Consider the following 113960-nt stretch of genomic DNA (forward strand, 5'->3'; position numbering starts at 1 on the left):
GCGGTCTTCGCCCGCGACGAAAGCGCGTTGACAGTCGCGGCGTTTTCGGCGAAAATTTCGGCAATAACGTTCTTACCCTCCTTACCAATCCATTCATCATGAAAAAATCATCCAAACGCGGTTTTACCCTCATCGAAATCCTCGTCGTCATCGCGATCATCGGCCTGCTCGCCGCCCTGCTCGTCCCCGTCATCGGCGTGGCGATGAAGAAGGTGCAGATCACGACCATGCGCGGCAAGTACTCCGGCTGGATCACGGCGATCGAGCAGTACAAGTCCGTCTATAATTACTACCCGATTCTGAACAAGGGCGCGACCGTCGGCGACGACGAGCACTACAATCTCGGCCAGGGCGACACCGGGCTGAACTTCGTCAAGGCGCTCTCGGGCCGCGATCCCGAAACGGGCGACAAGCTTTCCAAGGAAGACCAGAAGAGCTTCAACAAGCGCGGCCGCTCCTTCTGCGATTTCTCGCCCGAGGACTTCACGCAGGAAGACGGCACCGTCGATTACGGCACGCTCTGCGACGTCTTCGGCAACACGAACATTCACGTCGTCATGGACACGGACGACAACAAGCACGTCGTCATTCCCGGCGAATACATGCCCGACGACGCGACCGAGGCCGAAACCGACGCGAACGGTCTCATGAAGAACGTCATCATCTTCACGTCCGTGAACGACGGCGAAGACTACGAAAACGTCTACAGCTGGCGCTGATTCCGTTCCCGCGCGTTCCCGCCGCGGGAACGCGCGCGTTTTCCCCTTCCCCGCAAATCCGTTCCGCCGCCCTCATGTTGTTCCGCAAGAAAAATTCCCCGCGCGCGCGTTTCCGCCGCGCCTTCACGCTGATCGAGATTCTGACCGTCGTCGCCATCATCGGGCTGATTTCGGTCGTCATCATCGGGCTGCAGCCCAACAACCCGCACGGCATCGACGACGCCGTCCGGCTCGCGGCGCAGCAGTTCAAGGTCGCCCGCGCGCAGGCGGTGCTGGGGCACAATCCGGACCGTGAGCCCGAAACCAACAAGCGCTACAACATCCGCTCGGCGGTGCTCGTGCTCAACGACGAAAACGACGACGAGCGCCACCTGCGCCACATGGTCGCGATCGTCGGCGGCACGGACGACGAGAGCAAGACCGACCTGCGCGACTACTACTGGTACTCCGTCGGCGGGAACGCCGGCGTCACGCTGCCGAAAGGCGTCTTCTTCGTGCCGCCCACGGAATCGGGCATCGAGCACAGCTCGCTCGCGCCGATCGAAGGCGACTACGAAGTCTCGCTCGATCCCTCGCTCGAGCTCGGCGGCAAGCAGTTCGGCTCCGGCAAGCAGAAATGGTACGCGTATTTCTTCGACTCCAACGGGCAGACCTACATGACCAAGGCGACCTTCATGGTCGCGGAGGGCGTCTGGATGCCCGGCAACGGCATCCGCTTCGATTCGGACGCCGCCGTCGTCGGCTTCGCCGTCACGCGCAACGGCTCGCTCGTCTTCACGCGCGACGCGGACGAAACCGAAGCCGCCAACGAGCTTTGAGGCGTTCCCGCGCCCGCGCCTTCCTCCGAAAAAATCCCTTTCAGAAAAAATCATCATGACCGCGTTTCCGCAGAAAATCTCCTTGCTCCGCCGCGCCGCCGACCGCGCGCGTTCCCGTCGCCGCCGAGGCTTCAGCCTCGTGGAAGTCCTCCTCGCCGTCGCCGTGCTCGGCATGGCGATTCTGACCATCGTCGGGCTGCTCAACGCCGCGTTCGAGTCCGTGAGCTCGAACCTGCGCACGAGCCAGGCGCTGACGGTCTATACGCGCCTGGACGGCGCGCTCGCCGACGTGCGGGAATTCATTTCCCCCGAGGGGCAGGCGCTCGTCTCCGAAAACGACCTGAAGACGAAGCCCTCGTTCGATTACGTGTACGAATGGCTGAACGGCAAGAACGGCACGTCGTGGGACGACGCGCTGTTCGTCGTCTGCTTCAGCCGCCGCGTGAACCCGGATTCCGACGAGACGCCGCAGCTCGTCATGCAGGCGATCAAGGCGGATTCGTCGCAGTCGCTCCCGACGAAGGACGACCTCGACTCGATGGATTTCGAAGGCAACGTCTATCTGGCGCGAGTCTTCGTTTCGCCGGAACTCGAGGGCGCGCGCGTCGAGATGAATTCCCGCGGCGAAGTGCTCTCGCGCACGCACACGCAGGGCGGCACCCTCCCGAGCTCGCCGGACGCGTACGCGCTCGCCTACCTGCCCGTGACCGTCGAGATCTATCCCTTCGCGGTCGGCAGCTCGCGCCAGTCGGAATCGCAGACGCCGATTCTCTCGCAGATGCTCGTCATTTCCCGCTGAACCCCGGACACCGTTCCCGCCATGAAGAAGATTTCCCGAAACCGCCGAGGCTTCACCCTCGTGGAACTGATGGTCGCGACGACTATCATGATCATCCTGATCATGTTCGTGACGAACATCGCCGTGAGCATGCTGCGCGCCTACGACAACACCGTCACCGCGCTCTCGACGAATTCGGACGCGCGCGCCGTGCTCGATCCGCTGGAGAGCGACCTCAATTCCGCCGTCGCCTTCGACGACGCGCACTGCTGGTTCGAAGTCCGCTACGACCAGGAGAAGGATCTCGGCAATCTCGACGAACAGAACGCGCCGCAGATCATGCTCTTCGCGCGCACGCCCGACCGCACGCGGCGTTCCCGCAGCGGCTCCGGGAGCACGGAGCTGCCCGGCGAACTCTGCGCCGTCCGCTACGCGCTCGTGCAGAAGTCGCCCTTCGATTCCGCCGCCGCCGACTCCCCGGAAAATCTTTCCTACACGGTCTATCGCGCCGTGCTCAACGCCAAGGACACGCTGAACGCCGCCCTGCCCTACGTGCTCGGCTCCGCGGAAAAATCCGGCGACCGCAACGCGCCCTCCGCCTTTTGGGAATCTTCCGAACAGATCACCGACCCGAGCGACGAAGCCAAATACACGCCCAAGGAATGGGGCACGCGCCTGCAGAACTTCCTGCAGGACGGCGTCGTGGACGTCTCGCTCGTCTTCTGGTACGACGACTTCGAGGACGGCAAGCGCAAGATCGCCGTCGTGAACAATCCCAAACTCGTCTCGCGGCTGAACGACGTGTATCCGAACCGCGACGTCACGACCTTCTCGAAATCGATCTGCGCGGGCGCGGGAAAGATCGTCTTCGACGACAATTTCAACGGCGCGAAGTCCGCCGCGCTGCGCTCCGTGGAAGTCTCCGTCACCGTGCTCGGCGAAGAAGGCAAGTCCAAGCTTCTCGGCAGGCAGCTGCAGAGCAATTCCGGCAAGCTCGAAGGCGAGAAGTTCCTCGAAGTGCTCCGCGAGAACGGCACGACATTCCAGCGCACGCTCTCGCTCTTCTCGAAGTGAGGCGTTCCCGCGCACGAAGACGCGCACCGCGATGAGCCGCAATTTTCTCGCAATCGACTACGGTTCCCGCCGCATCGGGCTCGCGCACGGCGACGACGAGCTCGGCATCGCCATGCCCGTTCCCGCCGCGACCGAAGCCGACGAGGCGGAGCGCCTCGAACACGTCGCGCGCGAAATCCGTATCCGGAAAATCACGACGCTCGTCGTCGGCTATCCCGTGAACATGGACGGCACCTGCGGCTACAAGACGCGCGAGGTGGACGCCTTCATCGCCGAGCTCGAAAAACGCTTCGCCCTGCCCGTCGTCCGCGTGGACGAAACGCTCTCCAGCTACGAGGCGGAATCCCGCATGAGCGCGAAGCGCAAAGGCGGGAACGACGCGCGCGCGCGCAAGGCGCACCGCCGCACCGGCGAAATCGATTCCCGCGCCGCCGCCGTGATTCTGCAGGACTACTTCAATGCTTCCGGCGTCGGCGGGAACGCGTTCCCGTCGGAGCCGGATCTTCTTCTTTGACGCGATGAGCGACGGAAAGCACGCAGTCCAGCGCCCGCGGCGCGTCACCGGCTCGGCGCGTCCCGCCGTTCCCGTGAAGCGCGAAATCTTCAACGCGATTCCGCCCGGCATGACGCGCTACCGCTGTCTCGTCGCCTACGACGGCACGGATTTCCACGGTTGGCAGAGCCAGGCGTGCGGGCTCGCGGTGCAGGATTTTCTCGAAAAGCGCATCGCGCAGATCGTCCGCGAACCCGTGCGCGTGCACGGCAGCGGCCGCACGGACTCCGGCGTCCACGCCAAGGCGCAGTGCTTTCATTTCGACACGCATTGGAACTATCCGGCGGAGACGCTCCTGCGCGCCCTGCACTGCGGACTGCCCGCGGGCATCCACGTCTATCGCGCGACGAAGGCGAAGGACGGCTTCCACGCCCGCTTTTCCGCCAAAGGGAAACGCTACCGCTACCGCATTTTTCAGGGCTTCGCCTCGCCCTTCGACGCGCGCTACTGTTGGGGGCTCGGCGACAAGACGCTCGACGTTCCCGCGATGGAACGCGCCGCGAAACTCCTGCTCGGCGTGCACGATTTTTCCGCGTTCGGCGCGACGCACGCCTCCGCCGAACGCGAAAACCCGGTGAAGGACCTGCGGCGGCTCGACGTGACCGCGCGCGGGAAAAACGTCTTCGTCACGACCGAAGCGAGCGGCTACCTCTACAAGATGGTGCGCCGCCTCGTCGGCGGGCTCGTCCGCGTCGGCCTCGGCAAATGGACGCCGGAGGAGCTGCTCGCCTACCGCGACGCGAAGATCTGCGACGCGCGCATCACGACCGCCCCCGCCCGCGGCCTCTTCATGGAAAAAGTCTTTTATTAGATCTGAGCGGCCGCACCGAGAAAACGGAGGGCCTCGAGACGTTCCCGCGGGAACGCGACGCGGAAATTTTCGCGTTTTCGCCGTTGCGCGACGCGCGCGGCGGGGGCAAAATCTTCCGCTCTTATGACCATCGAAGAAAAAATTTCCGAACTCGGTCTCACCCTCCCGCAGCCTCCGGCGCCCGCCGGAGCCTACGTTCCCGCGGTGCGGACCGGCAACCTGCTTTTCCTTTCGGGAACGCTCCCCATGGCGGAAGGCAAGCTCACGCACACGGGCATGATCGGCTCCGCGCCGGAAAAGGACGTCGCCTACGGCTACGCGGCGGCGCGCCAGTGCGCGCTGGCGGCGCTCGCCAACGCGAAGGCGCATCTCGGCTCGCTCGACAAGGTGAAGCGCGTCGTCAACGTCAACGGCTTCGTCTACGCGCCGGAAGGCTTCGCGGACGCGCCGAAGGTCATCAACGGAGCCTCGGAGCTCTTCCTCGCCCTCTTCGGCGAGAACGGCAAGCACGCCCGCGCGGCGGTCGCCCTCGGCGGCGTGCCGCTCCACGCGACGGCGGAAGTGCAGGTCGTCCTCGAAGTCGAGTGAGGTTTCTCGCGGCGTCGCCATGGAAGGTTTCGTCGAAGAACTGGAACGGCTCGTCGCGGGCGTCGGGCGTCCCTCGTGGGACGCCTACTTCGCGGCGATGGCGGTGCTGATCGCGTCGCGCTCGGCGTGCGAACGTCTGCACGTCGGCTGCGTGCTCGTCTCCGCGGGAACGCATCCGAACCGCGTCATCGCCGCCGGCTACAACGGCTTTCTGCCCGGCGCGCCGCATTGTTCCTGCGTCCGCGACGGACACGAACAGGCGACCGTGCACGCCGAGCAGAACGCGATCGCGGACGCCGCCAAGCGCGGCGTTTCCGTGATGGGCGCGACCGTTTACGTCACGCATTTCCCGTGCGTGAACTGCGCGAAGATTCTGGCTTCGGCGGGCGTCGGCGTCGTGAAGTACATTCACGATTACCGCAACGACCCGCTGGTCCCGCAGCTGCTCGCCGACGCGAAGATCCGCGTCGAAAAGCTGAACCTCGCCGTCGCAGGCGAGGCGTGATTTTCCCGCGATGGCGAATCCGGAAGAGGCGACGATTCACGACAAGGTGCGCGGCAATTTTCTGTTGGCGCGCCTCGGCGTGAAGGGAATTTTCGAGCGCTCCGTCGTCTGGATTTCGCGTTTTTCCCACGACGAAGGCGCGCAGGGACTGATCCTCAACGCGCCCATGCGGCGGATGCTGGGCGAATGCTCGCCGTCGTTCACGGGAACGCCGCTCGCGCGGATTCCGATGCACGTCGGCGGTCCCGTCGGGGCGGCGGGGCTGACGCTGCTCGCCTGTATCCGCAATCCCATTACGGGCGGACGCGTCGTGCAGCTGGGACTTTCTCCCGACCGCGTGCGCGAGCTCGCCGGCGATCCCGCGGCGCGCCTCTTCGCGTTCGCGGGAACGTCCGGCTGGGCGCCGCGTCAGCTCGAAGACGAGCTCGCTTCGGGAACGTGGCTGCCCGTCCGCGCGGACTTCGACGCGTGGTGCGAATCCGCCGAGCCCGATCTGTGGCGCCGCCTCGCGGAAAAGAGCCACCGCCTCGAAGCGCGCCTCATGACCCGCGCTCCCCGAGATCTCTCCGACAATTGAGCCGCCAACTTCGTCCGTTTCCGCGCCGAAACGTATCCTTGAGCTCCTCCATCTCCGGAAGCGAATACTTCGTTCGGTCGTTTTCGGACGCGGATTTATGACGTTGACGGGAACGTTTTTGAAGTCCCTAATTTTTTTGAAAGCTGTTTGAAGCTCACTCCAAGGTTGCGGAAATCGGTGCCGCGATTGGAAATGAACTCAAGCAGCTTTTCTTCGTTTTTGTAGGCGAGAAGCCCGTCGGAAATCCGGAAAGACGGCTCCTCGTTCTCGTCCACGATTTCCTGCGGCTTTCCAGATAGGCGTTGACGTTCTCCGCCTCCTGTGCGACCTTTTCTTTGCCGTCGGTAGTGTGGATGCTGACTGGTTCGTCCAGCCCTCCAATTTCCCTTCGCTGGGAACGTGCCGACGGCTTTTTTATTTCCTGAAGCTCCAGGTGATGACGCGGAAGACTGAACACCTTCGCCGTGCGGATTTTCGGCGCGGGCGCACTTTCAATTTGCGGGAAGGCGGGCGCTTCGGCTATGATGCGCGTTTTAATTTTTCGACATGGAAATCCTCCCTACAGTCCTCATCGCCTCCGCCGCCGCGCTCGTCGGTTACGTTCTCGGCTCGATCCCGTTCGCGGTGATCGTCGCGAAGCGCCACGGCGTGGACATTCTGCACGCCGGCAGCGGCAATCCCGGCGCGACCAACGTCAAGCGCACCTGCGGCAAGGCGGCGGGCAATCTCGTGTTCTTCCTCGACATGTTCAAGGGCTTTCTCGCGGCGTTCCTGCCGTGGATCGCGCTCAGCCCGATTTCGGTCGTTCCGGAGCAGCAGGACGCCTGGCCGCACGTGATCGCGATCGCGCAGCTCTGCGGCTTCGCGGGAGCGCTGCTCGGGCACTGCTTCTCGATGTTCCTGAAGTTCAAGGGCGGCAAGGGCGTCTCGACGACGATCGGCGGGCTGCTCGGCGCGATGCCGATCGCGGTGCTCGTCGGGCTCGTCGTCTGGCTCGCGGTGTATTTCCCGACGCGCATCGTCGCGATCGCGTCGATGGTGTTCGGGCTCTCGCTGCCGCTCACGTCGATGATTCTCGCCAAGGCGTTCCCGCAGCTCGGCTACACGACGATTCACGTCGGCTTCTGCCTCGTCGTGGCGATCTTCATCATCATCATGCACCGTTCGAACATCGCCCGCCTGATGCGCGGCGAAGAAAACTCGTTCAAGAAGAAATGACCGCGCGTTCCCGCAGGCGCGCACGCAGTTAAAATTCAATTACAAAAATTTTTAAGATGGAAAAAACGAAAATCGGCATCGGATTCATCGGCTTCGGCACGGTCGGACAAGGCGTCTGGAAACACCTGCAGGCGCAGCGCGAAGAACTGGAAAAACGCCTCGGCGTGGAAATCGCGTTCCCGCGCGTCGCCGTGCGCGACCTCAAGCGCGAACGCAGCGTGAGCGTTCCCGAAAACGTGCTCACGACGGACCCAATGGCGGTCGTGAACGACCCCGCGGTGAACATCGTCTGCGAGCTCATGGGCGGCACGACGAAGGCGAAGGACTACACGCTCGCCGCGCTGAAGCACGGCAAGGTCGTCGTCTCCGCGAACAAGGCGCTCATCTACGAATTCGGGCGCGAAATCTTCGACGCCGTCAAGCAGTTCGGCGGGCACTACTACTTCGAGGCCTCCGTCGCGGGCGGGATTCCGATCATCAAGACGCTGCGCGAAGGCCTCGTCGCCAACCGCTTCGAATCCATCGCCGGCATCATCAACGGCACCTGCAACTACATTCTTTCCCGCATGGAGGCGGAGGGAAAATCCTACGAGGAGATTCTCCGCGACGCGAAAAAACTCGGCTACGTCGAGGCGGACGACCGGCTCGACCTCGACGGCTGGGACGCGTTCCACAAGGCGGTCATTCTCGCCTTCCTCGCCCACGGGAAATGGGTTTCGGAGCACGACGCGCTCGTCGAAGGCATCCGCGACGTGACGCTCGAGGACATGCACCGCGCACGCGACTTCGGCTACCGCATCAAGCTGCTCGGCATGATCCGCCGCAACTTCAAGACTGGCGCGCTCTCGCTCGGCGTCTATCCCGCGCTCATTCCGCTGGACAAGACGCTCGCGCGCGTGGACGGCGTGTACAACGCGATCAAGCTCGCCGGCGACGTCGCGGGAACGACGATTCTCATCGGCCGCGGCGCGGGCCAGGACGCGACGTCCTCCGCCGTCATCTCCGACATCGTGGACGCGATGATCGGCATCCGCGACGACGCGCACAAATTCCTCACGCCGAGCGATATCGACGCGTGCTACCGCCTCGGCGAAAGCGCGCGCATGGCGACGATGGACGAAATCCGCTCGAAATTTTATCTGCGCATTTCGATTCTGGACGAGCCGGGAACGCTCGTCGGGCTCTACCAGGCGCTGGCGAAGCACAACGTCTCCGTCTCGCGCGTCATCACCTACGAAAACCCGGAAGACAAGAACTCCCCGGTGAAGAGCGGCACGATCACGCTCGCGACGTATCCGACCTCCGAAGCCGTGATGGAACGCGTCGTGAACGACCTGAAGGCGCTCCCGCAGATCCTCACGAAGCCGCTTCTGCTCCGCATCTACGAGCCGACGCGCGAGTGATTCTCCCGCCGTTCCTCCTCTTCAAAAAAAAGCGTTCCCGCGGCGGGAACGCTTTTTTTTCGCGCGGAAGAGTCCATCTTCTTAAAAAATTTCGCCGTTGCGCGCGGGAACGCGCGGGCGCAAAATGGCGGCACTTATGGCAACGAAAAAATCCGAAAACAAAAAAGCCCCCGCGCCCGTCAAGGGCGTGTTCAAGCGGGAAGACGCCGTCAACAAGCTCTCTCCCGAGGAACGCAAGGTGCTCGACGCCTACGTCTCCGTGTACATGAATTACCTCTCCGTAGCGAAGACCGAGCGCCGCGCCTACGCGGAGGCCGTCCGCCTGCTCGAAGCGCGCGGGTTTAGGCCGCTCGCGTCCCTCAAGTCGCTGAAGCCCGGCGACAAGGTCTATCGCGGCTACCACGGCAAGACGCTCTTCGCCGCCGTCGTCGGCAAGGAGCCCGTTTCCGGCGGCGTGCGCGTCGTCGGCGGGCACACAGACGCGCCGCGCATCGACCTCAAGCCCGTGCCGCTCAGCGAAAAGAACGGCATCGCCTACTTCGACACGCACTACTACGGCGGCATCAAGAAATTTCAGTGGGTCGCGCATCCGCTCGCGCTTTACGGCACCGCCGTGCGCAAGGACGGCTCGAAGGTCGAAATCGCGATCGGCGACAAGCCCGGCGATCCCGTCTTCATGATTTCGGACATTCTCCCGCACCTCGGACAGGAGCAGGCGGCAAAGGTGCTCGCGGACGCGTTCCCGGGCGAAAATCTCGACCTGGTCATCGCCACGACGCCCTGCCCCGCGGACGCGGACGACGGCGAGGTCAAGGAAAAGGTCAAGCTTCACGTGATGCGCATTCTGGAAAAGGAATACGGGCTCACGGAACAGGATCTCATCAGCGCCGAGCTCGAGATCGTTCCCGCGGGACTGCCGCGCGAAATGGGGCTCGACCGCTCGCTCATCACCGGCTACGGGCACGACGACCGCATCTGCGCGTTCGCGGGTCTGCAGGCGATGATGGACGTCAAGGGCGTTCCCGCGAAGACCGCCGTCGTGCTGCTCTGCGACAAGGAGGAAATCGGCTCCGTCGGCGCGACCGGCATGGATTCGACCTTCTTCGAAAACTCGATCGCCGAGCTCGTCTTCCGCCAGGAAAAGAATTATTCCGACATTCTCGTGCGCCGCGCGCTCGAAGCCTCGTCGATGCTCTCGGCGGACGTCTGCGCGGCGGACGACCCGCTGTTCCCGGGCAGCTCCTCGCCGGGCAACATGGCGAAGCTCAACGCGGGCGCGTGCGTGATCAAATACACGGGCTCGCGCGGCAAGGTCATGGCGAACGACGCGAGCGCGGAATTCGTCGCGCGGCTGCGCGAGATCTTCGACGCGGCGGGCGTCGTCTGGCAGGTCGGCGAACTCGGCCGCGTGGACGTCGGCGGCGGCGGAACGATCGCGATGTACATGTCGCACTACGGCATGAACGTGATCGACATGGGCACGCCGCTGCTGAACATGCACGCGCCGTGGGAAGTCGCCTCCAAGCTCGACACCTACATGACCTACAAGGCCTACAAGGCGTTCTTCGAAGCGGCCGCGGAGCTCGCGTGAGCCGCGCCGCGCACGACGCGAGGAAACGGAGCTTCCGCCCGCTTCCTTTCGCGAAAAAAAGAGCCCGGGAACGTTCCCGGGCTCTTTCTGCGTCATGCGGCGATCTCAATACTTGCCGTAGATCGGGCCGAAGTTCGCGCAGGCGCGGAAGTCGGCGCCTTCGGGATCGGCGGTGCCGAACAGACCCCACGCCGCCGGACGATAGACCTTGTCGTCGGGAACGTTGTGCGCGTAAACCGGGATGCGGAGCATCGAGGCGAGCGTGATCAGGTCCGCGCCGACGTGGCCGTAGGTCCACGCGCCGTGGTTCGCGCCCATGTTCGCCATGACGGAATAGACATCCGTGAACGCGCCCTTGCCCGTGAGGATCGGCGCGAACCAGGTCGTCGGCCAGCCCGGGTCGGTGCGTTCGTCGAGAATCTTGTTCACGTTCTCGGGGAGCGTGCAGGTGTAGCCTTCGGCGATGACGAGGACCGGCCCCTGTCCCTTGACGAGGTTCATGCGGATCATCGTCACGGGAACGTCGCCCTTCGAGACGAAGTGCAGCGAGTAGCCCCCGCCGCGGAAGTATTCGCGGTTCGCCGGGCACCATTCGGACGCCGCCATCATCGCGTCGATGTCCTGGAACGTCGTTTCGCCGGTCTTCTTCATGACGGGCTTGCCGTTCACGTCGAGCGCCTGCATGTTGCCGTCGAGCGCGGTCGAGCCGGAGTTGATGAGGTGCATGATGCCGTTCTTGGCGTGGCCTTCCATCGTGTAGCCGGCGACGCGCTTCACGGCGTCGGGCGACCAGTACGTGCGGATGTCGGAGAAGCACGCCGCCTGGCCCGTGAGCTGGTGCAGCAGGAGCTGGCAGACGCCGTTCATCGCGTCGTTTTCCGTCGCGAACGGAATCGCCTCGCGCGGGCCGTTCCAGTCGAAGGTGCTGTTGAGGAGCGATTCCGCCATGTCGCCGTTCGGATAGTAGTCCGTCCAGTGGCGCTGGCCCTGGAAACCGCCGCAGATGGCGTTGAAGCCGAGGCCTTCTTCCTCGCAGTCGATCGTCTTGAGGTGCGGATTGCCGTGCATCATGTCGCGGAAGATGATCGTCATCAGCAGCGATTCGCGCAGCGTGCGTTCCTTTTCTTCCGGCGGGAGCACGAGGTCGGGACGGTTGCGGTCCGGGCCGATCTTCACGTATTGCTTCGCCCATTCGAGCGCGAGCTCAAATTCCTTCTTGTCGTAGATGCCGAGATCCATGCGGCGGCGGACTTCCGTCATGTCCACCGGCTGGACGCGCATGCCGAGGTAGCTTTCCCAGAACGAATGGTCGAGAATCGAGCCGGCGATGCCCATCGCGCAGCCGCCGATGGAGAGGTAGCCCTTGCCCTTCAGCGTCGCGACCGCGATGCCCGCGCGCGCGAAGCGGAGGATTTTTTCCTCGACGTCCGCGGGAATGCTCGTGTCGTCTTTGTCCTGCACGTCGTGCCCGTAGATCGAGAACGCGGGAACGCCCTTCTGCGCGTAGCCGGCGAGCGCGGCGGCGAGATAGACGGCGCCCGGGCGCTCCGTGCCGTTGAAGCCCCAAATCGCCTTCGGCGTGGACGCGTCCGTCTCGAACGTTTCCGTGATGTAGCACCAGCACGGCGTGACGGTGAGCGAGCAGCCGACGTTGTTCTCGAGGAACTTCTGGTTCGCCGCGGCGGCTTCCGCGGGACCGCCGATGCACGTGTCGGCGATGACGCACTGCACGGGCTGACCGTTCGCGTGCTTCACCTTCGATTCGATGAGCGCGGCGGCGGCTTTCGCCATGTTCATGGTCTGTTCTTCCAGCGACTCGCGGACGCCGAGACGGCGGCCGTCGATCGTGGGACGGATTCCGATTTTAGGTAACGTATCGTATTTCATAATTCAATTGGTTTGGTGAAAATTTTTTGAAGGATTAAAATTTAACGCTTGGAGCTTAAAGGGCAGGCTCCGCCGCCTTCATGGCGAACAGGCGTGTAGTCGATGACGGATTCTTCCTCCGTCGCTTCGAGCTTGAACACGACGGGACGCAGACCGTCGTTGCAGCAGCAGATCGCCGTTCCGGGTTTTCGAATCCAGTCTCCGTAATAAAAAACTCCGTTCCCGGCGCCGTGAGCCAGCGCGAAGACATATTGGTAAATCGCCTTCCACGCTTCGTCGCAGAACCCCTGAGGCTTGGCGTAGTCGGCGAAAAAGACCTGCCCTTCCCGCATCATCGGACAAGGTCCCAAGCCGTCCGCTCCGTACTCCCGCGCGAGTTCCTTGTCGAAAGTCGTTTTCAGAACAGTGATTTTTACCTTTTTCATGTTTTTGTTCTTTCTTGTTGTCTGCCGCTCGTCACCCGCCGTTCATCCGCGCGGAGCGTCTTCCCGCTTGCGGAAAATCAGACTGTACGCGAGCACGACCGCGAAGCAGATCGCGGGAACGATGAACGAAGCGCGCAGCGCCGCCGAGGACGTCTTCAAATCCGTGTCCCAGGTGCCGTCGAACGCGGACGTCAGCACGATCCAGCACGAATCCGCGTTGCCGATGATGTCGAGCATCCACGGCGTGAGCAGCGCGCCGCCGACGATCGCCATGATCAGTCCCGCCGCGCCGAGCTTGTGCGCCTTCGGGTCGATCCCGCCGAGCGCGATCCCGTAGATTGTCGGGAACATCAGCGACATGCAGCCGCTCATCGCGATCAGGCAGAGCACGTTCGCCGAGAACGGCAGCCCGCCGACCGTAAAGAGCACTTCCGTCGGGAAATACATCACGCCCGCCGTGCACGCGATCGCACACGCCGCGAAGAACGCCATCAGCCACGCCGGCTCGACATATTTCATCACGAACGTCGCGATCCAGCGGCAGATGATGAACGCGATGAGCGCGAGCAGATAATACGTCGCGCCCTGCTCGGGCGTCACGCCGAGCTCCTTTTGGCAATAGACGTTGACGCAGGTCCACGCGGCGATCTGAACGCCGACGTAGAACACCTGCGCCACGACGCCGAGATACCAGCGCGGAGAACGCGCGAGAATCGAAAGAATTTCGCCGTAGTTCGTCGGCTCGGAAGAGACTTCGTCCGCCGAGGAGCGCTTCGTGAAGAAAAAGAAGAACCAGATGAACGCCGCGATCGCGCACAGCCCGACGTAGGGCACGCACACCCAGAAAAGTTCGTGGTGCACGATCTCGCCCAGCGCGTCCGGCGCCATCGCCGCGCGCTCGTCCGCCGTCGCGGGATTCAGATTCGCGAGAATCAGCTGCTGCGCGAGCAGAATGCCCGCCAGCGAACCGACCGGATTGAACATCTGCGCGAAGTTCAGGCGGCGCACCGCCGTCTCCTTGTCGCCCAGCGCGAGCACATACGGATTGCACGTCGTTTCAAGCACGGCGCAGCCGCCCGCGACGATGAAGATGCCCACGATGTAGAGCCAGAAACTCTGCGATACGCACGCGGGAACGTAAAGCAACGCCCCGATCACGTACACGCCCAGCCCCACCAGCACGCCCGCTCGGTAGCCCGCGCGCTGAACGAGAAACGACGCGAGCAGCGCGATCACCGAATACGCGCCGTAGAACGAAACCTGCACGTAGCCCGCCGTGGACTGGCTCGTCATGAAAATCTTCTGGAACGCGGGGACGAGATTGTCCGTCATGTTGTTGAGCAGTCCCCACAGCGCGAAGCAGGAGACGAGCATGATGAAGAGCCCGAGGAATTTTTTGGGCACGACCGGCGCAGAAGCCGGAGCAACGGAAGGGGAATCTTGGGTATTCATGTGAGCGTGATTTTCCCATGTTCCCTCCCGCCCGTCAATTTTGAAAACGCCGCGGGAACGCCCGCGCGGCAAAAAAGCGAATGAGCTTGCCTCGAAAATTAAACTCCGTAATTTAACTGAAAAATTAAACTGTGAATTCAAAATGGCGAGACGCAGCGACGGCATAGAGACGAAGAAGAAGATTCTCGGGGCGGCATCCAAGCTCTTTTCCGAGAACGGGTTCAAGCAGACGTCCAACGCGGAGATCTCCAAGGCGAGCGGCGTGAACAGCGCGCTCATCAGCTACTATTTCGGCGACAAGGAGACGATCTACCGCGAGGCGTGGAAGCACAGCCTGCGCGAATCGCTCGCGAAGTATCCGGCGGACGGCGCCGTTCCCGCGGACGCTCCCGCGCGCGACAGGCTCTACGGCATCATCGCCGCGACGGTGCGCCGCTACTCCGACCCGCTCTGCTTCGACGGCGGCATTCTCAACCAGGAAATCGCCTCGCCGACGGGGCTGCTCGAGGACGTGCACGAGAACACGATCTTCCGCCTGCGCGAAAACCTGCTGCACGTCGTGAGCGAGTTTCTCGGCGAAGGCGTCTCGAACGAGGACCTGCGCATGTCCGTCTATTCCATCGTCGCGATGTGCATTTCGCCGCAGAAGAAGATCCAGCGCATCGAAAAGACGGAGCCTTTCCCGTACGACGTGGAGAAGCGCATCGAGCACGTATTCCGCTTTTCCGTCGCGGGACTGAACGCCGTGAAGAGGACGGCGAAGAAAAGCGCGCCGCGCGCGTGAGGCTCATTTCCCCAGAAACCGATTTCCACAACGATGAAAAAACGATACTTTCCGAAAATCCGAAACGACGAATGCAAGGGCTGCGAGCGCTGCGTCGTCGCCTGTCCGCGGGACGTTCTCGCGCTCGGCAAGGAGCTGAACGTGATGGGGCTGCCGCACGTCTTCGTCAAGAACGAGGACGCGTGCACGGGTTGCTCGCTCTGCTTCTACACGTGCCCGGAACCCGGCGCGATCTCGATCGTCGAAGAAAAGGAGGAAGCGTAAAATGAGTTCCAAAAGTCTTTTGCTCTGCGGGAACGAGGCGCTCGTGTACGGCGCGCTGCTCGCCGGCTGCGACGCGTATTTCGGCTACCCGATCACGCCCGCGGGAGAAATCATCGAATGCGCCGCGAAGAAGTTCCCCGAGCTCGGGCGCGTCTTCATTCAGGCGGAAAGCGAGATCGGCTCCATCAACATGGTGATGGGCGCCGCCGCCGCCGGCCAGCGCGCGATGACGGCGAGCAGCGGGCTCGGCATCAGCCTCATGCAGGAGGCGATGTCCTACCTCGCGGGCATGGAGCTGCCCTGCGTCGTGGCGGACGTCACGCGCAGCGGTCCCGGCATCGGCAACATCAGCGTCGAGCAGAGCGACTATTTCCAGATCGTCAAGGGCGGCGGACACGGCGGCTACCGCTGCCCGGTGTTCGCTCCCGCGAGCGCGCAGGAAATGTGCGACATGGCGTTCCGCGCCTTCGACATGGCGGAAAAATACCGCACGCCCGTCTATATTCTCACCGACGGCATGATCGGGCAGATGATGGAATCCGTCACGCTGCCGGAGCCGCTCGACAAGCCCGCTCCCGCGCCCTACACGCTCGCGCCCGGGAACGCGCGCACCAATCATTTCACTTCGATCTATCTCGAACCCGCCGAGATGGAAAAGAAGAACGAGGCGCTCCTCGCGAAATACCGCGAGATGGAGGCGCACGACCAGGACGCGGAAAACTGGAAGACCGACGACGCCGAAATCGTGCTCGTCGCCTACGGCATCATGTCGCGGCTCGCGAAAAACGCGGTGGACGAACTGCGCCGCACGGGCATCAAGGCGGGCCTCGTGCGCCCGAAACTGCTTTTCCCGTTCCCGAAGGACGCGCTGAACGCGCTCGTTCCCGCGGCGAAGAAATTCGTCGCCGTCGAGCTCAGCGGCGGACAGATGATCGAGGACGTGAAGCTCGCGATCGAGTGCCGCCGCCCCGTGGAGCTGATTCACCGCGTCGGCGGAAAACTCATTTCCGTCGAGGAGCTCGTCGCCGGCGTCAAGGCGCTCGCCTGAAAAAAAATGCCTTCCCGCACGCGCACATTCGTCGAAACGCCCCGCCTTCGCCTGCGCGACTGGCGCGAGGACGATTTCCCCGCGTTCGCCGCGATGAACGCGGACGCGCGCGTCATGGAATTTTTTCTCGAAACGAAGACGGAGGCGCAGTCCCGCGAGTTTTTCGACGCGATCCGCGGCGAGCTCGCGCGCGACGGCTTCGGGCTCTTCGCCGCGGAACGCAAGGCCGACGGCGCCCTGATCGGCTTCGTCGGCCTGCGCCGGTGCCCGTTCGAGACGGATTTCGCGCCGTGCACGGAAATCGCGTGGCGCCTGCGCGCGGAATTCTGGGGCGCGGGCTTCGCGACGGAAGCCGCGAAGGCCTGCCTGAGCTTCGGCTTCGACGCCTGCGGACTCGACGAAATCTTCGCCTTCACCGCGCTCCCGAACGCGCGTTCCCGCCGCGTCATGGAAAAGGCGGGAATGCGCTTCGTCAGAGAGTTCGACCACCCCGCCGTTCCGCGGGAACACCCGCTCGCGCGCCACGCGCTCTACCGTACGAAGCGCGCCGCCTGATTCTTTTTTTTCACCTTTCAAAAAAATCCGCTCATGAAAAATTTCCGCATCATCAAAGACCGCCCGGCGGGCTTCTTCGCCGAGTTCGACAAGCGCCCGAAGACGCTCCGGCACAACATGCACTACTGCCCGGGCTGCGGCCACGGCGTGCTTCACAAGATCGTCGCCGAGGCGATCGCCGAGTTCGGCATCAAGGACCGCACGACGTTCATTTCGCCCGTCGGCTGCGCCGTGTTCGGCTACTATTACATGGACTGCTTCGGCATCTCCACGCCGCACGGGCGCGCGCCCGCCGTCGCGACCGGGCTTTCCCGCGCGCACAAGGACGGCGTCGTCATCTCCTACCAGGGCGACGGCGACCTCGCGGCGATCGGCTTCAACGAGTTCATCCACACCGTGAACCGCGGCGAAAACATCTGCTACATCTTCGTGAACAACGCGATCTACGGCATGACGGGCGGGCAGATGGCGCCGACGACGCTCGTCGGCCAGCGCACTTCGACCACGCCGAACGGGCGCGACGCCGTCGAGGACGGCATCCCGTTCCGCATCGCCGAAATCGTCGCCTCGCAGCCCAACCCCGTGTACGTCGAACGCGTTTCGCTCGGCGCGCCGAAGGAGATCATGAAGGCGCGCGCGGCGATCCGCAAAGCGATAAAGAACACGATGGAGCGCAAGGGGCTTTCGTTCGTCGAAGTGCTCTCGCCCTGCCCGATCGGACTGAAGAAGGACGCCGCCGGAATCACGAAATTCCTCGACGAGGAGATGACGAAGATTTTCCCGCTCGGAAAATTCAAGGACGTCGCCGCCGAGCGCGCGCCCGTCGAGCACCGCGTTCCCGTGTACGACAAGGACAAGGTGCGCGCCGCGCTCTTCCCGCAGGCGGACGACATTTCACAGAGCTCGCTGCGCGCGGACTTCCGCAACACCTCGCCGATCTTCGACAAGGAGCGCCGCATCAAGGTCGCCGGCTCCGGCGGCCAGGGCGTGCTCTCGCTCGCCTACATCATCGCGCACATGGGGCGGCTGCGGAACTTCAACGTCACCTACCTGCCGACCTACGGACCGGAAATGCGCGGCGGCACGGCGGACTGCTCCGTCGTCGCCTCGCGCCGCGAAATCGCCTCGCCCGTCGTGGACAGCAACGCGAACATGCTCGTCGCCCTCAATCAGCCTTCGCTCGACAAATACCTGCCGCAGCTGAAGCCGACGGGCATCATCGTGTACGATTCGTCGAGCATCACGCTCCCGCCGATCGGCAGGACGCAGGTCGCCTACGGCGTTCCCGCCGCGCAGGTCGCGGTGGAGCTCGGCAGCACGCGCTACGGCAATTCCCTGATTCTCGGCGCGATCGCGCGCATGATGGAAGAGCTCTTCCTCACGCCGGAAGACGCGGCGGACTTCTCCGCGGTCGTCGAAGCCGCGATTCGCGAATGCTTCGCCGACAAACCGAAGATCATCCCGCCGAACCTCGAGGCCTTCCGCCTCGGCAAGGAAAAATCCTTCCGCGCGAAATAAAGGAAAAGCGTTCCCGCCTCCTCCCGCGGGAACGCTTTTTTTGCAGTCTTTCGCGCACTCAGTAGAAATACGTTTCGCCGCGGAAATTGCGCAGGCGTGCGCGGCCCGCGTCGTCGAAGGATTCGACGTAGTCCGGATTCACGGGAATCTTCCCGCCGCCGCCCGGCGCGTCGACGACGAACTGCGGCACGGCGAGCCCGCTCGTCCACCCGCGCAGCGAGCGGATCAGCTCCGCGCCTTCGCGCACGGGCACGCGCCAATGCGCGCTTCCGCGGATCTTGTCGCACGCGTAAAGGTAGTACGGCCGCACGCGCACGCGCAGCAGCCGATGCACGAGCGCGCGCAGCGTTCCCGCGTCGTCGTTCACGCCGCGCAGGAGCACCGTCTGGGCGCCGAGCACGACGCCCGCGAGCGCGAGCCGTTCCAGCGCCTCTTCGGTCGCGCGCGAAATTTCGCGCGGGTGGTTCACGTGGACGTTCATCCAGAGCACGCCGCTTTTTCGGAAAATTCCGCACAGCTCCGGCGTGACGCGCTGCGGCAGAAACACGGGAACGCGCGTGCCGACGCGCACGATCTCCACATGCGGAATCGCGCGGACGCGCGCGAGCAGCTCGGCGATCTTCGCGTCGGAGAGCAGCAGCGCGTCCCCGCCGGAAATCAGCACGTCGCGGATTTCCGCGTGCGCGGCGACGTAGCGCAGCGCCTCGTCCAACCGCGGATGGAAATCGTAGCCCGTCGCCCCGGAGACGAGGCGGGAACGCGTGCAGAAGCGGCAGTAGCAGGCGCAGCGGTCCGTCGCCAAAAGCAGCACGCGGTCGGGATAGCGGTGCACGAGTCCGGGCACGGGCGAATGCGTCTCTTCGCCGATCGGGTCGTCGGATTCGTCGTCGGCGAGGAGCGCCTCGCACGCGTCGGGCACGATCTGCCGGCGCAGGGGATCCGCGGGATCGGCGCCGTCGATCAGGCTCAGAAAATGCGGCGTCGCGGCGAACGCGAGTCTGCCGCGCGCGGCGTCGAATCCACGCCGTTCCGAGTCCGAAAGCGGGAAAATCCGCGCGAGAGCCTCCGCCGTCTCGACGCGGGAACGCAGCTGCCAGCGCCAGTCGTTCCAGTCCGCCTCGGGCACGTCGCGCCACGCCGAGCCGCGCTCGGCGTACGCCGCTTCGGAAAATCCGGAGTTCATCGCCGACTCCCTTCTCCGCGCCGCCGGGCGGCGCTCAGCCCTGACAAAGGCGGATGAACGCCGGCTTGTCCGCCGCCTTGAAGAACGCCGTTCCCGCGACCAGCGTGTCCGCGCCCGCCGCGAGGCAGAGCGGCGCCGTGCGCGCGTCCACGCCGCCGTCCACTTCGATGCGGAAATCCAGCCCGCGTGCGTCGCGTTCCCGCGCCAGCGTCTCGATTTTCGGCAGCACGGATTCGATGAAGGACTGCCCGCCGAAGCCCGGGAAGACGGACATCACGAGCACGAGATCGACCGCGTCGAGAAACGGCAGCACGCGCTCGACGGGCGTGTCCGGATTCAGCGAAATTCCCGCCTGCGCGCCGAGCTCGCGGATGCGCCGCAACGTTCCCGCGACGTCGTATTCCGGCTCCACGTGAATCGTGACGAGCTGCGATCCCGCCTCGACGAATTTTTCGACGTATTTGTCCGGACGCAGCAGCATCAGGTGCGTGTCGAAGAAAAGCGAGGCGTCGCGCCGGCGGAGGTCGCGGACGACCTGCGGCCCGAACGAAAGATTCGGCACGAAGTTGCCGTCCATGATGTCGAGATGCACCCATTCGAGCCCGTTGGCGACGACGACGGCGAGCCCTTCGGCGAGGGCGGAATGATCCGCCGCCAGAATCGACGGCGAGAGAATTTTTTTGTGCGCGCTCATGAGAATTTCCGCAAGGTTCTACTCCTCGCCTCTTCGCCGCAAGAAAATTCCGCCTTCCGGCGCGCAAAAAAAGCGTTCCCGCGAACAATCCGCGGGAACGCTTTTCTTTAAGCTTTAAGCCTTGAGCTTCAAGCTTTCCGCGCGAGCTTGGCGTGGTGGGACTGGAGGGATTCCACGTCCACCGCGCCCGCCTTGACGGCGGCGATGCCCTGCACCGTCGCGGAGGCGGCGGCGAGCGTCGTGAAGTAGGGAATGCGCAGCTTGATCGCGTTCTTGCGGATGTAGGAGTCGTCGATCACGGAGCGCTTGCCCGCGGGCGTGTTCACGATGAGCGAGATTTCGCGGTTCACGATGCCGTCCACGATGTTCGGGCGCCCTTCGTGCTGTTTTTTGATCAGCTCGCAGGGGATGCCGTGCTTCGTGTAGAAGTCGTACGTTCCCGCGGTCGCCTTGATTCTGAAGCCGAGCGAGGAGAAGCCGCGGCCGATTTCGAGCGCCTCGTCGTTCTTTTCGGAAATCGTGATGAGCACGGTTCCGCCGGTCGGGAGCTGCGTTCCCGCGGCTTCCTGAGCCTTGTAGAACGCGGTGCCGAAGTCCGGCGCGATGCCGAGCACTTCGCCAGTGGAGCGCATTTCCGGCCCGAGCACGGGATCGACTTCCGGGAACTTGTCGAAGGGCAGCACGGCTTCCTTCACGCCGTAGTGCGTTCCCGCGACGAAGGGGCGCAGGTTGAGCTCGTGGAGCTTCTTGCCCATCATCAGCTCGGTCGCCGCGCCCGCCATCTGGATGTTGCAGACCTTGGACACGAGCGGCACCGTGCGCGACGCGCGCGGGTTCGCCTCGATGACGTACACCTTGCCGTTCTCGATCGCGTACTGCATGTTCATCAGCCCGACGACCTTCAGCTCGCGCGCGATCCTGCGCGTGTAGTCGACGATGTCCGCGTACTGCTTCGCGGGAATGTGCACGGGCGGAATCACGCACGCGGAGTCGCCGGAGTGAATGCCCGCGAGCTCGATGTGCTCCATGACGGAGGGAATGAAGACGTCGTCCCCGTCGCAGAGCGCGTCGCATTCGCATTCGAGCGCGTGGCGCAGGAAGCGGTCCACGAGCAGCGGCGCGTCCTCGGTGACGCCGATCGCCTTGCCGACGTATTCGCGCAGCGCGTCGTCGTCGTACACGACTTCCATGCCGCGCCCGCCGAGCACGAACGAGGGGCGGATCATCACGGGATAGCCGACTTCGTGCGCGATCGCGAGCGCCTCGTCGACGTTGATCGCCATGCCCGCTTCGGGCATCGGGATTTCGAGCTTCGCCATCATCTTGCGGAAGAGATCGCGGTCTTCGGCGGTGTCGATCGTGTCGATGCTCGTGCCGAGAATCTTCACGCCCGCCTCGGCGAGCTTGCGCGCGAGGTTGAGCGGCGTCTGCCCGCCGAACTGCACGATGACGCCCTCGGGCTTTTCGTGTTCGTAAATCGCGAGCACGTCCTCGAGCGTGAGCGGTTCGAAGTAAAGCTTGTCCGACGTGTCGTAGTCGGTGGAGACCGTTTCCGGGTTGCAGTTGACCATGATCGTCTCGTAGCCGAGACGGCGCAACGCCATCGCCGCGTGGCAGCAGCAGTAGTCGAACTCGATGCCCTGCCCGATGCGGTTCGGACCGCCGCCGAGCACCATGACCTTCTTCTTCGCGCTCGGCGGGAGCACGGTCACGGGAACGCTGTCCGCGTAGGTCGAGTAATAGTAGCACGCGTTTTCGACGCCGCTGACGGGAACGGGCTCCCAGCGCTCGACGACGCCGAGCGCGACGCGCCTTTCGCGGATCGCTTTTTCGGGAACGCCGAGAATCTTCGCCAGATACGCATCCGCGAAGCCGTCCTTCTTCGCGCGGATCAGCAGCGCGTCCGCGGGAACGGAGCCCCGGCTCGTCGCGATCAGCTCTTCCTCGAAATCGACGAGTTCCTTCGACTGCTCGATGAACCAGCGGTGCATCAGCGTCTTCGCCTGCACCTCCTCGACGCTCGCGCCCTTGCGCAGCGCCTCATAAATGAGAAAATGGCGTTCGCTCGTCGCGTCCTGCAGCATCGAGAGCAGCTCTTCCTTGGATTTTTCGTGAAAATCCTTGGCGAAGCCGAGGCCCATGCGCCCGTTTTCGAGCGAGCGGATCGCCTTCTGGAACGCCTCCTTGTAGTTTTTGCCGATGCTCATGACCTCGCCGACCGCCTTCATCTGCGTGCCGAGCTTGTCCTGAACGCCCTTGAATTTCTCGAACGCCCAGCGCGCGAACTTCACGACGACGTAGTCGCCCGACGGCGTGTATTTGTCCAGCGTGCCGTCGCGCCAGTACGGAATTTCCGAGAGCGTGAGCCCGCTCGCGAGCTTCGCGGAAATGAGCGCGATCGGGAAGCCCGTCGCCTTCGACGCGAGCGCGGACGAGCGCGACGTGCGCGGGTTGATCTCGATGATGACGACGCGGCCGTCCTTCGGATTGCGCGCGAACTGCACATTCGTGCCGCCGATGACGCCGATCGTGTCGATGATCTTCCACGCCTTTTTCTGCAGGTCTTCCTGCACCGCGGCGGGAACGGTCATCATCGGCGCCGTGCAGAAGCTGTCGCCCGTGTGCACGCCGACGGGATCGACGTTTTCGATGAAGCACACGGAAATGAGCGCGCCCGTCGCGTCGCGCACGACTTCGACCTCGAGCTCTTCCCAGCCCAGAATGGATTCCTCGATGAGGCACTGGTGCGTCATCGACGCCTGCAGGCCGCGCGCAACGATCGTCTTCAGCTCGTCCATGTTGTAGACGAGCCCGCCGCCCGCGCCGCCCATCGTGTACGCGGGGCGCACGACCAGCGGGAAGCCGAGCCGCCCGGAGATCGCCACCGCCTCGTCGAGCGTGTACGCGATTTCGCTGCGCGGCATGTCGATGCCGATCTTGGACATCGTTTCCTTGAAGATGAGGCGGTCCTCGCCGCGCTCAATCGCTTCGAGATTCACGCCGATGACCTTCACGCCGTACTTGTCCAGAACGCCCTTCTTGTTCAGCTCGATGGCGAGGTTGAGGCCCGTCTGCCCGCCGAGATTGGGCAGCAACGCGTCCGGACGCTCCTTGGCGATGATCTGCTCGAGGCGCTCCTCGTTGAGCGGTTCGATGTAAGTGACGTCGGCGACGGCGGGATCCGTCATGATCGTCGCCGGATTGGAATTGACGAGCACGATCTCGTAGCCGCATTCGCGGAGCGCCTTGCACGCCTGAGTTCCCGAATAGTCGAATTCGCAGGCCTGACCGATCACAATCGGACCCGACCCGATGATCATCACTTTCTTGATGTCGTTGCGTATGGACATGATAATTTTCTGAGTTTTGAGGGTGAAATTCCGCGGCGCGCGCTCAAGTCGCGAACGCCATAAAAAAGCTCAAACTTTCAAAAAAGTTTGAGCCGAAAATCGAACGGCGGGCGCTTTCGTCGTCGGAAGCGTTCATGCTTTTTTTCATGCTGAGAGCCGTTTTCGCCATAAAATTTCACGGATTTAAGCGTTCCCGCGCCGTTTTGTCAACGGGAACGCGCAAATCCGCGCCTTTTCGCGGGAAAAAGCCCGCGCGCGCGCCTTTTCTCAGCGATTTTCGCGGAGGTAGGCGACGAGGTCCTCGATGGTGACGAGCGGGAAGCCGTGCTTCTTCGCGTAGTCGGCGACTTCGGGGAGGCGCGACATCGTGCCGTCGGGGTTCGTCAGCTCGCAGAGCACGCCGCAGGGCTTCAGGCCCGCGAGGCGCATCAGATCGACCGTCGCCTCGGTGTGGCCGGGGCGCTCGAGCACGCCGCCCGCGCGCGCGACGAGCGGGAACATGTGCCCCGGCGCGGCGAGATCGGCGCGGGTCGATTCGTCCGCAAGCACGACACGCACGGCTTCGAGGCGGTCGGCGGCGGAAACGCCGGTGGAGACGTTTTTCGCGGCGTCCACGGAAATCGTGAACGCCGTGCCGTAGCGGCTCGTGTTGTCCGGCACCATCATCGGCAGCTCGAGCGCGCGCGCCTTTTCGGCGGTGACGCAGATGCAGATGATGCCGCTGCAGTCGCGGATCTGCATGGCGACCTGCTCCGTCGTCAGCGTTTCCGCCGCGAAGATGAGGTCGCCTTCGTTCTCGCGGTCGGCGTCATCGGAGACGAGCACGCCCTTTCCGGAGCGGAGCGCCGCGAGCGCGTTTTCGACGCGGGAACGCGCGTCGCCGAACTGTTCCAAAAGACTGATTTCCGTTTTCATGATGCAGGCAAAAAATGTTCAATCCTCGGAACGCGGGAACGCCGACGCGCGGACGCGTCGTTTCACATCTCTTCCATCCGGACTTTACCGTCGGCTTCGGAATCTCACCGAATCTTGCCTTCGCGCGCGGGAACGCGTTCAGGCTCGCGGGCTTTTCGGCGCGGACGCCGAATCACCGCCGGTAGGGAATCGCACCCTGCCCCGAGATTGGCGGAACATTTTGCCGCGGCGTTCCCGCAAGTCAAAAAAAAAGCGTTCCCGCGCGGGAACGCCTTTCTTTAAGCTTTAAGCCTTGAACGTTAAGCTTTCTCTCTCACTTCGCCCAGAGGTTGGACGGATAGTCGCCGGCGGCGATGAGCTTGTTGATGTTCGCCTGAACGACGGGCTTGTCTTCCTTGTAGGTCACGCCGAACCACGCGCTGTCCGTACGGAGCACCTTCGCGGTCGCGTTGCCTTCCTTGATGAGCTGGCCGATCGTCATCGGGATGAAGCATTCGCTCTTGAGCTCAGTGCCGCGCGTCTTCATGAATTCGAGGAAGATGCGGTCGAGGTGGTCGAACAGCTTCGGCGTGCAGCCCCACATGTTCATGGAGACCGGCGTGTCGCCCGGAATGTCCTTCGTCGTGCCGTCTTCGTAGGTGTTGCGGCCGTTTTCGCCGACCTTGGCGATCTTCGTCATCTCTTCGATGTCGGTGAGGAAGCCTTCGGCGTTCGTGTTGCAGACGCCGCGCGCGACCGTGCCGTGCTCGGAGAGCGTGTTCTTCATCAGGAAGCCGACCATCGAGAACGCGCTCGAGTTCGGGTCGAGATCCTTCAGGTAGTTCGCGAGCACCTCGTAGGAATTTTTCCCGTAGAAGTCGTCCGCGTTGATGATGGCGAAGTTTTCCTTCACGACGCCCTTGGCGCAGAGAATCGCGTGCGTCGTGCCCCAGGGCTTTTCGCGGCCCGCGGGAACGGAGAAGCCCGCCGGGAGCTTGTCGAGCGTCTGGAACGCGTAATCGACGGGAACGGGGAGGTTCTTCTTCGCGATCATTTCCTTGAACGCTTCTTCGAAGTCCGGACGAATGATGAAGACGACCTTGCCGAAGCCGGCGCGAATCGCGTCAAAGACGGAATAGTCGAGAATCGTTTCTCCGGAGGGCCCCATGGGGTCCATCTGTTTGAGTCCGCCGTAGCGGCTGCCCATGCCTGCGGCAAGAACGAGGAGTGTAGGTTTCATGATTTTTTTGATTTGGATTGGTGTAATTTCGGTTGTGAACGAAAGGGTAAATTCGTTTCGGAAATCTACGCCCGCGGCTCCCGCGCGTCAATGCGGAAAACGCGCGCTCAGGCGTCCGCGAGCAGTTCGCGGAGGCGCGGGGCGACAAGCTCGACCGGGAGCCCCATGATGTTGCTCAGCGGCTCGTCGTAGGAGGCGATGATGAGCTCCCGCCCTTCCTGAATGCCGTAGGCGCCCGCCTTGTCGAGCGGGTTCACGATTCCGAAATACGCGTCGACGACCGCGTCGTCGATCGGCAGAAAGCGCACGCGGCACGCATAGACGTTTTCTTCGAGCAGCCCGTCGCGTTCCCGCGCGAGGCAGACGCCCGTATAGACCGTGTGCACGTTCCCGCCGAGCGTCTTGAGCATGGAGCGCGCCTCGGCGAGATCCGCCGGCTTGTTGAAGACCCTGCCGCCGAACGCGACCGTCGTGTCCGCGCCGAGCACGAGCGCGTCGGGATTCTCCCGCGCGACGGCGAGCGCCTTGATGCGAGCGTTGTGCGCGACCGCCGCGCGCGGGTCGCCGTCGGGATCCTCGTCCTCGACGACGTCCGCCGTCCGCGTCTCGAAGCGGAAGCCCGCCTTTTCAAGAAGTTCGCGCCGCCGCGGCGACGCCGATGCCAGGATGAATTTCCTCATGTCGAAAACGATGAAATCTTATCGGGGAAAATATTTTCCTTCGCGGACGTCGAAGATCCGCCAGGACGCCGCGTCCGCGGGCAGGACGGTTCCCGTCGCGACGACCTGGAGACCGTCTCCGAGCTCGCGCCAGAAATTTTCCTTGCGCGCGGGATCGAGCTCGCTCAGCACGTCGTCGGCGAGCACGATCGGCGCGACGCCCGTGCGTTCCCGCAGCAGCGAGAGCTGCGCGAGCCCGAGCGCGAGCGAAAGCCCGCGCTGCTGCCCTTCCGAGGCGAACTCCGCCGCGTCGCGCCCGTCGAGGCGAAAGCGGAAATCGTCGCGGTGCGGACCCTTCTGCGTCGCGTGGAAAAGCCGGTCCGTGCGGCGGGAACGCTCGAAGAAGGCCTCCCAGCCGGCGGCGTCCGCCTCGCGTCGGCTCGGCGCGTAGAGCAGCTCCGCCGCGACGGCGCGGTTCAGAATCCGCGCGGCGATTTCGGCGAAGCGCGCCGCGAGCTCGGCGACGCCGCGTTCCCGCGCGGCGACGATTTCCGCGCCGTTTTCCGCGAGCACTTTTTCGAACGCCGCGAACTGCGCGGGCGCGTCCGCCTCCGCCTTCAGCAGACGGTTCCGGGCTTCGAGCGCGCGGCAATACCGCTGCAGACGTTCGAGATACGCGCCGTCGGCGGCGGAAAAGGTCAGGTCGAACCAGCGCCGCCGCAGCGCGGGCGCGCCGCGCAGCACGGCGACGTCCTCCGCCGCGAAGACGACGGCGGGAAAGCGGCCGACGAAGTCGCGCATCCTGGCGACGGGCGTTCCCGCGCCGAGCTCGACGCGCTTCCTTCCCGCCGAGCCGAGCGAAAGCAGAATCCGCGTGTCGCCCTCGCGCTCGTGCGCGAGCTCGAACGCCGCCTGCGCGAGCTTTTCGCCGTGGCGGACGAGGCGCCCCAGCTCGCGCGTGCGGAAGGAGCGGAACGCCGTCAGCAGGCTCGCCGCCTCGAGCAGATTCGTCTTGCCCTGGGCGTTCTCGCCGAAGAGAAAGACGCGCGTTCCCGAAAATTCCAGATCCGCGAATCCGATGTTGCGGAAATTCGATACGCGCAGACGGTTCAGGCGCATGGCGTGCGGAGAAGATTCGCGCGGCTCACTGCGGCGGCAGCTTGAGCACGGCGCCGACCTTCAGCGAGCTCGGCGTGCGCAGGACGTCGCGGTTGTAGTTGTAGATTTCCTTCCAGCGGTTCTGCGTGCCGTAGTATTTTTTGCTGATCTTCACGAGCGTGTCGCCGGGCTGCACCGTGTGCGTCGCGGGAACGGGAACGCGGCCGGCCTCGTCGGGCTCGGGCGTCTCCGCGCGCGGCGCCGGCGTTTCGGCGACGACTTCGGAGCCCGCCGACGGCGGCGTTCCCGGGCGGACGAGCCGCTTTTCCAGGTCCGAGATGCGGCGGCGCGCCATCTGCAGATCGCGCTTCAGCGCGTCGTTTTCCTTGCTGAGCTGGAGAAATTTCTTTTCGAGATTCGGCGCGGGAACGTCCGTCTCGAACGGCTTGCCGGGCAGCTGCGCGAGGAACATCTTCCGCGCCGCCGAGCACTGTTCCTCGACGAGCCGCTTCTGCTGCTCGTTCGCGCTCTGGCGCATGTACTGGCGGAAGTGGAAAAGCGCGTCCAGCGGCATTTCGCGGCGCAGCGCGATGACGCCCAGCTCCAGGTGCGCTTCCGGCGCGTCCTCGCGCGCGTTCACGACCTTGTAGAACGCCTCCATCGCCGCGGCGTCGTTCTGTTCGAGCAAAAGCGCCTTGCCGCGGAGGAAGTTCTCGTCCTCCGTCTCCTCGACCGTCGCGGACGGGAACGCGGCGCCGAGGCTTCTGGCGCAGAAGAACACGGCGACGACGAACACGATGAAGGCGCAGACTGCGAAGATGATCTTGTGCATGGCGATTTTCTCTGCGCTCAACTATGTTCGCGGCGAAACGCGCTTTCAACGCTTTTTTCTGTCTTGCGCGAACGCGGGAAAAAGCGGACGCTCGACCGCATGAATCCCGAAGAAAAATCCGCGGCGGAAACGCCGCGAAACCGCGCGCGCACGGCGGCGTTTCTCGTGCTGCGCTTCTGGCTCGCCGCCTGCGCGATCGCGAGCGGCGCGAGCAAGTTCGCCGTCGCCTCGCGGCGCGTCTCCGAAGATCCCGAGACGGGCGAGACCGTCGTGAGCCTCGTCCGCGAATACGCGTTCGGCAACTACGTCGGCGTTCCCGCGCGCGAGTTCGAGCGCCTGCTCGGCGACCCGCTGCTGCCGGACTGGACGCTGCACGCGTTCCGCTTCGCGCTCGGCCCCGTGCTGATTCTCGCCGGCGTCGCGCTCCTGCTCGGCGCGGGAACGCGCGTCGCGCTCTGCGTGCTCGGCGCGGTCTTCGTCGCGCTCTCCTTCGGGCTCTCGCTGACGGATCCGTCCGGCTCGGCGGGAACGCTCGGCGTTTACGTCCTCGCAATCGCCGCCGCCCTGCTCCTCGCCGACGCGAACCGCTTCTGCGTATCCGTAAAATACTGACGTTCCTCAAAAAAAAACTCGCTTCTCCGAAAAAATGACTCCCGCCCCCGAAAGACGCTTCCGCTTCGTGCCCGCGTTCTCGCTCGAACGTCTCGCCGCCGCTCTCGCCGACGAAATCGCGAAGCGGCGCGACCCGTTCGAGCCGGAAACCGTGCTCGTGATGAACGCCGCCCAGCGCGTCTGGCTGCAGCACTTCATCGCCGAACGCAACGGCATCTGCGCGAACGTGAACTTTCTCTCGCCGGAAAACTTCTTCGCCCGCCTCGGGAAAAAGCCCGACGAGGCCGCCGCGGACGCCGCGGTCGCGGGCGACGCGCTCGCCTGGCGCATCTTCCGCGCGCTCGGCGAGACCGACGCCGCCGGTTCCGCCGTGCCCGAAGAATTCCGTTTCCGCTTCCGCGAAGACACGGAAGAGGACCGCATGACGCTCGCCCGGATGCTCGCCGATCTTTTCTGGCGCTACCAGAGTTTCCGCCCCGAAATGATCGAGGCTTGGCAGCGCGGCGCGGACGACGACGATACGGCGGGAGCGCCGCGCGGCGACGCCGAATTTCTCGCCGAATACGCGCGCCAGCGGCGCCTGTGGCGCGCGCTCCGGCTCGACGACGCGTCCGTTCCCGCCCTGCGCGCGCTCGACTTCATCCGCGGGAACGCCCTGCCCGACGCCGCCGCGCTCCCGCGCCGCCTCTTCGTCTTCGCGCCGACCGCGCTCCCGCGGACGCATTTCGAAATGCTCCTGCGCCTCTCCGAGCGCGCGGAGGTCTTCTTCTACTGCCACGCGCTTTCGTCCGACCTGTGGACCGAGACGCGCGACGAAAAGACGCTGCTGCGCGAGGCGCGCCGCCGCCCGCAGCTGAAGAGCGAAGCCGACTGGATCGACCTGCTCCGCGACGAAGCCGCCGCCCGCGGCAACGAGCTGCTGCTCTCCTGGGGCAAGGCGGCGCGCATGCTCGCCATGCGACTCGTAGACGAAGGCTTCGCGGACGCGGATTCGACGGACGAGGCGCCGCCCCCGCGCGATTCGCTCCTGCACGCGATTCAGGCGGACATACGCGAAAACGTCGTCCGCGCGCGCGCCGCGGGAACGCCCGCCGACGGGAACGCGGTCACGCCGCCGCCCGCCGACGTCGAGGCCGACGCGCGCGACGCCGTTTCCCTGCGCGTCCACGTCGCCCATTCGCCGATGCGCGAGATGGAGATTCTGCGCGACGACATGCGGGAGCTCTTCCGCCGCGATCCCGAGCTGCGCCCGCGCGACGTGCTCGTGATGATGCCCGACACGGACGCCTACGCGCCCTTCGTCCGCGCCGTTTTCGGGCGCTCCGAATTTCCGTTTTCGCTCGCCGACCGCGGCGACGTCGGGCGCTTCCGCGGCATCGAGGCGTTTCTCGAAATCCTGCGCGTCGCTCAGGGCGAAATCCGCCTCGGCGAAACGCTCGCGCTGCTCGACGCTCCGCCGCTCGCGCGCGGGCTCGGACTGGACGAAGCGGACGTCGCCGCGCTCCGGAAAATCCTCGTCCGCTCCAACGCGCGCTGGGGCATGGACGCGCAGGCGCGCGAAGAAAAGATTTTCGAGGACGCGCCGCTCGTCGTCTGCGGCGAGCCGTCCTCCCGCGGCGGCGGCGAAGCTTCGGCAGCGGCAGGCACGTTCTACCGCAATTCCTGGGCGTTCGCGCTGCGCCGCTGCGCGCTCGGCGTGATGCTCGACGACGAATCCGCGGAAATTCCGCGCGAGTTCGGCGGCGTTCCGACGACGCTCCCGCTCGCCGACCTGCCCGAAAACGCGGCGACGCTGCTCGCGAAGTTCGCCGCGCTCGCGGACGCGCTCGACGCCGCGCGCCGCGCCTTCGACGGCGAGAAGAAAAGCGTTCCCGCGTGGAGCGCCTTTCTGCGCGACGAAATCGCCGCGCGCCTCTTCGCCTTCGACGAAGACGAACAGGAGGAGCAGACGCTGCTTTATTCCGCGATCGACGCGCTCCGCCGCGACGCGGAAAACGCGGGGCTGACGGACGCGGACGTCTGCTCGCTCAAGACCGCGGTCGCCTCGCTCGAAGGGCGCTCCTGGGAAAGCGGGCGCGCGGAAGGGCTGCTGCGCGGGAAGATCACTTTTTGCCGCATGCAGCCGCTGCGCAACATTCCCGCCAAGGTGATATTTCTCGCGGGCATGAACGCGGAATCGTTCCCGCGCGCCGCGCCGAAATCCGCCTTCGACCTCATCGCCGAATGGCCGCGCGGGCGCGGCTCGGAACTCGCGCTCTGGGACCGCACGCCGCGCGACGAAGACTGCCTGCTGCTGCTCGAAGCCGTGCTCGCGGCGCGGCGCTGTCTGCGCTTTTCCTACGTCGGACGCGGCGCGGGCGACAACGCGGAAATTCCGCCCTGCGGCCCGCTCGCCAAATTCATCGACGTCGCCGAAGCGCTCGCGCCGCGCGAAAAATTCATCTTCGAGCACCCCGCCCGTCCGCGCGAAATCCTCGACGCGCTCGCGCGCCCGGGCTCGGAGCCGTGGCGGCCGCCGTTCGCGGGAACGCCCGGCTTCGCCCTTTCCGAAAAGGAAGCGAAAATCTTTTCCGCGCTCGACGCGGGAACGCTCGCCGACTTTTTCGCCGATCCCGCGAAATTCGTCTGCGAAAAGCGTCTGCGCCACCGCGAAGCCCGGCAGGAAAACGAGCCCGAGGACAACGATCCGGAGAGCGAGAGCGCGAAGTCGCCGACGCTGCTCGACGTCGCCGCGGGAACGCTGCCCGACGCGGATTTCGACGCGGGCGGAAATCCGTCGGAAGCGACGGAGGCCGCGCTGCGCCGCGAGCTCGTGGAGACGGCGGAAAAGGCGCTCGCCGCCGGCGCGCTTTCCGCGCTGACCGATCCCGCCGCAAGCGCGGACGACGCGTTGGACGAGCTCAAGCCGTCGAACGCGCTCGGCGGGCTCGGAATCGGCGAAAAGCTCGTCCGCGTCGCGCCGCTCGTCGGCGAACGCGAACTCGCCGTGCCCGAGGGGGCCGCCGGCGGGAACGCGCCGCGCGCCGTCCGCATCCGCGCGCGTTTCCGGAACGTCGCGCGCCCCGAAGGCGCGGACGCGCCGCTCTGGATTTTCGAGGCGTTCCCGCGCGCCTACGGCGAATGGGCGCGTGCGATCCGCGCCGTCGCCGCCGCGGCGTTCGCGCGCGCGCTGTTCCCGGGAACGAACTTCCGCCTCGTCGCGCTCGCGCCCGGAGAAAAAAAACAGCTCGCCGCGACCGTCGTCCGTTCCGAAGCCGTTCCCGAGGATTTCGCGGCGACGCTCGTCGCGCGCTTTTTCGAGTGGATCGAGAATCCGCCGCCGTTTTTCGCGCGGATGAAGCCGCCGAAGCCCGACGAAAGCGCGGCGGCCTTCGCCGAGAATTTTCTGCGGGAAGAGCCGGGCTCCTACAACGTGACGGATTACGACCGCCCGCACCGCGAGTTCTTCTACGGCTCGGACCTGGAGCTTTTCCGCGCCCGCATCGAAACGGAAACCTTCCCCTTCGCCCGCGCCGCCGCGGCGCTCCTCGCGCCTTCCGCCTGAAAAATCCGACCGCGAATTCACGCGAATGAACGCGAATTTTTATAGGAGGGTAAGCGTCTCACTTGCCCTCTTTTTCAGCAGGGATTGCGGGGATTTTGAGGGATTTCTTTTTCGGAGTTTCTGTACTCCGCGTGAAACGCGGAACAAAAATAACCCCATGCGGTGACGCCGCTTGGGGCCGGACTCGAAAAAAAACACGCGCCTGAAAGGCGCAACCGCCCGCCGAGCCGCGAAAATTCGTTGAAACCGCGAATTTTCACGAGAGGGTAAGCGTCCCCGCTTGCCCGCCGAAATCCGTTTCCGCAAAGTCTTGAAAAACCACGGATGGACACGAATGCGCACGGGATGCCTTTCCCGCCCCCGCGCGCGGCGTTTTCGGGTCATTCCGCCGGCCGGGCGATGAGGTCGTAGGCCTTGTAGCCGGTGACGACGACGTCCGCGAACTCGCCGACGGGAAGGCTCTTCGGCACGAAGACGACGCCGTCCACCTCGTAGCCGTCGCCCGCCGTGCGCGCGACGCCGGGTTCGTCCACGAGCACGCGCAGCTTTTCGCCGACGCGGGAACGCATGCGCTCCCGTGAAATCTTCTGTAGCAGCGTCATCGCGACGTTGTAGCGGCGGACTTTTTCCGCATTCGGAATCTGATTTTCCATCAGCGCGGCGGCGGTGTTTTCCTCCTGCGAATAGCGGAAGACGCCGACGCGGTCGAATTTCTGCTCCTCAAGAAACGCCGTCAGCTCGTCGAAGTCCGCCCGCGTCTCGCCGGGGAAACCGACGATGAACGTCGAGCGGATGACGACGCCGGGAACGCCCCTGCGGATTTTGGCGATGAGGTCGCGGATGTGCTTTCCGTCGGTCTCGCGGCGCATCGCCGAGAGCATGCCGTCGGAAATGTGCTGCAGCGGAATGTCCACGTAGGGTACGACTTTTCTGCATTTCGCGAAGACGGAAATCAGCTCGTTGCTCCAGTGCGCGGGGTGCGTGTAGAAGACGCGGATCCAGAAGTCGCCGCGGATGCGGTTCAGCGCGCGCAGGAGCGTCGCGAGCGAATCGCCCTGCTCCGAACTGACCTTCGTCGTCTTGCCCGCGCGCGTCTTCGTCCACGTGTCCATGCCGTAATAGGTCGTGTCCTGCGAAATGAGATTGATTTCCTTCACGCCGTTGACCTGCACGAGCGTCTTGACTTCGGCGACGACGTCGGCGATCGCGCGGGAACGGTGGCGCCCGCGGATTCCGGGAATCGCGCAGAACGCGCAGCCGTGGTTGCAGCCTTCGGCGATCTTCACGTTCGCGATGTGCGGGAGCGTGAGGCGCGCGCGCGGCGTCTCGTAATCGGGAATGTAGCGCGGGCGCTTGGAGACTTGCACGAGCGGCGCGGCGTCGGGATCCGCCCGCGTTCCCGCGGCGGGCGCGTTCCCGTCGCCGGCGGCACAGAGCTTTTCGATGATCGTCGCGATCTGCCCGAGCTGGTCGATGCCGATGAAGGCGTCCGCCTTGGGCATCATGTCGCGCACGGCCTCGCCGTAGCGCTGCGGCATGCAGCCGGCGACGACAATCCTGAGCGGCCGCTTCCGCCCGCGGCGCTTCGCTTCGCGCGCCATCTGCGCGACGGCCTCAAGGCTCTCCTCGCGCGCGTCGAGGATGAACGAGCACGTGTTCACGACGACGGCATCCGCCTCGCGCGGGTCTGCCGTGAGGCGCATTCCCGCGTCGAGAATGTGCCCGATGAGCACTTCGCTGTCCGACTGGTTTTTCGGACATCCCAAAGAAACGATTCCTACGGTGAGCATAACAGGAAAGTCCCCACTATAACGCGTTCCCGCGCCGAGCCGCCACAAATTTCCGCGGCGCGCTTTGCGGCTTTACCTTCCACGCTTTTTTCTTAGAATGCGCGGCATGTTGCCCCCGATTACCCAAGAAGAACTGCTCTCCCCGCAAAACGGCTGGATGCTACTCGTCACCGTCTGCATCGGCGGTCTGGTCGGTCTCGTGCGCCAGTGGCGCGGCGGGAATAACACGACGGCGGGCATGCGCACGTTCGGGCTTTGGGCGGTGCTGGGCTTCATCGCCGTGCAGATGGAACGGCTCGGCTTCGCGCATTTCGTGCTCGCGACGCTGCTCGTGCTCGGGCTTTCGACGACGGCTTATCTGCTGCGCGGCGGCAAGGAACGGAAACGCGAGAGCGAAAGCTACCACGCGACGTTCGGGCTGACGACGGCGGCGTCCGCGCTGATGGTCTTCTGCGCGGGAGCGCTGATGGGGCTCGGGCTCGAAAAATACGCCGTCATGCTCGCCATCGTGCTCGCCGTGACGCTGGGCTCGCGCGCGTGGACGGACAAGTGGAGCTCTTCGCTGACGGGAACGGACATCCGCGCCGGACTGCAGTTCGCGTGTCTGACGGGCGTGCTGCTGCCGCTCGTGCCGAACCAGACGCTGTGGGGCGTCTTCAATCCCTACGCGACGTGGCTGATGGTCGTCGTCATCACGGGCGTGAATTTCGTCGGCTACATCGCGATGCGCTGGCTCGGCGCGCGCGCGGGCGCGGCGCTGACGGGCTTCATCGGCGGGCTGGCATCGAGCACGGCGGTGACGCTCGCGCTCTCGCGCCGCTCCGCGGAAGAGCCGGAAAACGGCGGCGCGTTCGCGACGGCGATTCTGCTCGCGCAGGTCTCGATGGCGCTTCGCCTCGTCGTACTGACGCTGCTGCTCAATCTCGCGTTCGCGCTTTCGACGCTGTGGATGTGGGCGGTGCTGCTCGGCGCGTGCGTCGCCGTGTGCGGGCTGATCGCGCTGCGCCACCGCACGCGCGCGGAAGGCAGCGTTCCCGCGGTGAAGAATCCGCTCGACCTGGGCACGGCGGTCAAGTTCGCCCTGCTCTACGCCGTCGTCGTCTTTCTCGTGGAAAAGAGCGGGAACGGGCTCGGAACGGGCTTCGTGGCGGTGAGCTTCTTTTCCGGGATTCCGGACACGGCGGCGCTCGTGATGTCGATGGCGAATCAGGCGAGCGCGACGGCGGACGCGGGAACGCTGGGCTTCGGGCTCGCGGCGCTCGGCATCATGCTCGGCGTGCTTTCGAACACGCTGGTGAAGCTCGCGATCGCGCTCGTCGTCGGGCGCGGCGAATTTCGTCTGCTCGCCGCGGGCGGGCTGGGCGTCTCGGCTCTCGTGAACTGCGGGCTCGCCGTCGCGCTCGTCCTCGGCGGCGTGTAATCGGATTCCTCCCGCAGGAGCTTGAATTTCCCGCGGCCGCGCGGCCGTTCCCGCCGTCGAAACGCGAGCGCAAAAAAAAAGACGCGCTCCCGAGCGGGAACGCGTCTTTCTTCTTTGTCGCGGCGGTGCGGATTACTTGCAGCGGGCGATGATGTCGTCGGAGACCGCGAGGAGTTCCGGCGAAGCGTGACCGATCGTGTTCTTGAGATAATCGGTGTTGGCTTCGGCGAGTTCCTTGACGCGGTTCGGGTCGATCGCCATGACGGCGTCGAACTGTTCCTTCGAGAAGTTGAGACCGTCGAAGTCGAGGTCTTCGTAGGAAGGAATGTAGCCGAACGGCGAATCCTTGGCGGAGGCGGTGCCTTCGACGCGGCCGATCATCCACGCGAGAACGCGGGCGTTGTCGCCGTAGCCCGGCCACATGAACTTGCCTTCCGGCGTCTTGCGGAACCAGTTGACGTGGAACACGGCGGGCGTCTTGGCGAGCTTCGCCATTTCCAGATAGTGCGCGAAGTAGTCGCCCATGTGGTAGCCGCAGAACGGCAGCATCGCGAACGGGTCGCGGCGGAGCGCGCCGACCTGACCTTCAGCGGCGGCGGTCTGTTCGGAGCCGACCGTGGCGCCGAGATAGACGCCGTGCGCCCAGTTGTGCGCCTGGAACACGAGCGGGATGTCGTTCATGCGGCGGCCGCCGTACACGAACACGTCCACGGGAACGCCTTCCGGGCTCTGCCAATCCGGGTCGATGCACGGGCAGTTCGCGGCGGGAGCGGCGAAGCGGGAGTTCGGGTGCGAGGACAGCTTCGGCTTGCCGGTCTTTTCATCGATCATGTCGGGCGTCCAGTCGTTGCCCTGCCAGTCGATGAGGTGCTTCGGCTTTTCCTTCGTCATGCCTTCCCACCAGATGTCGCCGTCGTCCGTGAGAGCGACGTTCGTGAAGATGGTGTTCTTGGAGCAGGAAAGGAGCGCGTTCGGGTTCGTTTCCATAGCCGTTCCCGGGGCGACGCCGAAGAATCCGTTTTCGGGATTGATGGCGCGGAGCTGTCCGGAGGCGTCCGGCTTGATCCAGGCGATGTCGTCGCCGACGCAGGTGATTTCCCAGCCCTTGTCGCGGAGCGCCTTCGGCGGGATCAGCATGGCGAAGTTCGTCTTGCCGCACGCGGACGGGAACGCCGCCGTGACGTAGTGCTTCTTGCCTTCAGGCGTCTTGACGCCGAGGATGAGCATGTGCTCGGCGAGCCAGCCCTGCTTGCGGGCGAGGTTCGAGGCGATGCGGAGCGCGAAGCACTTCTTGCCGAGGAGGGCGTTTCCTCCGTAGCCGGACCCGAAGGACCAGATCGTCGATTCTTCCGGGAAGTGGACGATGTAGGTGTTGTCCGGGTTGCACGGCCAGCGGACGTCCTGCACGCCCGGCTTCAACGGCATGCCGACGGAGTGCACGCAGGGCACGAAGAAGTCGTCCTTTTCGATGTGGCGGAAGACTTCCGTCGAGACGCGCGCCATGATGCGCATCGAGACGACGACGTAGGGAGAGTCCGTGATTTCGACGCCGTACTGCGCGATCGGCGAGCCGAGCGGCCCCATCGCGAACGGGATGATGTACATCGTGCGGCCTTCCATGCAGCCGTCGTAGAGGGCGCGCATTTTTTCCTTCATGACGACCGGGTCTTCCCAGTTGTTCGTCGGACCGGCGTTCTCCTTTTCCTTGGAGCAGATCAGCGTGCGCTTTTCGACGCGCGCGACGTCGCGGGGATCGGAGCGGTAAAGGTAGCAGCCCGGACGCTTTTCTTCGTTGAGCTTGATCGCCATTCCGCTGGCGACCATTTCAGCGAAGAGCTTGTCGGCTTCTTCCTTGGAACCGTCGCACCACTGCACCTTGGCGGGCTTGCAGAGCGCAACGAATTCGTTCACCCAGTTGATGAGTTTTTGGTTGGTTGTAGGTTCGTTTGCCATAGTGAATTACAGTAAAAATTGTGCCGTCAGCATAGCCGAGGAATTTCGGCGAGTAAAGCGCGAAACGCCGCGACGCGCGGTCAGAAATACGGCGTCCGGCGGTCGAGCGAGCGGTAGTTGATCGCTTCGAGCAGGTGCTCGGTCTCGATTTTTTCCGTTCCCGCGAGGTCGGCGATCGTGCGCGAGACCTTCAGGATGCGGTCGTAGGCGCGCGCGGAAAGCCCCAGGCGCTCCATCGCGCGCTGCAGAATCATGCCCTGCGCGTCGTCGAGCGCGCACCAGCGGCGGATCTGCCGCGACGACATGCGGGCGTTGCAGCGCGTCTTCGCGGAGGCGCCGTCCGCGGAATCGTCGGCGAGAAAGCGTTCCCGCTGGCGTTCGCGCGCGGCGACGATGCGTTCCCGCATCGCGGCGGAAGTTTCGCCCGGCGCGGCGGTGCGCAGCTCGTCGATGGAAAGCGTGGGCGCCTCGACGTGAATGTCAATGCGGTCGAGCAGCGGACCCGAAATGCGCGCGCGGTAGCGCTGAATCTGCACCGGCGAGCACGTGCATTTGTGGTGCTTGTCGCCGAGATAGCCGCACGGACAGGGATTCATCGCCGCGACGAGCATGAAGCGCGACGGAATCGTGATTTTCCCCGCCGCGCGCGAGATGCTCACTTCGCCGTCCTCGAGCGGCTGGCGCATTACTTCGAGCGCCGAGCGCTTGAACTCCGGAAATTCGTCGAGAAAAAGCACGCCGTTGTGCGCGAGCGAAATTTCGCCCGGCCCGGGAATGCTCCCGCCGCCGATGAGCCCGACGTCCGAAATCGTGTGGTGCGGCGAACGGAACGGGCGCCGGATTGCGCAGGATTCGTCCGCGATCGTGATGCCCGCCGCCGAATGAATGCCGAGAATCTCCAGAAACTCCTCGAGCGAGGGCTCCGGCAGAATCGTCGGAATCCGCTTCGCGATCATGCTTTTGCCCGAGCCCGGCGAGCCGATCATGAGCACGTTGTGCCCGCCTGCGACGGCGACCTCCACCGCGCGGCGCACCTGCTTCTGCCCCTTGACCTCGGAAAAATCGAGCGCGGGAACGCCGCCGCGCCGCCGACGGAACGCGCTTTTTTCCGGCGAAAGCGGCTCGATCTTCGCGACGCCGAGCAGGAAATCCGCGCATTCCCGCAGCGAGTTCACGGGAAAGACCTTCACGCCTTCGACGAGCGCCGCCTCCTCCGCCGACTTGCGCGGCAGCAGCACGGCGCGCTTCTCCCGCAGCGCGAGCAGCGCCAGCGACACGCCGCCGCGCACCGCGCGCACGTCACCGTTCAGCCCCAGCTCGCCCGCGATGACGAAGCCTTCCAGCCGTTCCCGCGGAATCACGCCCTGCGCCGCCAGCAGCGCGAGCGCGATCGGCAGGTCGTACATCGGGCCTTCCTTGCGGATGTCGCCCGGCGCGAGATTCACCACCGTCTTCGTCTGCGGCACGGGAAGACGGCAGTTCGCGAGCGCCGCCGTCACGCGGTCCGAAGATTCCTTGACCGCCGCGTCCGGCAGCCCGACGATGAGAAAACGAAACTCGCCCGGCATGTCGGATTTGACTTCGACGCAGACGGGAACGGCGTCGACGCCGCTCAGGGCTCCGGAATGGACGGTGGAAAACATGCGCGCGACTTTAACGCGCCCGCCCCGCGGACGCGAACAAATAAGCGCCTTCCCCGCGAATCTCCGCCGCCGACGCGTTTTCGGGGCGCGACCGCCGCGCGAAGACTTCCCGCGCGCGCCGAGTTCATGATTCGCGTTGAAAAAAGCGCGCCCGTCCCTTACTTTTTCCCGACTATGTATATTTCTCCGGAGACACGCGCGAAGATCGACGAAATCGTCCGTCGCAGCGGCCATCTTTACAAATTCTTGGACGTTCCCGCGAAGCAGAAGCGCCTCGCCGAGCTCGAAGCGAAAATGTCCGAGCCGAATTTCTGGAACGACCAGCAGTCCGCGCAGGCCGTCATTTCCGAAAACACCTCGCTGAAATCCGCCGTCACGCCCCTGCTCGCCTACATGCGCAAGGTCGAAGACCTGCAGACGCTCGCCGAACTGCTCGGCGAGACGGACGAAAACGACGCGGGCGCTTCGGACGAGCTCGCCGAACTCGACTCCGAAGCCGCGAAGATGCTCGAGGAAATCGACGCGCTCGAAATCTCCTCCTTCCTTTCCGGCCCGCACGACAAATCCTCCGCCATCGTCATGATCAAGGCGGGCGCCGGCGGCACCGAGGCCTGCGACTGGGCGGGAATGCTCATGCGCATGTACACGCGCTGGGGCGAACGCCGCGGGTTCAAGGTCAGCATCGAAGACCTGCAGGACGGCGAAGGCGCGGGAATCTCCACCGCCGTGCTCCGCTTCGACGGCGAGAACGCCTACGGCTACGCCAAGGCCGAGCGCGGCGTGCACCGCCTCGTGCGCATTTCGCCCTTCGACGCGAACAAGCGCCGCCACACCTCGTTCGCGAGCGTGGACATCGTCGCCGACATCAAGGACGACATCAACGTCGAGATCAAGGACGAGGATCTGCGCGTGGACGTCTATCGCGCTTCCGGCGCGGGCGGGCAGCACGTCAACCGCACGGAATCCGCCGTGCGCCTCACCCACCTGCCCACGGGCATCGTCGTCGCCTGCCAGCGGGAACGCTCTCAGCACCAGAACAAGGAGCTCGCGATGCGCATCCTGAAGGCGCGCATCTACGAAAAGATGGAGGACGACAAGCGCGCCGAAATGGAAAAATTCTACGGCGAAAAGGGCGAAATCGGCTGGGGCAACCAGATCCGCTCCTACGTCTTCCAGCCCTACCAGATGGTCAAAGACCTGCGCACGGGCTACGAAACCGGCAACATCCAGGCGGTGATGGACGGCGACCTCGACGGCTTCGTCAACGCGTGGCTCCGCGCCGGCGGACCGCGTTCCCGCAACAAGGACATCAAAATCGAAGACTGATTTCCAGGGCGCTCGGGAATGCGGTTTTCGAAACTCCGCGCGGGAACGCGCGTCAGAGTCTGAAAAAGAAGCGGCAGAGCTTTTTGAAAAGCGGCGCTTCCGCGCGCTTCATCATCCATGTCTCCGCGACGCGTTTCGTCAGAAAACCCATCGTCGGGAACGAATGCTGCAGGAAAAGCAGATCGGTGATCCTCAGTTTTTTCTGCACGGCGAGCGCCCATTCGTTGATCATTTCTCCGGAGCCTTCTCCGACGATGCAGGCGCCGAGAATTTTTCCGCCACGCCCGATGAACGCCTTGACGAAGCCTTCCGCCGTTTCCTCGGCGATCGCCGCGCCGTAATCCGCGTAGCGGCAGACGATCGTCTCGAAGCGCGTTCCCGCCGCCTTCAGCTCCCGTTCGCCCGCGCCGACCGACGAAAGCTGCGGCGCGGTGAACATCGTCGCGGGAACGACGTATTTGCGGAAATCTCTCCGCGCGAAACGCGGAAGCATCGCGTTCATCAGCGCGATCATGCCCTGATGCATCGCGGCGTGAGAAAAAAGGTGTTCGCCGTTGCAGTCGCCGACGGCGAAAATGTGCGTGCGAGTCGTCTGCAGAAATCTGTTCACGCGAATGTTCCCGCGTTTCCCCAAAGCGACGCCCGCGTTCTCAAGACGCAGCGCGGAATAATCGAAACGCCGCCCCGCCGCCGCCAAAATTTTTTCAGCGCGGATCACTTCTCCGGAATCCGTCGTCAGCTCGATTTTTCCGTCGATCCGCCGCACGGACTTCGGCAACGTTCCCGTGAGCACGCGAATGCCTTCCGCGCGGAATTTTTCCTCGACGAGCGTCGCCGCCTCCGCGTCCATGCGGCTTAAAATATGCGCGCTGCGCTGAACCAGCGTCACGCGCGAGCCGAGCCGCGCGAAAGCCTGCGCCATTTCGCAGGCGATCGCGCCGCCGCCGAAAACGATCAGACTTTCGGGAATTTCGTCGAGGAGGAAAAGCGTTTCGTTCGTCAGAAACTCGACGCTTTCCGCGCCCTCGAAATCCGGAATCGCCGGACGCGTTCCCGCAGCGATGAAAATCCGCCGCGCGCTCATGTTCCTGCCGTTCACTTCAACCGTATGCGGATCGACGAAATGAGCTTCGCCGAAAACGATCGGCGTTTTCTCGAAAAGATTTTTCGTCTTCTTCTCGCCGATGAATTCGAGATGCGAGCGGATTTTCCGAAACGGCGCGGGAACGCCGGCGGACGCCGTTTCGCCGAAAAGCGCGCGCGCCGCGACCAGTTTTTCCGCGACGCGCAAAATGCCTTTGCTCGGAATGCAGCCCGAATTCATGCATTCGCCGCCAACGTGCTCCCGCTCCACCGCCGTCACTTTCAGCCCCATCGCCGTAGCCATCAGCGAAACCGCCATGCCCGCCGGCCCCAAACCCACGCAGATCAGATCGTAATCGTATTTCATAAAATGATTAAATTACTATATAATTATATTATTTAAAGTTTTTTCTTTTCGCGCGGGAACGCGTTTTTCCGATTTATTTTCCGGCGCCCGAAAGATAGAATGTGCTTAAATTCACTTATGGCGAAAAAGACACGAAAAACCCGTCCGCTGTCCGATGAAGCGATCTTCCTGCTTTCGGACAAGCTTGCGGCGATGGGCGATCCGATTCGGCTGCGGATTCTGAACCTGCTCTGCTGCCGCGGCGAACAGAACGTGGCGCAGCTTGTCGAGCAGTGCGGCGCGAAACAGGCGAACGTTTCGCGCCATTTGGTGCGACTGCGCGAAACGGGACTTGTCGTATGGCGCAAGGCGGGAACGAAGATTTTCTACGCGCTCGCCGACGATTCACTGCCCTCGATCTGCACCTGCCTCCGCGAATCCGCCAAAACGAAACTCAAGCGCCTCTCATCCTCGCTCGACGACTGATTCGGCATTCCCGCGAAGCGCGACATCCGCCGCTTCAAGGAAAACGCGCCGTTACCTCACGCGGGAAAGCCCTTCGCTGCGGGCTTGCATTTTCGCGGGAAAAGTTTTGGAATTTTTCTTCATGAATTTTGACCTCCTCGTCATCGGCAGCGGAATCGCGGGACTGAGTTTCGCGATCAAGACCGCCGCCAAAGGCTTGCGCGTGGCGATCGTCACGAAAAAGGCTTCGGCGGAATCGAACACCAATCACGCCCAGGGCGGCATCGCCTGCGTGTTCGACCAGGCGGACGATTTCGAAAACCACGTGCGCGACACGCTCGTCGCCGGCGACGGGCTCTGCGACGAGGCCGTCACGCGCGCCATCGTCGAAGCCGCGCCCGAGCGCATCCGCGAGCTCATCGCGATCGGCGTCGATTTCTCCAAGGGCGAGGACGGCGGCTACGACCTCACCCGCGAGGGCGGGCACTCGCACCGCCGCATTCTGCACGCGCACGACCTGACGGGCAAGGCGATCGAGGACGCGCTGCTCGCCGTCGCCGCGAAGAATCCGAACATTTCGTTTTTCGAGTATCACATGGCGATCGACCTCATCACGACGGCGCGCCTGAAGGGCTCGAAGATCGCCGCCGCCGATCCCGAAAACCGCGTGCTCGGCGCCTATGTGCTCGACGTCGCTTCGGGCGAGGTGCTCACGTTCCGCGCGGGCGCTGTCGTGCTCGCCAGCGGCGGCATCGGCCAGGTCTATCAGTACACGACGAATCCGGACATCGCCACGGGCGACGGCATCGCGATGGCTTACCGCGCGGGCGCGTTCGTGCGCAACATGGAGTTCGTGCAGTTCCACCCGACCGCGATGTACGCGCCGGACGGTTCCCGCGAGCTCATTTCCGAAAGCGTCCGCGGCGAAGGCGCGATTCTGCGCGACATCAAGGGCCGCGCGTTCATGAAGGACTACGACGCGCGCGGAGACCTCGCGCCGCGCGACATCGTCGCCCGCGCCATCGATGCCGAGATGAAGAAATCCGGCGCGCCGCACGTCTGGCTCGACATCACTCACAAGCCCGCCGACTACCTGCGGGAACGCTTTCCGCACATCTACAACACCTGCCTCGCGCACGGCATCGACATGGCGAAGGAAAAAATCCCCGTCGTTCCCGCGGCGCACTATCTCTGCGGCGGCGTGAAGACGGACATGAACGCGGCGACGAGCGTGCGCGGGCTCTACGCCTGCGGCGAAACGGCGTGCACGGGACTGCACGGCGCGAACCGCCTCGCGTCCAACTCGCTGCTCGAGGCCGTCGTGCTCGCGCACAACGGCGCGGCCGCCGTCGCCGATTTCCTCGCGAAGAATCCCGTTCCCGCGGCGAACGTTCCCGCGTGGCAGGACGGCAACGTGCAGGACTCGGACGAGCGCGTCGTCCTTTCGCACAACTGGGACGAACTCCGCCGCGCGATGTGGGACTACGTCGGCATCGTGCGCACGACGAAGCGGCTCCACCGCGCGCTCACGCGCGTGCGCATGCTCAAGTCGGAAATCAACGAATACTACTGGAATTTCAAGGTCGAGGCGAAGCTGCTCGAACTGCGCAACCTCGTGCAGATCGGCGAAATCGTCATTCTCTGCGCGATGCAGCGCCACGAATCGCGCGGCCTGCACTGCACGCTGGACTACCCGACGAAGTCCGACGAAATCTACGATTCCGTCGCGCTCCGTCCGGACTTCCGCCCCGAAGAACGCGCCGGCAACAAGCTCGCGCACAACTGAGCGCCGCCGCGGCTCCGCCGAAAAAAAAAAGCGCGTTCCCGAAAAAGGAACGCGCTTTTCGCGTCTTTTGAAAGAAACGCCGTCGCGCCTCAGCGCGCGTTTTCGCGGGCGAGGAAGGCGAGAATCGCCTTCTGCGTGTGGAGGCGGTTTTCCGCTTCGTCGAAGATGATGCTGCGCGGCCCCTTCAGCACGCCTTCGGAGACTTCCTCGCCGATGTGCGCGGGAAGGCAGTGCATGAAATACGCGTCCTTCTTCGCGAGCTCCATGAGGCGCTCGTTCACCTGGTAGGGACGGAACTCGCGCAGGCGGCGCTCCTTTTCGTCCTCCATGCCCATGCTCACCCAGACGTCGGTGTAGAGCACGTCCGCGCCCTTGGCGGCGGCTTCGGGATCGGTCGTGAACGTGAAGTTCGGCTTCAGGCCGTCGGCCTCGAACTGCCTGTAAAGATCCGCGTGCGGCTCGTAGCCGGCGGGACCGCAGAGCACGACTTCCATGCCCAGGTGCACGCAGCCGAGCGCGAACGTGTTGCCCATGTTGCACGCCGTGTCGCCGATGAAGACGATTTTGCGCCCGCGCAGGCATTCGCCCATTTTCTTCGGGTCGCCGCCGCTCCAGCGTTCGGCGAGCGTGAACATGTCCGTGTAGAACTGGCACGGGTGGAGAAAATCCGAAAGCGCGTTGACGACGGGCATCGTGCCGCATTTCACGAACGTCTCGAGCAGCGCGTGCTCGTGGCAGCGGATCACGATGCCGTGCAGGTAGCGCGAGAGCACCTTCGCCGTGTCTTCGGGCGTTTCGCCGCGGGAGAGCTGCATGTCCTCGGCGTTGAGCATGACGGGATTGCCGCCGAGCTCGCTCACGCCGACCTGAAACGAGACGCGCGTGCGCGTGGATTTTTTGAAGAAGAGCAGCCCCCAGGACTGTCCGGCGAGCGGCTTGGGCGCGTCGGCGTTCCCGCGTCCGGCCTTGAGCGCGGCGGCGAGTTCGAAAACCTGCGCCGCTTCTTCGACGCTCAGATCGGTCTCTTTCAGAAAATGTCTCATGTCGTTTTCGTTTGGATTCGGAACTGAAAATGAAAATTCGAAATTAAACCTTCCGCGGGAACGCCGCGCAACGGAAATTTTCGCGAAAAACGCTGGCAAGTCGCGCGGGAACGCCTATCATTCCGCGCCATGGAACTTTTCGATTTTCGCGAAGAATACACGCGCTCGGGGCTCGACCTGCCGGACCTGGCGGCGTCGCCGTTCGCGCAGTTCCGCCTCTGGTTCGACCAGGCCTGCGCGGCGAAGCTCATCGAACCCAACGCGATGACGCTCTGCACGGCGGGAGCGGACGGCCGCCCGGCGGCGCGCACCGTCCTGCTCAAGGCCTACGACGAGCGCGGCTTCGTCTTCTTCACGAACTACACCGGACGCAAGGCGCGCCAGATCGCGGAAAACGCGCGCGCCGCCCTGCTCTTCCCGTGGATCGGGCTCGAACGCCAGGTCGAAATCGAAGGCCGCGTCGAGAAAATCTCCTCCGCGGAATCGCTGAAGTATTTTCTGAGCCGTCCGTTCGGCAGCCAGCTCGGCGCCTGGGTTTCGCACCAGAGCACGGTCATTTCCTCGCGCTCGATTCTGCTGAAGAAGCTCGACGAAATGAAACGCAAATTTTCCGAAGGCAAAGTGCCGCTGCCCGACTTCTGGGGCGGCTACCGCGTCGTGCCCGACCGCGTCGAATTCTGGCAGGGGCGCCCGAACCGTCTCCACGACCGTTTCTGCTACACGCGCGACGACGAAAAATCCGAAACCTGGAAGATCGAGCGCCTCGCGCCCTGAGCCTTCGTCCTTTTGATCGATTTTTAACCCTTCGACTTTCAAAAAATGTTCCTCGAAAACAAAAAGATCGCCCTCGCAGTCACCGGCTCCATCGCCGCCTACAAAGCCGCGGACATCGCTTCGCTGCTCGTGAAGGAAGGCGCGGAAGTTCAGGTGCTGATGACGCGCGAAGCCGCGGAGTTCATCACGCCGCTCACGCTCAAGACGCTTTCCCGACGCCCCGTCCTCTGCGACCTCTGGGCGGACAAGCTGGGCCGCGGCGACTGGGAGCCCGAACACATCGCCGTCGCGGACTGGGCGGACGTCCTGCTCGTCGCGCCCGCCACGGCGCACGTCATCGCCTGTTTCGCCGCGGGGCTCGCGCCCGACGTCGTCACCTGCGCCTACCTCGCGACGCGCGCGCCCGTCGTCGTCGCTCCCGCGATGAACGGCAAGATGCTCGACCACCCGGCGACGCAGCGGAATCTCGACGTGTTGCGTTCCCGCGGCAATCTCATCGTCGAGCCCGCGACGGGAACGCTCGCCTGCGGCTACGCGGGCAAGGGAAAACTCGCTTCGCCGGCGGAAATCGTCGAGCACGTCGCCAACCTTTTTCTGTGAAGATGGACGCGGCGGGAACGAAAAAAATCCTCGTGCTCGGCGGCGGCATCGCGGGGCTCGCGGCGGCGAACGCGCTGCGGCTGCGCGGCGCGGAGATCACGCTGCTCGAACGCGCGCCGCGCGCCGGCGGGAACGTGCGCACGATCGCGCGCGACGGCTTTCTCGCGGAAGCCGGCCCCAACAGCTTCATCGCCGAGGAAAAGGAGCTCTTCGATTTTCTGCGCGCGACCGGCGTGCTCGACGCCGCGATCGACGTCGCGCCCGCCGCGAAAAAACGCTTCATCGTGCGCGGCGGCAGACCGGTCGCCGTGCCCTCTTCGCCGCTCGCCGCCGTGACGACGCCGCTGTTTTCCCTGCACGGAAAACTCCGGCTGCTCGGCGACCTTTTCGTGCCGCGCGGCGACGCCGAGGGCGAGGAGACCGTCGCCCATTTCGTGCGCCGCCGCATCGGGCGCGAGATGTACGACTACGCGCTGAACCCGCTCGTCGCCGGCATTTTCGCGGGCGATCCGGAAAAGCTCGCCGTGCGCCACGCGTTCCCGAAAGTCTGGAATCTCGACCAGAAATACGGCTCGCTCATTCGCGGCACGATTCCCAACGCGAAGGCGAAAAAAGCCTCCGGCCTTTACGAAAAAAAACGCACGCTTTCGTTCCCGCGCGGCATGGAGACGCTTCCGAAGATTCTCGCTAAGAATCTCGGCCGCGCCGTGCGCGTGAACGCCACGCTCACCGAACTCGCGCCCGAAGGCGGACGCTGGCGCGCGCGCTGGTTCACCTGCGGCGCCGTCTGCGATTTCTTCGAGCAGGACGACCTTTTCGACGCCGTCGTCGCCGCCGTGCCGCCGCGGGAATGGCGCAAAATCTTCGCCGGCGTTCCCGCGCTCGCCGAGCCGCTCGCGCGCGCGGCCGAGACGCTCGTCTATCCGCCGGTGACGACGCTCACGCTCGGCTTCCGCCGCGGAGACGTCGCGCACCCGCTCGACGGCTTCGGCGCGCTCGTTCCCGAAGTCGAGCGGAGAAAAATTCTCGGCTCGCTGTGGACGTCGTCGCTGTTCCCGAACCGCGCGCCCGAAGGCCGCATCACGCTGACGACCTACGTCGGCGGATCGCGCCAGCCGGAGCTCGCGCGGCTTCCCGCCGACGCCCAACTCGCGCTCGCGCGGGAAGAGCTTTCCGCCCTGCTCGGCGCGCGCGGCGATCCCGAGTTCGTCGAGCTCTGCGCGCACGACGCCGCGATTCCGCAATACAACGTCGGCTACGGCGCGTTTCTCAAGGAAATCGAGGCGGCGGAAAAGGCGTTCCCGAACCTGCGTTTCTGCGGCAACTACCGCGGCGGCATCGCCGTCGGCGCCACGCTCCTCAACGCCGTCCGCTGCGCCCGCGCCCTCGAAGAAAAGCTTAAACGTTTAAAAGTTTAAAGCTTAGAGAAATTTGTTTCAAAAGCGCAAAAAAGGCGTTCCCGCGGCCTTTTGGGGAAGCGACTTTCCAGTCGCTTGTTGGAGTCTTTTCAAAGGAAAATTCCTTTTTAAGGATTCCGAAAAGCGACAAGAATGTCGCTTCTCCAAAAGCGCGCGAACGCGCGCGCTTCACCATGCGAAGCGCACGCCGACGTTCGCGTTCAGGTTCGTCTCGTCTTCGCGCAGTTCCGTCGAGACGCCGCCGAAGAGCGACGTGTTCCCGCTCAGCGGGAGCGACGCCGTCACGCCCAGCTGAAGCGCATAGCGCGAAGGATCGTCGTAGCGCGCCGTGAAGCCCGCGCCCGTGTCCGCGAACTCGGAGTCCACGCCGCAGCTGCGCTCGCCGAACTCCGCCGTGAACAGCGCGTACGCGCCCGCGAGCGCCTTCGCCGCGTCCGAGAACGGATTCGCGAATTCGAAGTCCGCGCGCCCGCCCACGCCCGCGAGCCACGTGAGCGCGTCCTGGTCGCCGCAGCGCAGCGCCGCGTCCGCGCCGCTTTCCGTCCAGCCCTCGATCCTGTTCCACGCCGCGCTCAGGCTCGCCACCGGCGAAAGCTTCGCCCAGTCCGCGACCGCGAACGCGTACGACGCCTCGTAGCTCAGCGCCGCCGTAAAGCCGAGCGTTTCCCCGCGCGTCCGCCCCGCGTAGCCCGGGAACGCGACCGTCCGCCGCGTCTCGTAATCGTGACGGGCGAACGAAAGCGCCGCCGTCTGCGTGAACGCGTCCTGCGTCCGCCGCGCGTAGAAGCTCGCCGAAAGCGCGTCGTCGCCGATCTTCGCACCGCCGCTCTTCTGCTCGGAATCCTCGAAGCCGAGCGCCGCGCCCGCCGTCCATCCGGACGCGAACGTGCGCTCCACGCCCGCGTGCGCGCCGTGCATGCGACGCGTCCACGACGCGCGTTCCCGCGACGAATCCACGTCCGTCCAGCTGCCCGCGTACTGCGCCCACGCCGCGAGCTCCGTTTCCGAGCCGAGACGCGCGCCCGTGCCCGCCGCGTTCATCACGCTGCGCAGGCGGTTCCACGCGCCGTCGATCTGCGCCGGAATCATCGCCGCCGCGTGCCCCGCGCCGAGCGCGTCGAGCGCCGCGAGCGTGTCGTGCGGATTCGTCAGCGCGTTCAGCGCCGCGCCGTAGCCCGAAGCCGTTCCCGCGCGCGTCGCCGCCTGCGCGACCGAGCGCTGGTCCGCCGTCGTCTCGAGCGGGAAAACGCCCGCCGCGAGCGCGTTCGCGCCCAGGCCTACCGACGCCGTCGTGCCGTCCGGGCTCAGCGCGAAATTCGCCAGAACGAGCTCGTCCGCCAACTGAAGCGCGCCGTAGCCGCGCGCGACGTCGCCCTCGACGAGCGTCAGCGTCACGCCGTCCGGCGCGTCCGCGAGCGCGCTCACATTGAGCCCCGGACCCGCGCGCAGCAGCGCCGTCGCGAAGCTCAGGTTCGCGCCCGCGCCGACGCGCAGCACGTCGTATTCGTTCGCCGAATACACGTCGTGCACGATCGTCGCCGTTCCCGCCGACGCGCTCTGCGCGCGCACGGAAAACGGCAGCGCGGAGGAGCCGCCCGCCGCGAGCGCGCCCACGGAAACCGTCGCCTTCGCGTCGCGCCCGCCGAGCTCGAGCGTCGTTCCCGAGCCCAGCGTCAGCGTTCCCGCGATTGACGCGCCGTCGTGAGCGGTCAGCGTCTTGCCTTCGGAAAGAAATTCGAGCCGCGAACGCTCCGTGCCGAACGTCGCGCCGGAGCTCAGCGTCGCCGCGCCCGCGGAAATCTTCAGCGTTCCCGCGAAATCCGCGCTCGCGCCGAGCGTCAGCGCGCCCGCGCCCGTCTTTTCGACCGTTCCCGCACCGCGCAGATTCCCGAGCGAAAACGCGTTCCCGCCGGAAAGCGTCACCGCGCCGTCCGCCTTCAGCTTGTCCACGACCGCGCCGCCCGCGTCGATCGTCAGCGTCGCCGTCGCCTCCGCGTTCACGGCGAGCGTTTCCTCCACGGAAATCTTGGAAAAATCCGCCGTCAGCGACGCGCCCGCGAGCACGGAAATCGTCCGCGCCGAAAGCGTCCCCGTCGTCGTCGTTTCGCCGTAAAGTTTCAGCGTATCCGTCGCCGTGACCGAGGTCGTCCCCGAAAGCCCGTTCAGCGAAACGTTCTTCGCGGAAATCGTTCCCGCGCCGTCCGCGATCGCGCGAACGACCACGAGCGTTTCCCCGTTCGCGAGATTGCCTTCATCGTCGAGCGTTCCCGCGACGAGGTCGCCGGCGAGCGTCAGCGCGGAGCGGATCGTCGTCGCCGAGGCGTCCGACGTCAGTTCGAGTTTCGTTCCCGCGCGGAGCGTCAGCGCGCTCGTCGCGTCGTCCGTCCAGTTTTTGACGTTCAGCGTCACGCCCGAGCCGGAGAGCTCGACCGTCGCGCCGTCGGAGACCGCGAGCGAGGCGGAAACCCTGTTGGACGCGCCCTCGTCGGCGTTCTCGAACTTCACCGTCGTTCCCGCGCCGGAAATCCTCGCGTCGTCGGCGGAATTGATCGCGCCGCCCTTGAAAGTGACGTCCGCACCGTCGGAAATCGTGAGCGAGCCCGTGCCGATGCCGCCGTCGAACGAATACGTTCCCGCATCCCTGATGACGACCGCGCTCGCCTGAACGTCGTTCGGCGTGTTGATGTCGCCGATTACCGCCTCGGTGTTTGTGACGTTGCCCGTGAAGGTCGCCTCGGAGCCGTCGCCCGAGAAGGTGACGGTCCAACCGTCGCCGTCCACGAAAATCGCGCCGCCGCCGCCGATTCCCGTCACGTTGTTCTCAAATTTCGTCGTGCCCGAGATCGTGACGTTCCCGTGTCTCACGAATATCGCGCCGCCGCCGGCATCCGCCTTGTTTTCCGAGAAGGTCGTCGTGCCCGAGATCACGACGTTCGCCTGGTTTCCGTAAATCGCTCCGCCGTAGCCCCTGTCCGCCTTGTTGCGCGTGAAAGTCGTCGAGCCCGTGACGCCGATCTCCCCTCCCGTGTTCGCGTAAAGCGCGCCGCCGTAGGTCGCGATCATGTTCAGAATCGTCACGTTCTCGCCTTCGACGGCGAGCTTAGTATTGGCATTCGCTGTCGCGAACGTGCAGACCGGGTTTCCGGAAACGTCGGCTCCGTCGAAGACGAGATTCTTCAGCTTCAGCGTCAGCGTGCCGGAAGAACCGGAGAAGAACTGCGTCGTGCCCGTGACCGTGCGCACGGCGTCCGAATCGGACTGCAGCGTGAGCGTCGCGTCGCCCGAGAGCCCGATCGTGCCAGCGTTCCCGCCGTCCGCATAAACCGTGATCACGTCGCCGGACTCGACGGAGACGGACGCGCCCGAATTCGTGTAGGCTTCGAGCGTGTTCCCGTAGCCGACGACGGCGCCCTCGCGCGAGAGCGTGAAGGAATAAGCCGCGCCTTCCGAGAGCCAGACGCCGGCGGCATCCGCGCTCAGCAGGCGTTCGACGTTGGCGTCGGCGGTTCCCGTGTAGCGCAGCGTCATCACGTCCGTTCCCGCCAGCGCGGAAGCGTCGCCGGAAAGCAGCTGCAACGTGCCGCCTGCGCCGAGCCGGTAGTCGCCGACTTCAAAAACGAGGGAGTTCGTCCTTCTCGGGGCGAGCGCGACGGAGCCGACGGCGAAGCTCGTCGCCTCCCCACCGGCGATCGTCAGCGTCGCGTTCGAAAGCGTGAGCGCGCCGGCGACGTTCGTGACCGATCCCGCGCCGAACGTCACGTCCGCGCCGTCGGAAATCGTAAGCCCGCCCGCCGCGACGACGCCGCCGCCGAACGAATACGTTCCCGAGCCCGTGATGACGACGTCGCCGCCCGCATAAACATCGTTCGGCGTGCCGTTCGCGACGTTTCCGGAAAACGTCGCCGAGGCGCCCTCGCCCGAAAACGAGACGTCCCCGCGCGCGGAAATCGCGCCGCCGGGATTCGTCTGCGCCATGTTCCGTATCGTCACGTCGGAAGCGACGATTTCGATCGTCTCGGCGTCTTCGAAGCTGACCGTGCCGTTCCCGTCGAAGACGAGATCTTTCAGATTCAGCGTCAGCGTGCCGGAAGAACCGGAGAAGAACCGCGTCGTTCCCGTGACCGTGCGCACGGCGTCCGAATCGGACTGCACCGTGAGCGTCGCGTCGCCCGAGAACGACAACGTGCCGGCGTTCCCGCCGTCCGCATAGGCCGTGATCACGTCGCCGGAAGCGACTGAGACGCCCGCGCCCGCCTTCGTGTAGGCGTCGAGCGCGTTCCCGTAGCCGACGACGTTTCCGCCGCGCGAGAGCGTGAAGGGATATTCCGTTTCGGTGAGGAACACGCCCGCGGTGTCCGCTCTCAACGAACTTTCGCGATTGGCGGCGGAGAGCGTTCCCGTATAATCGAGCCTCATCACGCCCGTTCCCGCCAGCGCGGAAGCGTCGCCCCGGAGCAGCTGCGTCTCGCCGTCGGCGTCGATCTGCCCGGCGTCGCTGATTTCGAACACGAGAACATTCGTGCCCGAGCCGAGCGCGATGCCGCCGCCGACGGTGAAGCCCGTCGTGTTGCCGCCCGCGATCGTCAGCGTCGCGCCGGCGAGCGTGAGCGCGCCCGAAACGTTCGTGGTCGATCCCGCGCCGAACGTCACGTCCGCGCCGCCGGAAATCGAAAGCCCGCCTTCCGCGACGATGCCGCCGCCGAACGCATACGTTCCCGCGTCCCTGATGACGACGTCGTCCGCGTGGACGTCGTTCGCCCTGCCGTCCGCGGTATTGCCCGAAAACGTCGCCTCGGACCCGGCGCCCGAAAATTCGAGCGTCCCGAGCGTGTAGATTGCGCCGCCGGCGGCCGTCGCCGAGTTGTTCTCGAATTTCGTCGTTCCCGAGACGGAGACGCCGCCGTTGCCCGAGCAGATCGCGCCGCCGACGCTTCCCGCCGTGTTGTTCGCGAAGGTCGTACTGCCCGAGACGGAGACGTTCCCGCGATAAGAGAAGATCGCGCCGCCGAAATCGCCCGCCGTGTTGTCCGCGAAGGTCGTCGTTCCCGCGACGGAGACGTTTCCGCGGTCCGAGGCGATCGCGCCGCCGTAAGACGTCGCCGAATTTCCGGTGAAGCTCGTCGTGCCCTCGACAGAAACGCCTCCGTTCGAGAAAAGCGCGCCGCCGATCGCCGATTTCATGTTCCGGATCGTCGCGTCGCCGCCGACGATCCGGAGCACGTCCGTTTTCGTTCCGCCGGACTGCGCGAACATGAACGAACCGGAGCCGTCGAAGACGAGCTTCGTCAGATTCAGCGTCAGCGACCTGCCGGAATAGGAAAAATTCGTCGTGCCCGTGACCGTGCGCACGGCGTCCGAATCGGATTTCAGCGTGAGTTCCGCCGCGGTCGTGAACGTGAGCGTCTCGCCGTTTTCGCCGTCGCCGTAAACCGTGATCACGTCGCCCGACTCGACGGAGACGGACGCGCCCGACTTCGAGAAGGGCGCGAGCGCGTCCGCGTAGCCGACGACGCCGCTCCCGCGCGAGAGCGTGAACGCGCGCGCCGTTTCCGTGATCGAGACGCCGTTCTCGTCCGCGCTCAGCGCCAGCTCGATGTTGGGGGCGGAGAGCGCGCCCGTGTAATTGACCGTCATCACGTTCGTTCCCGCCAGCGCGGAAGCGTCGCCCGCGAGGAGGAGCGTCGTGCCGCCCGCGTCGAGCTGGCCGTCGCCGATTTCAAAGACGAGGGAATTCGTCGTGCCCGAATCGAGCGTGATGCCGCCGACGGTGAAGGTCGTCGTGTTCCCGCCCGCGATCGTCAGCGTCGCGCCGGAGAGCGTAAGCGCGTTCGCGATCTTCGTGTACGAACCCGCACCGAACGTGACGTCCGCACCGTCGGAAATCGAGAGTCCGCCCGCCGCGACGACGCCGCCGCCGAACGAGTACGTTCCCGCGTCTTTGACGACGACGTTCCCGCCCGCGCAGACGTCGTTCTTGCGTCCGGCCGCCATCCAGCGGTTGCCCGAGAACGTCGCCGTGGAGCCGTCGCCCGAGAACTCCACGTTCCCGCCCGCGTAAATCGCGCCGCCTGCCGTCACCGAAACGTTGTCGACAAAGGTCGCCGTTCCCGAGACGGAGACGTTTCCGCCCGCGTAAACCGCGCCGCCGAGAACCCACGCGATGTTCTCCGAAAAATTCGTCTCGCCCGAGACGGAGACGTTCCCGTCCGCGGCGATCGCGCCGCCGGACTTGCCGGTCTCGTTGCTCTTGAAGGTCGTTCCCGAGACGGCGGCGTCGGTCTTGGCGTAAATCGCGCCGCCGGACGCCGTTTCGTTTTCCATGTTCTGAATCGTCGCGGCGTCGCCGACTATCGTGACCGCGGCGTGATTGCTCTCGGCGAACTGGTGGGCGTAGTCCTCGACGCCGCGGTTCCCGTCGAAGACGAGCGTCTTCAGATTCAGCGTCAGCGAGCCGACGGAGAGGAAAAAGTCCGCCGTTCCCGTGACCGTGCGCTCGGTCGCGTCCGCGGACTCCAGCGTGAGCGTCGAGTCGCTCGTGGTCAAAAATCCGAGCGTCTCTCCCCAGGTGATGCCGCCGGTCGGGCCGTCGAACTTGACGATGCGGCCGCTTTCGATCGAGTCGAAAACGTCGGCGACCGTTTGCCCCGATTCGATCGTATTGCCGTCGGAGTCGCAGACCACGACGTTCGCGGCGCGCGCGGGAACGGCGGCGACGCCGAGCGCGGCGGCGGCGAGCAGAAACGCGGGAACGCCCGCGGAGAACGCGCGTCGCGGGCGCGCGGCGGAATTGAGAAACTTAAAAGAACGGCTGCGTGATTTCATGGCGAAAATTTTCCTTTCGTGCCGGCGATTTTACGATTTTCCCCGGAAATCCCGCGAGCGAAAATCCGCCGTTTACGCAGCGCCCGCGGACGCGGGGGAGCGGGAACGCCGTTCTTTAAGCTTTAAAGCCTTAACCTTTAAGCTCTCTCGGCTTTCCGCTCTCAGTCGGTCTTTTCGGCGCCGTCCCAGACGCGGCGCAGCAGGATGCGCTTCAGCGAGCCCGCGGGCGTTTCCAGCGGGATGATTTCGATGTCTTCGTAGCGGATCGGCTCGCCGCGCTTCGGCGGGCGGCGCGGCGAAAGCGACTTCACCCAGCTCGCGACGGTCTCGTAGCTGTTCCCGTCCCATTCGAAATTCCAGCCCGTCTCCGCTTCGAGCTCGTGCATGTTGAGCGTTCCCGCGACGACGATGGAATCCTCCGTCTGCGAGAAGATCTCCTTGCCGTCGGTGTCGAACTCGTCGCGGATGTCGCCGACGATTTCCTCGAGCACGTCCTCGAAGCTGACGAGCCCGAGCGTGCGCCCTTCGGCGTTGACGACGAGGGCGAGATGGTTCTGCGACTGGCGGAAGCGCTCGAGCACCTCGGCGAGCGGCATGTCCGGCGGGAACGTCATGATCTTGCGCAGGAGCGGGCGGACGGGCGTGTTTTCGCCGAGGAGCTGAATCTGCCAGAGCCATTCGCGCATCAGCAGAATCCCGGCGGGGCGGTCGAGATCGCCGTCGAAGACCGGGTAGCGCGAGTGCGCCGTCTTCTGCGCCGTGCGGAGGTTTTTCTGCGCGTCGTCGCCGAGCCAGAGCGCGTTGATCTCGTCGCGCGGGATCATCACCTCGTTCACGCGCGTGTCGCGCAGACGCAGGGAGCGGATCAGAATGCGGTCCACGAGCACGTCGTCCGCGGCGGATCGGGAATGCGAAAGCACGTATTCCATCTCGTCCTTGGAGATCGTGTGCGCGCCCTCGCCCGCGGGGTGAATCCCGAGGCGGCGCAGCACGAAATTCGCCGTGCCGTTGAGCGCGGCGATCGCGGGAAAGAAGATCTTGTGGAAGACGATCAGCGGCGCGGCGACGAAAAGCGACGTCGCCATCGGGTATTGGATCGCGAGCGATTTCGGCGCGAGCTCGCCGAAGACGATGTGCAGGAACGTGATCAGCGCGAAGGCGACGGCGATCGAGATCTTCGACACGGTCGCGGCGTCGGGAATCACGCCGAAGAACGCGAGCGCGGGCTCGACGATGTTGTGCGCGACGAAGGGCTCGCCGACCCAGCCGAGCGCGAGCGACGCGAGCGTGATGCCGAGCTGCGTCGCCGAAAGCACGGCGTCGAGGTGCTTCGTCGCGCGCAGCGCCGCCTTCACGCGCAGCCCGCCGTCCTTTTCCAGCGGATGCAGCTGCGACCGGCGGATCTTCACGAGCGAAAATTCCGCCGCGACGAAAAAGCCGTTGACGAGCACCAGCACGACGACGACCAGAATTCCCAAAAGCGTCAATAAGACTTCACTCAACATAAGGAAAAAGCTTCAGAATGCGCGGGAACGGCGAAAGCTCATTTCTCGGCGGGCTTCTCTTCGTCGGCGCGCGCGAACGGCACGTCGCGCATCGCGAGAAATTCCGGCGTGTAGAGGAAACGCCCCATCTTCTCCGCCGCCGCGAGATCGCGGTTGCCGCGGAAACGCGCGAAGTCCTTGAACAGCACGTAGCCCATGAAAAGCAGCAGCAGGCAGATGAAGACGACCTGCACGCCGTTCACGACGTTCGCCGGAATCGGGCGGCGGCGCAGGCGCTGAATCGTCGCGACGAGAATGTGCCCGCCGTCCAGCACGGGAATCGGCAGCAGATTCAGGATCGCCAGGTTGACGTTGATGAGCACCGTGAGCACGAGCACGCTGCGCAGATTCGACGAGACCGCGTAATAGGTGTCGCCGATCGAAAAGACGCCGTTGAGATGCGAGACGCCGACGTCGGAATTCGGATTGAGCAGCCCGACGACGGACTTGAACGTCACGTTGAACGCCTCGGCGAACTGCGCCCACGGCGTCTTGCGCACGAGGCGTTCCCCGCTCACGAGCGAAACGCCCGCGAAGGGCTTGGGCGCCTCCGTCTCCGTCTCGAAAATCGCCTCGGAAAAGCGCGCGTTCGCGCCTTCGCCGTCCGGGCGCGTCAGAAAAAGCGAAACGCGGCACGGCACGCCCTGCGGGAGCGCGCGCGCGAATTCCTCGACCGACTTCGGCGCGAGAATGCCCTCGCCCTCGAGCGCGACGCCGTCGATCTGCGTTCCCGGCGCGAAGAGCTCGGCGTAGGCGGACGCGGCGGGCAGGCGCTCGGCGACGCGGAGGGTGTCGCGCTTCGCCGCGAGCGCGGTGTTGTTCAGATCCTGCGGCGCGGCGGCGAGCAGCAGCGCGCGCTCCGTCCCGTCCTCGCGGAAGCGGATCTTCGCGAGCGGCGCGCGCGCGGCGAGCAGCTTCGGCGCGAGCGTCAGCTCGGCGGCGTTCCCGCCGCGTTCGTAAAAAATCTTCATCGGCGCGGCGCCGTTCTTTTCAAGAATCTCCTGAAACTGCGCGAAGGAATGCAGCTTTTCGCGGGCGCCTTTCGCCGTCTCCGCTTCGAGCCAGCGGTCGCCGAAACGCGCTCCCGCCGCCGCCGCGGGCATGCCTTCGCGCGGAGCGACGATCAGCGGCTCCGTCGGCGCGACGCCGATCATGCGGATGAAGTCGCCGCTGCGCGGATTGTGCGAGACGAGCCGCGGGAACACGTCCGCCTTGAGCGTCTCGTTCCCGCGCGCGAAACGCACGGTCGAGACCGCCCTGCCCTCCGCGTCGCGTCGCGTGCCCAGCGCGACGGCGCGCATGATTTCCGAAAAATTCTCCGTCGTCTCGCCGTCCACGGAAAGAATGCGGTCGCCCGGCCGCAGCCCGGCTTCGCGCGCGGGTCCGACGACGAAGACGCCCGGCTCGGTCTCGAGGCGCTCGGCGACGTAGCCGATTTCGGACGACTCGTAGCCGTCGCGCGTCGGGCTCTTCACCACCCAGAGCACGCACGCGAGCAGCGCCGCGAAAAGCACGTTGAAGAACGCGCCCGCCGCGAAGACGATGACCTTGTCCGCGTAAGAAATCTTCTTCGCGGGAACGCCCTTACCGTCCTCGCCCGCGGTCTCGGACCTGCCTTCGATCAGCTCCATGTCCGCGAGCTCGGGAATCGCGACGTAGCCGCCGAGCGGCAGCAGCGAGACGCGGTAATCGACGCCGTCCTTCCCGCGCCAGCCGAAGACCTTCGGCCCGAATCCGATCGAAAAACGCTCCACGCGCAGCCCGCGCCGTTTCGCGGCGAGAAAGTGCCCCAGCTCGTGAACGAAAATCGAGCCGCCGAAAAAAAGCACGATGACGGCGAATCCGCGCAAAGACTCCGTGAATGCAAGCATCTGATCCATACGTGAAAGAGCGGGCATCTTGCCACAGCCCGCCCTCCCGCGCAAGCGCAAGGAAAGCGACGAGGTTATGGAGGTTATGACGGTTATGAGGTTATGGAGGTTATGAGGTTATGGAGGTTATGAAAGTTCTTTGCACTCGGCTTCGCCGAAAGGATTTCGAAAAATCTTTTTCGCGAAGCGAAACGCCATCAACCTTCATAACTCCATAACCTCGTCACCTCATCACTTCGCCTTGCACGGGAACGCGTTTTCGGCGAAAATGCGCGGCATGTATCGCCACTGCTTCAAACGCGTCTTCGATTTCGCGCTGGCGCTCGTCGCCGCCGTCGTCGCTTCGCCGCTCATTCTCGCGCTCTGCGCGCTGCTCCGTTTCGCCAACAAGGGCGCGGGCGTCTTCTTCACGCAGGACCGCCCCGGCAAGGACGGAAAAATCTTCCGCCTCGTCAAATTCAAGACCATGACCGACGAGCGCGGCGCCAACGGCGAACTGCTGCCCGACGCGGAACGCATGACGCGCGTCGGCCGCTTCGTCCGCAAGACCTCGCTCGACGAGCTCCCGCAGCTCGTCAACATCCTCAAGGGCGACATGGCGATCGTCGGCCCGCGCCCGCTGCTGCCGCAGTATCTGCCGCTGTATTCGCCGGAGCAGGCGCGCCGCCACGAAGTGCGCCCCGGCGTCACGGGCTGGGCGCAGACGCACGGGCGCAACGCGATTTCGTGGAAGAAGAAATTCGAGCTCGACGTCTGGTACGTGGACCATCTTTCGTTCGCGCTCGACCTGAAGATTCTCGTGCTGACGGCGTTCAAGGTGCTGAAGTCCGAAGGCGTCAACAACGCCGAAGGCAAAGGCAAGGAAGTCACGATGCCCGCCTTCGACGGCACGAACTGAACACGCAATTCATGGAGGCGATTCCGCCTCGCGCCGCCGCTTAATTTTCAATTCTTCAGAGCCATGTCCCGCGTCGCCGTTCTCGATCTCGGTTCCAATTCCTTCAAAATTCTCGTCGCCGAAGGCGCGCGCGTGAACGGCGTCTTCGAGGCGTTCGAGGACGTCCGCCTGCTCGAAAGCCGCGACGCGGACGCCGTTTCCGCGGAAAAATTCGCCGAGGGCGTCGCCGCCGCGAAACGCCTCGTCGAAGCGGCGCGGGCGTTCGCTCCCGCGGAGACGCTCGCCGTCGGCACGAGCGTGCTGCGCACGGCGACGAACGCCAGGGCTTTCTGCGAAGCCGTGCGCGCGGCGACGGGCGTTCCCGTGCGCGTGCTTTCGGGCGAGGAGGAGGCGCGCGGCGTCGCGCGCGGCGTCGCGACCGACCCGCTCGTGAACGCGCTTCCCGTCGCGCCGGCGATTTTCGACCTGGGCGGCGGCAGCCTCGAATTCATCGGCTCGGGCGGCGGAACCGCGCGCAGCTGGAAGCTCGGCGCCGCGCGCATGACGCGCGAATGCGTCCCGCACCCGCGGGAACGCGTTCCCGAAAGCGCGCTGCGCGCCGTGCGCGAACGCGTGCGCCTCGTCGCGGGAACGGAGCTGGACGCGCGCACGTCCGCGGAAACGCCGCTCGTCTTCTGCGGCGGCGTGCTCGCCGTGGCGCATCGGCTGCTGGCGCGCAAATCCGGCGTCGAGCCGGGCCTGTTCCCGCGCAGACTGCCGACGCTGCGGCTCGAACTGCTTCTCGAACGCCTCGCGCGGCGCACGGCGGACGAACGCGTTTCCGAGGAAGGCGTTCCCGCGGCGCGCGCCGACGTGATGCCCGCCGCGCTCGCGGTCGTGCTCGAAGTCGCGGACGCCTGCGGCGCGTCCGAGCTGATTTGGTCGCCGCGCAATCTGCGCTACGGCGTCGCGGCAGAGGCGCTGGACGCGCTTCGCGCGGCGTAGGCGGGCGAAGCATTCGCGGCTTGCCGTTCCCGCGCCCTTTTTCATAATTTCCGCCCTCATGTCACGCGTTCTTCTTCACACCTGCTGCGGCGTCTGCGCCGGGCATTGCGTTGAGCTCCTGCTCGAGCAGGGGCACGAAGTCGCGATTTTTTATTCCAACGCCAACATCGCGCCCGCGGCGGAATTCGCGAAGCGGCTCGAAGCCGTCCGCGCGCTCGCGGCGCATTTCGGCGTTCCCGTGATCGTCGACGAGCCCGACCACCGCGACTGGCTCGAAAAGGTCGCGCGCGGCTTCGAACGCGAACCCGAGCGCGGCGGGCGCTGCCCGCGCTGTTTCCGCTATTCGCTCGAACGCGCCGCCCGCGCCGCGCGGGAACGCGGATTCGACTTCTTCACGACCACGCTCAGCGTCTCCCCGCACAAGTCCTCGAAGACGCTTTTCGCGATCGGCGAGGCGATCGACGCCGAGCGCTTTCTCGAAATCGACTTCAAGAAGCGGGACGGCTTCAAAAAGACGAACGCGATTTCGCGCGAGCTCCGGCTTTACCGCCAACGCTACTGCGGCTGCGAGTTCAGCCTGCGCGACGCCCTCGCGCGGGAACGCGAAACCGGCGCGGCGCGCGCGGAAACGCTGACGGACGCGCCCGCGGACGTCGAGCGCGCCGGCGCCCTGCTCCGCGCGGGAGCACTCGTCGCAATTCCCACGGAAACCGTGTACGGGCTCGCCGCGAACGCGTTCGACGAAACCGCCGTGCGCCGCATTTTCTCGGCGAAGGGACGCCCGTTCATCGACCCGCTCATCGTGCACGTGCATTCGTTCGAACAGGCGGCGGAGCTCGCGGACGTCTCGCATCCCGCGGTCGCGAAGCTCGCGGCGGCGTTCTGGCCGGGTCCGCTCACGCTCGTGCTGCCGAAAAAGCCGAGCGTTCCCGCGGTCGTCACAGCGGGCGAACCGACCGTCGCCGTGCGCATGCCGGCGCATCCGCTCGCGCAAAAGATTCTCCGCGCCGCCGGCGTGCCGCTCGCCGCGCCCAGCGCCAACCCGTTCGGCTACGTCAGCCCGACGACGGCGGAACACGTCCTGAACTCGCTCGGCGCGCGCATCGAGGCGGTCGCGGACGGCGGCGCGTGCGTCTGCGGCATCGAATCGACCATCGTTTTCGTCGGCGAAAAAATCCGCGTGCTGCGCCTCGGCGTCGTGACGCGGGAACGCATCGCCGAAGCGCTCGGCGGCGCGTTCGAAGTCGAAATCGGCAAGGGGCTTCTCGAAAAAAAATCCGAAGAAACGCCCGCCGCGGGAACGCCGGAGGAAGGCGCGCAGCTCGCGCCCGGCATGCTGAAGAAACATTACAGCCCGCGCGCCGCCGTTTCGCTCTGGGAAAGCGACGCGCCGACGCCCGAGCCCGGCGCGAAGACGGCGCTCGTCTTTCAGGCGCGCCCCGCCGGGAACGTTCCCGCGGCGCCGGGCGGCGCCGAAATTTTCTGGCTCTCCGAAAACGGCGACCAGCGCGACGTGGCGCGCGCGGTCTTCGCCCTGCTCCGACGCCTGGACGAAAGCGGCTTCGAGCGCATTCTGATCGAGCGCTCGCCGGACTTCGGCGTCGGCGCCGCCGTGAACGACCGCCTCTCTCGCGCCGCCGCGAAATGAAAATCATGAAGGTGATGAGGTTATGAAGGTCGTGAAGGTCATGAAGTTGATTGCCTTTCGCTTCGCGAAAAAAGTTTTTCGAAAATCCTTTCGGCGAAACCGGACGCAATCGCCTCCAAGCTCTCTGTCCTCATCTCGGATTTTTCCCGGCGCCGTGTAAACTTCCTCCCGTTCTCGCTCGCGGCGTTCCCGTTTTTTCGCTTTCCTTTTCTTCTTTCGTTCATGCTGCAATTTCTGAAGATACGAAACCTCGCGCTGATGGACGCCGTCGAACTCGAATTCGAGGGCGGATTCAACGTCGTCACCGGCGAAACCGGCGCGGGAAAAAGCGTGCTGCTCGGCGCGCTCGCGATTCTCGCGGGCAACCGCGTAGCCAAGACCGTGATCCGCAAAGGCGCGGACGCGTGCGAGATCGAGGCCGTCGTCGCGCTCGAAGATTCCGCGCGCGCGGACGCCGTGCTCGACGCGCTCGCGCTCCCGCGCTGCGAGGACGGCCAGCTGATTCTGCGCCGCGCGATCCACGCGACGAAGCCCGGGCGCGTCACGATCAACGGCGCGCTCGCCACGCTCGCCCAGCTTTCCGCGCTCGGCGAGACGTGGATTGACTTTCACGGACCCGGCGAGCCGCAGAAACTTTTTCACGAGCACCATCAGCTCGAAATTCTCGACCTCTTCGCCGGGAACGGCGCCGCGCTCGCGGACTTCGCCGCGCGTTTCCGCGAGTGGAAAAAGGCGCTCGCCGAAATCGAGGAAATCCGCTCGCAGGAAAAAATGTCGCCCGACGAAATCGCGTTCGCGCAGTCGCAGCTCGACGCGATGGACCGCATCGACCTCGCCGACGAGGCGATCGAGCGGCTCGAAAGCGACTTCGCGAAGATCTCCCACGCGCAGGAGCTCGAATCGCTGCTCGGCGGCATCGACGCGGCGTTCGGCGACGACGGGCTCGCCGCCGCGTTCCCGCAGATTCTGCGCCTTTCCGGAGAGATTTCCGAAATCGTTCCCGCGGCGGGAACGCTCGCCCAGCGCGCCGCCTCGCTCGCGATCGAGGCGGAGGACCTGCGCTCGGAATACGCCGCGCTGCTCGGCGAAATCGACGCCGATCCCGAGGCCGCAGCCGAAGTCTCCGCGCGCATGAACGCCTGGCTCGAACTGCGCCGCAAATACGGCCCCGACGCCGCGGGCGTCCGCGCCAAACGCGACGCGCTCGCGCTGCGGATCGCGCGCCAGAGCGACGTCGCGGGAACGCTCGAACGCGCCGTCGCCGCCGCCTCCGCGCTCGAAAAGGACCTGCGCGCCCGCGCCGCGACGCTCCACGCCGCGCGCCTCGCCGCCGCGAAGAAGCTCGCCGCGGGAACGCGGAAAATTCTCGTCGAGCTCGGCTTCAAGAAGGCGGACGTCGCCGTGCGCCTCGAGGAGACGCCCGCGATTTCCGAGACGGGAACGACCGCGTGCTCGTTTCTCTTTTCGCCGAACGCGGGGCAGGACCTGCTCCCGCTCAACAAAATCGCCTCCGCCGGCGAGACCGCGCGCGTCATGCTCGCGCTCAAGGCGATGCTCGCCGACGTGGACGCGACGCCCGTGCTCGTGTTCGACGAGGCGGACGCGAACGTCGGCGGCGAAATCGCCGTGCACGTGGCGCGCAAGCTCGCGGACGTCGCGCGCGCGCACCAGGTCTTCTGCATCACGCACCTGCCGCAGGTCGCCGCGCTCGGCGACCACCATTTCCGCGTGACCAAGACGCAGACCGACGACTCGACGACGGTCTCCATCGAGCGGCTCGACGGCGACGCGCGTGCCCGCGAGGACGAGCTCGCGCGCATGCTCGGCGACCGCTCTTCCCCCGCCGCCCGCGCCCACGCCCGCGAGCTCCTCGGCGGGAAGTGACGCGCCGCCTCGCGCGCGTTCCCGCCCGAAACGAAAAAGCGTTCCCGCGAAACGAAGCGCGGGAACGCTTTTTGTCCGCGCCGCGCGCGCTCAGCGCCTCTTCGCCCAGTCGAGGACGAGCGAGGGAGCGGTCGCGGAGACGCCGTCGCAGACGTATTCGACGCGGATCGCGTGCGCGCCCGCCTCGAGGAAGACGCCGCGCGTGCCCTTCGGGTTTTCCGTGCCCAGGTTCATGAACGAATCCGCGCGCGCGCCCGCGACGTAGTTTCTGTCCGCGTCCACGAGCTGCGCGTCGTGGAGATGCGCGAACGCGCGGCTGCCCTTCGCCGCGTCCGTCCGCAGCGTGAAGACGTATTCGCCCGCCTCGGCGACGCCGATCGTCGCCTCGATCAGAATCCCGCGCGGGCCGCGCTTTTCGGCGAACGCCTTCGGCAGCAGGTTCTCGCCGCGATTCGCCGCGATTTTTCCCGAAGTCTCGCACTTCAGGCGCGTCTGGCGGAAATCCGGCACCCACGGGAACGGCTTTTTCGCGAGAAAGATCTTGTGCGTTCCCGCGACGGCGTCGGCGGGCGTCGAGACGTTCCCGAGCGCGGGAACGGGGTTCTTTTCGAAAAACGTCTTCTGCGAAAAATCGAGCCCGCGCGTGTAGCTCTGCGGGTCCTTGCCGTCGAAGGCGCGACGGGAACGCAGCGCCTTTTCGCGGAATTTCTTCTGCATCTCCTCGCCGAAGCCGGGCGTTCCCGCGAGGTTCTTCTTTTCCTGCGGATCCTTCAGCGTGTCGTAGATCTCGAAGACGACGGCGCCCGGTCCGGAAAATTTCGAATTCTCGTTCAGATTGCGCGCGAGCCCCTTGAAGCCGTCGACCCAGACGACGAGCTGGTTCCGCCGCGAAACGCCGCGGTGCGCGGGCAGAAAATCGCCGCGCTGCGACGCGTTCCCGCCGAAGGAATATTCGCAGTAGATCTGCCCGGGGAACTGCGTCCCGACGCCCGTGAGCGTCGGCAGCAGCGACACGCCGTCGGAACGCGAGGGAATCTCCGCGCCCGCGGCGTCGGCGAGCGTCGCCATCCAGTCGTGAAACTGCGACGGCTCGGTGCAGAGCTTTTTCTTCTGCACGCGGCCGGGCCAGCGCACGATCGCGGGAACGCGCATGCCGCCCTCGAAACAGTCGCGCTTGATGCCGTCCATCATGCCGTAGGACTTGAAGAACGACGGATCCTGCGCGGGCGAGGCGGAGGCGAAATAATCGTTCGCGCGGGCGTCGTTGCCGGGCTCTTCGTGCGGACCGTTGTCGGAGGTGAAGACGACGAGCGTCTCGGAATCGATCTTCAGGTCCTTGAGCAGCTTGAAGAGGTCGCCCATCGCGTCGTCCACGCGCCGGATCATCGTGGAATGGCGGCGCGCGGCGTCGGTCGCGAATCCCTCGTTGTCGGGATGGATGTAGGAATCGGGCGCGCCGCGCTTGGCGTCGGCGGTGTTCACGGTGCCGGCCTTCGTCCACTGCACGCCGCCGCGGAGCCCGCCGCCTTCGGGATAGGCGCAGTTGGGCACGCGCAACGAACCGTGCGGCGCGGGATACGCGAGAAAGAGAAAGAACGGGCGGCGCGGATTCGTCTTTTTCTGCTGAACGATCCAGTCCTTGGCGCGCGCGGTGAAAAGGTCCGTCGAGTAGGCGAAGCCGCTCTTCAGCTTCGCGGTGACGTCCGTCTCGTTTTCCCAGACGCGGCGCCCGCCGTTCGCGGGATAGTGGTAGTGGCCCGCCATGTGGTCGAACACGCCGTAGAAATAATCGAAGCCGCGTTCCCGCGGGCGGCCGTAGCCCGTCGCGGCGGTCGAGCCGTCGCCGACGCCGCCGATGCCCCACTTTCCGATCGCGGCGGTCGCGTAGCCCGCTTCGCGCATGACGCTCCCGAGCGTGTGGACGTCGGCGATCGGCGTGTCGAACGTGTTGTCGCGCACCTGCCGCGTGTGCCCCTGGTGCACGCCGGTCATCAGCGAGGCGCGCGCGGGAGCGCTCACGGGGCACGCCGTGTAGTGGCGCGCGAGCAGCACGCCTTCGCTCGCCATCTTGTCGAGCGCAGGCGTGCGGAAACGGTTTTTGCGTTCGCGGTTCTTGAATTTTTCGCCGTAGGCCCAGTTGCAGTCGAGGTCGCCCCAGCCCATGTCGTCCACGAGCACGAAGACGACGTTCGGACGCGCGCCGGCGGCGGCGTTCTCGGCGGCGCCGAGCTGCGGGAACGCGAAGGGAGCGGAGGCGACGCAGGCGAGCGCGCAACGGAAGAAATTTTTCGAGGGGAACATGCGGGAAAAACTAACACCCCTCCCCGCGCCCCGCAAAAACAAAATCCGCGGAAAGGCGCGCGGAAAAAAGAAGTTGCGCGGGCGGGCGGGAAGCGCTATTGTCGCCGCAATTTTTCGCGTCTGTCGTATAACGGCCATTATGTGACCTTCCCAAGGTTGAGACGAGGGTTCGACTCCCTCCAGACGCACCACCTTCAATCGCCCGCGAAACGGAATTCGTCCGATTTTCCAACCAGATTCCCCACGTGTCCCAAATGCTGAAAAAATTCGCTCTTCTGGCGCTTTGCGCCTCACTCTTCGCGGGAAGCGTTCCCGCGCTGAACGCGCAGCAGCGCCGCGCCCGCACGACCGAAGACATCGAAGCCGCGCGCCGCGCGACGATCGTTCTGCGCTGCACGTACTGGACGCACGCCCGAAGCGGCGAGCCCGTTCCCCCGCTCTTCTACCGCGACGGAAGCGACTACCTGCCGTTCTTCATCACGGAAATGGCGTTCGTGAAGGCGTACGAATACCGCGGGCCGCTCCCGTTCACGCTCTACCGCAAGGCGACGGCGGAGGAAATCGAACAGCGCAAGGAACAGGGCGTCAAAAAATCCGAGCTCGAATACATTCCCTACGCGCAGATTCCGATTCCGGAAGGCATGAAGGACGTCGGCATTCTCATTCCCGGCGCGCTCGGCAGAGCGAAGCCGCAGGTGTTCAATTTCGACGAAAGCTTCTTCCCGAAGGGCTCCGTGATGGTGCAGAATCTGACGCAGACCGCGTTCCGCATGGGCTTCGCGCCGCCGAAATCCAAGGCGGAAACGGCTCAGCCGCAGAGCGCCGAGCTCCAGCCCGGCATGTTCTGGATCACCAAGCCCGTGAAGACGAAGACGCCGCTCAACGTGCGCGTCGCCGTTCCCGCGAAAGACGAGGAAAGCGGCTGGAAGACGGTCTATTCCTCCTCCGGCATCTTCCTGCCGACGACGCGTTCCGTCATCTTCGCGATTCCCTCCGCGAAAAAGGCGGACGACGGCGCGCCGCGCGTCGATTTCCGCCAGCTCAGCGTCGTGCCGAAACCGCCGCCGCCGCCGAAGGTCGACGAAGACGACAAGCCCGACTCCAAGAAGAAGGGCGGCAAGAAAAACGCCAAGCAACCGCGCCGCGTCTGAGCGTTCCCGCATGGACACGAAAGACTTCATCGAGCTGCAGAGTCTGCGGCTCTTTCCCGCCAAGGACTGCACGGCGGTCTTTCTCGCTTTCGGCGCGAAGACGCTGCTGATCCAGACCGAAGCCGCGTTCGCGGAAACCGCCTCGCGCGCCATGCGCCGCAAGCCGTTCCCGCGCCCGCAGACCTTCGAGCTGCTCGGCGCCGTCTGCCGCGGATTCGACATCGTTCCCGAAGCCGGATTCGTCACCGAATGCCGCGACGGCGTCTATTTCGCACGCATCGTCTATTCGATGCGCAACGAGCTCGGTCGCAAGACGCTCGAGGCGGACGCGCGCCCGTCGGACATGCTCCTGCAGTCCTTTCTCGCCCGCATGCCGATTTTCGTCGCCCGCTCCGTGCTCGACGCCGCCGAAGACGCGACGCCGCTGATGAACCGCGCGCTGCGCCGCCAGGAAAAGAAAAACGGCTGAACGCGCCATGACGACGGAAGCTCTCGCGGAAGCGATGCGCGGCGGCGTTCCCGTGACGGCGCTCGCGCCGATGCAGGACGTGACGACGCTCCCGTTCATGCGTCTCCTCGCGGACGCGCGCTACGGCGCGCCCGATTTTTTCGTCACCGAATTTCTGCGCGTCCACGCCACGTCGATCATCGACGAGGACATCCGCGAATGCCTCGAAAACCCGCCCGCGGAAACGCCGCTTTTTCTGCAGCTCATCGGCGAGGACGTTCCCGCGCTCGTGCGCGTCGCGCGCGAGGCGCTGAGCCGCTTCGACGTCGCGGGAATCGATCTGAACCTCGGCTGCCCGGCGCCGAAAGTCTTCCGCAAGAATGTCGGCGGCGGCCTGCTGCGCGACCTGCCGCACGTCGCGGAAATCCTGCCCGCGCTACGCGAAGTCTGCTCCGAATTCGGCGGACGCTTCACGCTGAAATGCCGCCTCGGATTCGACGACGCGGGCGCGCTCGCGCCGCTGCTGGATCTCGCGCGGGAAAACGCCGTGGACTGGATCGCCGTCCACGGACGCACCGTGCGCGGGCTCTACCGCACGCCCGTGGACTACGACGCGATCGCCGCCGCCGTGCGCGACGCCGCCTGCCCCGTCCTCGCGAACGGCGAAATCTCCTCCGTCGAAAAGGCGCTCCGCGTCCGCGAAAAGACGCGCTGCGCCGGCTGGATGATCGGCCGCCACGCCATTCGCAATCCGTGGATTTTCCGTCAATTGCGCGAAACGCGCGAGGGAGCGGGAACGCCGTTCTCACCTCGCCTCGGCGACGTGTTCGATTACGTGCGCGCGCTCGCGGACGTGGTCGCCCTGCCCGGAGACCGCCCCGAACGCGTCGCCGCCCGCATGAAGAAGTTTCTGAACTTCGTCGGCACGGGCGCGGACGCCGAAGGCGCCTTCCTTCACGCCGTCCGCCGCGCGGGAACGCCCGACGAGATCTTCGCGATCGCGGAGCGTTTTCTGCTCGCCGGCGGGAACGCCGAAAAGCCCTTCCCCGCGGAACCGTTCCCGGGCCTCGTCGCCCGCCCGAACTGCGAAGCGTAACGCCCGGCGCCCCGCGGCGTTCCCGCGCAAAAATTTTATTGCGGGAGCCCCGCGCATAGGGAAAAATCCTGCCTCCGAAAGCGGGGCTTTTCCCGCTCTCGCCAATCAATTCTGAACAGCATTTTTTCAATCATGAGCCAAGCAGTCTGGAACCGCAAAGACCTCATCGACATCGAAAGCGTTTCGGTCGAGGAGCTCGAAACGCTTTTCGCGCAAGCCGAAATCTTCAAAGCCTCCTTCGGGACGCGCAAAAAATTCGACACGCTGAAGAACCACACCGTCGGCACCTTCTTCTTCGAGCCCTCGACGCGGACGCGCTCGGCGTTCGAAGTCGCGGCGCGCAATCTCGGCGCGGACATCCTGACGCTCAGCGAATCGACCTCTTCCCGCACGAAGGGCGAAACGCTGCGCGACACCGCGCGCAACATCCGCGCGATGGGCGTGGACATGGTCATCATGCGCCACTCGGCGGCGGGCGCGGCGGCCTATCTCGCGAACGTGCTCGACATTCCCGTCGTCAACGCCGGCGACGGCGCGCACGCGCACCCGACGCAGGCGCTGCTCGACGCCTTCACGCTGCGGGAACACTTCGGACGCGACCTGCGCGGCAAGAAAGTGACGATTCTCGGCGACATCCTCTTCTCGCGCGTCGCGCGCTCCAACATTCACTGCCTGACGAAGCTCGGCGTCGAAGTCACCCTCGCGGGACCGATCACGCTCGTGCCGCAGGAATTCGGCAATTATCCGGGCGTCCGCGTCGCGCACGACCTCAAGTCCGCGCTCGCCGAAGCCGACGCCGTCATGCTGCTGCGCATCCAGCACGAACGCCAGACGACGACGCACTTCCCTTCGCTCGGCGAATACACGGCGCTTTTCGGCATCAACGCGGAACGCCTCGCGTGGATGAAGCCCGAGGCGATCATCATGCACCCGGGCCCGATCAACCGCGGCGTCGAGGTGGAGTCCGAAATCGCGGACGGTCCGCGCTCCGTGATTCTGCGCCAGGTGACGAACGGCGTCGCCGTACGCATGGCGGGGCTGCACCTGTGCACGCTCTACCGCGAAGCGCACACCGCCGCGAACTGACGCGTTCCCGCCGGCGAGAAACACGCGAAAAAGCGCCTCGGATCTTCGGTCCGCGGCGCTTTTTCGCGTATTCGGGAATCATCGCCTCAGGCGGCGCAGGACGCGCCGAGGGCGTCGCCCGCGTTCCCGCGGCGGCAGCTCTTGCCGAGCGCCTTGGCGTAGAACGCATCCGCCGCCGTCCAGTCGACGATCGACCAGAACGCCCGCACGTAATCCGCCCTGCGGTTCTGATACTGCAGGTAATACGCGTGCTCCCACAGGTCGAGCGTCAGCACCGGCTTCCCGTGCTCGATGCCGGGAACGACGCTCGCGGGCATCATCGGCGAATCCTGGTTCGGCGTCGTGCACACGGCGAGCGCGCCGTCCGGCTTCACGATGAGCCACGCCCAGCCCGAGCCGAAATGCCCCGTCGCCGCCGCCTCGAATTTTTCCCGAAACGCCGCGAACGAACCGAACGCCTCGTCGATCGCGCCCGCGAGCTCGCCGACGGGCGCGCCGCCGCCGTTCGGCGAAAGGCATTTCCAGAAAAACGTGTGGTTGAAATGCCCGCCGCCGTTGTTGCGCACCGCCTCGCGGATGCTTTCGGGCACGCGGTCCAGATGCGCCGTCAGATGCCCGATGCACGCGGGCGCGGAAAACTCGGGCGCTTTTTCGAGCGCGGCGTTGAGCTTTTCGACGTACGCGGCGTGATGCTTGCCGTAGTGCAGCTCGAGAGCGCTTTTCTCCATCGCGGGCTCGAGCGCGTCCGCGGCGTAAGGCAGGGGTCGTTGTTCCAGTTTTCTCATGTTTTTGATTTTCTCGTTTTTTACAACGCGCCGCGGGAACGCCGATTTGTCTGCGCTTTCGCGGGAACGCCGCGCCCCGCCCCAAGCGCGCGTTCCCGGGAAAACTACCGCGCGGCGAGCACGACGCCGCCCCAGGAATACCCGACGCCGAAGCCCGCAAGCAGCACGTTCCCGCGAAGACGGTTTTGCGTTCGGGCCTCGCAGAGCGCGATCGGAATCGTCGAAGAAACCGTGTTGCCCGTCGTTTCCATGGAAATGAAAAAACGCGATTCGTCGAATTTCAGCTTCCTGCGCAGATAATCGAGCATGTATTTGTTCGCCTGATGAAAAACGACCAAATCCAAGTCATCCTTCGCCAGCCCGTTCTTCGCGAGCACGTCCCGAACAAGCGGCGGCACGACATCGAGCGTGAACTCGAAAATCTCCGAGCCGTTCATGAAAAGGAAATCCGACGATTTCGGATTCCCGCCCTCGTCGAACGCCAAATCGCCCACGCGTTCCCGCGCGCGCATTCCGCCCGTGCCGACGATGAGATTTCCCGCGCCGTTCCCGTCCGTCCCGAGCGAAAAATTCAGAATCTCCGCGAATCCTTCTTCGGAAATGAGCGTCGCGCTCGCGCCGTCGCCGAAAATCGTCCGATTGCCCTTGTCGCGCGGATGCAGATGTTTGCTGTAAGTCTCGCCCGTGAGCAGAAGAACGTTCTTCGCGATCCCGCCGCAGACGAGTCCTTTCGCGAGCGAGAGCCCGTAAACGTAGCCCGAACAGCCGAGATTGAAATCAAGCGCGCCGCAGCTCGTCGAAAGGCCCAGGCGTTTCTGAATCACGCACGCGGACGTCGGCAGAAAGTAATCCGGGCTCTGCGTGCAGAACAGCACGAAATCGACGCGTTCCCGCAGTTCCGGCGCTTCCGCAAAAAGCTTCTCCGCCGCGCAGACCGCCAAGTCCGACGCGGTTTCGCCCGCGCCCGCGACGTGACGCGAACGGATGCCGACCTTCGCCGCGATTTTTTCCACGCTCCATTCGGGAAATTCGGCGACCAGCGTTTCGTTCGAAAGCGTTCCCGCGGGAACAAAATAATTCAGAGCTTTGATGAATGCTTTTTTCATGGAATTTCAGAAGCGAGATTGCCCCAGGAAAGCCAAAATCTCGTTCATAAAAGCGTGGCTCCGCCGTCTAAAATAAGGTTCGTGCCCGTCGTCCACGCGGACGCGTCGGAAAGCAGATAAATCGTCGCATAGGCGACTTCTTCCGGTCTTCCGTAGCGTTTCAGCGGATATTTCTGCACGTCAGCTTTGATGTCTTCTTCTGTAAGAACATACCCTTCTCGAATCAGGGGCGTTTCCACCATGCCCGGCAAAATGCAGTTCACGCGAATTTCCTTCGGCGCCAAATCCGTCGCCATGCACTTCGCCAACGCCGTCAAAGCCGCCTTGGAGGATGCATACGCGCTTTGACCCGGCAAAAAGAGACCGTTTCCGCCAATGGAGGAAATCATCACGACGGAAGCGGGCTTCGCGATTTTTTTCTTCTTCAAAAGCAGATAGGAAAGCTCCGCCGCCGGGAAAAAATTTACGTCGAAGAGATCGCGCAGTTTTTTTGTTTTCAGAAACGGAAACATCACCGAAGAACCGACACCCGCGCAAAGCACGACGCCGTCCAGCGGAGTTTCGATGCTTTCGACGAGCGCCGCGAGAGCGTCCGAATCGGCCATATCGGCGATGACGCTTTTGTGCGTCCCCGACGAATCCATCGCAGCGAGCGTTTCCGCCAAGCGCGTTTCGTTGCGCGCGGTCGCGACGACGTTCGCGCCCATTCTCGAGCACTCGACGGCGATTGCACGCCCGATTCCGGACGACGCACCCGTCACCAAGATGTTTTTCCCTTCAAGGGAAAAAGGATTGTAAGTCTTCTTGTTCTCCATGATTGACGATCAAAGTGGCGGCGGGAACGCCGACACTCGACGTTCCCGATTTTTCAGTTCAGATCTCCACAAGCTCGGGAACGCAGATTTTGTCGGTTTCGAAATACACGCTGCCCCACGAAAGCCCGACGCCGAATCCGCACGCTACATGCTTCATCGCACCGCCGCGCAAGGCGTCCGCGCGTTCAGTGACGAGCGTCAGCGGAATCGACGCCGAACTCGTATTGCCGAAGTTTTTCAGCGAATACGGCACCTTTTCCGGCGGAAGCTTCAGCTTTTCCCGAATGCGTTCATTCAGCGAAAAATTCGCCTGGTGGAACGAGAAGCAATCGACGTTTTCGCGCGCGATTGAAAAGTGCTCGCACAATTTTTTCACGCTACGCGGAGCTTCGGACTGCGCGAAAGAAAAAACGTCCATTCCGTCCATATGGAGGCTCAAATTCGTCGTGGCATTTCCGTTGCCGTCAACAAACTCCGAGAAACTTTCCCGGGAAACGGGATGCCTGAAACCACCATCTCTCACAATTATGACGCCCGCTCCGTCTCCGTCGCTCGCGACATGAAATTTCAACGAAGCGCCCTCTTGCAGTTCAAGCCCCGTCACTGTTCCGGCATCTCCGAAAAGCGGCCAAGTCGCTTTGTTTTTCGCGTAAGCCACTTTCGAAAGCGTATCCCCGGCAAGCAGGAGTCCGCGCCGCATTGAGCCGGCGGAAAGAATCGAGGCTACCGTCTGCAATCCGACGACCCAGCCGGAACATCCCAAAGAAACGTCCAGCGTAAAGCAGCTCGTCGGAAGTCCCAATTTGTTCTGAATCACGCAGGATGTCGCCGGCAGGTGATAGTCCGGCGTCTGCGTGACAAAAACAATGCAGTCGATTTCAGATTTTTCCCAACCGAGCGCGTCGATAAGTTTTTCCGCCGCCGCGACGCAAAGATCCGACGTGCAAATCTCCGCAGGAGCGATTCGGTGTCGACTGACGCCGATAGACGGAAGAAGCTTCGCCTTTTCTTCAGACGAAAGAATCGACAACGATTCGTTTTCTTCCGTTTGGGCGGGGACACAAGCCGAAATGCCCCGCACGGCGATATTGGGAATCGACGAAAACGCCATAGCCGTCAGATTTTAGCCTTCACAAGATTAAACAAGTCTTCGACCGTATTCGAGTTACGGATATCGTCACCCTTGATGCGCACTTCATATTCGTCATCGACCATCGCGATGACGGAAAGCGCCGTGAGTGAGCTCCATTCCTCGAGTTTTTTGAACTCCGTGGCGGGAGCGATCTGAGAAGCGTCCGTGTTTTCAAACACTTCAGCGAAGTTTTTGATGAATGTTTCGAGTTCCATGATTTTCGTTTTTTTAAGTTAAAAGTGAAAGACTGAAGCCGGATTCCCGACATAAGTTTTCCCGTCGCGCAAGCGAGTGACGGCAAAGCTGTTCCCGCCGAGAGTAACGTCGTCGCCGATCTTGATGCCTTGAAAAATTCCGGAATTGAGACCGAAGAAATTTCTGTCGCCGATCTGAACCGACCCGGAAATACGCGATCCCGGCATGAAAGAATTGAAGCTTCCTATTTCCGCGTCATGCCCGACGGTGACGCAGGAATTGAACACGTTGAAGTCTCCGATACGGACATTGGTGCTCAGCAGGCAGCCGAACGCGACGATGTTTCCGCGCCCGAACTCGATACGCTCCCGATCGAGAAAAATCAGATCGGGAGAAAAAACATTCGGGAACGAAACGTTCTCGTTCCGGATTTTTCCGACGACCGCGGAAAGCGCGTGAGGATTGCCTATCGCGATCGCTACGGCGAGCGGGCGCGGGAACGCGTTGAGCGCGTCGATGCCGCCGAGAATTTCTCCGTAGGGATTGCGCGTTCCCGCGGGAACGCCGTCGTCGAAAAATCCGATGATCTTCCACGGCGGCGCGTCCGGCGAAGCTTCGTTGATTTTGCGGATGAGACAGGCGACTTCGCGTCCGAACCCGCCCGCGCCGTAAATCGCGATTTCCTTAGTTTCCGCGCTCATGCGGCGAGCCTCCTTTCCGGAGCATGCGGAGAATACGCCCCGCAATCTCCGCAGATTTTGCGGAGATTAAATTTGAAATCTCCGCAGGTTCCGCGTAGATTTTCGCTATGTTCTACATTTACGAGCATGAAAACTGGCCGAATCTCACGTGGGACGCCGCCGCGCTCGCGCCGTTGCTTTCCCGCGTCGCGTTCGCGCAGGGGCGTCTGCTCGGGAGCATGTCGCGGCTCGGGCTGACGGAGCGCCGCGAGGCGTCCGCGCTCGCGCTCGCGCGGGAGACGTCGGAATCGTCCGAAATCGAGGGCGTCGCGCTGAGCATGGCGCAGATCCGTTCGTCCGTCGACAAGCGTCTCGCGCTGCGCGTTCCCGCGCTGAAGACGGCGGACGCGCGCGCGGCGGGAGCGGCGGAAGTCGTGCTCGACGCCACGCAGAATTTTTCCGCGCCGCTCACGAAGACGCGGCTCTGCGGGTGGCACGCGGCGCTGTTTCCCGGCGGATTCAGCGGCGTCGAAAAAATCCGCGTCGGCGCGTACCGCGACGACCGTTTCGGGAGAATGCAGGTCGTTTCGACGCGCGGCGGGCGCGAGACCGTGCACTTCGAGGCGCCGCCCGCCGAGCGCGTTCCCGCCGAAATGAAGCGGCTGCTCGCCCGCGTCGCCGCGCCGGGCGGAACCGGAGTCGCCGACGCCGCGCTCGCGCATCTGCATTTTCTGACCGTTCACCCGTTCGAGGACGGGAACGGGCGCCTCGCCCGCGCGCTCACGGAGCTGATGCTCGCGCGCGCGGAAAATTCCGCCCTGCGTTTTTACAGCATGTCCGCCGCAATCCTGAAAAACAAGCGGCGCTATTACGACATGCTCGAACGGACGCAATGCGGCGCCTCGCTCGACGTTTCGCCGTGGGTGGAGTGGTTCGCGGGAACGCTTCTGGAAGCGGTCGCCGCGTCCGAAACGACGCTGCGGAGCGTGCTCGCGAAGGCGGAATTCTGGCGGAAAAACGGCGCGCGCGTCATCGATCCCGCGCAGCGGAAAATCCTCAATCGGCTTTTCGACGGCTTCGAGGGCAATCTCACGTCGTCGAAGTGGGCGAAAATCTGCAAATGCTCGCAGGACACGGCGACGCGCGCCATCCGCGATCTGCTCGAAAAGAAGATTCTGCGCCAGGTCGGCGCGGGGCGTTCCACGCGCTACGAACTGCGCGACTGACGCGCCGCGGGCGGACGCTCCCGCGGATTTTCGCGGAAGGGAAAGGAGGGCGGACGTCACGCCGGCCCGGAGAAGCGGACGTTTCCCGCAAAGACGCCAAGGCGCAGAGATTTTTTTCGCCGCAGGCGAGTGCCGATGAAAATCCGAAACCGAAAAAAGAAAGGCGACTTCAGCGCGCGTCCCCGCCGCTAAACCTGGGGGGGGTATAAGCTTCAGTATCTTGCAGCGATTGCCGCAGGCGAAGGCGTTGTCGGGCAGATTTTTCGCGACGACCGAGCCCGCGCCCACGAGGCAATTTCCGCCGACGGAAACGCCCTGGATCACGACCGTTCCCGCGCCGATCCATGTTCCCGCGCCCACGGAAACGCCGCCGCAGAGCGTCGCGTGCGGCGAAACGTGCGCGAAGTCCGCGACCGCGCAGTCGTGGTCGATGCTCGCGCCCGTGTTCACGATGCAGTGCTCGCCGACGCGCGTTCCCGCGTTGACGATCGCGCCGGGCATGACGACCGTTCCCGCGCCGATTTCCGCGTCGGGCGAAATCACCGCGCTCGGGTGCACCGCCGTCGCGAAACGCACGTTCCCGCGCGCGCGGAGAAACTCGACCACGCGGCGGCGCGCCTCGTTTTTCCCGATGCTCACGATCGCCGTTCCCGCGGGAGCGTCCGCACCGCGCACGACGGGAAGCCCGCAGAATTCACGCAGCTCCGCGGAATCGTCGCACACGCAGTCGACCGCGACGTTCCGCGCGCGCAGAATGTCGAGAATCACCTTGGCGTGTCCGCCCGCTCCGTAGAGGAAAAACATCTCAGCGCGCTGCTCCGAGGTTATTTTTTCGCCGCCCTGATCGTTTCGACGACGCGGGCGACGTCGTCGTCGGTGAGCGACGAACCCGAAGGCAGGCAGAGCCCGCGGGCGAAGATTTTTTCCGAGACGCCGCTGCCGTAGAACGGATTTTTCGCGTAAACGGGCTGCAGGTGCATCGGCTTCCACAGCAGGCGCGACTCGACGTCGGCCGCCGCGAGCGCGAGCCGGAGCGCGTCGCAGTCCATGCCGAATTTTTCGGGATCGACGAGCACGCAGGTCAGCCAGAAGTTCGATGCGAAGTCCGCGCCCGGGGCTTCCTTGACCGCGACGCCCGGCACGTCCGCGAGCAGCCGCGCGTAGAGCGCGTGAATCTCGCGCCGCCGCGCGACGTGCGCCGGGAGCACTTCCATCTGCCCGCGGCCGATGCCCGCGCAGATGTTGCTCATGCGGTAGTTGTAGCCGATTTTTTCGTGATGGTAATACGGGCGGTTCTCGCGCGCCTGCGTCGCGTAAAACTTCGCGCGCGCCGCCTCCTCCGCCGTGCGGCAGACGAGCGCGCCGCCGCCGGAAGTCGTGATGATCTTGTTGCCGTTGAAGGAAAGCGAAGCGAACTCGCCGAACGTTCCGCATCTGCGGCCGCGGTATTCCGAGCCGAGCGCCTCGGCGGCGTCCTCAAGCACGGGAACGCCGTATTTTTCGGCGACGGCGCAGATTTCGTCCATCTTCGCGGGCATGCCGTAAAGATGCACGGGAATGATCGCCTTCGGGAAACACCCCGTCTTTTCGCGGCGGTCGAGCAGCGCCTTTTCCAGCAGCGCGGGATCCATGTTCCAGGTGTCCGCCTCGGAATCGACGAACACGGGAACGCCGCCGCAGTACACGACGGGATTCGCGCTCGCCGCGAACGTGAAGCTCTGGCAGACGACCTCGTCGCCCGCGCCGACGCCGAGCTGAATCAGCCCGAGGTGAATTGCCGCCGTTCCCGCGCTGAGCGCGACGACGTGCCGCTCCCCGCCGAGATACGCCGCGAGCGCGCCCTCGAACGCGTCCACGTTCGGTCCGAGCGGCACGACCCAATTCGTCGCGAAGGCTTCGGCGATGAAGTCCTGTTCGCGCCCGCCCATGTGGGCGAGAGAAAGCCAGATTTTCTTGCTCATTGCTTTTGTTGTGCAAAGGAAATCACAGATTTCGTTTTTTTACAAATCTTTGATTGCGTCCGCGCGTACAAAAAAAAACGCGCTCCCGCGGGGCGGGGGCGCGTTTCGGGAAACGGGGGGCGGAGGCGCCTCAGCCGACGGTCAGGATCGCCGTCGCCGCCATCGCCGCGAGCGCGCAGGCGATCGATTCGCCGCCGACGAGACCCGACGCCAGCGCGACCGAGTATTCCTCTTCCGTCTTCTTGTGGAACTTGTTCCAGAGCCAGACGAAGATCGCGCCGATCGCGAACGACGCCGCGTTGTTGAACGCCGCCGGGAGCGTCAGCACGATGCCCATGCCGATCGCGGAGGGCATGTACGCGCGCGCCTTCGGGAACAGGCGTTCGCAGACCGGAATCGCGACGCCGACGAGCCCGCCGATCGCCATCGCCCAGTAAACCGTCGTCGGGAGCGAAATCAGCGGATCGTTCAGAAATTCCGCGACGGCCTTCCACATGCGCGCGGGCGGCGCCGGGTATTTTTCGAGCGCGTCCACGTCGGGCACGAGCAGGCGCCACACGGGAACGACGATCGCCGTGCCGATGCAGATCGCGAGCAGCTGCGTGAAGAACTGGATGCGCGGCTTCAGCCCGAGCAGATTGCCGAGCTTCATGTCGGACATGAGGTCGCCGGAGGCGCCGCCCGCCGCCGCCGTGACGCCGCCGGTGATGAGGTTCGTGCTCACGTTCCCGCGCGCGCCGGGCACGACGGAATAGATGAGCTGGGAAATTTTGCCCATCGCGCCGATCGGATTCGTGTCCGCCTCGCCGCAGGAGCGCGCGCAGATGAGGCCGAACGCGCCCGCGAGGAAGATCGCGAGCACGCCCAGATACCACGCCGCGTTGAACGCGAAGTGCAGCGTGCAGATCAGCCCGATCGCCGCGGGAACGATGCCGATGACGAACCACTTCATCGGGATTTCGACGTCGGCGTTGACGTCGTCGGCCTCGGACGTCGCCGCCGCCCCCTTTTTCGGGAAGATGCCGGAGAACGCGCGCCCGATCGTGCGCCACTGGAACGCGAGCGCGGTGAAGCTCGCCATGACCATGATCGACGTGCCGCACCACAGCGACCAGTAAACGACGCGGAAGCCGGCGAAGTTGCCCTGCTCGTCCACGGAGACTTCGATGTTGCGGAAAATGTCCGAGCCGACGTGCAGAATGTCCTGCGAAATGAGCCACGGCGCGAGGAACCAGTCGAGCGCGATCGCCGTGAAGAACATCGTCAGCGAAACGCGCAGACCGCAGAGCATGCCCGCGCCGATGAGCAGCACGGAGGGATCGACGGAAATGCCCGGCAGCGTGCCGTCGGCGCTCTCGGGAACGGCGGCCGCGATTTTTCCGCCGACGGCGGGAACGCCCGCCTGCGCGAGCTCGGGCGTGATCGCCTTGTCGGAAACGACCGTCGCGCCCTGAAGCCCCCAGATCTTAAGCGGGTTGAGAAAATCCGGCAGCCCGATCGCGTCGGGAACGACGGCGAGCGCCGAGCAGAATTCGGCGAGCTTCGCCTTGCCCGTTTCCGCGAACGCGTTGGCGAGCGTCGGCAGCTGCTTCACGAGCCCGAGCACCGCCGCGAAGCCGAGCGCCGTGAGCAGCGTCGCGACCTTGTTGCGCGTGACCTTGCTCCCGCTCGTCGCGTAGAGCGACTTCAGCGTTTCCGCCGAGGCGATGGAGCTCGGGAAGCGCAGGCGCTCCTGATTGATCAGCGCCTTCTTCAGCGGAATCGCGATGCACGTGCCGAGAATCGCGCCGAAGAAGATCGTCGGCACCATCTTGTACCACGGCGCGGGAACGCCCTGCAGCAGCATCAGCGCGCCGAACGCGGAGACGACCGTGTGCGTCGTCGTCATGCCGATGACGGAGGCGACCGACGACGTCGCCGCGTTCTCGAGCACGCCCATCTGCTTGATGCGTCCGCCCGAAAGCGAGCGCATCGCGTTGAACACGACGAAGGAAAGAATGACCGCGACGAGCGCGATGCCGAAGCCCCAGCCGATCTTCAGCGACGTGTACATGCTCGACGCGCACGCGAGCACGCCGATGCAGCCGCCGAAGACCGCGCCGCGCACGGTGAGCTGCGGTTCCTTGTCCGCGCGGTAAATGTATTTGCGCCAATAGGCTTCGCGCTGTTCGGGCGGGATTCTGTCCAAGGCGAAAACGGAGGTGTCGATTTCCGCTTCGGGAACGTTCGCCTCCTCCGGCGCCGCTGAGGTGTTCGTCTGGTCTTGAGTCATAAGTTGTTCATTTTGACACTTTGCTCCCCCTCTGGCAAGCGCGCGGAGCGGACTCAAGGTGATCGCGGATCCCGCCGCGCTTCGCGCGGGCGTTCCGCGCTTGATTCGCGGGGAAGGCGCGCGTATGCTCTCGCGCATTTCGTGCAATGCCGCTCATCAGCAAAAAATCCGTCGAAGAGATCCGTTCCCGCGCCGACATCGTCGCGCTGATAGGCGACTACACGAACCTCACGCGCGCGGGCTCGAAATGGAAGGGGCTGAGCCCGTTCACGACGGAAAAGACGCCTTCGTTCTTCGTCGATCCCGACCGCGGGTTCTACTACTGCTTCAGCACGGGGCAAGGCGGCGACGTCTTCAAGTTCATGATGACGCGCGAGAGCCTGACGTTCCCGGAGGCGGTGGAGCGCGTCGCGCAGCGCTTCGGCATTCCCGTCGAATACGAGACGCGCGGGAACGCCGAGCGCTCGATGCGCGGCGAGCTCTTCGACCTTCACGAATCCGCGGCGGCGTTCTTCCGCGAAAAATTTCGCGCGCCCGAAGCCGCGAAAGTCCGCGAATACTGGACGCGCGACCGCGGCTTCGACGCGACGACGGCGGACGAGTTCGGCATCGGTTTTCTGCCGGAAAGCGGCTCGCGCGAGCTCGTCGGCATGCTGCTGAAGCGGCGTTTTTCGGAGCGCGCGATCGCGGCGTCGGGCATGTTCGGCGGGAGCGACAGGAGCTTCGACCCGCGTTCCCGCCGCGTGCAGTTCGAGGCGCGGCTGATCATCCCGATCCGCGACGTGCAGGGGCGCGTCATCGCGTTCACGGCGCGGAAGATTCCCGGCGTCACGCCCGAAAACAAATGGGAGGAAGCGAAGTACAAGAATTCCTCGGAATCGGAAATCTTCAAAAAAGGCGCGACGCTCTTCAACATCGACAAGGCGAAGGAAGTCTTCACCGACCGCGCGAGGAAGGACGCCGGCGCGGACCCGCGCGCGACGCCGTTCGTGCTCGTCGAAGGGCAGCTCGACGCGATCCGCTGCTGGGAAAACGGCATCCGCACCGTCGTCGCCGGACAGGGCACGGGCATCACCGCGCAGCAGATGCAGCTGCTCGCGCGCTACGGGAACGAGCTCGACTGCCTGCTCGACGCGGACGCCGCCGGGCAGAAGGCGGCGGAGCGCCTCGCGCCGCTCGCGTTCGAAGCGGGGCTGGACCTGCATTTTCTCAGCGTTCCCGGCGGCAAGGATCCGGACGAATTTCTGGCGAAGCGCGGCGCGGAGGGCGTCCGCGAAATCTTCGCCCGCAAACGCACGGCGATCGACTTCATCGCGGAGAGACATTTCGGCGGGAACGCGCCGCTTTCTCCCGTGCAGAAGCAGGAGGCCCTGCACGCGATCTACGCGATTCTTGCGGCGGCGGGTTCGCTCGTCTTCCGCTCGGAATGCCTGCGGGCGCTGGCGCCGCGCGCCGGGCTGCAGCGCGTGGAGCTGGAGCGGGACTTCCAGGCATTTCTGCGGCGGCGCGACCGCGCGCGTCTCGAGCGCGAGGGCGTTCCCGCGGGAGCGCCTCCGCGCGGGACCGCGGCGCCGAATGCACCCTTGACTACCTTGGACGAGGATGTTTTGATTTTTGTTTTGCAATATGATGCGTTTCTTCCCCAGCTCGCGAACGACGTTCCTCCCGAATGGATCGAATCGGACACGCTCGCCGGGCGCATTCTCAACCGGCTCATCGCGGAATTTTCCGAAGGCGGCTGGAACGGCGTCGGAGAGCCGCCGCCGCATCTGCTCGAGACCGACGAAGAACGCTCCTACGTCGCGAAAATCACGATGCGCACCCGCGTCTCGGAACACCCCGAGGAGACCGCGCGCGAATGCGTGGCGCGGCTCTGCGAACGCTACTGCGCGCGCGAACAGCGCAAGATCGACGCGGAAATCGCCGCGCTCCCGGCTTCGGATCCCCGCCTCGCGGAGCTGTTCCGCCGCGGCATGGAGTTGCGCAAAACGCTGAAACTTTATAAAAAGTAATCCATCGAACAAAAGATTTATGGCAGACAAGAAAAAGGCAAAGAAACCGGTTCCCGCCCGTCCGGCGGCGAAATCCGCTCCGGCGAAGAAAGCTTCCGCGAAAAAGCCGTCCGCGCCCGCGAAATCGGCGGCGAAGAAGAAGGCTCCCGCGAAGTCTGCCGCGAAAGCGGTTCCCGCGAAAAAAGCCGTCGCGAAGCCCGCCGCGAAAAAGAGCGTTCCCGCCAAGAAGCCCGCGCCGAAGACCAAGGCTCCCGCGAAGAAGCCCGCCGCGCCCGTCAAGCCGGCGGCGAAGAAAGCCGTTCCCGCGAAGCCGGCTCCGAAAAAGCCCGCCGCGAAGAAGAGCGTTCCCGCGAAGACGCCCGCGCCGAAGGCTCCCGCGAAAAAAGCCGTCGCGAAGAAGCTTCCCGAAAAGAAGCCCGCTCCCAAGGCCGCCGCGCCCGCGAAGCCGCTCCCGCCGAAAAAGTCCGAGGCGCCCGCTCCCGCGCCCGAGCGCAAGGAACCGGCGCACGAGGTGAAATACGCGCCCGACCGCTCTTCCGTGCTCACGTCCGCGGAAATCGCCAAGCAGCAGAAAAAGCAGCGCGAGGACGCGAAGAAGATCAAGGAAATTTCCGAAAAGACGCACTTCGATTCCAACGTCGCCGCCGTGCTCGACCAGAACGAAATCAACGCGCGCATGCACGATCTGCGGGCGCTGTCCAACCAGCAGGGCTACGTGACGATCGAGGACATCAACAACACGATTCCCGCGACAGCGACTTCGCCGGAAGCCTTCGAAAAGATTCTCGACCTGCTCGCGAATCTCGACATCAAGATTCTCGAAGCCGAAGACGTCGCCGCCTACAAGACGAAGCTTTCCTCCGAAGAGGAAGAGGCGCTCCGCTCCGTGCAGGTGGACATTCTCGACGACCCCGTGCGCATGTATCTGCGCCAGATGGGACAGGTGCCGCTGCTCAACCGCGACGAGGAGATCTCGATCTCCAAGAGCATCGAGGAAGCCGAGTCGCGCGCGCAGGACGCGCTCTGCTCGATCTGGGTCACGCTCCCGCCGCAGCTCGAAGTCGCCCGCCGCCTCAACGCGCGCGTTGAACGTTTCGACCGCGTCGTGCTCGACAAGAAGGTCGAGTCCCGCGACGCCTACTACAAGCAGCTGCCCAAATCCATCGCCGCCGTCGAGGCGATTTCGACGAAGCTCGACAAGGCGTGGATGGAATACATCGGCGGCCCGAACGAAGAGACGCGCCGCCGCGGCTACGCGCGCTTCATCAAGCTGCAGAAGGACATCCGCCCGCTGCTGCGCAAGTTCTGCTTCAAGATGAAGGTGCTCGAGGAATGGCTCACGTCCTTCAAGCCCGTCATCGACACCTTCCGCGAATACGTTTACCAGCTTCACTTGATCGAGCGCAAGGACCGCCACGCGCGCAAGCTCGACCCGAAGGAGATCAAGACCAAGCTCGAAGCGCTCGAAAAGCAGTACCGCATCGGCGGCGAAGAGCTCCTCGAGATCTACAAGGAAGTCCGCGCCTGTCTGCAGCAGGCGCACCGCGCGAAGACGAACATGGTCGAGGCGAATCTGCGCCTCGTCATCTCCATCGCGAAGAAATACACGAACCGCGGGCTCTCGTTCCTCGACCTCATTCAGGAAGGCAACATGGGGCTGATGAAGGCGGTCGAAAAATTCGAATACCGCCGCGGCTACAAGTTCTCGACCTACGCGACGTGGTGGATCCGCCAGGCGATCACGCGCTCCATCGCCGACCAGGCGCGCACGATCCGCATTCCCGTGCACATGATCGAGACGCTCAACAAGGTCATGCAGGTGCAGAAGCAGCTCTTCCAGGAACTCGGCCACGAGCCGACGCCGGAGGAAGTCGCCAACGAAATGCAGATGCAGGTGGACCGCGTCCAGCAGATCATGAAGATGGCGCAGCAGCCGATTTCGCTGCAGAGCCCCGTCGGCGACGGCGACGACACGAGCTTCGGCGACTTCATCGAGGACAAGGCGGCGGAAAATCCCTACGACATCGCCGCGACCGCCCTGCTCCGCGAAAAGATCATCGAAGTGCTCCAGTCGCTGACCGAGCGGGAACGCGAAGTCCTCACGTACCGCTTCGGTCTCAAGGACGGCTATTCCCGCACGCTCGAGGAAGTCGGCAAGCTCTTCAAGGTCACGCGCGAACGCATCCGCCAGATTGAGGCGAAGGCGCTCCGCAAGATGCGCCACCCGGTCCGCCTCCGCCAGCTGCACGGCTTCTTCGAAGCGGGCGACCAGGACGTTTCCGGGCCGAGCTTCCGGCAGTTCGCCAAGGACGACGGCGCGGCGTGAAATCCATTTTATCTTCAACCCTTAAAAACGTAAAAACATCATGATGAAAGTTGCTATCATCGGCGCGGGCGGACGCGTGGGATCCAACGCCGCCTTCGCGCTCCAATGCTCCGGCGTCGTCAGCGAAATCGTCTGTCTCGACGTCAACCAGGCCATGGCGGAAGGCGAAGCCCTCGACCTCCTCCACGGCGCGCCGCTCTGCGGCGACCAGATCATCCGCGCGGGAACGTACGCCGACTGCGCGGACATGGACTGCATCGTCATCACCGCGGGTCTGCGCCGCAAGCCGGACGAATCCCGCCTCGACCTCATCAACCGCAACGTCTCCCTCTTCCGCAACATTCTCGGCGAAATCAAGAACGCCGGTCTGAAGCGCGACGCGATCGTGCTCGTCGTCTCCAATCCGGTGGACATCCTCACGCAGCTCGCCGTCGAATTTCTCGGCCTTCCCGCGCAGCAGGTGCTCGGGCTCGGCACGGTGCTCGACACGTCGCGTTTCCGCGCGCTCATCGCCGATTCGCTCGGCGTCGCGCCGACGCAGGTGGACGCGCTGATTCTCGGCGAACACGGCGATTCGATGCTTCCCGTGTGGTCGTCCGCGACGATCGCCGGCCTGCCGCTCGCGAAGTTCAAGAACGTCACGCCCAGCTGGCAGAATCAGATTTTCGAGCGCACGAAAAAATCCGGCGCCGAAGTCATCTCCCGCAAGGGCGGCGCGGGCTGGGCGGTCGGCACCTCGGTGCGCGCCGTCGTGGACGCGATCGCGCTCGACCGCAAGTGCATCCTGCCGGTCTCTTCGCTCGTGGACGGGCCTTACGGCATCCGCGGCGTCTGCATCAGCGTGCCGACGGTCGTCGGCCGCGCGGGCGTGATCCGTCACCTCGAAATCGAGCTCTGGCCGAAGGAAATGTCCGCGCTTCAGGCGTCCGCCGCGAACCTGAAGAACACGCGCGCGACGATCAAGTGAGCGCGCTCCCGCAGCGCGCGCGAAAAACGCGTTCCCGCCTCGCCGCGGGAACGCGTTTTTTTTGCGGGAAAATGCGACGGAAACGCGAAGCCGCGCCGCCCCGAAAATCCTAACGCAATTCTAACGATTCCCGAACGCGAACCGAACGCGCGCGCGTAAAATCGTGCGGACATGATCAAGACGGATGATTTCTTCAAGGCGGGAACGCTCGCGTGCGCGGGGCTCATGGGCGTGCTCGCGGTCGCGTTCTTCTTTCAGCTCTCCGCGAGTTCGGCGGACGCGTGGCGGGAATTCGGCCTCGGCTTTCTCTGGTCGAGCGAATGGGATCCGGTCGCGGACCGCTACGGCGCCCTGCCCTCGCTGGCGGGAACGCTGCTCACGACGGCGATCGCGCTCGTCGTCGCGCTGCCGCTCTCGTTCGTCTCCGCGCTTTACCTGACGGAGGCGCATCCCGCGGTCGGCAGGGTGCTCGGCCAGGCGATCGACCTGCTCGCGGCGATCCCGAGCGTCATCTACGGCATGTGGGGCTTCTTCGTGCTCGTGCCGCTGATGCAGAACCACGTCAAACCCTTCTTCACGGAAACGCTCGGCGCGGGCGAGCTTCCCGCCGTCGGGCGCTTTCTCGGCACGGATTCGAGCGGCTACGGCTTTCTGACGGCGGGGCTGATTCTCGCGCTGATGATTCTGCCCTACATCTGCGCGATCATGCGCGACGTCTTCAAGATGACGCCGCCGATGCTGCGCGAATCCGCGTTCGGCGTCGGCTGCACGCGCTGGGAGACGGCGAAGGACATCGTGATGAAATACGGCATACGCGGGCTGCTCGGCGGCGTGTTCGTGGGCCTCGGGCGCGCGCTCGGCGAAACGATGGCGGTGCTCTTCGTCATCGGCAACCTGATGGAGATCCCGAACGGCGTCTTCGACGCGGGAACGACGATCGCGGCGACGCTCGCCAACAACTTCGCGGAAGCGCAGGGGCTGCAGCAGAGCGTGCTTTTCGCGCTCGGGCTGATTCTGCTTTCGCTCTCGTTCGCGATTCAGGTCTTCGCGCAGTACTACCTGCACAGGACCTCCGCCAAGCGCGGCGAACGCTGAACGCCGCGCCGCGGGAAAGAAGCGGCGTTCTCGCCGGCGCGGACGCTTTCGCGCGAGGCGACGAAACCGCGAGGCCGTGAAGTTCCGAAGCTTCACGGCCTCGCGGCGCGTCGTGCCTTCATGCGTTCCCGCGCGAATAAAAGCTTGTCGGGCGCGCGGGAAGATTGTCCAATTATCCGCTTTATTCATGTTTTACGTGCCTCCGACGAAGAAAAGCTATTCGCTCAGCGCCCTCGCGCGCTGGGGCGAACGCCTCGCGACGGAGCCGAACGCGCGCTGGGAAGGCTTTCTCGTCAACGGATTCATCGAGAGCGGCAGAGCCCTCTACCGCGAAATTCCGCACCCCGTGGAGATTTTTCTGGAGGATTCGTCGGCTTCCGTCCAGTTCCGCACGGAAGCCGACGGCGACGTGCACGTCTTCTTTTCGACGGACGAACGCGGCTTTCTGCATTGGCGCACGTCGCTGGAACGCCGCGAGACCGCGGCGCCCTTCGCCGTCGCCGCCATGTACTTCATCGAGGAATTCGTCGCGGAGGAATTTCCCGGCGTTCCCGCCGAATCCGCGGCGCCGAAACCCGCCGCCGTTCCCGCCGAGACGGACGCCGCCCAGGCCGCCGCCGCGGTCGAAGACGTTCCCGCGCGGGCGCTCGCGCTGCGCTTCTTCGTCGGCGCGACGAGCCTTTCCTTCGAAACCACCTGGATCGATCCCGCGACGGGCGCGCGCGTTCCCGCGCTCGGCGAAAAGGCGCTTCCCGCGACGCGCCTTTCCAAAGCCGACCGCGAACAGCTGCTGCGCCTCGCGACCTTCGCCCGCCGCGCCTATTTCTCCTACGACTCCGCGCGCGCGCGTTACGCGATTCACGGGCACGCGCAGATTTCCGCCTTCGTCAACGCGCATTTCGACAAGTGGCGCGAACGCTTCGTCACGGACAATCCCGAGTTCGCGGACGCTTTCCGCGCCGAACCGCGCGAGCTCGACGCCGAGGCGAAGCTGAGCGCGGATTCCGCCGACGCCTTTTCGCTGCAGTGGAATTTCGAGCTCGACGGCCGCCGCCTCTCGCCGGAAGAGGCGGGCGTCGTCATGCGCCACGCGGACGAATCCGTTTTTCTGCCCGGGCGCGGCGTCGTGCGCATCCGCGGACGCGCGCGAAAATTCATCGGCGACTGGCCCGACGTCGCCTCGCACGGCATTCCGATCTACACGCTGCTTTCGCTCTTCCGCAGCGCCGACGCGTTCCGTCTTTCGCCCGACGCGAAGCTGCTCGCGTGGCGCAGAAAATTTCTCGAAGAACCGAAGCCGCCGGCAGGCCTTCCGGAATTTCTCCGCCCGTATCAGGCGCGCGGCGTCGCGTGGATCCGGCAGATGTTCGACCGCGGCGCGCACCCGCTCGTCGCCGACGAAATGGGGCTCGGCAAGACGGTGCAGGTGCTCGGCGCGCTCGCGCTCGACACGCGCAAAAACGCGACGGCGCTCATCGCCTGCCCGGCGTCGGTCGTTCCCGTCTGGCGCAACGAAATCCGCAAATTCTACCCGCAGTTCACGGTCTCCGTGCTCGGCGCGGAAAAGAAGACGTCACCCGCCCCGCGGGAACGCGCGCGCATCTGCCTCGCGAGCTACGGCATGCTGCGCCGCAACGCGGCGAAGATCGCGCGGAGGAAATTCGCCTACGCCGTGCTCGACGAGGCGCAGTTCATCAAGAACCCGCAGACGCAGATCGCGCGCGCCTGCCTCTCCATCAACGCCGAACACCGGCTGGCGCTGACGGGAACGCCGATCGAAAACCGCCATCTGGATCTCTGGACGCTCTTCCGCTTTCTGATGCCCGGCCTGCTCGGCAGACGCGCGGAGCTCGAAAACGCGCTCGCGCCGGATTCCGATTCGCGCGAAGAAAATCTGGAAAAGCTGCGCACGCAGATTGCGCCGTTCATCCTGCGCCGCACCAAGCGCGAAGTCGCCGAAGAACTGCCGGAAAAGACGCAGAACGTGCTTTTCTGTCCGATGCTCGAACGCCAGCGGGAACGCTACGAAGCGCTCGTGCGCGCGGGGCTGGACGAATTCCGCGCCGGGAACGCCGGCGGCGGAGGCGTTTCCGCCGCCGACGCGCTGCGCGGAAGCCCGACGCACCTGCTGACGCTGCTGATGCGTCTGCGCCAGGCGGCGTGCGATCCGGGACTGCTGCCGGGCGGAGCCGATTCGCCCTACGCCGATTCGGGCAAGATTTCGGCGCTGCTCGACCGCGTCCAGGAAATCGCGGACAACGGCGGAAAAATCGTGATCTTCAGCCAGTTCGTGATGTTCCTCGAACGCGTCCGCGGCGCGCTGCGGGAACGCTTTCCGGAAATGCCGCTGTTCACGCTCACGGGCAAAACGCCCGACCGCGAAACGCCCGTGCGCGCGTTTCAGACGGCAAGCGGCTCGGCGATTTTTCTCGTCAGCCTGCGCGCCGGCGGCACGGGACTCACGCTGCACAGCGCGGAATACGTCTTCCTGCTCGACCCGTGGTGGAACCCCGCCGTCGAGGAACAGGCGATCGACCGCGTGCACCGCATCGGCCAGCAGAAGCGCGTCTTCGTGTACCGCATGGTCTCCGCGGGAACGATCGAAGAGCGCATCGAGCAGCTCAAGCGCCGCAAGCGCGAAATTTTCGACTCGCTCGTCGGCGGCATTCCCGACATGTCCGACTGGGCGCGCCACTTCCCCTCGCTCGAATCCCTCATCGCCCTCTCGGAGTGAACGCGCCCCCGCGCGCTCCCGCGGACAAAAACTTCTCAAACGCGAAGAAAACCGCAAAGTTAAAGAAAGTTTTGGGGAAGCGACATTCCTGTCGCTTTATCGACATCCGCCTGCACAAACTTTTTCCCGCGAATCTCGCGAATTTCCGCAGATTTTTTATCCACGAATTACACGAATTTCACGAAAAAGGAGGTAAGCGTCTCGCTTGCCCTCAAAATTCGTTTCCGCAAACTCCTCTTTAAGCTTTAAGCTTTTTTCAACAGGGATTGCGGGGATTTTAAGGGATTTCTTCGGTCGAGGCTTTCTCGGAGCTTCTGCACTCTGCGTGAAACGCGGAACAAAAATAACCCCATGCGGCGACGCCGCTTGGGGCCGAGCTCGAAAAAAAACGCGCCTGAAAGGCGCAACCGCCCCGCGGAAACAAAACGTCGCGAAAGTTGCGCCTTTCAGGCGCGGGCGGCGTGCGGGGCATTCCCCAAGCGCGCGCTTCGCGTCGCGCATGGGGTTACCTTTGTTTCGCCCCGCCGGGGCGTGGGGGCGAAGGCATTCCTGCCTTCGTCCGTGCGGCATTCGATTTCCCGCGGACGTATTTTCGCCGCGCGGCGTTCCCACGCTCCACGACGAAGACGTGGACGTCTTCGCCCCCAGAGGTTCTGCGGGAGATGTTCCCGCACGGCGCGCGGTCCCGCCGTCACGCGCACATGTCCACGAACACCGAGACGCCGAGTATCACGAACCAGCCGACGAAATACGAGTTGTCGTCGCCGACGAGCCGCGCCCTCCGGTAGATATAGACGGGAACGAGCAACGCGCCCCAAAACCACGAACACGACGACGTGTCGAAACCCTGCTTCTTCAGGCGCGACTCGTCGATCGAGCAGAAAATCGAGTTCAGCACGCAGTACAGAAACGCCGACGCGCCCCAACTCGACGCGCCGATTCCCGTCAGCAGCGTGATCAGCGAGCCCATGAGCGGCACGCAGGCGATGAGCCACGCGATGAGCCGATTCGTGCTTGCGTCTTCCGCCGAGACCTGAGGCGCGGCGGCAGACTCCGCCGCGGAAACGGGCGCGGAAACGCTTTCCGCCGCAGGCGCGGCCGCTTCCGTCGCCGCCTCCGGCGCTCCCGCGTTTTCCGGCACGGGCGGCGGCGTTCCCGCGGTGGCGTTTTCCGCCGTTTCGCCGGCTTCGGGCGCGTTCCCGCCCGCGGGCGGCGTCACGGCTTTCCCGCAGCTCAGACAAAATTTGGCTTCGTCGGGAAGCGCGTTCCCGCAATGCGTGCAAAACATAAAAAAATTCCTTTCTTTCAGATGTTCAAAGCCTGCCGCCGCACTTCGCGCAGAACGCCCCGCCGCTCACTGGAGCGCCGCAGTGCGGACAAAACCGCTTGGCGGAAACGCTCCCGCCCGCGCTCTCCGTCGCGGCGCGCACGTTCTCGCCGTAGCGCCCGTAAATCCGACGGTTCGCGTCGGGAGAGTTCGTCGTCGGATCGTTCAGCACCACGTCCGCCACGCCCGTCGCCCGCGGCCACACCGACCAGATGAACGCCGCGATCCAACCCACGCCGAAAAGCGTCGAGCCGAACACGTTCACCACGAAGATGATCCACTTGTAGTGGTGCCCGCGCCCGAACGCGATCAGCGTCGGCAAAAGAAAAACGATCAGCCCGCCGATGCACAGCAGGGCGATTCCTATCATGGCGCCGAGCGCCTCCGCTTCTTCTTCAGTCATAATAAATATCTTAAAATATTGCAGAATCGTGTGGAAGAGGCGGGAGAAAGCGTCTGAACTTCTCCCGCCTTTTTCACTTGAAGATCTCTTTTTCTTCTAAAACGAGATCTACCCCTCTTGTTTACTTATGAAAGTAAAATATGTATTATCTTTATTTCCCGTAAACCGTCTTGAGTTTATCCGTCTCCTCGGTTGAAACGCGACCGTCCGGATAGACATGGAAGTTTATGGTACTCCATTCTCTCCGTCCTTTCACTCTGAAATAAGGAACACGAGAAATATTTTCTTCTTTCAACTTTTTAAGACGTTCTTCGAGATTTTTATCCCGCTCTTCTTTCATTTCCTTATGCCGGATCGAGAAAATATCACAAAGCTCTTGAATATCTTCAGAAGTGATAACCTTGTCGAAATCGACCTTAAAATCGCTCTTATTAAAGCGTTTTAAGAGACCTTCATGATAGCGATTTCCATTTTTTAACCACGAAATCCCATCGACCCGCTCTTTCTCCGTCGAAGACTTATCCCATACTTTCTCGAGGATTTCTTTCATTTTTGCCTCATCGTCTTTCACAGCAGCTTTCAGAAACGCCGTCATATCTTCGGTGCCCACAGGCTTCTCACTTCTCTCCGATAAAAGATACGCTAAATAATAAACGGCCGTAGCATTCGACGCAGAAAATCCACGAGAATCCATTTTACTCCACTCTATATAACCGGGCATATAATCATATGCAGAACGCCAATCATCCCTCTGTTCTTCATATAATTCCCTCAGCACTTTCTCCTCATCGACAGGAGGAAGATAAAAAGCAGCCTGCGTCGCCAACTTTTTTCTTGCACTGTCAGAAAAGTGTTGCGCATCAATCCATACTTCACCTTCATCGACAAATTTGACGGACACATTTCGAACGCCCGTAGAAGTTTCTCCAGCATCGTCCCAAATAGCCTTTCTTGTTTTGACAAAAGCGTGAAAAACACAGGCGCTCTCCATACGTCCCTCTTCTCCACATGTTGTTTCAAATGTATTGAAAGGTCCACCATACCTGTATAGACTCTTGTCTGCTTTCTCAATGAATTCTTTCGGATCCTCAAAATAATTGTTACCCTGCTCCGTATGAGCTTTACAAAAACGCTCAACCGCCTCGCCTAAAGTTATCGTCGGATCAAGATCAGGCATCACGCTGTTTTTCAATATCGTAATCCCCTTTGAATCTCCGAATATCGAAGAGAACGCTGCGAGAGCCACGATGCCCGCGCAGACGCCGGCGATGATTTTCGCGAGCGGTTTGATGCCGGTTTTTTGAGCGAGAGCGGAGGTCGTTCCCGCGTAGTTTTGATTTTCAGTAGTCATGATTAATATTGTTCCAATGTCAGAAATTTGTTTTGACGATTATTTTTTTATCTCGGATTCGACGGCGGCGGCGAGGGCCTTCGCGGCGGTCTCGGAATCGCAGAAGATCTTGGCTTCGCCGAAAGCTCCGGAAAGGCAGACGGCGTTCGCACGGTTCAGATACGCGGCGCCGCGTTTTTCGGTCTTGACGGAAGTCACCTGCGAAAGGCGGATTTCCTTGCGCTTGAAAGGCGCGAGCAGGTCGCGGGGCTTCAGCGTCGCTTCGGAACCCGCGAAAGAGATACGGTCGTTCGCGGGATCGACGAAGACGCCGAGGTCCGCGATGTAGAACGTGCGCAACAGCAGCAACGCGAGAATTGCGCAGAGCGGCGTCCAGAAAAAGCAAAGGACGATGAAGAGGACCACGAAGGCGAGCGCGCCGAGAATCGTGCTCCAGTTGTGCGTAATGTATTTGGGAGGCATGGTGATTTTTTTTGTTAAGATTTTCGTTGAGTTCGTTGAATTCAAAAAACGGAAGGCAGGAAGCGCCCGGCGAGAAACACAACCGCACTGCGCGTCGTGTACGGCATGGCGGCGGCGCCCAAAAGGAGCATCGCCGAAAGACATTTCTTATCGAATATCGGATTTTTCTTCATGATTTTTATAAGATTAGGGTTAAAAAATTCAATGGGAGTCCTCAGCGCTTGAGCGCGACGTTCAAATCCTCCGCCAAAATCTTGATTTGATTCGCCAAGAGATGTTCGTCGATTTTTCTTTCTTCCACGGCGCCCCGAGTATGAAAAATCTGCACTTCGCCCTTCTTCGAAACGCGGAACTTGAAACCGAAATGTTTTTCCTGCTTGTCCGACACCTTTCTCTGACGCAGTCCGCTGATGAATTCCTTCATCTTCGAATTTTTGAAAGCCAGAAAAATCTTTTTCCATTCAAGATTGTGCAAGTTGTCTTTTTTCGAAGCGTCCTTCTTCGCGGGATAGACGCCGACCAAGATGAACCAGTCGGCCCGTTCACTTACGGGAAAAGCATTGAAGAAAAGATCATACCATCCATCCTCCAGCTCGTAGGCACGAGATTGCTTGACCTGCACGGTCAGCGGTTTGGCGGAGCCTTTCGCGTCGAAGGAACACAGCAAAAGATCTATTCCTTTTTCCTGAGGCGACGCCGGCACAAAGACGGAAACGTTCTTCAGGCGTTTGCGTAATTCTTCGGCGACGAAGTATTCGCCGACTTGAAGCGTGAATATCGGGTTCATGAATCTTTTGAATTAAGGGTTTATGTAGCGTGAGGAAAATTTTGATTTTTCAAGATTTGTTCTGTGAGCCGGCTTGCTCGTCACTGGGCGGTTTCGGATCGGAGGCGAGGTATTTCTTGACGGCGGAGGCGACAAGATCCTCGAGGGGAAGTTTTCGACCTTCGGCGAGGCGCTGAAGCTCCGCCAGTTCTTCGGGAGTGAGGTCGAGTTCGACGATTGTGGTTTCGGGGGACATTTCGTTTTCGGTAATCATGCGTTTGAGTGCGCCCCATTGTGCCACAACTTTAAGGTTTGTCAAGCGGGAACGCGGAAAACGATTCGCGGCGGGGGCGGGAAGCCCGGCACGACGCGCGCGTTCGGAGCGCGGGAACATCGCGGAGACTGTGGCATCGGAATGGCGCATACGGATACATTCGCGGGCCCGCGCGAAAAATCACGCGAAAATTTTTCGTCCGCGAAAAAAAATTCGGCGCGGTTCGCGCGGGGGCGGCGCGGATTTTTTCGGGGGAACCGCGAATTTCCGCGAATGACCGCGAATTTTCAGCGGAGAGCGAGCGTTCCCGCGGGGGCGGTTGCCCTCCCGTGAAATTCGCAGGAATTCGCGCTCATTCGCGGTTCCGGCAGAGCTTCGCGTCTTCGCGTCTGAAAAATTTCCGTGCGTTCCGGAGGCTTTCCGCGGATAATCCCGGCATGATTTCCTTCGAAGAGTTTTCCGAAAACTGCGCGCGCGTGCGGGAACGCGTCGCCGAGGCCTGCGCCGCGTGCGGACGCAATCCCGCGGAGGTGACGATTCTCCCGGTGACGAAGAACCACCCCGTCGCCGCCCCGCTCTACGCCGCGCGCGCCGGGTTCGCCGCCGTCGGCGAAAACCGCGTGCAGGAGGCGGAGACGAAGAAAAAGGAGTTCGCCGCGGGCGTTCCCGCGGGAACGCCGACGCCGCTACTGCGCTGGGAGCTCATCGGGCACCTGCAGAGCAACAAGGCGCGCCACGCCGCGGAGCATTTCGACAGAGTGCAGAGCGTCGATTCCATCGCGCTCGCGCGGAAGCTCGACCGCATCTGCGGCGAAATCGGGCGGGAACGCCTGCCGATTCTGCTGCAGGCGAACGCGGGGAGCGATCCCGCGAAATTCGGCACGACGGACTTCGACGCGCTGCGCGCGCTCGCCGAGGCCGCGCTCGCGGGAACGCGTCTGCGGCTCGACGGGCTGATGTGCGTCGCGCCCATAGACGACGATTCGCTCGAAACCGCGCGCCGCTGCTTCGACACGCTGCGGGAATGGCGCGACCGGCTCGAGGGCGAGTTCGGCGCGAAGCTCCCGGAGCTTTCGATGGGCATGTCTCACGACCTCGCGCCCGCCGTCGCCGCGGGCTCCACGATGGTGCGCGTCGGCACCGCGCTCTTCGGCGCGCGCGACTACGGCGCGGCGGTCTGAACAACGCGCGGAAGCGCCGAAAACTCCGCGTTCCCGCGCCGTTTTCTGTTTGACTGCGCGCGGGAACGCGCAAAGGATGAAACGCCGTGTTTCCTTCGTTCAAAAATATCCTCCGCGCGGCGGGAGCGTTCGCTCTCGGCGCAGCGCTCGTGAACCTCGCCGCCTGCAGACAGCCGCCGACGCCGCCTTATCGCGCGGAAGGGAGCGCCTTCGGCGTCGAATACGCCTCGTTCCACTGGAAGACGGAACAGGACTTCAAGCGCATTTCCGAATTCTTCACGGACGAGGAAAGCACGGGAAGCGACGTCGTCGTGCGCTCGGATCCGAGCGTGCGCGACGGGCTCTACCTCATCGTGAATCTCGAAAGCGGCACGGTCGTTCCCGAGGGAAGCGTCGCGGAGCTCGCCTACCTGCATCCGGAGCGCGCGGTCGTGCGGACGCAGCGCTGGACGCTGCCGGAATTCCGCGCGGCGCCGCAGCGCGAACTGCGTCTCGGGCTCACGGGCAAAACCTGGGGCAAACACCTTTCCCGCAAACGCCCCGCGGCGTGGAAGCTGAGCGTCGTCTCTCCCGACGGCGAGACGCTCGTGCTGCGGCGCTCCTTCCTTTGGACGGAAAAGGCGGAAACGCCGTCGGCGGCGGAGCGCTGACGCGCGGCGCGAATCGCCCTGCCCGCCCGCGCTTTTCGCCGCGGCGGGGCGCGAAATGATTGAATCGGACGAAAGACATGTGGATTTTCTTCATCGCCCTGCCGGGAGCGATTCTCGGGCTGAACCTTTTCCTCGCGTACGCGGCGCGTCGGCTCTTCGCCGCGCACGCGAAGCTCCGCGCGGCGGCGACCGCGCTCACGCTCGGCGCGCTGTTTCTGTTCGCGCTCGCGTTCGTCGGTTTTCTGATGCGGGCGCACGGCGGCGGCGTGTTCGGCTTCGCGTGGGAGTTTCTCGCGTTCGCGGTCGTTCCCGTGATTTATCTCGCGCTGTGGGCGGCGGCGGGAATGCTCGCGGCGAAGATTTTTCCGCGGCTCGCGCGCTTCAGATGGGCGTTCGCGGGAACGGGCGTCGCGCTCGTCGCGGCGGTCTGCGTCCTCGGCTTCCGGAAGTTCGAGCGCCCGCGCGTGCGCAGTTTCGCGTGGAATCCGCAGGAAAAGACCTTCGTCGAACAGGCCGCGGGAACGCCGAAGGCGCCCGGCGCGCTGCGCGTCGTCGCGACGGCGGACTGGCACCTCGGCTCGCGCGTCGGGCGCGAGCGCACGGAAAGGTTCGTCGCGCTCGTCAACGCGCAGAAGCCCGACGCGGTCGTCGTCGCGGGCGACTTGATCGACGGCGACGTCGCGCCCGTGGAGGCGGCGCGGCTCGACGAGGCGCTGCGCGGAATCGACGCCCCGCTCGGCGTCTTCGCGACGCTCGGCAATCACGAATATTTCGGCGACCTGCCGCGGGAACGCGCCTTCATCCGCCGCGCGGAAATCCGCCTGCTGCGCGATTCGCGCGCGCTCGTCGCGGACGAGACCGGCGCGCCGCGGCTGCTCTTCGTCGGGCGCGACGACGCGACGAACCGTTCCCGCGCGCCCGTCGCGTCGCTGCTCGCCGCGCGCCCCGAGGGCGTTCCCGCGTTCGTGATCGACCACCAGCCGAAAGGCGCGCCCGAAGCCGCCGCCGCGGGCGCGGACTTCGTGTTCTGCGGGCACACGCACGCGGGGCAGCTCTGGCCGGCGACGTGGCTCGTGGGCTTCTTCAACCCGCACGTCAGCGGCGCGTGGCGCGAGGCGGGAACGCTCGGCTACGTCACGTCGGGACTCGGGCTCTGGCACATTCCGTACCGCGTCGGCAGCGACTCGGAGCTCGTCGTCATCGACGTTCTGTGAGCGCGGCGCCTTCATCAACTCACCGGCTTTTGATTTTTGCGATGTCTCAGGAAAACATGCAGTGGACGCGCCTGCTTTCTTCGGCGCGGTGGACGGGCGGACCGGCCTCGGCGCGGGCGCGCGGCGCGGGAACGCCGCCGACCGCCGGCGATTCGCGCAATCCCTTCGAGCGCGACTACGGGCGCGTGCTTTATTCGTCGGCGTTTCGGCGCCTGCAGGACAAAACGCAGGTCTTCCCGCTCGGGCGCAACGACTACGTGCGCACGCGGCTGACGCACAGTCTCGAAGTCTCCTACGTCGGGCGCTCGCTCGGCGAGGCGCTGGGCGACCGGCTCGCGGGCGCGGAGGAATTCGCGGGAACGCCGGCGGCGGGCTCGCTCGGCGCGCGCGTCGGGGCGGCGGTCGCGTCGGCGTGTCTCGCGCACGACGTCGGCAATCCGCCCTTCGGGCACGCGGGCGAAAAGGCGATCGAGGAGGCGTTCAAGCGGCGCGGGCGCGCGGTGCGCTTCGAAGGCAACGCGCAGGGGCTGCGCCTGCTGACGAAGATCGGCGGCGATTCGATCGACGGGCACGGGCTGCAGCCGACGGCGGGAACGCTCGGCGCGTTCATGAAATACCCGTGCACGGAAAGTTTTTGGCTCGCGGCGAAAAACCGCGAAATCGTTCCCGCGAACCGTCTGGAATGCAAGAAATTCAGCGTCGCGGACACGGAGGCGGACGTCGCGCGCTTCGTCCGCGACGCGTGCGGGCTGATTCCGCGCGGCGACGCGGGAACGCGCCTCGCCTTCGCGCGGCACCCGCTGGCGTTTCTCGTCGAGGCGGCGGACGACCTCTGCTACCTCGTCGCGGACATGGAAGATTCCTTCAACGCGAAAATCGTCTCCTACGACGACGCGCGGCACTTTCTGAGCGCATTCTGGAAGCACGAGGACGCGGCTCGGCGGGAACGCGTCGAGACGCGGCTGCGCGAAATGGAGGCGCGGCGCGATCTGCACGGCGCCGTGAACTTCATGCGCGCGACGGCGATCGGCGGCGGCATTCGCGCAGCGACGGAGGCGTTCGACGCGAACGAGGGCGCGATTCTCGCGGGAACGTTCGAGAAAAGCCTCTTCGAGGCGAGCCGTCTGAGCGAGGAAATGGCGGCGCTGCGCGCGTTTTCGCTCGCGGAGATCTACCGCGCCCGCGTCGTCGGCTCGGTCGAACTGATGGGCTTTCAGGTCATGCAGGCGTTGGCGGATTTCTTTCTGGACTGGGCGGAAAATCCCGGAAGCGCGAAGGGCGAGAAAATCGCCTCGGTCTTCAGATTCCGCGACGAGACGGGAACGCCGGAAGGGCGCGTGCGCGAGGCGGTCGACTACATTTCCGGCATGACGGATTCCTTCGCGCTGGCGACGTACCGCCGACTCTGCGGCATTTCCGACGGCGGGAATTTCTGAAGCGTCTGCCGAATTTCTTCCCGCAAAAAAAGCGTTCCCGCGAATTTTCCGCGGGAACGCTTTTCTTTAAGCTTTAATCTTTAACCTTTAAGCTTTTCCTCACTCCTTGCCGAACTCGGAGACGAGCGAGGAGATCGTCGCCTTCGCGTCGCCGTAGATCATGCGCGTGTTCGGGAGCGTGAAGAGCTCGTTCTCGATGCCCGAGAAGCCCTTGCCCTTGCCGCGCTTGAGCACGAAGACCGTGCGCGCTTCGTTCGCCTTGATGATCGGCATGCCGTAGATCGGCGAAGACTTGTCGGAGGAGGCCGCCGGGTTCACGACGTCGTTCGCGCCGATGACGATCGCGACGTCCTGCATCGGCATCATCGGGTTGATTTCGTCCATCGTCTTGAGCTGTTCGTAGGGCACATCCGCTTCCGCGAGGAGCACGTTCATGTGGCCGGGCATGCGGCCCGCCACCGGGTGAATCGCAAAGGAGACTTCCGCGCCGTTGTCTTCGAGCTTCGCCGCGAGTTCCTTCACGACGTGCTGCGCCTGGGCGACCGCCATGCCGTAGCCGGGAATGAACACGACCGAGCGCGCCGCCTCGAGCACGAGATACGCGTCCTCGACGGAGACCGCCTTCGGTTCGGCGCCCGTTCCCGCCTTCTTCGACGAGCCGGAATCCGCCGCGCCGAAGCCGCTGAACAGCAGGTTGCCGATCGAGCGGTTCATCGCCTTGCACATGATGACCGTGAGGATCACGCCCGACGCGCCGACCAAGCAGCCCGCGACCACGAGCACGTTGTTGTTGATGACGAAGCCCGCCATCGCCGCCGCCAAGCCGGACAAGCTGTTCAAAAGCGAGATGACGACCGGCATGTCGCCGCCGCCGATCGGGAGCACGATCGTGATGCCCATCAGCAGCGAGACCGCGATGCCCGCGTAGAGCGCGACCGTCTGAACCGTCGCCGCGTCGCCCGCGGAGACGAGTCCCGGGAACAGATAGACGACCATCGCCGCGAGCGCGACGAGCACGATCAGCGCGTTGACGACCTGCTGCCCCGCGAAGAGCACCGGACGCCCGGAAATCTTTTCGGAGAGCTTGCCCCACGCGAGCAGCGAGCCCGTGAACGTGATCGCGCCGATGAGGATCGTCAGGTAAAGCGAGACTTCGCTGACGGGATTCGCCGCGACGTCGTGCACGGCGGGAGCGCCGTTTTCGAGCTTGGCGAATTCCGACCACGCGACGAGCAGCGAAGCCAGACCGCCGAAGCCGTTGAAGAGCGCGACGAGTTCGGGCATGCCGGTCATCTTGACCTTCTTCGCCCAGACCGCGCCGACGAGCGCGCCGACGGCGATGCCGCCGAAGCACCACAGGTAGCCGTTCTGAATCCAGTCGGTCGTCCAGGACTTCATCACGTCCGCGTCGAGGAAGACGGCGACGACGGCGATGAGCATGCCGAGGGAGGAAATCGCGTTGCCGCTGCGCGCGGTTTCGGTCTTTCCGAGGCGCTTGATGCCGAAAATGAACAGCACGCACGCCACGATGTAAGCGAGGTTGATCACCGTCGCGGGAACGGCGGGAGCGGATTCCGCGGCCGCCTGGGCCAAAATCAGGGTATTCATCGGATTATTTTCCTTTCTTCTTGAACATGCCGAGCATGCGGTCCGTCACGAGATAGCCGCCGACCACGTTGATCGTGGCGAAGACGATCGCGAGGAACGCGAGAATCATGCCGAGCGTTCCCGTCGCCTGAATCGCGCAGACGGCGAGAGCGCCGACGATCGTGATGCCCGAGATGGCATTCGTGCCCGACATCAGCGGCGTGTGCAGCTGCGACGGCACTTTCGCGATGAGCTCGAACCCGAGGAACGCGGCCATCACGAAAACGAAAAACAACATTATCATTTCCATGGTGATTTTTCTTTTGAGTTTTGATTGTTGAAATACGAAGCGGGAGGAGAGACGAGAGGCGAGAGCTTAGAGACGTTTGCGTTTCGCTTCGCGAAAAAAGATTTCCGCCCTTTTGTCAAACGCCTCTCGCCTCTCAGCTCTAAGCCCTCATCTTTTTTATTTGAACCTTTCGTGGACGATCGCGCCGCCGTGCGTGAGCAGGCAGCCCTTCATGATCGGCTCTTCGAGGTCGATCTTCAGCGTCTTGTTTTCCGCGTCCCAGAAGTGCTGCAGGAACGCCGAAATGTTGCCGGAGAACATCTTCGAGGCGTCCGCGGGAACGCGGCGCTCGAGGTTGTCCCCGCCGATGATGAGCACGCCGTTTTCCGTCACGACGTCCTTCGTCGGGTCGGAACCTTCGACGTTCCCGCCCGTCGAGACCGCCATGTCCACGATGACGCTGCCCGGCTTCATGCCCGCGATCATGTCTTTCGTGAGCAGGCGCGGCGCCTTGCGGCCGAAGACCTTCGCCGTCGTGATGACGACGTCGCTCTGCGCGCAGACCTTCGCCTGGCCCTTTTTCTGAAGTTCGAGCTGCTCCGGCGTGAGCTCCTTCGCGTAGCCCTGCGCCGTCTGGCCCATTTCGCCGAGGTCGATCTTGACGAACTTCGCGCCGAGCGACTTCACCTGTTCCTCGACGACCGGGCGCGTGTCGAACGCCTCGACGCGCGCGCCGAGGCGCTTCGCCGTCGCGATCGCCTGCAGGCCCGCGACGCCGACGCCGATGATGAACACGCGCGCCGGGGAAATCGTTCCCGCGGGCGTCATCATCATCGGGAAAATCTTCGGGAGCTTCGTCGCCGCGAGCATCACGGCGTAGTAGCCCGCGAGCGAAGTCTGCGAGCTCTGCACGTCCATCTTCTGGGCGAGCGTCGTGCGCGGGATCATTTCGAGCGAGACGGCGTTGAGGTCGGCCGCCGCGAACTCGTTGAGCAGCTCCTTCTCGTTGAACGGATCGAGGAAGCTCAGGTGCAGCGCGCCGGGCTTCATGCCCTTCGCGTTCTCGGGCTTGAGCACGCGCACGACGATGTCCGCCTCGGCGAGCGCCTTCGCGGGATCGTCCGCGAGCGTCGCGCCCGCCTTGACGTAGGCTTCGTCAGCGAAGCCGGACTTCTTGCCGAGCCCTTTCTCGACAACGATTTCGAAACCGAGGCGCGTCAGAATCGAGACGTCCTGCGGAATGAGAGCCACGCGCGTTTCTTCTTCGCGCTTCTCACGGGAAACGAATACGGTTTTCATAATTTAAAAGCTTGGGTTGAATCTCCGCACAGGCGGATTCTGAAAATCTACGCCTTCCCCGCCGCCGCGACAAACAAAAAACGCGGGAACGCGCTCGGAACGCGCGGCGCGCGCCTCCGGAAATTTCCTTGCCAGGCGGACGCGGATTTTCTTTGCTTGTAAAACCGTTTTCACGGAGAGATGGCAGAGCGGTCGATTGCGGCGGTCTTGAAAACCGTTGAGCCGAAAGGTTCCGGGGGTTCGAATCCCTCTCTCTCCGCCATTTTTCAAGCCGCCCGCGAAGCCGCGAAATGCCGACTTCGCGGGCGGCTTTATTCTCTTCCGGAACGACGCGCTTTTGCAGAAATCCTTCTCAGCCCGTCCCCGCGGGAAAACTTCGCGGGCGGCGCGTTCGGGGCGGCGGCGCGAATAAAGCATGGACAGGGGGCGGGAAAATCGGGAAACTTGGGGCTTTCAAATTATGATCAGAAACATCCTCCCCATTCTTGGAATGCTCGCCGTCGCTCCGTTCGTCGGCGCAGAAGAAAACGCCGCCGCTCCCGCGCAGACGCAGCAGGAAACGCCGCAGAAAGCCGGAATTTCCGCCGAAAAGAAGGCGCTCTTCCTCAAGATCGTCGGCTGCATCTCCGCGGCGCAGAACGGGCTCGAGCTCGCGGAACTGACGCCGGAAGAAAGCGCCGTCGTGATCGAAGGCTTCAAGCTCGGGCTCGCCGGCGACACCGCCGCCCTCGAGGACGCGCTGAAGAACGACCGCGACGCGTTCGCCGCGTTCATGCAGGCGTTCGAAGGCAAGATCCGCGCGAACGCGGCGGAGAAATCCCGCGCCGCGCTGAAGAAGATTTCCGACGAAAACCGCGCGAAGGGCGCCGCCTACGTCGAAAAATGCAGGGAAGACAAGGCGTTCGTCGCGCTCCCGTCGGGCGTGCTCGTGAAGGTCGAGAAGGCCGGCGACGCCGCGAACAAGCCGACGCCGGAAAGCTACATCGCCGTGCGCTACACGGGCAGACTGGTGGACGGCAAGATCTTCGATTCGTCCGAGCGCGACGCCGAAAGCGGCGATCCCGTCCCGTTCACGGACAAGAGCGAGCCCGCGGCGTTCCCGTTCCCGCTCGGCCAGCTCATTCCCGGCTGGATCGAGGCGCTGCAGACGCTCGGCGTCGGCGCGAAGGCGACGCTCGTCATTCCCGCCGATCAGGCCTACGGCGATTCGGGCCGCCTGCCGCCGGGCTCGACGCTCGTCTTCGACATCGAGCTCGTCTCCGTTTCCGACAAGGCTCCGGAACAGCCGCAGGAAGACGCCGAGGACGACGATTTCGGTCTCCCCGAAGACGCGGAAGCCGACCTCCCCGAAGACGCGGACGCGGAATAAGCCCCGCGCCTGCACGCGTCCGCGCGGACGCGCAAAAAAACGCCGCGAAGCCCGAAAGCTCCGCGGCGTTTTTCGTCTGCGGCGGGAACGGCGCTCAGGCCTTCGTCTCGCGCGCGTTCACGGCGACGCTGCGGGCGCTGATCAGCGCTTGGCGCACGCGCGCGGCTTCGGCGAGCCCGTAGAGGCGCACGCGGTTCTGCACGCCGCCGGAAATGTCCAGATCCAGCGCGTACACTTTGCAGAAGCGCATGAGCGGCGTCTGCCGCAGCGTGATGCGCGAGACCTTGTCGATCGGAATCGTCTTCTGCGAGAAGAAGCCGCAGTAGGTCGTTTCGGCGGAGATGACGTTTTTCTCGAACGCGTAGACGACGGACTTCGCGTAGCGGTCGGCGATGCGCGTCGAGAGCAGGTAGAACGCGACGTAGAGCACGAAGAAGATCGCGACCGCGAGCGTCAGATTTCCCGCGGCGAGAACGCGCAGCGCGAGCAGCGCGACGAACGCGAACACGGGAATGAACTGCCGCAGATGAAAATAGAGCGACAGCGCGGGAACGGAAATTTCGTAAGGCGTTTCCGCCAGCGGCTTCTGCGGCTTCGGCTCGGGACCGTTGTCGATGATGGCTTCGAGGTTTTCGTTTTCGTCGGGAGTTTCCATGATTTTCAGAAAGAGACTTTGACGTTGCGGCGCGCTTCGGGAGTTTCGATTTCGAGCTGCGGGCACGGCGAAAAGCCGAACGCGCCCGCGATCAGCGCCGCCGGGAACGTCTCGCGCGCCGTGTTGTAGCTCATCACCGAATCGTTGTAGGCCTGCCGCGCGAACGCGATCTTGTTTTCCGTGGAGGAAAGCTCCTCCATCAGGCTCGCCATGTGCGCGTCGGACTTCAGATTCGGATAGGCCTCGACGACGACGCGCAGGCCCGCGAGCGCGGAGCCGAGGAGCCCTTCGGCGGCGCCGAGCTTCGCCATCGCGCCGGCGGCGGTCGGATCGGCGGCGGCGGCGTTCGCCGCGGCGCGGGCCGCTTCGCGCGCTTCCGTGACGGCCTGCAGCGTCTCGCGCTCGTGCTTCAGAAAGCCCTTCGCGGTCTCGACGAGGTTCGGAATCAGGTCATGACGGCGCTGCAGCTGAACGTCGATCTGCGAGAACGCGTTTTTCACGCGGTTGCGCGACGCCACGAGCCCGTTGTAGACGGAGACCGCCCAAAACGCGATGACGAGAAGCGCCGCGCCGACGACGCAAAGAGGAAGAATCAACTCTGACATGACGATTTATATCTGCGCCGCATTCTAACGCGCGCGCGCCGAGCGTCAACCGCGTTCCCGCGGGAACGTCGGCTTCGGGAACTTTTTTTTCAGGCGCGTCATGACCGCGTCGGGCACATAGCCTTCGATGCGCGAGGCGTCGATGCGCACGATCTGCTTCACGAACGAGGAATTGAAATAGAGAAATTCCTTCGTGGGCATCATGTAGATCGTCTCCACGCGCGCGTCCAGGCGGCGGTTGTGCATGTCGAGCAGGAGCTCGGACTCGAAGTCCGAGACGAGGCGCAGCCCGCGCACGATGACGCCCGCGCCGAGCCGCACGGCGTTGTCCACCGTCAGTCCCTCGATGAGGACGGGCTCGACCTGCGGCGTTCCCGCGAAGACTTCGCGCAGCATCTCCACGCGTTCCTCCGGCTCGAAGAGCGGATTCTTTTCCGGGTTCTTCGCGACGGCGACGTAGACCTTGTCGAAAAGGCGCGCCGCCCGCCCGACGACGTGCAGGTGGCCGTTGTGCACGGGATCGAAGCTGCCCGGATAAAGCGCGACGCGCGGCGAAAGCGTTTGGGGAGACGTCATGATTTAATTTTCAAATTTGCGGGAAATGACTTAAAGTTTCCGCTTTCCGCATTTTTTTGGCAAGTTATAACGCATGAGACACCTTCCGAACATTCTGACGCTGTCGCGCATTCCGATGCTCTTCGTCATCGTCGCGCTGCTGTGCTTTCCCGCGAGATTCGGCGACACGGCCGCGCTCGTCCTCTTCGTCGCCGCCGCCGTCTCCGACTGGCTCGACGGCTACATCGCGCGGCGCGTCGGCGCGGTCTCCAACTTCGGCAAGCTCATGGACGCGCTGACCGACAAGATCATCATGGTCGGGCTCTTCGTCGCCCTGCTCGGTCTGCGCTGGAAGCTGCCGGACGCCTACGGCAATTCCGCGAGCGAGCTCGAGACGCTGCTCCCGCAGCATTGCGTGCTGCTCGTCATGGTCATCATCTGTCGTGAATTTCTCATTACGGGGCTGCGCCTCGTCGCCGCGAGCAACGGCGTCGTGCTCGCCGCGGAGAAGGCGGGCAAGATCAAGACCGCGCTGCAGATGATCTCCGTCTCGCTGCTGCTTTTCGCGAAGGCGCTCGCGTCGGACTGGCTCGCCGCCGGCGTTCCCGAGGCGCTTCCCGTCTGGGCGCGCGAGCTCGGGCTGTGGACGTTCTACGCCGCCGTCGTGCTCACCATTTATTCCGGGACGGGCTACCTCGTCCGCAACCGCAAGATCTTTCTCGGCGACGCAGCCCGTTGAACCATGAATTCCGCAAACGAAAAACTTCCCTTCGGCGACCGCGTTCTCGGAGCGATCGCGACGCTCGGCCCCGTCGGCAGAAAACTTCCCGCTCCCGGCACGTGGGGTTCCGTCGCGGGAACGGCGTTCTACGCGCTCGCGTTCCAGGCGACGGGCATCAACACGCCGGCGACGTTTCTCGAGTTCGCGATCTGGGCGGCGCTGCTCGTCGTGTGCGCCGTTCCCGTCTGCGAAGCCGGCGAAAAATGCCTCGGCCGCACCGATCCCGGCGAGGTCAATTTCGACGAATTCGCCGTGATGCCCGTCTGCTTCGCGGGGCTCGGCGAAATCATCGCGAACAGCCCGAACACGCTTTACTGGCTGCTCGCCGGCTTCGTGCTTTTCCGGCTCTTCGACATCTTCAAGCCGCTCGGCATCAAAAAGCTGCAGAGCCTCAAAGGCGGCTGGGGCGTCGTCGCCGACGACTTCGCCGCCGCGCTCGCGACCTGCGCCTGCCTCTGGACCGCGAACGCCGCGATCGACCGCTTCTTCCTTTGAGAACGCGCCGCGGGCGCGAGCGGGAGCCTTTCCTTTTTTCGCTCGCGTTCCCGCGCCGCTTTCCTGCATGATAGAAAAACTTTTTCCATGGCAACCTCCTTTAATCGCAAGAAAACCGTCGGGGCCTTCGGCTCCAACAAGATTCGCCCGGTCGGGCATCATTACGAAGTGCTGCTGAACGAGCGCGCCGAACCCGCCGCGCCGCAGCCGCAGGATCCGAACCGCCCGAACATCGCGAACATCCTCATCGACTTCGCGCGCCCGATTCTCGGCCAGGCGGGCGGCAACCACACCGCGCTCAAGGGCGCGATGAACGTCGCCGTGCTCATCTGGAACGCGCTCGTCGAAGGCGACGCCGCCGTCGCCGCCGCGCGCGAAAAGCTCATCGCCCTGCCCGACGCCTCGCCCGCGCAGATCGACGAGCTCCTCGCCGCCATGCGCGAACGCCGCCAGGTCGTCGGTCCCGTGAATCTGCTCGTCCGCAAGTTCGACCTCAACTTCACGAAGCACGGCATCAATTTCTCCGTCTCGACGATGCCGAGCTCGCACGTCGAAGGCGTCGAGAAGTCGCCCTTCCTTTCCGCGCTCGGAGCCAAGCCCGCCGCCGACGCGCAGTGAGATTTCGGAACGCCGTTTCCGTCCCCGTTCCCGCGTCTTCCCGCGGGAACGTTTTTTCATACGTTCCGATTTCGGAGATTTTTCGAAAAAAAGATGATCGACGACACGGTCAAGGGCTTGGCTTTCGGCGCCGCGGGCGCGATTTCCTACGGCATGAATCCGCTTTTCGCGCTCCCGCTTTACGCGGAAGGCCTGACGCCGGATTCCGTGCTCTTCTACCGCTACCTCGGCGGCATCGCGTTTCTTGCGGTGCTAATGCACGCGCGGCGCGTATCGTTCGGAATCACGCGGCGGGACGCTGCCCTGCTCGTCTTCATGGGCGTGCTCATGGCGTCGTCGTCGCTGTTCCTGTTTCTTTCGTACAATTTCATGGCGGCGGGAATCGCCTCCACGCTGCTTTTCGTGTATCCGCTGATGGTCGCCCTGATCATGGCGTTCCGCTTCCGCGAAAAATTCTCCGCGATCACCGCCGCGAGCATCGCGCTGACGCTCGCGGGAACGGCTCTGCTCTACAAGGGCGAGGACGGCGCCGCGCTCAGCCTCGCGGGAATCGGGCTCGTGATGCTCTCCGCCCTGTTCTACGCGATCTACATCGTGTGCGTGAACAAGACCTCGCTCAGCGCGACGCCGGCGCTGAAGCTCACTTTCTACGCGACGCTCTTCGGCTCGCTTCTGTTCGTCTTCAGACTGGATTTTCTCGCGGATCTGCAGATGCTCCCGTCGTGGCGCGCGTTCGCGTGCGCGCTTCTGTTGGGAATTTTCCCCACCGGCGTTTCGTTCGCCTGCGTCGCGCGCTCGATAAGCCTCATCGGCTCGACTCCGGCGGCGATTCTCGGCGCGCTCGAGCCCGTGACCGCCGTGATTTTCGGCGTCCTCGTGTTCGGCGAAGCCCTCACGCCGCGCCTCTCGGCGGGAATCGCGCTGATAATTTTCGCGGTGCTTCTGGTTGTCGCGGGCAAGCGCCTGCCCGCCCTGCTCCGGCTCGCGCGCGGCGGAAAAAACGCCTGACTCGCCCCGTCGCCGCGCGCGTTCAGCGGGCTTGACGGGCGAGAGCGCCGAGGACGCGGGCGGCGATCGCCTCGTCGGAAAGGCCGTGGCGTTCCCGCAGGTCGGCGGCGTTCGAGGCGTGCCCGACGAAGACGTCCGGCCAGCCGATGCGCACGACGGGAACGCCGATTCCGGCGTCCGAAAGCGTCTCGAGCACCGCGGAGCCGAAGCCGCCCGCCAACGCGTGGTTTTCCACCGTCACGAAAAGCCGGGCGCGTTTCGCCTGCTCGGCGAGCAGCTCTGCGTCGATCGGCTTGCAGAAGCGGGCGTTGACGAGCGTCGGCGCCCTGCCGCCGCGTTCCCGCGCGAGGCGCGCGGCGAGCGTCTTCGCGACGGGCATCGCCGCGCCGCCGAGCGCCCAGATGCAGACTTCGCCGTCGTCCGTTCCCGCGTCGAGCACTTCCGCCCTGCCGACGGGCAGCGTCGCGGGAACGTCCTTCACGGGAACGCCCGCCGCCTCGCCGCGCGGGTAGCGGATGAGCGCGGGCGCGCCGAGCGCGAACGCCGTCGCCATCATGTCCGCGAGCTCGTCTTCGTCCTTCGGCTGCATGATGACGAGATTCGGGAGCGCGCGTAGCATCGCCATGTCGTAGAGCCCGTGGTGCGTCGCGCCGTCCTGCGGAGAAAGTCCCGCGCGGTCGAGGCAGAAGACGACGGGCAGATTCTGCAGACACACGTCGTGCATCACCATGTCCGCCGCGCGCTGCATGAACGACGAATAGATCGCCACGCAGGGCTTGAAGCCCTTGCTCGCGAGCCCCGCGGCGAAGATGACGGCGTGCCCTTCGGCGATGCCGACGTCGAAATACTGTTTCGGGAGCGCCTGCTTCAGCAGATTCAGCGACGTTCCCGAGGGCATGGCGGCCGTGATGCCGACGATTTTTTCGTCCGCGCGCGCGAGCTTCACGAGCGTCTTCCCGAAGCATTCCTGCCACGCGGGAGCGTTTTTTTTCGCGAGGCGCAGTTCGCCCGTCGCGGGATCGAAGGGAGCGCAGCCGTGGAATTTTTCCGGATTCGCGATCGCCGCCGGCAGGCCTTTTCCTTTCGTCGTGCGCACGTGCAGCAGAATCGGGCGGTCCGCCTTCTTCGCGAATTCCAGGTAGGAGATCAGCGCGCCGAGGTCGTGCCCGTCCGCCGGACCGAGGTAGCGCAGCTTGAAATTTTCGAACAGCGGCGAAGAGCCCAAAGAAAGGACGTTCTTCTTTTCCTGCTTCCAGGCGGAACCGGCGCGGATCAGGTGCGCGCCGCCGGGAATCTTTTCGAAGAACTTGCGCATGCCGCGCGTCGCCTCGTTGTAGACGGGCGTCATGATCAGCTTGTTCAGGTATTCCGCGACGGCGCCGACGTTGCGGTCGATGGACCATTCGTTGTCGTTGAGGACGACGATGAGGCGCTTCGTGTGCGCGGCGATGTTGTTGAGCGCCTCGAGCGTCGCGCCGTTCGTGATCGCGGCGTCGCCGACGACGGCGACCACGTGCCCGTCTCCGCCGGAAAGGTCCCGCGCCGCCGCGATGCCGAGCGCCGCGGAAAGCGCCGTTCCCGCGTGACCGCAGCCGAACGCGTCGTGCGGGCTTTCCCGGCGGGAACAGAAGCCGGAGACGCCGCCCGTCTTGCGCAGCGCGTCGAAAGCCTCGCCGTTGCGCCCCGTGAGCAGCTTGTGCGCGTAGCACTGGTGCGAGACGTCGAAGACGATGCTGTCGCGCGGCGTCGAAAACACGCGGTGAAGCGCGATCGTGAGCTCGACGACGCCGAGATTCGGACCGACGTGCCCGCCGTTTTTCGACGTGACGCCGATGATGCGTTCCCGCAGCTCTCGGGCGAGCTCGGGGAGTTTTTCGGACGGCAGTTTCTTGACGTCGTCCGGACCTGAAATCTTTTCCAGCACGGGCGGAACGGGTGCGATTTTCGGCGCGCGCGCTCAGGCGTCGCGCTCTTCGAAGGGCTCGGAGAGGGCGTTCCCGTCGGCGTCCGCGCCGCGCAGCTGTTCGATGCGCAGTTCGGCTTCGGCGAGCTTTTCCTGGCAGCTCTTCAGGTGCTTCATGCCTTTTTCGTAGCGCTCGACGAGCGTGGAAAGCGGCACATCGCCGGCCTCGAGGGACTCGACGATTTCTTCGAGCTTCTTCAGCTCCTCTTCAAACGAAAGTTCTTTGGGCTTCGCCATGGTCGGAAAATCGGTTTCAGAATTTTTCGCGGTGAATCTTTTCCGGCTTCCATTTGTCCTTGGCGCGCTCCGTGCCGTCCAGCGGAACGCCGATCGTGAGGAGCGCCATCGGCATCAGCCGCGCGGGAACGCCGAGAATCTCCGCGACCCGCGCCGCGCGTTCCTCGCGCGGGAAAAGCCCGCACCAGCACGCGCCGAGCCCGAGCGCCTCCGCCGCAAGCAGAGCGTTCTCGACCGACGCCGAGCAGTCCTGCTGCCAGTAGCCCGACCATTCGTTGTCCAGAACGCCGCAGACGACGAGCGCCGCGCCCGCGTCCTTGAGCATCGGCGCGTTCGGCAGCACGGCGCCGAGCGCGTCCAGTGTCTCGCGCTTCGTCACGACGACGAGCTCGCGCAGCTGCTGATTGCGCGCCGAGGGCGCGGCGAGCGCGGCGCGGCAGAGCGTCTCCAGGGCGGATTCCTCGACGGGTTTCGCGGTGTCGTAGCGGCGGACGCTCCGGCGCGAGAGAATGAGATTAAGAAGTTCCTGATTCATGACTTTTTTTACGATAAGCGAAGCCGCTCAAAACTCAACGGGATTCTCACCGCGCGGCTTCAGCGCTTCGCGAGAAATTCCAGCGCGTGCGCGTAGCCCGCGACGCCCAGCCCGCAGATCTGCCCGACGCAGACCGGTGCCGTCAGCGAACGCTTGCGGAATTCCTCGCGCGCGTGGACGTTGGAGATGTGCACCTCGACGGCGGGAACGCCCGCGCCCGCGATGCAGTCGCGCAGCGCGACGCTCGTGTGCGTGAACGCGCCGGGATTGACGACGAGCCCGCAGAAGCCGCGCGCCGCCCAGTCGTAGATCTTGTCCAGCAGCGCGCCTTCGCTGTTGCTCTGGAAGCATTCGATTTCGCAGCCGAGCTCCGCCGCGCGCGCGGCGAGCGCCTTTTCGACGTCCGCGAGCGTCGTGCTTCCGTAAATCGCGGGTTCGCGTTTTCCGAGCCAATTGAGATTCGGGCCGTTGAGAATGCCGATTTTTTTCATGCCCGCAACGATACTCGCTTCGCGGGAACGCGTGAAGCGGAAAATTCGCGCGCGGGGCGGAGAGAAGGTTATGAGGTGACGAGGTTATGGAGGTTATGAAGTTCTTTGCGTTCGGCTTCGCCGAAAGGATTTCAAAAAATCTTTTTCGCGAAGCGAAACGCAATCAACCTCCATAACTCCGTCACTTCCATCACCTCACAAAAAAAACGTTCCCGCGGGGAAGCCCGGCGGGAACGCTCTTCTCGAAATCCGAAACCCGGAATCAGTACCAGGTGTTTTCGGAAGTGTACATCTTGTAGCCCTTGACGTCGTTCCAGTGACCGCGCGTGAAGTCGGGCACCTCGACGGGAGCGCTGTTGTTGTTCATGGAAATCGCGCCGAGTTCGGCGAGGCAGCACCATTCGGCGATGTCGTACACGTCGAGGTCCATCGGCAGACCGTTCTGCAGGCAGTACACCATGCGGTAGTCCATGATGAAGTCCATGCCGCCGTGGCCGCCGACGTTCTTCGCCTTTTCTCCGATTTCCGTGATCAGCGGGTGCTGATACTTGGCGATGAGGGCGTTGCGCGCGTCCTTCGGCAGGAAGCCGTGCGCGTTCAGATTTTCGTGATTCGGCACGCCTTCGACGACGGCTTTCTTGCCTTCGATCGCGTAGCCTTCGACCGGATACTTGTTTGCGAAGCCCGCCGTTCCCGTCAGCTGATATTTGCGGCTGTAGGGCTGCGGCGTCATGACGTTGTGCTGGATCTCGATGACCTTGCCCTTCGCGGTGCGCAGGAGCGTCGTCGTGTGGTCGCCGTTCTGGAAGTCGGGGCAGTCCGCGCCCGTAGCGTTCTTGACGAGTTCCCGTCCGATGAAGGAACCGGTGTCCATGGCGACGAGCGTCGTCAGGCGGTCGCCGCGGTGAATGTCCATGACCTGGCAGACCGGCCCGAGCCCGTGCGTCGCATAGACGTCGCCGCGGTGCAGGCGGTTGTATTCGAGACGCCAGCCGAGCTTGTCGTTCTTGTCCTTCTTCCAGTACCAGTTCCAGAAGCCGCTGAGGTCGTGGATGTACGCGCCCTCGCCGCGGATGATTTCGCCGAAGACGCCCTTCTTCGCCATGTTGAGCGTGTTGAGCTCGAAGAAGTCGTAGCAGCAGTTTTCAAGCTGGATGCAGTGCTTGCGCGTGCGCTCGGAAGTGTTGATGAGATCCCAGCAGTCCTTGATCGACATCGCCGAGGGAACTTCGATCGCGGCGTGCTTGCCGTTTTCCATCGCGCAGAGCGCCACGGGAACGTGGTGATTCCAGTCCGTCGCGATGTAAACGAGATCGACGTCCGGACGCTTGCAGAGTTCCTTGTAGCCGTCTTCGCCGTAGTAGATCGCGGAATCGGGGAGGTTCAGCCCGAGGCGCTGATTCTGGTTGTCGGCGCGCGCTTTTTCATGGTCGCACAGCGCGACGATTTCGACGTTCAGGCCGACGTCCTTCATGTGCGTGAAGCGTTCGACGGCGCCGGGACCACGCATGCCGAGCCCGACGAAGGCGACGCGGACGGTCTTCAGCGCGGGCGTGCGCAGTTCGAGCACGTGCTTCTGTCCGGCGGGGCGCTCGGGAACGGCCGTGCGGATGACGCCGTCGGCGCCGCGCGTCCACTGCGCGGTGAATTGCGGGTTGAGACCGTCGGCGGCGGTAGTCTCGGCGGAAAGCGGCATGAACGCCGCGAACGCGAGCGCCGAAACGGCGAGGATAGTGTTCAGTTTTTTCATGATTTTCGTTTTAGGATTTTCGGTGAAGTGTCAAAAATTCAATCCGTTCCCGCGGAGAAAGTTCCCGATGGAACGGATTTTTCGGAGACGGAAGCGCGCTCAGAGCTTGCAGCCGAGAGCTTCGGCGGCGGTGTCGCGCTCTTCCTTGAGTTCCTGAATGGAGGCGTCGATCTTCGCGCGCGCGAAATCGTTGATCTTCAGCCCCGCGACGATTTCCCAGGTGCCGTCGGCCTTCGTGCGGACGGGGAAGCCGGTGATGATGCCGGGTTCCGTGCCGTATTCGCCCTTGGAGACGACGCCGACGCTGTACCAGTCGCCCGGCGCGGTCGGCGTGACGAGATTGCGGACCGTGTCGCACGCCGCGTTCGCCGCGGAAGCCGCCGAGGAGGCGCCGCGCGCTTCGATGATCGCCGCGCCGCGCTTCTGCACGACCGGAATGAACGTGTTTTCGAGCCATTCCTTGTCGGTGATGACTTCCGTCGCGGGCTTGCCGTTGATCGTCGCGTTGAAGAAGTCCGGGAACTGCGTCGAGGAGTGGTTGCCCCAAATCGTCATGTTCTTGACGGCGGAGACGTGCACGCCCGCCTTCTGCGCGAGCTGCGACTTGCCGCGGTTTTCGTCGAGGCGCGTCATCGCGAAGAAACGCTCTTCGGGAACGCCCGTCGCGTGGCGCATCGCGATCAGCGCGTTGGTGTTACACGGGTTGCCGACGACGAAGACGCGGACGTCCTTCGCCGCGTTTTCGGCGATCGCCTTGCCCTGGCCGACGAAGATCTTGCCGTTGATGCCGAGCAGGTCCTTGCGCTCCATGCCCGCCTTGCGCGGCACCGAGCCGACGAGGAGGCACCAGTTCGCGTCCTTGAACGCGACGGCGGGATCGGACGTGGCGACGATGTCCGTCACGAGCGGGAACGCGCAGTCCTCAAGCTCCATGACGACGCCCTTGCACTTCGGCAGCGCGGGCTCGATTTCAAGCAGATTCAGCGCGACCGGCTGGTCCGGACCGAAGACGGAACCCGACGCGATGCGGAAAATCAGCGAATACGCGATCTGACCGGCGGCGCCGGTGATCGTCACACGAATGGGATTTTTTGCCATGATTTTTACGGTGTTGATTGTTGAAAAAACGTCTGCGGATTTTGCCCGTTTCAGAAGGCGAACGCAAGCAGATACGCGAGCAGGAAAAGCGGCGGGAACGCGAAGCGCAGCGCCGGACGCGCACGGACGGCGGGCAAAAACGCCCCGACCGCGAACGCGAGCAGCACGAGCGCCCCGCCGAGCGCGCCCAGGCGCGGATCC

General features: G+C 64.3%; 97 protein-coding genes, 2 tRNA genes, 2 pseudogenes and 1 riboswitch (1 of these 102 running past the window's edge). Of the genes and pseudogenes, 51 read left to right on the forward strand and 50 right to left on the reverse strand.

The genetic code is table 11. From position 1 onward, the window contains the following. Window positions 1-98 precede the first annotated feature (98 nt). From ACQREB_RS02080 to ACQREB_RS02120, 9 genes are all read left to right on the forward strand, one after another. Window positions 99-719, forward strand: a complete 621-nt coding sequence (locus ACQREB_RS02080; protein ID WP_427764720.1) for a type II secretion system protein — start codon at window positions 99-101, stop codon at window positions 717-719. A gap of 74 nt (window positions 720-793) precedes the next feature. Beyond that, the gene (locus ACQREB_RS02085; protein ID WP_427764722.1) at window positions 794-1537 is read left to right on the forward strand and encodes a type II secretion system protein; all 744 of its coding nucleotides are present in this window, start codon (window positions 794-796) and stop codon (window positions 1535-1537) included. Between the two features lie 55 nt (window positions 1538-1592). Then, entirely contained in the window at window positions 1593-2336 is a 744-nt protein-coding gene (locus tag ACQREB_RS02090) for a type IV pilus modification PilV family protein (RefSeq protein WP_427764724.1), read from the forward strand. Window positions 2337-2357: 21 nt separating this feature from the next. Continuing rightward, complete coding sequence (locus ACQREB_RS02095) at window positions 2358-3389, forward strand: PilW family protein (protein WP_427764727.1); 1032 nt, start codon at window positions 2358-2360, stop codon at window positions 3387-3389. A 31-nt stretch (window positions 3390-3420) separates the two neighbouring features. Continuing rightward, window positions 3421-3903 (forward strand): Holliday junction resolvase RuvX, encoded by a 483-nt coding sequence (gene ruvX, locus ACQREB_RS02100; RefSeq protein WP_427764730.1) that lies wholly within the window; start codon window positions 3421-3423, stop codon window positions 3901-3903. Between the two features lie 4 nt (window positions 3904-3907). Beyond that, on the forward strand, window positions 3908-4753 hold the full coding sequence (truA, locus tag ACQREB_RS02105; protein WP_427764732.1) for a tRNA pseudouridine(38-40) synthase TruA: 846 nt from the start codon (window positions 3908-3910) through the stop codon (window positions 4751-4753). Between the two features lie 123 nt (window positions 4754-4876). Then, window positions 4877-5341, forward strand: a complete 465-nt coding sequence (locus tag ACQREB_RS02110) for a RidA family protein (protein ID WP_427764735.1) — start codon at window positions 4877-4879, stop codon at window positions 5339-5341. 19 nt (window positions 5342-5360) lie between these two features. Then, window positions 5361-5846 carry a deoxycytidylate deaminase gene (locus ACQREB_RS02115; protein ID WP_427764737.1) on the forward strand — a complete coding sequence of 162 codons (486 nt, stop codon included), beginning with the start codon at window positions 5361-5363 and terminating at the stop codon, window positions 5844-5846. Between the two features lie 10 nt (window positions 5847-5856). Next, the gene (locus ACQREB_RS02120; protein ID WP_427764739.1) at window positions 5857-6423 is read left to right on the forward strand and encodes a YqgE/AlgH family protein; all 567 of its coding nucleotides are present in this window, start codon (window positions 5857-5859) and stop codon (window positions 6421-6423) included. Window positions 6424-6518: 95 nt separating this feature from the next. Here the strand turns inward: ACQREB_RS02120 and ACQREB_RS02125 are convergent, their stop codons facing one another. Next, a complete protein-coding gene (locus ACQREB_RS02125; protein ID WP_427764742.1) occupies window positions 6519-6698 on the reverse strand; it encodes a hypothetical protein in 180 nt (59 codons plus the stop codon). A 271-nt stretch (window positions 6699-6969) separates the two neighbouring features. On the opposite strand from ACQREB_RS02125, the gene plsY reads away from it, so the two are divergent. The 3 genes from plsY (at window position 6970) to ACQREB_RS02140 (ending at window position 10635) form a co-directional block, all read left to right on the forward strand. Continuing rightward, a complete protein-coding gene (gene plsY, locus ACQREB_RS02130) occupies window positions 6970-7641 on the forward strand; it encodes a glycerol-3-phosphate 1-O-acyltransferase PlsY (RefSeq protein ID WP_427764744.1) in 672 nt (223 codons plus the stop codon). Between the two features lie 56 nt (window positions 7642-7697). Beyond that, window positions 7698-9044 (forward strand): homoserine dehydrogenase, encoded by a 1347-nt coding sequence (locus tag ACQREB_RS02135; RefSeq protein ID WP_427764746.1) that lies wholly within the window; start codon window positions 7698-7700, stop codon window positions 9042-9044. Between the two features lie 136 nt (window positions 9045-9180). Then, window positions 9181-10635 (forward strand): aminopeptidase, encoded by a 1455-nt coding sequence (locus tag ACQREB_RS02140; RefSeq protein WP_427764749.1) that lies wholly within the window; start codon window positions 9181-9183, stop codon window positions 10633-10635. 105 nt (window positions 10636-10740) lie between these two features. Here ACQREB_RS02140 and ACQREB_RS02145 read toward each other — a convergent pair whose 3' ends face one another. The 3 genes from ACQREB_RS02145 to fucP are packed head-to-tail and all read right to left on the reverse strand — an operon-like array spanning window position 10741 to window position 14351. Continuing rightward, window positions 10741-12522 carry an L-fucose isomerase gene (locus ACQREB_RS02145; RefSeq protein ID WP_427764751.1) on the reverse strand — a complete coding sequence of 594 codons (1782 nt, stop codon included), beginning with the start codon at window positions 12520-12522 and terminating at the stop codon, window positions 10741-10743. 41 nt (window positions 12523-12563) lie between these two features. Then, window positions 12564-12947 carry a TIGR04076 family protein gene (locus ACQREB_RS02150; RefSeq protein ID WP_427764753.1) on the reverse strand — a complete coding sequence of 128 codons (384 nt, stop codon included), beginning with the start codon at window positions 12945-12947 and terminating at the stop codon, window positions 12564-12566. 42 nt (window positions 12948-12989) lie between these two features. Then, complete coding sequence (gene fucP, locus ACQREB_RS02155; protein ID WP_427764755.1) at window positions 12990-14351, reverse strand: L-fucose:H+ symporter permease; 1362 nt, start codon at window positions 14349-14351, stop codon at window positions 12990-12992. A 190-nt stretch (window positions 14352-14541) separates the two neighbouring features. Between fucP and ACQREB_RS02160 the strand changes: the two genes are divergently transcribed. The 5 genes from ACQREB_RS02160 to ACQREB_RS02180 are packed head-to-tail and all read left to right on the forward strand — an operon-like array spanning window position 14542 to window position 18568. Then, window positions 14542-15183 carry a CerR family C-terminal domain-containing protein gene (locus ACQREB_RS02160; RefSeq protein ID WP_427764758.1) on the forward strand — a complete coding sequence of 214 codons (642 nt, stop codon included), beginning with the start codon at window positions 14542-14544 and terminating at the stop codon, window positions 15181-15183. 33 nt (window positions 15184-15216) lie between these two features. Next, on the forward strand, window positions 15217-15447 hold the full coding sequence (locus ACQREB_RS02165) for a 4Fe-4S dicluster domain-containing protein (RefSeq protein WP_427764760.1): 231 nt from the start codon (window positions 15217-15219) through the stop codon (window positions 15445-15447). 1 nt (window position 15448) lies between these two features. Then, window positions 15449-16495 carry a 3-methyl-2-oxobutanoate dehydrogenase subunit VorB gene (gene vorB / locus ACQREB_RS02170; protein WP_427764762.1) on the forward strand — a complete coding sequence of 349 codons (1047 nt, stop codon included), beginning with the start codon at window positions 15449-15451 and terminating at the stop codon, window positions 16493-16495. Between the two features lie 6 nt (window positions 16496-16501). After that, the gene (locus ACQREB_RS02175; protein ID WP_427764764.1) at window positions 16502-17050 is read left to right on the forward strand and encodes a GNAT family N-acetyltransferase; all 549 of its coding nucleotides are present in this window, start codon (window positions 16502-16504) and stop codon (window positions 17048-17050) included. Window positions 17051-17083: 33 nt separating this feature from the next. Next, window positions 17084-18568, forward strand: a complete 1485-nt coding sequence (locus tag ACQREB_RS02180; protein ID WP_427764766.1) for a 2-oxoacid:acceptor oxidoreductase family protein — start codon at window positions 17084-17086, stop codon at window positions 18566-18568. Between the two features lie 58 nt (window positions 18569-18626). Here ACQREB_RS02180 and ACQREB_RS02185 read toward each other — a convergent pair whose 3' ends face one another. From ACQREB_RS02185 to ACQREB_RS02220, 8 genes are all read right to left on the reverse strand, one after another. Further along, window positions 18627-19751 carry a KamA family radical SAM protein gene (locus tag ACQREB_RS02185; protein ID WP_427764768.1) on the reverse strand — a complete coding sequence of 375 codons (1125 nt, stop codon included), beginning with the start codon at window positions 19749-19751 and terminating at the stop codon, window positions 18627-18629. Between the two features lie 34 nt (window positions 19752-19785). Continuing rightward, window positions 19786-20445, reverse strand: a complete 660-nt coding sequence (gene rpe / locus ACQREB_RS02190) for a ribulose-phosphate 3-epimerase (protein WP_427764771.1) — start codon at window positions 20443-20445, stop codon at window positions 19786-19788. A gap of 128 nt (window positions 20446-20573) precedes the next feature. Next, complete coding sequence (gene carB, locus ACQREB_RS02195) at window positions 20574-23795, reverse strand: carbamoyl-phosphate synthase large subunit (protein ID WP_427764774.1); 3222 nt, start codon at window positions 23793-23795, stop codon at window positions 20574-20576. A 267-nt stretch (window positions 23796-24062) separates the two neighbouring features. After that, window positions 24063-24710 (reverse strand): 3,4-dihydroxy-2-butanone-4-phosphate synthase, encoded by a 648-nt coding sequence (gene ribB, locus ACQREB_RS02200; RefSeq protein WP_427764777.1) that lies wholly within the window; start codon window positions 24708-24710, stop codon window positions 24063-24065. A gap of 61 nt (window positions 24711-24771) precedes the next feature. Continuing rightward, window positions 24772-24923: riboswitch (FMN riboswitch) on the reverse strand. 100 nt (window positions 24924-25023) lie between these two features. Beyond that, a complete protein-coding gene (locus ACQREB_RS02205) occupies window positions 25024-25929 on the reverse strand; it encodes a nucleotidyltransferase family protein (protein ID WP_427764779.1) in 906 nt (301 codons plus the stop codon). Between the two features lie 107 nt (window positions 25930-26036). Further along, window positions 26037-26609: a Maf family protein gene (locus ACQREB_RS02210; RefSeq protein ID WP_427764782.1), complete on the reverse strand. Its 573-nt coding sequence runs from the start codon at window positions 26607-26609 to the stop codon at window positions 26037-26039. Between the two features lie 18 nt (window positions 26610-26627). After that, window positions 26628-27707 (reverse strand): DNA replication/repair protein RecF, encoded by a 1080-nt coding sequence (gene recF / locus ACQREB_RS02215; protein ID WP_427764785.1) that lies wholly within the window; start codon window positions 27705-27707, stop codon window positions 26628-26630. A gap of 25 nt (window positions 27708-27732) precedes the next feature. Beyond that, entirely contained in the window at window positions 27733-28518 is a 786-nt protein-coding gene (locus ACQREB_RS02220; RefSeq protein WP_427764788.1) for a LysM peptidoglycan-binding domain-containing protein, read from the reverse strand. Window positions 28519-28617: 99 nt separating this feature from the next. On the opposite strand from ACQREB_RS02220, the gene ACQREB_RS02225 reads away from it, so the two are divergent. Further along, window positions 28618-29130, forward strand: coding sequence for a hypothetical protein (locus tag ACQREB_RS02225; protein WP_427764791.1), 513 nt, complete (start codon window positions 28618-28620; stop codon window positions 29128-29130). A 34-nt stretch (window positions 29131-29164) separates the two neighbouring features. Then, the gene (locus tag ACQREB_RS02230; protein WP_427764793.1) at window positions 29165-32674 is read left to right on the forward strand and encodes an exodeoxyribonuclease V subunit gamma; all 3510 of its coding nucleotides are present in this window, start codon (window positions 29165-29167) and stop codon (window positions 32672-32674) included. Between the two features lie 380 nt (window positions 32675-33054). Here the strand turns inward: ACQREB_RS02230 and rimO are convergent, their stop codons facing one another. Beyond that, a complete protein-coding gene (gene rimO / locus ACQREB_RS02235) occupies window positions 33055-34464 on the reverse strand; it encodes a 30S ribosomal protein S12 methylthiotransferase RimO (protein ID WP_427764796.1) in 1410 nt (469 codons plus the stop codon). A gap of 106 nt (window positions 34465-34570) precedes the next feature. Here rimO and ACQREB_RS02240 point away from each other — a divergent pair, with 106 nt between their 5' ends. Then, window positions 34571-35884, forward strand: coding sequence for an MgtC/SapB family protein (locus ACQREB_RS02240; protein ID WP_427764798.1), 1314 nt, complete (start codon window positions 34571-34573; stop codon window positions 35882-35884). 132 nt (window positions 35885-36016) lie between these two features. On the opposite strand, the gene ACQREB_RS02245 is transcribed toward ACQREB_RS02240, so the two are convergent. After that, entirely contained in the window at window positions 36017-37837 is a 1821-nt protein-coding gene (locus ACQREB_RS02245; protein ID WP_427764801.1) for a phosphoenolpyruvate carboxykinase (GTP), read from the reverse strand. 80 nt (window positions 37838-37917) lie between these two features. Next, window positions 37918-39480, reverse strand: coding sequence for a YifB family Mg chelatase-like AAA ATPase (locus ACQREB_RS02250; protein ID WP_427764803.1), 1563 nt, complete (start codon window positions 39478-39480; stop codon window positions 37918-37920). Between the two features lie 174 nt (window positions 39481-39654). Here ACQREB_RS02250 and prfB point away from each other — a divergent pair, with 174 nt between their 5' ends. After that, complete coding sequence (prfB, locus tag ACQREB_RS02255) at window positions 39655-40806, forward strand: peptide chain release factor 2 (RefSeq protein WP_427764805.1); 1152 nt, start codon at window positions 39655-39657, stop codon at window positions 40804-40806. Between the two features lie 52 nt (window positions 40807-40858). Here the strand turns inward: prfB and ACQREB_RS02260 are convergent, their stop codons facing one another. Further along, the gene (locus tag ACQREB_RS02260; protein ID WP_427764807.1) at window positions 40859-42256 is read right to left on the reverse strand and encodes a dihydrolipoyl dehydrogenase family protein; all 1398 of its coding nucleotides are present in this window, start codon (window positions 42254-42256) and stop codon (window positions 40859-40861) included. A gap of 117 nt (window positions 42257-42373) precedes the next feature. On the opposite strand from ACQREB_RS02260, the gene ACQREB_RS02265 reads away from it, so the two are divergent. Further along, complete coding sequence (locus ACQREB_RS02265) at window positions 42374-42721, forward strand: ArsR/SmtB family transcription factor (protein ID WP_427764810.1); 348 nt, start codon at window positions 42374-42376, stop codon at window positions 42719-42721. A 121-nt stretch (window positions 42722-42842) separates the two neighbouring features. Beyond that, entirely contained in the window at window positions 42843-44486 is a 1644-nt protein-coding gene (nadB, locus tag ACQREB_RS02270; RefSeq protein WP_427764812.1) for an L-aspartate oxidase, read from the forward strand. A gap of 89 nt (window positions 44487-44575) precedes the next feature. On the opposite strand, the gene argF is transcribed toward nadB, so the two are convergent. After that, window positions 44576-45529: an ornithine carbamoyltransferase gene (gene argF / locus ACQREB_RS02275; RefSeq protein ID WP_427764814.1), complete on the reverse strand. Its 954-nt coding sequence runs from the start codon at window positions 45527-45529 to the stop codon at window positions 44576-44578. 129 nt (window positions 45530-45658) lie between these two features. On the opposite strand from argF, the gene pdxH reads away from it, so the two are divergent. The 3 genes from pdxH to hemG are packed head-to-tail and all read left to right on the forward strand — an operon-like array spanning window position 45659 to window position 48321. Then, window positions 45659-46303 carry a pyridoxamine 5'-phosphate oxidase gene (gene pdxH / locus ACQREB_RS02280; RefSeq protein WP_427764816.1) on the forward strand — a complete coding sequence of 215 codons (645 nt, stop codon included), beginning with the start codon at window positions 45659-45661 and terminating at the stop codon, window positions 46301-46303. Window positions 46304-46348: 45 nt separating this feature from the next. Next, window positions 46349-46903: a flavoprotein gene (locus ACQREB_RS02285; RefSeq protein WP_427764818.1), complete on the forward strand. Its 555-nt coding sequence runs from the start codon at window positions 46349-46351 to the stop codon at window positions 46901-46903. 2 nt (window positions 46904-46905) lie between these two features. Next, entirely contained in the window at window positions 46906-48321 is a 1416-nt protein-coding gene (gene hemG, locus ACQREB_RS02290; RefSeq protein ID WP_427765532.1) for a protoporphyrinogen oxidase, read from the forward strand. Window positions 48322-48489: 168 nt separating this feature from the next. Here hemG and ACQREB_RS02295 read toward each other — a convergent pair whose 3' ends face one another. The 3 genes from ACQREB_RS02295 to ACQREB_RS02305 form a co-directional block, all read right to left on the reverse strand. Then, entirely contained in the window at window positions 48490-55143 is a 6654-nt protein-coding gene (locus ACQREB_RS02295) for a hypothetical protein (RefSeq protein ID WP_427764820.1), read from the reverse strand. A gap of 161 nt (window positions 55144-55304) precedes the next feature. After that, the gene (locus ACQREB_RS02300; protein WP_427764822.1) at window positions 55305-56648 is read right to left on the reverse strand and encodes a hemolysin family protein; all 1344 of its coding nucleotides are present in this window, start codon (window positions 56646-56648) and stop codon (window positions 55305-55307) included. Between the two features lie 38 nt (window positions 56649-56686). Beyond that, a complete protein-coding gene (locus tag ACQREB_RS02305) occupies window positions 56687-58558 on the reverse strand; it encodes a site-2 protease family protein (RefSeq protein WP_427764824.1) in 1872 nt (623 codons plus the stop codon). A gap of 277 nt (window positions 58559-58835) precedes the next feature. Between ACQREB_RS02305 and ACQREB_RS02310 the strand changes: the two genes are divergently transcribed. From ACQREB_RS02310 to ACQREB_RS02325, 4 genes are all read left to right on the forward strand, one after another. Beyond that, window positions 58836-59456, forward strand: a complete 621-nt coding sequence (locus ACQREB_RS02310) for a sugar transferase (protein ID WP_427765535.1) — start codon at window positions 58836-58838, stop codon at window positions 59454-59456. A 63-nt stretch (window positions 59457-59519) separates the two neighbouring features. Further along, window positions 59520-60440: a Ppx/GppA phosphatase family protein gene (locus tag ACQREB_RS02315; RefSeq protein WP_427764826.1), complete on the forward strand. Its 921-nt coding sequence runs from the start codon at window positions 59520-59522 to the stop codon at window positions 60438-60440. 58 nt (window positions 60441-60498) lie between these two features. Continuing rightward, window positions 60499-62088, forward strand: coding sequence for an L-threonylcarbamoyladenylate synthase (locus ACQREB_RS02320; protein ID WP_427764829.1), 1590 nt, complete (start codon window positions 60499-60501; stop codon window positions 62086-62088). 222 nt (window positions 62089-62310) lie between these two features. Continuing rightward, window positions 62311-63972: a DNA repair protein RecN gene (locus tag ACQREB_RS02325; RefSeq protein WP_427764831.1), complete on the forward strand. Its 1662-nt coding sequence runs from the start codon at window positions 62311-62313 to the stop codon at window positions 63970-63972. 90 nt (window positions 63973-64062) lie between these two features. On the opposite strand, the gene ACQREB_RS02330 is transcribed toward ACQREB_RS02325, so the two are convergent. Further along, complete coding sequence (locus ACQREB_RS02330; RefSeq protein ID WP_427764833.1) at window positions 64063-66273, reverse strand: sulfatase-like hydrolase/transferase; 2211 nt, start codon at window positions 66271-66273, stop codon at window positions 64063-64065. A 116-nt stretch (window positions 66274-66389) separates the two neighbouring features. On the opposite strand from ACQREB_RS02330, the gene ACQREB_RS02335 reads away from it, so the two are divergent. The 5 genes from ACQREB_RS02335 (at window position 66390) to ACQREB_RS02355 (ending at window position 70054) form a co-directional block, all read left to right on the forward strand. Continuing rightward, window positions 66390-66464, forward strand: a tRNA-Gly gene (locus ACQREB_RS02335). 63 nt (window positions 66465-66527) lie between these two features. Then, window positions 66528-67424 (forward strand): hypothetical protein, encoded by an 897-nt coding sequence (locus ACQREB_RS02340; protein WP_427764836.1) that lies wholly within the window; start codon window positions 66528-66530, stop codon window positions 67422-67424. Between the two features lie 10 nt (window positions 67425-67434). Beyond that, window positions 67435-67893 (forward strand): bifunctional nuclease family protein, encoded by a 459-nt coding sequence (locus tag ACQREB_RS02345; RefSeq protein WP_427764839.1) that lies wholly within the window; start codon window positions 67435-67437, stop codon window positions 67891-67893. A gap of 7 nt (window positions 67894-67900) precedes the next feature. Further along, window positions 67901-68968, forward strand: coding sequence for a tRNA-dihydrouridine synthase family protein (locus ACQREB_RS02350; protein WP_427764842.1), 1068 nt, complete (start codon window positions 67901-67903; stop codon window positions 68966-68968). Between the two features lie 132 nt (window positions 68969-69100). Next, a complete protein-coding gene (locus tag ACQREB_RS02355; protein ID WP_427764844.1) occupies window positions 69101-70054 on the forward strand; it encodes an aspartate carbamoyltransferase catalytic subunit in 954 nt (317 codons plus the stop codon). An 86-nt stretch (window positions 70055-70140) separates the two neighbouring features. On the opposite strand, the gene ACQREB_RS02360 is transcribed toward ACQREB_RS02355, so the two are convergent. The 6 genes from ACQREB_RS02360 to ACQREB_RS02385 all read right to left on the reverse strand — a co-directional run bounded on the left by ACQREB_RS02360 (window position 70141) and on the right by ACQREB_RS02385 (window position 74788). After that, a complete protein-coding gene (locus ACQREB_RS02360; protein WP_427764845.1) occupies window positions 70141-70839 on the reverse strand; it encodes a superoxide dismutase in 699 nt (232 codons plus the stop codon). A gap of 104 nt (window positions 70840-70943) precedes the next feature. Continuing rightward, window positions 70944-71945 (reverse strand): ketoacyl-ACP synthase III, encoded by a 1002-nt coding sequence (locus ACQREB_RS02365; protein ID WP_427764847.1) that lies wholly within the window; start codon window positions 71943-71945, stop codon window positions 70944-70946. Between the two features lie 44 nt (window positions 71946-71989). After that, entirely contained in the window at window positions 71990-72760 is a 771-nt protein-coding gene (locus ACQREB_RS02370; RefSeq protein WP_427764850.1) for an SDR family NAD(P)-dependent oxidoreductase, read from the reverse strand. 58 nt (window positions 72761-72818) lie between these two features. Then, complete coding sequence (locus tag ACQREB_RS02375; RefSeq protein ID WP_427764851.1) at window positions 72819-73871, reverse strand: 3-oxoacyl-ACP synthase III family protein; 1053 nt, start codon at window positions 73869-73871, stop codon at window positions 72819-72821. A 5-nt stretch (window positions 73872-73876) separates the two neighbouring features. Beyond that, complete coding sequence (locus ACQREB_RS02380) at window positions 73877-74107, reverse strand: acyl carrier protein (protein ID WP_427764853.1); 231 nt, start codon at window positions 74105-74107, stop codon at window positions 73877-73879. Between the two features lie 18 nt (window positions 74108-74125). Continuing rightward, window positions 74126-74788, reverse strand: coding sequence for an acetyltransferase (locus tag ACQREB_RS02385; protein WP_427764856.1), 663 nt, complete (start codon window positions 74786-74788; stop codon window positions 74126-74128). A 107-nt stretch (window positions 74789-74895) separates the two neighbouring features. Here ACQREB_RS02385 and ACQREB_RS02390 point away from each other — a divergent pair, with 107 nt between their 5' ends. Continuing rightward, the gene (locus ACQREB_RS02390; protein ID WP_427764858.1) at window positions 74896-75993 is read left to right on the forward strand and encodes a Fic family protein; all 1098 of its coding nucleotides are present in this window, start codon (window positions 74896-74898) and stop codon (window positions 75991-75993) included. A gap of 282 nt (window positions 75994-76275) precedes the next feature. Here the strand turns inward: ACQREB_RS02390 and ACQREB_RS02395 are convergent. From ACQREB_RS02395 to ACQREB_RS02405, 3 genes and pseudogenes are all read right to left on the reverse strand, one after another. Then, window positions 76276-76797, reverse strand: a pseudogene (locus tag ACQREB_RS02395) (acetyltransferase); the annotation flags it as partial. Window positions 76798-76817: 20 nt separating this feature from the next. Then, entirely contained in the window at window positions 76818-77954 is a 1137-nt protein-coding gene (locus tag ACQREB_RS02400) for a DegT/DnrJ/EryC1/StrS family aminotransferase (protein ID WP_427764860.1), read from the reverse strand. Window positions 77955-78084: 130 nt separating this feature from the next. Continuing rightward, on the reverse strand, window positions 78085-80226 hold the full coding sequence (locus ACQREB_RS02405) for an OPT/YSL family transporter (protein WP_427764862.1): 2142 nt from the start codon (window positions 80224-80226) through the stop codon (window positions 78085-78087). Between the two features lie 146 nt (window positions 80227-80372). On the opposite strand from ACQREB_RS02405, the gene dnaG reads away from it, so the two are divergent. From dnaG to ACQREB_RS02430, 5 genes are all read left to right on the forward strand, one after another. Next, window positions 80373-82238, forward strand: a complete 1866-nt coding sequence (dnaG, locus tag ACQREB_RS02410; RefSeq protein WP_427764864.1) for a DNA primase — start codon at window positions 80373-80375, stop codon at window positions 82236-82238. Between the two features lie 19 nt (window positions 82239-82257). Continuing rightward, window positions 82258-84564 carry an RNA polymerase sigma factor RpoD gene (rpoD, locus tag ACQREB_RS02415; protein ID WP_427764867.1) on the forward strand — a complete coding sequence of 769 codons (2307 nt, stop codon included), beginning with the start codon at window positions 82258-82260 and terminating at the stop codon, window positions 84562-84564. 43 nt (window positions 84565-84607) lie between these two features. Further along, the gene (locus tag ACQREB_RS02420) at window positions 84608-85531 is read left to right on the forward strand and encodes an L-lactate dehydrogenase (RefSeq protein ID WP_427765538.1); all 924 of its coding nucleotides are present in this window, start codon (window positions 84608-84610) and stop codon (window positions 85529-85531) included. Window positions 85532-85702: 171 nt separating this feature from the next. Continuing rightward, window positions 85703-86626: a phosphate ABC transporter permease subunit PstC gene (pstC, locus tag ACQREB_RS02425; protein ID WP_427764869.1), complete on the forward strand. Its 924-nt coding sequence runs from the start codon at window positions 85703-85705 to the stop codon at window positions 86624-86626. Window positions 86627-86813: 187 nt separating this feature from the next. Continuing rightward, window positions 86814-89360 carry a DEAD/DEAH box helicase gene (locus ACQREB_RS02430; RefSeq protein WP_427764871.1) on the forward strand — a complete coding sequence of 849 codons (2547 nt, stop codon included), beginning with the start codon at window positions 86814-86816 and terminating at the stop codon, window positions 89358-89360. A gap of 691 nt (window positions 89361-90051) precedes the next feature. On the opposite strand, the gene ACQREB_RS02435 is transcribed toward ACQREB_RS02430, so the two are convergent. From ACQREB_RS02435 to ACQREB_RS02465, 7 genes are all read right to left on the reverse strand, one after another. Beyond that, window positions 90052-90648: a zinc ribbon domain-containing protein gene (locus ACQREB_RS02435; RefSeq protein ID WP_427764874.1), complete on the reverse strand. Its 597-nt coding sequence runs from the start codon at window positions 90646-90648 to the stop codon at window positions 90052-90054. Window positions 90649-90673: 25 nt separating this feature from the next. Next, the gene (locus ACQREB_RS02440; RefSeq protein WP_427764877.1) at window positions 90674-91090 is read right to left on the reverse strand and encodes a superinfection immunity protein; all 417 of its coding nucleotides are present in this window, start codon (window positions 91088-91090) and stop codon (window positions 90674-90676) included. 151 nt (window positions 91091-91241) lie between these two features. Further along, window positions 91242-92441 carry a hypothetical protein gene (locus ACQREB_RS02445; RefSeq protein WP_427764880.1) on the reverse strand — a complete coding sequence of 400 codons (1200 nt, stop codon included), beginning with the start codon at window positions 92439-92441 and terminating at the stop codon, window positions 91242-91244. A 39-nt stretch (window positions 92442-92480) separates the two neighbouring features. Next, window positions 92481-92903 (reverse strand): hypothetical protein, encoded by a 423-nt coding sequence (locus tag ACQREB_RS02450; protein ID WP_427764881.1) that lies wholly within the window; start codon window positions 92901-92903, stop codon window positions 92481-92483. 41 nt (window positions 92904-92944) lie between these two features. Further along, window positions 92945-93076, reverse strand: coding sequence for a hypothetical protein (locus ACQREB_RS02455; RefSeq protein WP_427764884.1), 132 nt, complete (start codon window positions 93074-93076; stop codon window positions 92945-92947). Between the two features lie 41 nt (window positions 93077-93117). Beyond that, on the reverse strand, window positions 93118-93690 hold the full coding sequence (locus tag ACQREB_RS02460) for a hypothetical protein (protein WP_427764885.1): 573 nt from the start codon (window positions 93688-93690) through the stop codon (window positions 93118-93120). A 49-nt stretch (window positions 93691-93739) separates the two neighbouring features. Beyond that, window positions 93740-94093 (reverse strand): hypothetical protein, encoded by a 354-nt coding sequence (locus ACQREB_RS02465; protein WP_427764887.1) that lies wholly within the window; start codon window positions 94091-94093, stop codon window positions 93740-93742. Between the two features lie 287 nt (window positions 94094-94380). On the opposite strand from ACQREB_RS02465, the gene ACQREB_RS02470 reads away from it, so the two are divergent. The 4 genes from ACQREB_RS02470 to dgt all read left to right on the forward strand — a co-directional run bounded on the left by ACQREB_RS02470 (window position 94381) and on the right by dgt (window position 98424). Next, complete coding sequence (locus ACQREB_RS02470; RefSeq protein ID WP_427764890.1) at window positions 94381-95124, forward strand: YggS family pyridoxal phosphate-dependent enzyme; 744 nt, start codon at window positions 94381-94383, stop codon at window positions 95122-95124. Window positions 95125-95210: 86 nt separating this feature from the next. Then, the gene (locus ACQREB_RS02475) at window positions 95211-95774 is read left to right on the forward strand and encodes a hypothetical protein (RefSeq protein WP_427764891.1); all 564 of its coding nucleotides are present in this window, start codon (window positions 95211-95213) and stop codon (window positions 95772-95774) included. 77 nt (window positions 95775-95851) lie between these two features. Continuing rightward, a complete protein-coding gene (locus ACQREB_RS02480) occupies window positions 95852-96988 on the forward strand; it encodes a metallophosphoesterase (RefSeq protein WP_427764893.1) in 1137 nt (378 codons plus the stop codon). A 41-nt stretch (window positions 96989-97029) separates the two neighbouring features. Then, window positions 97030-98424, forward strand: a complete 1395-nt coding sequence (gene dgt, locus ACQREB_RS02485; protein ID WP_427764896.1) for a dGTP triphosphohydrolase — start codon at window positions 97030-97032, stop codon at window positions 98422-98424. Window positions 98425-98523: 99 nt separating this feature from the next. Here the strand turns inward: dgt and ACQREB_RS02490 are convergent, their stop codons facing one another. The 3 genes from ACQREB_RS02490 to ACQREB_RS02500 all read right to left on the reverse strand — a co-directional run bounded on the left by ACQREB_RS02490 (window position 98524) and on the right by ACQREB_RS02500 (window position 101599). Continuing rightward, window positions 98524-100032 (reverse strand): NAD(P)(+) transhydrogenase (Re/Si-specific) subunit beta, encoded by a 1509-nt coding sequence (locus tag ACQREB_RS02490; protein ID WP_427764899.1) that lies wholly within the window; start codon window positions 100030-100032, stop codon window positions 98524-98526. A gap of 4 nt (window positions 100033-100036) precedes the next feature. Beyond that, window positions 100037-100321 (reverse strand): NAD(P) transhydrogenase subunit alpha, encoded by a 285-nt coding sequence (locus ACQREB_RS02495; RefSeq protein WP_427764902.1) that lies wholly within the window; start codon window positions 100319-100321, stop codon window positions 100037-100039. Window positions 100322-100477: 156 nt separating this feature from the next. Then, the gene (locus ACQREB_RS02500; protein ID WP_427764905.1) at window positions 100478-101599 is read right to left on the reverse strand and encodes an NAD(P) transhydrogenase subunit alpha; all 1122 of its coding nucleotides are present in this window, start codon (window positions 101597-101599) and stop codon (window positions 100478-100480) included. 174 nt (window positions 101600-101773) lie between these two features. On the opposite strand from ACQREB_RS02500, the gene ACQREB_RS02505 reads away from it, so the two are divergent. Both ACQREB_RS02505 and ACQREB_RS02510 read left to right on the forward strand, forming a co-directional pair. Next, window positions 101774-101861, forward strand: a tRNA-Ser gene (locus tag ACQREB_RS02505). Window positions 101862-102059: 198 nt separating this feature from the next. Next, the gene (locus tag ACQREB_RS02510) at window positions 102060-102968 is read left to right on the forward strand and encodes an FKBP-type peptidyl-prolyl cis-trans isomerase (protein ID WP_427764908.1); all 909 of its coding nucleotides are present in this window, start codon (window positions 102060-102062) and stop codon (window positions 102966-102968) included. 94 nt (window positions 102969-103062) lie between these two features. On the opposite strand, the gene ACQREB_RS02515 is transcribed toward ACQREB_RS02510, so the two are convergent. Genes ACQREB_RS02515 through coaD form a run of 3 tightly spaced genes read right to left on the reverse strand, consistent with a single transcriptional unit; the run spans window position 103063 to window position 104804 of the window. Then, the gene (locus ACQREB_RS02515) at window positions 103063-103623 is read right to left on the reverse strand and encodes a PH domain-containing protein (RefSeq protein WP_427764911.1); all 561 of its coding nucleotides are present in this window, start codon (window positions 103621-103623) and stop codon (window positions 103063-103065) included. Between the two features lie 5 nt (window positions 103624-103628). Next, window positions 103629-104228, reverse strand: a complete 600-nt coding sequence (locus tag ACQREB_RS02520) for a LemA family protein (RefSeq protein ID WP_427764914.1) — start codon at window positions 104226-104228, stop codon at window positions 103629-103631. A 45-nt stretch (window positions 104229-104273) separates the two neighbouring features. Further along, on the reverse strand, window positions 104274-104804 hold the full coding sequence (coaD, locus tag ACQREB_RS02525; protein WP_427764917.1) for a pantetheine-phosphate adenylyltransferase: 531 nt from the start codon (window positions 104802-104804) through the stop codon (window positions 104274-104276). A 73-nt stretch (window positions 104805-104877) separates the two neighbouring features. On the opposite strand from coaD, the gene ACQREB_RS02530 reads away from it, so the two are divergent. The 4 genes from ACQREB_RS02530 to ACQREB_RS02545 all read left to right on the forward strand — a co-directional run bounded on the left by ACQREB_RS02530 (window position 104878) and on the right by ACQREB_RS02545 (window position 107685). Then, entirely contained in the window at window positions 104878-105522 is a 645-nt protein-coding gene (locus ACQREB_RS02530) for a CDP-alcohol phosphatidyltransferase family protein (protein WP_427764919.1), read from the forward strand. Window positions 105523-105525: 3 nt separating this feature from the next. Next, window positions 105526-106059: a phosphatidylglycerophosphatase A family protein gene (locus ACQREB_RS02535; protein ID WP_427764922.1), complete on the forward strand. Its 534-nt coding sequence runs from the start codon at window positions 105526-105528 to the stop codon at window positions 106057-106059. Window positions 106060-106146: 87 nt separating this feature from the next. Beyond that, window positions 106147-106677 carry a hypothetical protein gene (locus ACQREB_RS02540; RefSeq protein ID WP_427764925.1) on the forward strand — a complete coding sequence of 177 codons (531 nt, stop codon included), beginning with the start codon at window positions 106147-106149 and terminating at the stop codon, window positions 106675-106677. A gap of 93 nt (window positions 106678-106770) precedes the next feature. Then, entirely contained in the window at window positions 106771-107685 is a 915-nt protein-coding gene (locus tag ACQREB_RS02545; protein WP_427764927.1) for an EamA family transporter, read from the forward strand. Window positions 107686-107707: 22 nt separating this feature from the next. Here ACQREB_RS02545 and dxs read toward each other — a convergent pair whose 3' ends face one another. The 7 genes and pseudogenes from dxs to ACQREB_RS02580 form a co-directional block, all read right to left on the reverse strand. Continuing rightward, a complete protein-coding gene (dxs, locus tag ACQREB_RS02550) occupies window positions 107708-109609 on the reverse strand; it encodes a 1-deoxy-D-xylulose-5-phosphate synthase (protein ID WP_427764930.1) in 1902 nt (633 codons plus the stop codon). A gap of 33 nt (window positions 109610-109642) precedes the next feature. Next, entirely contained in the window at window positions 109643-109885 is a 243-nt protein-coding gene (gene xseB, locus ACQREB_RS02555; RefSeq protein WP_427764933.1) for an exodeoxyribonuclease VII small subunit, read from the reverse strand. A gap of 16 nt (window positions 109886-109901) precedes the next feature. After that, on the reverse strand, window positions 109902-110420 hold the full coding sequence (locus ACQREB_RS02560) for a nitroreductase family protein (protein WP_427764936.1): 519 nt from the start codon (window positions 110418-110420) through the stop codon (window positions 109902-109904). A 59-nt stretch (window positions 110421-110479) separates the two neighbouring features. Then, window positions 110480-110911, reverse strand: coding sequence for a type II 3-dehydroquinate dehydratase (gene aroQ / locus ACQREB_RS02565; protein WP_427764939.1), 432 nt, complete (start codon window positions 110909-110911; stop codon window positions 110480-110482). Window positions 110912-111203: 292 nt separating this feature from the next. Further along, window positions 111204-112607 (reverse strand): annotated as a pseudogene (locus ACQREB_RS02570) (Gfo/Idh/MocA family protein); the annotation flags it as partial. Window positions 112608-112760: 153 nt separating this feature from the next. Continuing rightward, entirely contained in the window at window positions 112761-113759 is a 999-nt protein-coding gene (locus ACQREB_RS02575; protein WP_427764941.1) for a malate dehydrogenase, read from the reverse strand. Window positions 113760-113809: 50 nt separating this feature from the next. Next, window positions 113810-113960, reverse strand: the final stretch of a protein-coding gene (locus ACQREB_RS02580) for a ComEC/Rec2 family competence protein (protein ID WP_427764943.1). 1667 nt of this gene lie beyond the right edge of the window; only the last 151 of its 1818 coding nucleotides appear in the window; the start codon falls outside the window, past its right edge — the gene reads right to left on this strand; its stop codon occupies window positions 113810-113812.

Origin of the sequence: Candidatus Spyradosoma sp. SGI.093, assembly GCF_050314555.1 — a bacterium.
Lineage (GTDB): Bacteria > Verrucomicrobiota > Verrucomicrobiia > Opitutales > UBA953 > Spyradosoma.

Bases quoted from the DNA above. Each gene is read 5' to 3' on its own strand.
- ACQREB_RS02350 (WP_427764842.1), top strand. From the start codon at position 67,901: ATGACGACGGAAGCTCTCGCGGAAGCGATGCGCGGCGGCGTTCCCGTG.
- ACQREB_RS02460 (WP_427764885.1), bottom strand. From the start codon at position 93,690: ATGAACCCGATATTCACGCTTCAAGTCGGCGAATACTTCGTCGCCGAA.
- ACQREB_RS02520 (WP_427764914.1), bottom strand. From the start codon at position 104,228: ATGTCAGAGTTGATTCTTCCTCTTTGCGTCGTCGGCGCGGCGCTTCTC.
- ACQREB_RS02315 (WP_427764826.1), top strand. From the start codon at position 59,520: ATGTCCCGCGTCGCCGTTCTCGATCTCGGTTCCAATTCCTTCAAAATT.
- coaD (WP_427764917.1), bottom strand. From the start codon at position 104,804: ATGACGTCTCCCCAAACGCTTTCGCCGCGCGTCGCGCTTTATCCGGGC.
- aroQ (WP_427764939.1), bottom strand. From the start codon at position 110,911: ATGAAAAAAATCGGCATTCTCAACGGCCCGAATCTCAATTGGCTCGGA.
- ACQREB_RS02445 (WP_427764880.1), bottom strand. From the start codon at position 92,441: ATGACTACTGAAAATCAAAACTACGCGGGAACGACCTCCGCTCTCGCT.
- ACQREB_RS02080 (WP_427764720.1), top strand. From the start codon at position 99: ATGAAAAAATCATCCAAACGCGGTTTTACCCTCATCGAAATCCTCGTC.
- ACQREB_RS02240 (WP_427764798.1), top strand. From the start codon at position 34,571: ATGTTGCCCCCGATTACCCAAGAAGAACTGCTCTCCCCGCAAAACGGC.
- ACQREB_RS02165 (WP_427764760.1), top strand. From the start codon at position 15,217: ATGAAAAAACGATACTTTCCGAAAATCCGAAACGACGAATGCAAGGGC.
- ACQREB_RS02360 (WP_427764845.1), bottom strand. From the start codon at position 70,839: ATGAGAAAACTGGAACAACGACCCCTGCCTTACGCCGCGGACGCGCTC.
- ACQREB_RS02145 (WP_427764751.1), bottom strand. From the start codon at position 12,522: ATGAAATACGATACGTTACCTAAAATCGGAATCCGTCCCACGATCGAC.
- ACQREB_RS02530 (WP_427764919.1), top strand. From the start codon at position 104,878: ATGAGACACCTTCCGAACATTCTGACGCTGTCGCGCATTCCGATGCTC.
- ACQREB_RS02205 (WP_427764779.1), bottom strand. From the start codon at position 25,929: ATGAAACCTACACTCCTCGTTCTTGCCGCAGGCATGGGCAGCCGCTAC.
- ACQREB_RS02510 (WP_427764908.1), top strand. From the start codon at position 102,060: ATGATCAGAAACATCCTCCCCATTCTTGGAATGCTCGCCGTCGCTCCG.
- ACQREB_RS02320 (WP_427764829.1), top strand. From the start codon at position 60,499: ATGTCACGCGTTCTTCTTCACACCTGCTGCGGCGTCTGCGCCGGGCAT.
- ACQREB_RS02115 (WP_427764737.1), top strand. From the start codon at position 5,361: ATGGAAGGTTTCGTCGAAGAACTGGAACGGCTCGTCGCGGGCGTCGGG.
- ACQREB_RS02260 (WP_427764807.1), bottom strand. From the start codon at position 42,256: ATGAAATACGATTACGATCTGATCTGCGTGGGTTTGGGGCCGGCGGGC.
- ACQREB_RS02340 (WP_427764836.1), top strand. From the start codon at position 66,528: ATGCTGAAAAAATTCGCTCTTCTGGCGCTTTGCGCCTCACTCTTCGCG.
- ACQREB_RS02405 (WP_427764862.1), bottom strand. From the start codon at position 80,226: ATGACTCAAGACCAGACGAACACCTCAGCGGCGCCGGAGGAGGCGAAC.
- ACQREB_RS02380 (WP_427764853.1), bottom strand. From the start codon at position 74,107: ATGGAACTCGAAACATTCATCAAAAACTTCGCTGAAGTGTTTGAAAAC.
- ACQREB_RS02345 (WP_427764839.1), top strand. From the start codon at position 67,435: ATGGACACGAAAGACTTCATCGAGCTGCAGAGTCTGCGGCTCTTTCCC.
- ACQREB_RS02575 (WP_427764941.1), bottom strand. From the start codon at position 113,759: ATGGCAAAAAATCCCATTCGTGTGACGATCACCGGCGCCGCCGGTCAG.
- ACQREB_RS02210 (WP_427764782.1), bottom strand. From the start codon at position 26,609: ATGAGGAAATTCATCCTGGCATCGGCGTCGCCGCGGCGGCGCGAACTT.
- ACQREB_RS02400 (WP_427764860.1), bottom strand. From the start codon at position 77,954: ATGAGCAAGAAAATCTGGCTTTCTCTCGCCCACATGGGCGGGCGCGAA.
- ACQREB_RS02285 (WP_427764818.1), top strand. From the start codon at position 46,349: ATGTTCCTCGAAAACAAAAAGATCGCCCTCGCAGTCACCGGCTCCATC.
- ACQREB_RS02540 (WP_427764925.1), top strand. From the start codon at position 106,147: ATGGCAACCTCCTTTAATCGCAAGAAAACCGTCGGGGCCTTCGGCTCC.
- pdxH (WP_427764816.1), top strand. From the start codon at position 45,659: ATGGAACTTTTCGATTTTCGCGAAGAATACACGCGCTCGGGGCTCGAC.
- ACQREB_RS02535 (WP_427764922.1), top strand. From the start codon at position 105,526: ATGAATTCCGCAAACGAAAAACTTCCCTTCGGCGACCGCGTTCTCGGA.
- ACQREB_RS02355 (WP_427764844.1), top strand. From the start codon at position 69,101: ATGAGCCAAGCAGTCTGGAACCGCAAAGACCTCATCGACATCGAAAGC.
- ACQREB_RS02375 (WP_427764851.1), bottom strand. From the start codon at position 73,871: ATGGCGTTTTCGTCGATTCCCAATATCGCCGTGCGGGGCATTTCGGCT.
- ruvX (WP_427764730.1), top strand. From the start codon at position 3,421: ATGAGCCGCAATTTTCTCGCAATCGACTACGGTTCCCGCCGCATCGGG.
- nadB (WP_427764812.1), top strand. From the start codon at position 42,843: ATGAATTTTGACCTCCTCGTCATCGGCAGCGGAATCGCGGGACTGAGT.
- ACQREB_RS02305 (WP_427764824.1), bottom strand. From the start codon at position 58,558: ATGCTTGCATTCACGGAGTCTTTGCGCGGATTCGCCGTCATCGTGCTT.
- ACQREB_RS02090 (WP_427764724.1), top strand. From the start codon at position 1,593: ATGACCGCGTTTCCGCAGAAAATCTCCTTGCTCCGCCGCGCCGCCGAC.
- ACQREB_RS02390 (WP_427764858.1), top strand. From the start codon at position 74,896: ATGTTCTACATTTACGAGCATGAAAACTGGCCGAATCTCACGTGGGAC.
- xseB (WP_427764933.1), bottom strand. From the start codon at position 109,885: ATGGCGAAGCCCAAAGAACTTTCGTTTGAAGAGGAGCTGAAGAAGCTC.
- vorB (WP_427764762.1), top strand. From the start codon at position 15,449: ATGAGTTCCAAAAGTCTTTTGCTCTGCGGGAACGAGGCGCTCGTGTAC.
- ACQREB_RS02175 (WP_427764764.1), top strand. From the start codon at position 16,502: ATGCCTTCCCGCACGCGCACATTCGTCGAAACGCCCCGCCTTCGCCTG.
- prfB (WP_427764805.1), top strand. From the start codon at position 39,655: ATGTATATTTCTCCGGAGACACGCGCGAAGATCGACGAAATCGTCCGT.
- ACQREB_RS02110 (WP_427764735.1), top strand. From the start codon at position 4,877: ATGACCATCGAAGAAAAAATTTCCGAACTCGGTCTCACCCTCCCGCAG.
- argF (WP_427764814.1), bottom strand. From the start codon at position 45,529: ATGAGACATTTTCTGAAAGAGACCGATCTGAGCGTCGAAGAAGCGGCG.
- ACQREB_RS02180 (WP_427764766.1), top strand. From the start codon at position 17,084: ATGAAAAATTTCCGCATCATCAAAGACCGCCCGGCGGGCTTCTTCGCC.
- truA (WP_427764732.1), top strand. From the start codon at position 3,908: ATGAGCGACGGAAAGCACGCAGTCCAGCGCCCGCGGCGCGTCACCGGC.
- ACQREB_RS02370 (WP_427764850.1), bottom strand. From the start codon at position 72,760: ATGGAGAACAAGAAGACTTACAATCCTTTTTCCCTTGAAGGGAAAAAC.
- ACQREB_RS02265 (WP_427764810.1), top strand. From the start codon at position 42,374: ATGGCGAAAAAGACACGAAAAACCCGTCCGCTGTCCGATGAAGCGATC.
- ACQREB_RS02500 (WP_427764905.1), bottom strand. From the start codon at position 101,599: ATGAAAACCGTATTCGTTTCCCGTGAGAAGCGCGAAGAAGAAACGCGC.
- rimO (WP_427764796.1), bottom strand. From the start codon at position 34,464: ATGCTCACCGTAGGAATCGTTTCTTTGGGATGTCCGAAAAACCAGTCG.
- ACQREB_RS02455 (WP_427764884.1), bottom strand. From the start codon at position 93,076: ATGAAGAAAAATCCGATATTCGATAAGAAATGTCTTTCGGCGATGCTC.
- ACQREB_RS02220 (WP_427764788.1), bottom strand. From the start codon at position 28,518: ATGCACAAGATCATCTTCGCAGTCTGCGCCTTCATCGTGTTCGTCGTC.
- ACQREB_RS02095 (WP_427764727.1), top strand. From the start codon at position 2,358: ATGAAGAAGATTTCCCGAAACCGCCGAGGCTTCACCCTCGTGGAACTG.
- ACQREB_RS02295 (WP_427764820.1), bottom strand. From the start codon at position 55,143: ATGAAATCACGCAGCCGTTCTTTTAAGTTTCTCAATTCCGCCGCGCGC.
- ACQREB_RS02325 (WP_427764831.1), top strand. From the start codon at position 62,311: ATGCTGCAATTTCTGAAGATACGAAACCTCGCGCTGATGGACGCCGTC.
- recF (WP_427764785.1), bottom strand. From the start codon at position 27,707: ATGCGCCTGAACCGTCTGCGCGTATCGAATTTCCGCAACATCGGATTC.
- ACQREB_RS02495 (WP_427764902.1), bottom strand. From the start codon at position 100,321: ATGGAAATGATAATGTTGTTTTTCGTTTTCGTGATGGCCGCGTTCCTC.
- ACQREB_RS02440 (WP_427764877.1), bottom strand. From the start codon at position 91,090: ATGACTGAAGAAGAAGCGGAGGCGCTCGGCGCCATGATAGGAATCGCC.
- hemG (WP_427765532.1), top strand. From the start codon at position 46,906: ATGGACGCGGCGGGAACGAAAAAAATCCTCGTGCTCGGCGGCGGCATC.
- ACQREB_RS02160 (WP_427764758.1), top strand. From the start codon at position 14,542: ATGGCGAGACGCAGCGACGGCATAGAGACGAAGAAGAAGATTCTCGGG.
- ACQREB_RS02470 (WP_427764890.1), top strand. From the start codon at position 94,381: ATGATTTCCTTCGAAGAGTTTTCCGAAAACTGCGCGCGCGTGCGGGAA.
- ACQREB_RS02185 (WP_427764768.1), bottom strand. From the start codon at position 19,751: ATGAACTCCGGATTTTCCGAAGCGGCGTACGCCGAGCGCGGCTCGGCG.
- ACQREB_RS02300 (WP_427764822.1), bottom strand. From the start codon at position 56,648: ATGTTGAGTGAAGTCTTATTGACGCTTTTGGGAATTCTGGTCGTCGTC.
- ACQREB_RS02545 (WP_427764927.1), top strand. From the start codon at position 106,771: ATGATCGACGACACGGTCAAGGGCTTGGCTTTCGGCGCCGCGGGCGCG.
- ACQREB_RS02150 (WP_427764753.1), bottom strand. From the start codon at position 12,947: ATGAAAAAGGTAAAAATCACTGTTCTGAAAACGACTTTCGACAAGGAA.
- ACQREB_RS02250 (WP_427764803.1), bottom strand. From the start codon at position 39,480: ATGTTTTCCACCGTCCATTCCGGAGCCCTGAGCGGCGTCGACGCCGTT.
- ACQREB_RS02435 (WP_427764874.1), bottom strand. From the start codon at position 90,648: ATGTTTTGCACGCATTGCGGGAACGCGCTTCCCGACGAAGCCAAATTT.
- carB (WP_427764774.1), bottom strand. From the start codon at position 23,795: ATGTCCATACGCAACGACATCAAGAAAGTGATGATCATCGGGTCGGGT.
- ACQREB_RS02490 (WP_427764899.1), bottom strand. From the start codon at position 100,032: ATGAATACCCTGATTTTGGCCCAGGCGGCCGCGGAATCCGCTCCCGCC.
- ACQREB_RS02465 (WP_427764887.1), bottom strand. From the start codon at position 94,093: ATGCGCCATTCCGATGCCACAGTCTCCGCGATGTTCCCGCGCTCCGAA.
- dgt (WP_427764896.1), top strand. From the start codon at position 97,030: ATGTCTCAGGAAAACATGCAGTGGACGCGCCTGCTTTCTTCGGCGCGG.
- ACQREB_RS02365 (WP_427764847.1), bottom strand. From the start codon at position 71,945: ATGAAAAAAGCATTCATCAAAGCTCTGAATTATTTTGTTCCCGCGGGA.
- ribB (WP_427764777.1), bottom strand. From the start codon at position 24,710: ATGAAAACGGAAATCAGTCTTTTGGAACAGTTCGGCGACGCGCGTTCC.
- rpoD (WP_427764867.1), top strand. From the start codon at position 82,258: ATGGCAGACAAGAAAAAGGCAAAGAAACCGGTTCCCGCCCGTCCGGCG.
- ACQREB_RS02120 (WP_427764739.1), top strand. From the start codon at position 5,857: ATGGCGAATCCGGAAGAGGCGACGATTCACGACAAGGTGCGCGGCAAT.
- ACQREB_RS02225 (WP_427764791.1), top strand. From the start codon at position 28,618: ATGAATCCCGAAGAAAAATCCGCGGCGGAAACGCCGCGAAACCGCGCG.
- ACQREB_RS02330 (WP_427764833.1), bottom strand. From the start codon at position 66,273: ATGTTCCCCTCGAAAAATTTCTTCCGTTGCGCGCTCGCCTGCGTCGCC.
- rpe (WP_427764771.1), bottom strand. From the start codon at position 20,445: ATGAGCGCGCACAAAAAAATTCTCTCGCCGTCGATTCTGGCGGCGGAT.
- ACQREB_RS02245 (WP_427764801.1), bottom strand. From the start codon at position 37,837: ATGGCAAACGAACCTACAACCAACCAAAAACTCATCAACTGGGTGAAC.
- ACQREB_RS02560 (WP_427764936.1), bottom strand. From the start codon at position 110,420: ATGAATCAGGAACTTCTTAATCTCATTCTCTCGCGCCGGAGCGTCCGC.
- ACQREB_RS02385 (WP_427764856.1), bottom strand. From the start codon at position 74,788: ATGAGCGCGGAAACTAAGGAAATCGCGATTTACGGCGCGGGCGGGTTC.
- ACQREB_RS02230 (WP_427764793.1), top strand. From the start codon at position 29,165: ATGACTCCCGCCCCCGAAAGACGCTTCCGCTTCGTGCCCGCGTTCTCG.
- ACQREB_RS02135 (WP_427764746.1), top strand. From the start codon at position 7,698: ATGGAAAAAACGAAAATCGGCATCGGATTCATCGGCTTCGGCACGGTC.
- plsY (WP_427764744.1), top strand. From the start codon at position 6,970: ATGGAAATCCTCCCTACAGTCCTCATCGCCTCCGCCGCCGCGCTCGTC.
- ACQREB_RS02085 (WP_427764722.1), top strand. From the start codon at position 794: ATGTTGTTCCGCAAGAAAAATTCCCCGCGCGCGCGTTTCCGCCGCGCC.
- pstC (WP_427764869.1), top strand. From the start codon at position 85,703: ATGATCAAGACGGATGATTTCTTCAAGGCGGGAACGCTCGCGTGCGCG.
- ACQREB_RS02450 (WP_427764881.1), bottom strand. From the start codon at position 92,903: ATGCCTCCCAAATACATTACGCACAACTGGAGCACGATTCTCGGCGCG.
- ACQREB_RS02480 (WP_427764893.1), top strand. From the start codon at position 95,852: ATGTGGATTTTCTTCATCGCCCTGCCGGGAGCGATTCTCGGGCTGAAC.
- ACQREB_RS02515 (WP_427764911.1), bottom strand. From the start codon at position 103,623: ATGGAAACTCCCGACGAAAACGAAAACCTCGAAGCCATCATCGACAAC.
- dnaG (WP_427764864.1), top strand. From the start codon at position 80,373: ATGCCGCTCATCAGCAAAAAATCCGTCGAAGAGATCCGTTCCCGCGCC.
- ACQREB_RS02430 (WP_427764871.1), top strand. From the start codon at position 86,814: ATGTTTTACGTGCCTCCGACGAAGAAAAGCTATTCGCTCAGCGCCCTC.
- ACQREB_RS02310 (WP_427765535.1), top strand. From the start codon at position 58,836: ATGTATCGCCACTGCTTCAAACGCGTCTTCGATTTCGCGCTGGCGCTC.
- ACQREB_RS02140 (WP_427764749.1), top strand. From the start codon at position 9,181: ATGGCAACGAAAAAATCCGAAAACAAAAAAGCCCCCGCGCCCGTCAAG.
- ACQREB_RS02420 (WP_427765538.1), top strand. From the start codon at position 84,608: ATGAAAGTTGCTATCATCGGCGCGGGCGGACGCGTGGGATCCAACGCC.